This window comes from Flavobacterium rhamnosi (genome assembly GCF_048286515.1).
Lineage (GTDB): Bacteria > Bacteroidota > Bacteroidia > Flavobacteriales > Flavobacteriaceae > Flavobacterium.
This window is the reverse complement of record NZ_JBLVPS010000009.1, coordinates 1-115,343: the sequence shown is the minus strand read 5'-3', so window position 1 is coordinate 115,343 and position 115,343 is coordinate 1. Positions and strand designations below refer to the sequence as shown.

Genomic DNA, 115,343 nt, shown 5'->3' with positions numbered 1-115,343 from the left:
AACACTAAATTAGAGGAATCGTTGCCTATAGCAAATCATAAAATTGGTTTGAAAAAGATTGCTCAATTGCTGATGGACGAGACTGTTGGAGTTATTAAAAGTACCGATGAGATTGAAGCCGTCGGACATCGTGTAGTGCATGGTGGAAGTTCCTTTTCCAATACAGTAATCATTACCAGTGTCGTAAAAGAGAAAATTAGACAACTTTTTGATTTAGCACCTTTACATAATCCTGCTAATTTGGAAGGAATAAATGTTGCCGAAGAAATTTTCAATTTAGCAAAGCAAGTTGCTGTTTTTGATACGGCTTTTCATCAAACGATTCCTGTTGTGGCGCACAAGTATGCTTTGCCAAATTATCTTTTGACTGAAAATAAAATACGTGTATATGGTTTTCATGGAACGAGTCACAAATATGTTTCAGAAAAAGCGATCCACTATTTAAAACAGAATTCTAAAAATAAAGGTTCGAAAATCATTACGATACATTTAGGGAATGGCTGCAGTATGACCGCTGTAAAAGAGGGAAAAAGTATTGATCATACATTGGGTTTTGGTCCTATGAACGGCTTAATTATGGGGACCAGAAGCGGAGATGTGGATCAGTCAGTGATTTTTTATCTGGTTAATTCATTAGGTTATTCACTGGAGGCAGTAAATACAATGTTACAAAAGCAAAGCGGAATGCTGGGACTTACCGGCTATAGCGATTTGAGAGATATTGAGGCGAATGCTGAGAACGGAAATGTTGAATGTCAGTTGGCTTTGGATATGAATGCGTATCGAATAAAAAAATATATCGGCTCTTATACAGCAGTTTTAAATGGCTTAGATGCTATTGTTTTTACTGCAGGAATTGGAGAGAACTCATCGCATATCAGAAAATTGGTTTGTAGCGATATGGACTACTTCGGAATTGAATTGAATGAATCCAAAAATGAAATACGTTCGAAGGAAATACGAGAAATCAATACAACGGATTCGAAAACTAAAATATTGGTTATTCCGACCAATGAAGAATTTGAAATTGCAAATCAGGTATTTGAATTGCTTACAAATTAAAAATAGCCTTATTCTAAAAAGCTTCTCTGCAGAGAAGCTTTTTTTATGCTTTTTATTTAAGAAATCTGTTTATATTTGGAGATAAAACGCCACATTTTGAAAGCAAGAATTACATTAATAATCCTATTATATTTCATTTCATTCCAATTTTATTCTCAAGAGTTACTTCCTTTTGTCGAAAATTACAATAAATCAAATTATCAAGGCGATAACCAGATTTGGAGTGTAGCGCAAGGAAATGAGGGAGCCATGTATTTTGCCAATAATTATTATTTATTGCGTTATGATGGTGTAAAATGGGAGAAATACAGCTTGCCTAACAAAACCATTATTCGCTCTGTAATGGTTGACGGGGATAGAATATATACAGGTTCTTATAAAGAATTTGGCTATTGGTTCCGAAAAGAAGGAAAAATGCATTATGTTTCGATTTCTAAAAACAAGAAGGTTTTTGATGAAAATAATAATGAAGAAATCTGGAAAATATTTAAATTTAAAAATAAAGTTTGCTTCCAGTCTTTTAATGGAATTTTTCTGTTCGATGGAAAAGTAATTTCAGAAAAAAAATTCTCTTTTTTGGTTTCCTATTGCTTTGTGGTTGACAATCAATTATTGGTTGCTTCAGTTGAAAAAGGAGTCTACAAGATGACTGCGTCCGGTTTTGAAAAAATAGAAGGGTGGAACATCTTAGAGAATAACGTTATTCACGCTATTGAAAAATACCAAAATAAAACGTATATTTTTACTAAAAAAAATGGGGTTTATGTTGAGGAAGAGGGCATTCTTAGTGCTTGGAATAACCCGTTAAATGCCATTTTGAAAGTGGCGAATATCAATGTTGCCAAGTTTATTAAAAACAATAAATTAATCATAGGAACGGCAAACAAGGGTGTTTATATTTTTGATTTGCATTCCGGTTCCTATAAAAATATCAATCGAAACAACATATTGATGAACAACTCGATCTTGAGTATTGGCCAAGACAAAGAGAATGATCTATGGTTAGGTTTAGACAACGGAATTGCTCATATTGAAGTTAATTCTCCTATTTCTATTTTTTATGATAATTCCGGAATTTTAGGTTCAGTTTATTCCGTGGCGAGTACTCCAAAAGGCTATTTAATGGCTTCAAATCATGGCGTTTTTAAATATGAAAACAAGCAGCTTTCGTTAATTCCCAATACGCAGGGCCAAGCTTGGAATATCAGTAAAATAAATAACAAATACCTCATAGGTCACAACGAAGGGACTTTTATTTATGAGAACGGTTTGTTTTCTAAATTAAGCACTATAAATGGAGGTTGGAATTTGGTTAAAAGCAGTCTTAATAATTCGTATTTACAAGCTACATATAGTGGTGTAATAATTTATAATGATTCCAATGATTTGAATCAAAAGGTAATTATTAGAGGAGTGATGAAACCTATTAAATATGTGGCACAAAATAGAAAAAATGAAATATGGGCAGCTGATAATAACAGAGGATTATATCGAATACTGTATAACGATGCTTATATAACTACTACTGTTGAAAATGTTACCCAAAGCAGTAAAATCAGTAATGATTTTGGAGTGAAAATATTTGAGTTTAGAAATGAAATCCTTTTTTTAATTAATAATTCTTGGTACACCTATAATTCAATCACGAATCAATTGGAAGAAAATGAATTGTTTAATACTAACTTCAAAAATGTTGCTAACATTGTTTCTATTGACGAAAATCACTTTTTGATACTTCAAGAAGGACTATTGTATCATATTTATGCTACGGATAATAAATTTATTCGCAATGTCATTCAGGAGAAATATTATAAGGGAAAAATCATCAATGATAATTTAAAAGTATTCAAAAATAAGGACAATTATCTATTAAATCTGGATGATGGTTTTATTTCGTTGCAATTAAAGTACGCAAACAAGAAAAGATCGAATATAAGTATTGAAGCTTTTGTTAATGATAATTTGGTTAATAATAAATCAAAGATTGCATATGATTCGGAGCTTCGTGTCCAAGTAATATCAGGTGTTTTTGGAGCAGCAAGACCTAATTTATTTTATAAAATAAATGGATCCAAAGAGTTTATTCCTGTAAAGGAGGGTTTGATTGTTTTGAATAATTTGAATAGTGGTTCCAATACCATTACCATTTTTACTCATGATGGACTGAATTATGATACAATTTCCAACTTCCAATATATCGTGGCTAAACCATGGTATTTTTCTATTTGGATGATTTTAGTATATCTGATTGTAATTGGCGGCATATTATATCTGTATTACAAATGGAATAAAATGCGTTACGTTCAGAAACTGGAATTGCGTGATGAAGAATTAAAACATCAAAAGGAAATTCTGGAGATGGAATTAAAAGCGGAAAACGAACTGAATATCCAAGAGTATGAAAAACACATTCTGGAACTTGAATTGCAATCAAAATCATCTGAAGTTGCGGGTAAATCACTTTCAATTGCCAAACAAAGTGAAATGATAGAGAATATTCAAGGAATTTTAGATTCGGAAACGGATTTTAATAAACTAAAAAGTGAGATAAAAAAGGCAATTAAGATCAATGCTGTTAATAAACATGAATGGGAAACATTTGAATCAAATCTGAATCAAATCCATAATGAGTTTATTATTAACCTTTTTAAAAAATTCCCAAACCTTACTTCTAAAGATGTTAAGCTTTGCATTTACTTAAAAATGAATCTATCCTCCAAAGAAATTGCACCCATGATGAACATTTCTTTCAGAGGTGTTGAACTACATCGCTATAGATTAAGAAAGAAATTAAGCCTTACTCAGGAGGAAAATCTTTCTAAATTTTTGTTAACTATATAAAATAAGTTGTATTTTTAGAGATAATATATTATTTCATTCTTTTTTTAGCGAAATCGCAATACATCATTACTACATCATATGGATGTAGTACAACATATCTTTACCTTTATTAGCTCCTTTAAAATATAGATTTTTTATCGTTTTTCGATATTTTGATGTAGTCATGTAGTAACTCCGGTATGCTTACTATAACGTTGTAATTATCTAATTTGGCCCTACTAACTTTAACAAATTATTAATATATGAGAAATTTTATTTTTAGCTTTTTAGCACTCATTCTACTTCCAGCGTACATGTCTGGACAAGTAATTAAAGGAAAAGTATTGGATAAGGATGGACTTGGAATTCCAGGAGCAATGATAGTTGCGGCCGATTCTAAGACTTCAGCTGATACTGATTTTGACGGTAATTTTAATATCAAGGCCAAAGTAGGTGAGGTATTAAAAATTAATATGGTAGGTTTTGATGCTATGTCGGTGAATGCAACAGCTGGTGATATGAACATCACCTTAAAAGAGTCCAAAGACACCGAATTAAAAGAAGTGGTTGTTATTGGATACGGAACCCGAAAAAAGATTGATAATACTACTGCAATTACTTCGTTAAAAGCGGAAGAAATATCTAAAACTAAAGTTTTGAATGCTTCACAAGCAATACAAGGTAAAGCCGCAGGTGTTCAAGTAATTTCTTCAGACTTACCGGGAAGTACACCTTCTATAGTTATTAGAGGTTTAGGAACTGCATTAGGAGGAAGAACCCCTTTATTTATTGTTGATGGTATGCCTACCGAGAATATTAATAACATCAATACGAATGATATAACATCATATGAAATATTGAAAGATGCTTCTTCATTAGCCATCTATGGAACCAGAGCTGCAAACGGGGTAATAATAATTACTACCAAAAAAGGAAGAGGGGATAAGGTTTCTGTAGAATTTGAAAGCTTTGCAGGTTTTAGAGAGCCTCTGAAAAAAGTAAAAATGGCAGGAAGCAATAAATATGCTCATTATTCTAATTCAGCGCTGCAAACAACTACTTTTTCACAGGATCAGCCTATAAATACAGATTGGTTTGATGCGATTACCAGAACAGGATCGTATAATCAGAATAACGTGTCGGTTTCTGGGGGTACAGAAAATATAAAATATTTTTTCAGTTTGGGAAATTATCAAGAGAAGGCTATTCTTAATGGTTTAGATTATAATCGTACTACTTTTAGAAATAATAATGAGTACAAAATTTCTAAAAAATTGACTTTGAATCAAAACTTTAGTTTTGGTTCAGCAAATTCAACTCCAAAACCTTTGGGTACTTTTACAACTGCGTATAAGCAATCTCCAATCGTTCCGGTTCGTTTTCCAAATGGACAATATGGTGTCTCTTTTGTTGGGAACGATGGTTTTGCAGGAACAACAGGTTCTTCCTTTAATAACGTAGGTAATCCTGTAGCTCAATTGGACTTTTTTAATGAAAAACAAAAAAGCATAACATTGCAAGGCGGTTTGAAATTAGACTATGAAATTGTAAAATCATTAAAATTTACATCACAGTTTAATGGAGAATATTATACATGGAAAAACTACAGTTTCGAAGATACTAAAAACATCTGGCTAGCTGCTGATCCAAGTAGAAACGCATCACAATACAGCGCTACGGCTAATACCAATTTATTAACAAAAGGAAGAAATCAGTATTTCAACTGGAACTTATCTAATTATTTTACTTACAACAAAATTTTTGGAGAAATTCATGATATTGAAGTAACCGGAGGTATTGAAACTTCTGTTAAAGGTTTAAGAGAACAATTGACTGTTGCCAGAAAAAATGTGAATGCTAACGCTAATTATTGGTCTTTAAAAGATGTTGATTATGTGGGAACCGTAACTAGCTATAAGGATGAGATTTTTAATGAAAATAAATTGGCTTCTTATTTTGGTCGTTTCCAATATAAATTAATGGACAGATACTTATTTACAGGTACAATTAGACGTGACGGTTCATCAAATTTTGGTAAAGATTACCGTTGGGGAACTTTTCCTGCCTTTGGTTTAGGCTGGATCGTTACAAAAGAGGAGTTTCTGGCTAATTCAAAAGGAATCAATTTATTAAAATTAAGAGGAGGTTGGGGTAAATTAGGAAACCAAAATGTTCCTCTGAATAACCAAGCGTATTCTTCAGGACTTAGTAGTTATTTAGGAGGCTCTATATTAAATGAAGGTACTACTATTAATTCTCAAGTTGACCCGAGCTTGTCATGGGAAATTACGGAAGAAGCTTCTGCAGGTATAGATTTTGAATTGTTAGATAACAGATTAAAAGGATCATTTGATGTTTACGATAAAAAAACAACTAATGTTATTTTAAATACTAAACCATACACTACTTCTGGAATAAGCAACGCTTCCCCTGCACATGTTGGAGAAGTTTCAAATAAAGGATACGAAATTGCTTTACGTTGGGATGATAAAATAACTGACGATTTGAGCTACTGGATTGGAGGTAACTTTTCTAACAATACAAATGAACTTACCGGTTTGAAAAATGTTACACTATCTCCAATTTTTGGAGGAGGTTTAGGAAATGGACAATCGACAAAATTACTAGATAATAGTTCTGTAGGTCAGCCGTTGGGTAGTTTTTTTATGTATGAATATGCTGGTATAGACCCTGCAACTGGTAAAATGCTATATTTAGATGCTACAGGTGCAGCAGTAACGCAAGACGTTTTAGCAGAAGCAGATAAAAAATATGTAGGTTCTATTTTACCAAGTTCAACGTATGGTGTTACTTTAGGTGTGAACTATAAAAACTTTGATTTGTCAGTTGATGGATACGGAACTTCTGGAGCAAAAGTGTACAACGGTAAAAAAGCGCAACGTTTTACTGGGGAAAACATTGAAGAATCGCTAGCAACAAATTTCTGGACAGCAAACAATACAACTGCTACGAATCCTGCACCATTTAATTTAGTTCCTGTAGCTTCTACTTACTACCTAGAATCAGGGGATTTCTTTAGAATCAATAATATTACGCTAGGATATAAAATTCCACTAGAAGGAGATTTTTTGACTTCTTGTAGAATATATGTGAATGCAATAAATCCATTTATTACTCAAAAATTCTCAGGTTTTTCTCCTGAATTAAATGGTAATGGCGATCCTTACGGGACTCAGGGTATCGAGTTAGATGCTTACCCTACATTAAGATCGTTTGTTATTGGTGCTAATTTAAAATTTTAATATTATGAAAAAGATATATATATCAATGTTTGTGCTATCCGCATACTTTGTTTCAGGATGTTCAAGCGATTATTTAGATGTAGATCAAACCGAATCTATTTCTACGAAAGATATTGCATTGTTCAACAATGATGAAGGGGCAGCTACTTTTGTAACAGCAATCTATAGTAAATTTTTAGATTGGAATATGACTTCATTTTCTTGGATTGGATTGTCAAGTATTGCCTCTGATGATGCTGATAAAGGTTCCTCTCCAGGGGATACAGGGTCAGATAAAGATGTAATGGATGCATTGACTTATAATGCGTCAAGTCCATCAACTAGCGAGATATTTGCGGCTAATTATGAAGGAATCAACAGATGCAATCAAGCATTAAGTATCATCCCACAATTGGATCAGGCCAATGCTGCTTTAAGAGCTAGATTATTAGGCGAAGCTAAGTTTTTAAGAGCTTTCATGTATTTTACTTTGGTGAAAACCTATGGTGGTGTGCCAATTGTAGATCATTTACCAAATCCGTCTTCGGATGAAGACAGAATTATGCAATTAACACGCAAAACAAGTGCTGAAGTATATGCTTTAATTGAAAGTGATTTGAATGATGCTATTGCGGCACTGCCAAACAAATCAGAATATGCTGCTTCTGAAAAAGGAAGAGCTTCAAAAGGAGCTGCTTATGCACTATTGGCTAAAGTAAGTTTATACCAGGAGAATTGGCAGAAAGTAGTGGACAATTGTAATTTGATTACAGGGTATTCAATAGTTTCAAATTATGCTTCTATGTTTAGATTGGCTGGAGAAAATGATTCAGAATCTATTTTTGAAATTCAAGGAACAGGTTCAATTCCAGCAAAAGGTATTCAAGGATATTCAGCTACACAAGGTGCTCGTGGTGCAGGTGGATGGGGATGGGGTTTCAATACACCATCTCAAAGTTTGGTAAATGCTTATGAAGCAGGTGATGTAAGAAAAGATGCAACCATCATTTTTGCAGGAACCACTTTATACGACGGTAGAGTAGTACCAACAACTGTAGAAAATCCGAGATACAATTATAAAGCCTATTCTTCTTCCTTCACTGATGGCTGGGAAACAGATGTTAATATTAAATATATTAGATATGCTGAAGTAATTCTAATGAAAGCTGAAGCATTAAATGAATTAAATCAAACTTCGGATGCTATTCCTTTGTTAAACCAAATCAGGTCAAGAGCTGGATTAGGGAATACAACTGCTGTCTCTCAAGCAGCTGTTAGAACTGCAATCTGGAAAGAAAGAAGAGTTGAAATGGCATTTGAGCATGATAGATTCTTTGATTTAGTACGTACAGGTCAAGCCGCTGCAGCTTTTGCCATTGATGGAAAAACGTTTGTTACTGGTAAGCATGAGGTGTTTCCATTGCCACAATCATTCATTACACAAGCAAATGGATTGTCGACACAGAATCTTGGTTATTAATTTTTAAAAATAGTAAAAATGAAAAAAAATAAATATATTTTCTTATTTGCTTCTGTTCTGGCTTCTCAATTTTTTGTAAGCTGTAATGAGGATAGTATAGATAAAGTAAACAGTCCAATTCCTTATGAGTCAATTGGTGGTTATGAAAACTCGGATGATATAGCAGCTGCAAATTTAGTTTCTAAATTGAGTTTTGATGGGAATATTGCAGATTCAAAAAATGGAATAACTGGAGGAGTTGGAACAAATGTAACATACGGAACTGGAATCAAAGGAGAAGCTTATAAAGGTTCATCAAGTTCTTTTATTGCTTATAGTACAGTAGCTAGTTCTTTGGTAGATATAAAAAGCATTACAGTTTCTATGTGGATCAATACGAATCCACATACAGGAGGAGCGCAATCATTATTTATGTTACCAAAAACAACAGATTTTTGGGGAAATATTTTCTCAATGATTGAAGGAACAGGTCCAGCAACAACTATGTTAATGAAAAACCATCTTCAAAAAGATGTAATGCCTAGTATTGCCTGGTCAGGTCAGTTTATAGAACATAATGGAGCTAATGTTTTAACTAATATGTTTGGAACATGGAAACATCTTGTATGGACCTATAGTGGAGCTAGTTCTACTTACAGTATGTATATTGATGGACAAAAACTTGATTTGCCTGCTTCAATAGCAAAGCGATACGCAAGCGATCCCCTTGCTGGTGGAGTTGGTTATGGTGAACTTGCTAATTCAAATGTTTCAAAATTCATTATTGGTGGATTTCAACAACATTTAGGTGCGCCTTGGAATGCTCCAGAAGGTTGGATGTTGAACTATACAGGGTTAATGGATGAGTTTAGAATTTATAACGCTGCCCTTTCTGATAATGAAGTTGTTGCTTTATATAAATTAGAAAAAGATAACAGATAAAGGCCTATTGCACACCTAGTTTATATAAAACTAGGTGTGTATTTTTAGTTATTAATCCAATTTTTATTAAAATGAAAAGTAACCTATTCTTGTTGATTTTTTTGACTATTTTGAACTCTTGTTCTTCATCGTCCCCAGAAGGTAAGAGTGGAGGTACTCCATTACCAACAACTCCTACCACTCCAATTCCTGCTTTAACAGATACTGAAGCATTAGATCAAGTTCAAAAAGATGCTATCAAATATTTTTGGGATTATGCAGAAACCAATTCAAAATTAGCTCGTGAAAGATATCTAACTGATGATCCAAGTTTTGAAGCGAATATTATTACAACCGGAGGCTCTGGTTTTGGATTAATGTCAATTGTAGTTGGTGTAGAACGTGGATTTGTTAATAGAACTGAGGCTGTTTCACGGCTTACTACTGCTTTAACTTTTCTCGAAAATGCGGAACGTTTTCACGGTGCCTGGCCACATTGGATAAATGGGAATACAGGAAAAGTAATTCCATTTGGAACTAAAGATAATGGAGGTGATTTAGTGGAAACCTCTTTCTTATGTCAGGGTTTGTTAGCTGTTAGGGAATATTTCAAAAATGGAACTACAGCAGAACAAGCACTTGCAGCTAAAGCCGATAGTTTATGGAAAGGTGTAGAATGGGACTGGTACACCAAAGGCGAAAATGCTTTATACTGGCATTGGTCTCCTACTTACGGTTGGGAAATGAATTTTAAACTGGAAGGATACAACGAATGTTTAATTACTTATGTAATGGGAGCGGCTTCGCCTACACATCCTATTTCGGCCGCAGCATATCATCAAGCTTGGGCAAGAAACGGAGCAATTGTAAATGGTGGTTCTCAATACGGTATTCCAGTAGTATTGAATTATAATGGAGCTACAGGGAATGTTGGTCCTTTATTCTGGGCGCAATATTCATATTTAGGTTTAGATCCTACGACCTTGACAGATCAATATGCTGATTACTGGGCATTAACTCAAAATCATTCGAAAATCATTAATCTATATTGTGTTGCTAATCCAAAAAAATGGAACGGTTATTCTGAAAAATGTTGGGGACTTACGGCAAGTTATACCAGAAATGCAGATGGCACAACAGGATATACTGCTCATCAACCTTTGAATGATACAGGGGTAATTTCGCCCACGGCAGCTTTATCCTCTTTTCCCTTTACACCTGTTGAAAGTATGAAATTTCTACATTATCTATATGATGAGAAAAGAAGTTCCTTAGTTGGAATTGCAGGACCTTATGATGCTTTTTCTCCTCATTATAATTGGGTAACACCACGGTATTTAGCTATCGATCAAGGCACAATTGCACCAATGATCGAAAATTATCGTAGCGGCTTATTATGGAAATTATTTATGAATTCGCCAGAGGTAAAACAAGGTTTAGTAAAGCTTGGTTTTCATTCAGGAAAATATAATTTTTAGGGAATTATGAAGTATAAAATTATACTTATTGCCTTTTTAGTTACATGGAATTCCTTTTCGCAAGCGGATGTAAATGGAAAAATGAAAATCGAAATCGTGAAAAAACATGAAATGGGTTATGCATTACACATTCCCGCTAATACCAAAGAAAAAAAGCCATTGATTATTTTTCTTCATGGTTCGGGTGAAAAAGGAACCGATATCGAAAAAGTAAAAGTACACGGCCCTTTTAAATATCTAAAAAGCCACGAACTTGATGCTTATATTCTGGCTCCGCAATGTCCTGAAAATGAATATTGGGATGAAGAAGTGCTGTATCGTTTGATTTTAAAAATTAGAAAAGAAAATAATATTGATAGTACCAGAATTTACCTAACGGGTCTAAGTATGGGAGGTTGGGGCGCTTGGAATCTTGCATTCGCGCATCCTGAAATGGTTGCGGCAGTAGTTCCTATTGCGGGATTTGTTGATAGAGTTCCGATGATAGAAGACTGTAAAATCAAGAACATCCCAATTCGAATTTTTCATGGTTTGCTAGACGATGTGGTTAACGTAGATTATTCGATTGCTATTTATAAAAAATTGAAGACCTGTAATGCTAATGTTCAACTAACCATCTTTGATGATGCAGGTCACGATAGTTGGTCAAAAGTATATGACAACCAAGAAATTTATGATTGGATGTTTAAACAAATTAAAACAGATAAAAATGAAAATTAAACTAATTATAGTACTCCTATGCTTTTCACTTTTTGGATACAGCCAAAAAAAGGCTAAAAAGACGGCTAAAATTAAACCTAAAACCGAATTTGTAGCCGAACTAATGTCGAAAATGACATTGGAGGAGAAAATAGGTCAATTGAATTTACCGACCTCGGGAGATATAACAACTGGAGCTGCTAACAGCTCTAATGTGGCTAAAAATATTGAAGAAGGTAAAGTTGGTGGTTTATTTAATATAAAATCAGTTCAGAAAATTAAAGAAGTACAAAAAATTGCAGTGGAAAAAAGCCGCTTGAAAATTCCATTGCTTTTTGGGATGGATGTTATTCATGGATATGAGACTACATTTCCAATTCCTCTTGGATTATCTTGTACCTGGGATATGAAGCTGATAGAAAGAAGTGCACAAATTGCGGCTCAAGAAGCCAGTGCCGATGGTATTAACTGGACTTTTTCTCCAATGGTTGATATTTCTCGCGATCCACGCTGGGGCAGGGTTTCTGAAGGTTCGGGTGAGGATCCGTTTTTGGGAAGCCAAATTGCAAAAGCAATGGTTCAAGGCTATCAACAAGATGATTTGTCAAAAAATAATACCATCTTATCGTGTGTAAAACATTTTGCATTATATGGTGCACCGGAAGCAGGACGTGATTACAACACTGTTGATATGAGCAGAATAAAAATGTACAATGATTATTTTCCTCCGTACAAAGCGGCTGTTGATGCTGGGGTTGGTTCGGTTATGGCATCTTTCAATGAAATTGACGGAATTCCCGCAACTGGAAACAAATGGTTAATGACTGATGTATTGAGAAAGCAGTGGGGTTTTAAAGGTTTTGTTGTTACCGATTTTACAGGTATAAACGAAATGGTAGATCATGGAATGGGTGATTTGCAAACGGTATCTGCTTTGGCATTAAATGCCGGAATTGAAATGGATATGGTAGGAGAAGGATTTCTTACAACTTTAAAGAAATCTTTAGATGAAAATAAAGTAAGCATGGAACAAATTGATAATGCTGTTCGACTTATTTTGAATGCCAAATATGATTTAGGTTTATTTCAAGATCCATATAAGTATTGTGATGAGAAAAGGGCCAAAACGGAAATTTTCACCACGGCTCACAGAGGCGAGGCTAGAAAAATTGCTGCTCAATCTTTAGTTTTGCTTAAGAATCAAAACCAACTGCTTCCTTTGAAAAAATCAGGTACTGTTGCTTTAATTGGGCCTTTAGCGGATGCCAAAGAAAACATGGCGGGCACCTGGAGTGTGGCTTCGAATATGGAGAAATCTATTTCGCTGGTAGCGGGAATTAAAGAAGTAGTAGGGAATTCAACTAAAGTGCTTTACGCCAAAGGAAGCAATTTAGATTATGATGCAGCTTTCGAAGATAAAGCTACTATGTTTGGTAAAACCTTACACCGCGATAATAGAACCAAGGAAGAATTACTATCAGAAGCTTTGAAAATAGCCAGCCAATCGGATGTAATTATTGCCGCTCTTGGTGAATCGGCTGAAATGAGTGGAGAAAGCAGTAGCAGAACTAACTTAGAGATTCCACAGGCTCAAAAAGACTTGTTGAAGGAATTACTTAAAACAGGAAAACCAGTCGTGTTGGTTTTGTTTACAGGTCGTCCATTGGTTTTAGTTCAGGAAAATGAAAAAGTTCCGGCTATTCTAAATGCTTGGTTTGCAGGAAGTGAAGCAGGATATGCCATTGCTGATGTTTTGTTTGGAAATGAAAACCCTTCTGGAAAATTAACAGCAACTTTCCCTAGAAGTGTTGGGCAGGTGCCTATTTATTACAATCAAAAAAATACAGGAAGACCTCTTGCAAATAAAGAAGGAAAATTTGAAAAATTTAGATCAAATTATATAGACGAAAGAAATGAGCCTTTATTTCCTTTTGGTTTTGGTTTGAGTTACACCACTTTTGATTATTCGAACTTAAAAATTTCATCAGATAAAATGAATTTCAACGAAAAAGTAAGCGTTACCGTTGATGTTACAAATACAGGAAATTTTGATGGTAAAGAAGTAGTTCAATTATATATAAGAGATTTAGTAGGTTCCGTTACAAGACCTTTAAAAGAATTGAAAGGATTCCAAAAAATTGCTATTGCAAAAGGAGAAAAGAAAATAGTAACTTTTGAAATTTCCATAGAAGAATTGAAGTTTTATAATTCTGATTTACAATTTATTGCTGAGCCTGGTGCTTTTCAAATTTTTGTTGGCACAGATTCAAACACAGAGAAGAAAGTTAGTTTGGAGTTGATTAAATAAATTTGGTTTGTTTATTTAGTGATGACCCTTCGGTATTTATATCGAAGGGTTTTTTATTATAAAAGAAATGGAATCACTATGTATTTAGTCATTGTTGTCCGATAAAAAGGAAGCCAATTAAATGGCTTCTTTTGAAAAATCGTAATTTTAGTTTTGCAAATTTAAAATAACGATGAACAAAAACAGGTGTTTTCGACTAAATCTGTTTTCGGACAACTGATTTCTTTAATAGACGATTCGATGATTAAACAGACGGTTAAAAAGCATGATTCGGATAGATGTAAAAGATTTCAAATGTCAAGATCATTTGTTTAGGATGCTTTTTTGTGGTTTGATTAAGTGTTCTTTGCGAGAAGTAGCGGGCGAAATGCTTGGATTGTCTGGGAAAGAAGAAGCTTTAAGATTAAATCATTGTCCTAAAAATTAGCACAAATAGAAGGTGTGAAATTCTCAATTTTTAAAAGAAATCGTGAATTTTACACCTTCATTAATTTTGCTTTCCACTTCAATACGACCGCCTAAATTGGTAATATGATTATAAATTAAGTAAAGACCTATTCCATTACTGTCAATGTGATTGTGAAATTTTTGGTGCAATCCGAAAATTTTATCTTTAACTTTTTCCATGTCAAAACCAAGTCCATTATCAGAATAAATTAACTGACTTATTCCTTTAACTTTTTGAGAATATATAGAAACAGATGGTAAGGTGTCAGGTTTAGAATATTTAATAGAATTAGTTAATAAATTAAGAAATATACTTTTAAGATATTCTTTATTGAAATTTACGCTAGTAAGCTCAGAGAAATTAATAGCAACGTTGATTTTAGAGCTTTCTATTAAAGAATTTATAGAAAGCAGCACTTCGTTTAACGAATCATTTAAGCTTAATTCTTCAATTGGAGCATTTAACTCATCTTTTTGAATTAATTCATCTACAGCGTTTTTTAAAGTAAGCCCTAAGCTTTCTGTTGTTGATTTAAGTATAGCTATAAATTCAAGCGTTTCCGCATCATTGATTTTTGAAACATCAATTAAACTGAACACGGATAATAAATTATTCACGGGAGATTTTAAGTCATGTGAAGTAGTATAGGACAAATGCTTGAGGTCTTTATTAATTTTTGTTAAATTGGCAATAAGCAGGTTTCGTTCCTCTTCGATTTTTTTTTTATGCGTAATGTTTTTAGCAATTGCATAAACTAATTTTTCATTTTCCACTGGCATTGATGTCCAGGACAGCCATACAATTTTACCGCTTTTAGTTAAATACCGATTTTCGAAATTTAAAAGTGGCTTATTCTTGTATACTTGTTCTCTTGTTTCAATAGTAATTTTAACGTCAGGTGCGTAAACAAAGCTACTGATGGGCTTAGCATATAATTCCTCGTCTGAATAACCTAATAATTTTGAAACAGCAGGATTTATTCTCTTGAAGTAGCCATCAAATCCTGCAATACAAATAAAATCAGCTGAGATATTAAAAAAATTATCGAAATGATATATCCCATCTGAGTCAGGATTTCTTTTTTTTATAGTCATTGAGTTTAAAAGTTATTTGTTATCCAGATTTTAGACAAATACAAATTTTACGAGTGTTTTGATTATGCTATTCTGGAAGAATATAATAATTTCAAATTTAGCTAATAATTAGTATAATAAAAGCAATGGACTAATTAATTTGGAATTAAAGTAAGCGTATTTCATATGGTCAAACAAAAGGAGACTAACTTTAGACAGCCTCCTTCTATATTATTTGATCTCAAGGATAATACAGTTTTTATTAATTTTAAAATTGATTTATAGTTTTTCTTATAGCAACTAATTTTGTCATCAAACCTTCAAAATAGTCTAAATGTAACATGTTTGCCCCGTCACTTTTTGCATTAGCAGGATCAAAATGAGTTTCGATAAAGATTCCATCTACGCCCACTGCGATTCCGGCTTTGGCAATAGTTTCTATCATATCCGGTCTTCCACCAGTTACTCCAGCCGTTTGATTGGGTTGTTGTAGCGAATGTGTAACGTCAAGAACAGTAGTCGCATACTGTTGCATTGTAGGAATTCCTCTAAAATCTACAATCATGTCTTGGTAGCCAAACATCGTTCCGCGATCTGTAACCATAACGTTCTGATTATTGCAATCCAATACTTTTTGGACGGCATGCTTCATGCTTTCCGGACTCATGAATTGTCCTTTTTTTAAGTTTACGACTTTTCCAGTATTGGCAGCGGCCACAACTAAATCAGTTTGACGAACTAGAAAAGCGGGGATCTGAAGCACATCAACATATTGAGCAGCCATTTCGGCATCTTCATTGGTATGAATGTCAGTTACAGTGGGAACGCCAAAAGTCTCTGAAACTTTTCTAAGGATTTTCAATGCTTTTTCGTCTCCGATTCCTGAAAAACTGTCAATTCTAGAACGATTAGCTTTCTTAAAGGACCCTTTAAATACAAATGGAATTTCTAGATTGTCTGTGATTCCAACTAGTTTTTCGGCAATTCGCATGGCCATTTCTTCTCCTTCAATGGCACAAGGACCTGCAAGCAGAAAGAAGTTACCACTTTCAGTATGTTTGATTTGTGGAATATGTTGTATTTTCATAAATATGTTTTTTTTTGAAAGTGCAAAGGTAATTAGAAATTATGATTTAGTATTTTTTTGAAGCGATTTCGTGCTGTCTGTTGCAAATAAAAATTTACTGAGCTCCAATAAAAACAACATTTTTCAAAAGAGAAAAGAGGGCAGTCGGGTATTTATTTAATTCTTTTTTAAGGTAAGACCAACAGGTACCATTAAAATTCCTTTTTCGTAAATATTTAAATAGAGTTTTACTGTTTTTTTTTGACCTTCCCACTTTACCTCATATACATCTAGAAAACCTGCGCCCAAAGCGGTGTTTTTTGTTGGAAATGGACAGCAACTTTCTAATTTTGTATAGGTAATTTTTTCACCTTTAGGTCCGGCCAATGCATTTAAAAAGCGCTCCTGATTAATCGTCTCGTTTGTCGTATTTCTATAAAATATATTGATGGGATAATCTTGGTCGTACCCATATTTTTTGTCTTTACTGTATTCTGTGATTACAAAAGTATTTTGATCTGTAATTCTAAGATTAGGCGCATTGTTGTCTACATTTTTCAAAGTAGATTTGGTGCTTACACAAGAAGCAGTGACTATTAGTAAAGTAATAAAAAGAACTGTTTTTTTCATGATTTATGGTTTTTACTCCCTTGCAGCAAGCATTGTTTAGATTATAAAATTAATTTCGGGACATTATTTTCAACACTATTTTGTTGCAAACCCACTTTAAAAATACAAATATAATCAGAACTTTAAACGGTTTTGTTTCTTCGAACAACAATTGTGCCTTAATTGTACATTTTTTAAAAGATAGAATCCTTATTTTTACAAAAAAGAAATAGATTATGAATTTAATTTTTCAGACTTGGCCTTGGTATGTTTCCGGATTTTTGATAGGCATGATTATGCTTTGTTTAATCTATTTTGGAAAGACTTTTGGCATGTCTTCTAATTTGCGTTCATTGTGTTCTATGACCGGAATAGGGAGTAGAGTAGCTTTTTTTGATTTCGATTGGAAAGCACAACGTTGGAATTTATTGGTTGTAATAGGTGCAATGTTGGGTGGTTTTGTAGCTGTTCATTTCATGAGTGATGTTTCAAACGTTACTATTAATCCAAAAACCGTTGCACAGTTGGCGCAACTGGGCATTGACACTCCGAACGGAAAGCTAATGCCAGATACACTTTTCGGTACACAAATTTGGCAATCGCCCAAAAGTATTTTTATTCTGGTTATAGGAGGGATTCTAATAGGTTTTGGTTCACGCTATGCTGGTGGCTGTACTTCAGGACATGCTATTTCTGGCTTAAGTAATCTACAACTCCCATCGCTAAAAGCCGTTATCGGATTTTTTGTTGGAGGATTAATTATGGCTCATTTTTTATTACCGTTAATTTTTTAAGTTATGAATGTATTAAAATATTTAATCGTTGGATTTGTTTTCGGAATTGTACTAACTAAATCAGAAGCAGTTTCATGGTATCGTATTTATGAAATGTTTCAATTTCAGTCATTTCACATGTACGGAATTATTTCTGTTGCTATTTTGACAGGGGTTACTGGTATTCAAATTATTAAAAGAAATAAATTGAAGGATATAAAAGGACAACCAATAGAAATTCTCGATAAAGAAAAAGGTTCTGCTCGTTATTGGATTGGCGGATTATTTTTTGGATTAGGTTGGGCCCTTGTGGGTTCTTGCCCGGGCCCGATATTTATATTACTCGGCGCTGGTTTCTGGAGTGTGCTCTTGGTGCTTTTGGGGGCTTTGTTAGGTACCTTTATCTATGGGGTGGTAAAGGATAAATTACCTCATTAATTTCACCTTAATTAAGATTTTAAATAGCATTTCTAAGAAAGGGAAAGCTATTTTTTTCTGTTTAATTTCAAAATACCAACTACAATTAAGTATTGTGCGATTAGGTATGTTATCATAATAAGAAAGGAACTAAACATAATCGGTTCGTAAAATTTATTGAATGCCAGAATACTGTCTGATATTACGAAAATAAAAGCACCTGATACTATATAAGTCCCAGCAGGTTTACTCCATCTTAGATATCCTTTAAATGCAAATAAAAGCATTGTTGATAGTACTATAGCATATACTAAAACCGGAATTTTTAAATCGCCTAAAGTGGGTAATAATAGTAAAAACATAACTACTAAATAGACAATTATCGTCGTAATACCAGTCCAGAAGACGGCATTGTTTCTGGAAGAGTTTATTCTTAATTGTTTACTGAACAAAATTACATAAGTAATATGAGAAATCAGAAATGCTACCAGTCCAATAATAAAGTAGAGTTCTGCTTTATCAGCAAAAAGTAATACGACATCTCCCATCCAAGAAAAAGTCAAGGCTATTGAAAGAAATCTTTTTGATGGAAAATCTCCACAAAAATAAACCGCCAATATAAGAAAAGGAATCAAAAAGGGTTTTAAGAACCAGGCAATGTCTTCCTTTCCCAAAATAATTAATAAAAGATAAATGAAGCTAATTCCAATATAGGCTTTGAATGATAAGGTACTTTTCATGAATTATTTTTAGGTTTATGCTAACACCACTTTTTCCTTTTCAAAATTAACACTTACAAAATAGACTGTGGCTATTAAGGATAACGTAAGATATCCAATAATGATATAATTTGCATAAGGAAAAAGCTGATTCATTGAAAACCAGTCTCCAAAATAAGCTATTATGGCTATCCCGAAAGTAAATCGGAGGATTTCCCAAAAGATTGAAGTTTTACGGGCATCCATTAATTCGGTGTAGCTATAGACTGTTACAAAAATGAACGCTCCATATATAAATACATTGGGTAAACCTATTATAGCAATAGAATTATATAAGTAGCTGATAAGTAATAAGGTAACGACAGCCTGAGTAATCGACCAAATCATTAGTTTTTTCGAGTATTGAGTGCCGTATTTTTCAAATGCATAAACATCCTGTATCTTATGAACTGGATATTTTTCTTCAAAATTTTCCGGGCGCCAGCCTGTCGGTTTAAACCAAATGGCAATTTTATCTTTCCAATTTTCAGCGCGCCAGGCGTCTTTTATCATTAGCAAAAGATGTTGAAAATTGATACGAATGGGATTCCAAGTCTGTGCTGGCCTGGTGATTCCAAAAACTGCCGGAACAGTTTCTAACTCTTCTTGAAATGTTCCGAATAATTTATCCCAAATTATAAATATCTGGGAATGGTTTTTGTCCATGTATTCTGGATTGATTGCATGATGCACCCGATGATGAGATGGGGAGACAAGAATATTCTCCAGAAAGCCAATTTTTTTAATATGTCTGGTATGATACCAAAACTGAAGAAATAAATGAATAGGAAGTGTAATTGCGATCACTTTCGAGGGAACTCCTAAAAGAGCGGCAGGAATTAGTAAAAAAGTAAATAAATTGACAAAACTGGATATGGGTTGGCGCAATGCACAAGCTAAATTAAATTCTTCACTACTGTGATGAATAGCATGTTTGTTCCATAAAAAATTAATTTGATGCGAAAAGCGATGGCTCCAATAGCCATAAAAATCGATTGCTATGAAACCAATGATGTAGGCAAAGGTAGTAGGCTCTAAATGGAAAATTGCAATTTGTGAAGCAATCCATTCATAGGAAATAAGTGTAATGCTAAGTCCTAAAACATCCTTAACGGAGTTGACCATTCCTGAACTTATGCTTGAAATGGAATCCATATTAGGAGAAGTGTTTTCTCCTTTATAATGACCATATATTTTTTCTATTATAATTAATAGTAAAAAAATGGGCATTACAAAAACTAAAATTTTACCGTATTCTATCATAAAAGCCTAATGTATTGTTCAAATATATAATAAAAGTATATATTTTTTGAATTATTTGTAATAATTCTACACGAGGCTCTGAAATTTAAATACGGCTATATAATTTCAGCACTTAATCCAGCTTCCAATAACTGGGTACACTGAGCTTTTAGCTTGTCATAAGGACCTGTTTTTACAGTACATTTTCCGTTGTAATGTACAATCAACGAGCATTGTTCCGCTTGCTCAGGCGTGTGGTTACAAACACGTATTAAAGTTTCTATGACATGGTCAAAAGTATTAACATCGTCATTATAGACAACAATTTCGTTATCTATTGATACAATTTCTTTTACACTGACTCTCTCTCTTACTTTTTCTTTAGTACTCATTTTCTAGATTTTTTTGTACTTGTATTATAATAAAATAATATTATACTAATTTACGTATTTTAGAGAAACCCAATTATTTTTTTGGAACTTTTTAACATAAGTTAAACCTTTCTCAGTGCAAGAAGCATCAATAAAAGGGATGTCTTCTTCATAGAAACCGCTTAAAAGTAAGGTTCCTTTTGGATTTAAGCAATCTACATAACTTTGCATGTCGTTCAACAAAATATTTCTATTGATGTTAGCGATTATTAAATCATATCGTTTGTCTTTTAACAAAGCAGCATCACCTTCATAAACTGTAATATGTTCACAATTATTGCGTTCAGCATTTTCGATAGAATTCAAATAGCACCAATTATCAATATCAATTGCATCGATAGGTTGGGCACCTTTCATTTCAGCAAGAATTGCTAAAATTGCTGTTCCACAACCCATATCAAGTGTTTTTAATCCCATAACATCTATTTCTAATAAATGTTGAATCATCATATGTGTAGTCTCGTGATGACCTGTTCCAAAACTCATTTTTGGCTCAATTATAATATCAAATTCAGCATCCGTTTTTGGATGGAAAGGAGCTCGTACGTGGCAGTTGCCATCGACATCAATTGGTTCGAAATTCTTTTCCCATTCTTCATTCCAGTTCACTTGCTCTATTTCTTCGAAAGTGTAGTCAATTTTGAATTCTTCTGATTGTAAAATTTGAATATCATCAAGAATCATTTCATCCCATAAATCCTTTTGTACAAAGGCAGAAATACCCGTTTCGGTTTCTGTAAAACTTTCAAATGCTTTTTCTCCTAACTGGGCAATTAATATTTCTGAACCTAATTCTTTTGGTTCTATGGTAAAATGATATCCGATATAAATGTTTGACATGTTTAATTTTTTTTGCAAAGGTAGTATTATCTCTTTTTATTGAAGAATTAAAACAAAAAAAAGGCCTGATAAAAATATCAAACCTTCTTTCTAATTTAGGGTAGTAAAATTATATAGCATTCACAATGGCTACGAAATCATCTGCTTTTAACGCCGCTCCACCAATAAGACCTCCGTCCACATCTGGTTTAGAGAAAATTTCTTTTGCATTTTCTGGTTTTACACTTCCTCCGTAAAGAATTGAAACATCTTCAGCTATGTCACTTCCAAAAGCTTTACGTACTGTTTCTCTAATGAATTCATGCATTTCCTGTGCTTGTTCAGGAGAAGCTGTTTCTCCAGTTCCTATTGCCCAAACTGGCTCATATGCTAAAACAATATTTACCCAGTCCTTAGCTTCAATATGAAATAAACCATCACGCAATTGATTTTCAACAACATTGAAGTGATTTTTAGATTGACGGTCTTTTAGTTCTTCACCAAAACAGAAAATAACAGTCATGTCATGTTCCAAAGCAGTATCAACTTTACTCGCAATTAAAGCATCTGTTTCATTAAAAATCGCTCTACGCTCTGAATGCCCAAGAATTACAGTATTCACGCCAACACTTTTAAGCATATCAGCAGAAATTTCACCTGTAAAAGCCCCACTTTCTGCCTGATGTACATTTTGAGCCGCTACATCAATACTGGTAAATTCTAAATGATCAACAGCAGAAGCCAAGTTAACAAAAGTTGGAGCAACAATTACTTGTGCTTTAGTTTCAGTTGGTATTTTTGCTATTAATTCGTTTAATAAATCTTCAGTTTGTTCTGCGTTTTTATGCATTTTCCAGTTTCCTGCTACAATTTTCTTTCTCATTTTCTTGTTTTTATTTTAGTTAGATAGTTTGTTTAGAAGTTATATAGTGCTATTGTTTACTTTTTTTTAAAGTTTCATTTATGAGGTCAAAATCAGTTTCTATTGCACGATATAAAACAATTTTGCCAGTTTTGTCAATAATGATATACCTTGGAATCCAATCCAGGTCAATCGCTTTTGCAAAAACACCTTTCATCTGATCATTTGCCATAAAATGTTCGCCTTTGATTTTGTGTTTTTCAATACCAAGTTTCCATTTATCGGCTGTTTTGTCCATAGAAATGAATACATAAGCCACATCTGGATTATTCGCTTGTACTTCTTTGATTTTTGGCATTGCTTTTACACAATCGCCACACCAAGAGGCCCATACTTCTATCACTAACGTTTTTCCTTTGTGCTTTTTTAAAATATTCTTAAAAGCAATTTGGCTTCCATTGTCGGATAATAATGTTTCTGATAACGCTTCTTTTGAAAATTCCGTTTTTTGAGCATTGGTACAAGAAAAGGTAATGAAAGCAACGAATAAAGCGAATATTTTTTCCATCTTTTAAAATTTAGCAACAAAGTTAAACAAACAATTTGATTGGGGAATATAGATTAGAGAATTTTGAATTCTCAGCTATTATGTCACAAAAAATGTTTTTTTTGTAATGTTAAAAGTAGTGAAATCGTAATAGTTAAGTGTTAAATGGAATGTTTGTTTAATTAAATTGAAATTTGAGCTTTTAAAACAAACTGATTTATCACTTTATTAATCCTATTTCGCTAAAAATGCACTAGTAAATATAGTTGTCGGCAGTCTAAATCGAGAGGGAAAGGTCGTAAAATGTTCCTGCCTAAAATTTATAAAGGTTTAAAATTACATGTTTGTAACTTTAAACCTTTAGCTTCAACTTTTTTACAACTTCAAATCTGCAAGATCATTGTAATGGACTTTTTGTTTTATAGTTCCTTTTTCAAGAATCACAATACTTGGGTTGGCTCTTTCAATTGTTTTTAAAGTGATAGCATCACAAAAATAAAAATCGAATGTCATTCCGAATTGTTTTTTTGATTTCTCGATTTCTTTCGGTGAAGAAGCGGTCATGCCGATTACTTTATAGCCTTTTGCTTTAGCTTCAGTATTTAATTTTTCCGTTTTGGCTAAGCCACTTTGATCTGCATTCACCAAATCATAAGCTACAATCATAACCAATTTTGGTTCTTCCAACAACTCTTCTTTATAGTCGGACCCGTCTTTTTCCATAGTAAAATCGTGGATAGGAGGGATATAGCCTTCTGTAATTACTTTGTCTTTTCTATCTACAAAAATTGCTCCTTCTGGAAGAGCCATCAAGTCCTTCTCGGTAAATTCCTTATCGACACCATTTACTTTGTATATGAAAATCATTTCTACCACACTTTTTGGGGCATTATCAGGGATTCTCATTCCTTTTTGGATATTATTTCCAACCTTAAATGGTCTAAAATCGATTAAAGGTAAATGATTTAAGACCCAAATTCCCATAAACGAACACAAAATTACACTAGCATAAATAATTATGTTTTGAACACCATTGCTGAACAACGGTTGAACCAGCTTTCTGTTAAAAAACAATATTAGAATAAAGAATAACAAAACAATGTCTTTACTGAAAGACTGCCATGGTGTAAGTTTCAAAGCGTCTCCAAAGCAACCGCAATCTTTCACCACATTGTAATATGCAGAATAGAAGGTCAGGAAAGTAAATAATACAATCAAAACAAGTAAACTCCAAATCGTGAATTTTGGTTTGTAACCAATGAGTAACATAATGCCTAAAATCACTTCAAGAATGACTAAAAATAAAGCAATTCCTAATGCAAATGGAACTAAAAAAGGCATGTTGAAAACCGGCTCACTAAAATATTCCGCCAATTTGTATGAAAACCCAATTGGGTCATTCAGTTTGATTAATCCAGAAATGATAAAAAGTATCCCCACAAATATGCGAGAGAATTGAGTAATTATATTTTTCATATTTTTATTTTTCTTTTCCAAATCCCATTAAAATCAATGCAAAAACGGAATAATTAATGATATCCTGATAATTGGCGTCAATACCTTCAGAAACTAAAGTTTTTCCTTTATTATCTTCAATTTGTTTTACACGAAGCAGTTTTTGTAAAATTAAATCTGTTAAAGAGCTAACACGCATATCACGCCATGCTTCACCATAATCATGATTTTTGTCTTCCATTAACGCTTTGGTTACTGCAACTTTTGCATCGTATAATTCGGTTGCTTTTTCGACATCTAAATCAGGTTGATCTGCAACGCCTAATTCCAACTGAATTAAAGCCATTATAGAATAATTGATAATTCCGATGAATTCACCGGTTTCATCTTCATCAATTTTACGTACTTCGTTTTCTTGAAGACTTCTTATTCTTTGGGCTTTAATATAGATTTGGTCTGTCAATGAAGGCAATCTTAAAATGCGCCATGCGCATCCATAATCTTTCATTTTATTAGTAAAAAGCGATCGACAAATCGCAATCACAGTATCATATTCCTTTGAAGTATTCTTCATTATTGATGTATATTTGTCTAAAATTTCTTCAAAAATAGCATATTTTTTTTGAATGAAGATTGAACGATAAATAATGTTTAATGAAAAGTTTTAAACTGAAAATTGCAACTGAAAACTAAAAAAATAATGACTATTAACTGTAACGGGGTACTTATAGACTTATCAACTCCCAAAGTAATGGGGATTTTGAATGTAACACCAAACTCTTTTTTTGATGGCGGTAAGTATAAAAATGAAATAGAAATACTTTCTCAAGTTGGAAAAATGCTAAATGATGGCGCGACTTTCATTGATATAGGTGCGTATTCCAGTAAACCTAATGCCGAGTTTGTTTCTGAGCAGGAGGAAATTTCGAGAATTGTTCCAGTTGCTAATTTGATTCTAAAACATTTTCCGGAAACGATTATCTCAATTGACACTTTTAGAAGTGAAGTAGCGAAAGCGAGTATCGAAAACGGTGCAGCTATTATTAATGATATTGCAGCTGGAAATCTGGATGACAAAATGTTCGAAATTATTGCAAAATACAATGTCCCTTATGTCATGATGCACATGAGAGGCAATCCTCAAACGATGCAGAAGCTCACGAATTATGACGATATTGTAAAAGAAATGTTGTTCTATTTTTCGGAATTAATTGCCAAAGCAAGAAGTTTTGGAATTAATGACTTAATTATTGATCCAGGTTTTGGCTTTGCAAAAACAATGGAGCAAAATTATGAGGTTTTTCGAAAAATGGAATTATTTAAAATGCTTGAACTCCCTCTTCTTGTGGGGATTTCTAGAAAATCAATGATTTGTAAAGCATTGAATATTAAAACAGAACAGGCGTTAAACGGAACCACGGTTTTAAATACCCTGGCATTGACCAAAGGCGCAAAAATACTTCGTGTTCATGATGTAAAGGAAGCTATGGAATGCGTAGCATTATTTAATGAAATCAATCTATAAGCATGAAATATTTTAGTATGATTGCTCTTTTTATTTTTCTTTCCTGTAGTAATAAGGAGGATATATTATTGCCAAAAGGCAATACGACTATTGTAAAAGAGGTCGATGATCTTTCACCAGTTTATATTTTTTTTAGAGTAAATGGAAACGATACTTTGGCAGAAGTAAACAGGAAAAATAGTATTATTTCCACTAACTGGATTTTGAATATAGACAAACGTTTGCCTTTGCGAATCGCGATTCCTGAGATCATGAAACTGCAACATAAAAAGCGCGAAGAAAAAGCACATAAGAATGAAAAGGCTGAAAATTATTATTCGTATGCTGATACTGTTGGTAAAAACTTAGCCTTTATTGCTTTTACTAATGTCTTTTACAGCTTGGAAAAACCAAGATCAGGAAAAGTTGTGTTTTTTACCAAAAACAACGAAATTTTAGTAGATAATGTTAGGGTGAAAAAAGAACAGTTACAGACTTATTTCAATACTTTACCAATAGATACATTGAATAAGTTTGTTTTTTGTTTCGAAAAAGAAATGTCTTTTGGAACTTATATTCAAAATAAAATTTTGATAAATAGTATAAAATTTTCGAAACCAAAACCTGAATTAATAGTTTTTGATCAGGAGTTTGTTTACTAACAGGAAAATAATAGTATTTAGACCTTCAAAAAATAGTAAATAATCAAGTAGTTCGTGTTTTTATCGATTTTATTGTTTGAGATGTTATGTTTAAATACTAAAAGCTTTCCTTGTGAAAAGAAAGCCTTTAGTTTTATAAGATCTAAAATTGGGGTTTAATAGCCGCCTCCGCCGCCACCGCCGCCACCAGATCCTCCTGGATTTGTTGTAATAAGTTGGCCTCTAATTTCTCCACCTGGGAATGCTGTACTATGCAAGTTTACATAATAAAGATTGGCAAGAAGATCTGCTTGCTGAGATGCAGTTAAAGCAGGACTTGTATAGGTTATTGGAGAGGTTGAAGCAGTGAGAGGAAAGACAATTGGTCCGTCAACGGTTACAGCTCCTATATGAATATGTGCATCAGTGACTGTTAAGCCACTATATGTTACTGTTAAGGACATTACTTTTGTAGTTTTGTTATAGTAAAGCACCGCAGTTCCCGTTGCTGTTGAATTATTGGAAGGTACTTCCTTTGCACCGTTTAATGTAGCATTAAAAGTTACTATAAGTGGTGTTGGAGCAGGGTCATCATCATCGCATGAAACTAAACCTGACAAAATGATAAAAATAGCTAAAAAGCGAATAGAATATTTCATAATAAAATATTTAAAGGTTAAAAAATTGAAACAATACTATTAAAAAGTGATGTAATCTCGTAACGATTTTATATTTAATGAGATTTTTAGAAGGGCTTTAGTGAACTATAAAATTAAATTTTTAAAATCAAAAAATCTATAAATATAAGTTAAAAAATTGATTTTTAGTTATTTATATGTTGTTTGTGAGTTTAAGCTAGTGTTTTAAGATCCAGAGTTTAAGATAGAATGAAGTGTCTATGCATACTGTAGAAAACGAAGTGTAAAGCAGTTATTTTTAAACTTAACTTTATTGGTGATGATAGGGTTCATTTCTCAAAATTGTAAACCCACGATACAATTGTTCGATAAAAAATAACCGCACCATCTGGTGCGAAAAAGTCATTAGGGAAAGCGAGATTTTTCCCTGTGCTTTGACATAAACCGTTTCCGAAAAGCCATACGGGCCGCCAATTACGAAAACTAAAGTTTTAACACCTGAGTTCATTTTCTTTTGCAATTCGTTCGAAAAACCAACGCTGGAAAAATTTTTTCCATTTTCATCTAATAAAATAAGTTGATCTGTCGGCATTATTTTCGCTAAAATTAATTCGCCTTCTTTCTCTTTTTGCTGACTTTCAGATAAGTTTTTGACGTTCTTGATATCAGCAATTATGTCCAAATCGAACTTGATATAAAAAGACAGACGCTTGGTGTAATCGTCTATCAAAGATTGTAATGCTTTGTTATCAGTTTTCCCAATTGCAATAAGTTTGATGTTCATTTTATGAAATTTCAGAGGCGCAAATATAGAAAATTGATATCGTATTTGATTAACATTAAACAACCATAAGTAGTTCTTTTTGGCTAGGTTTTGTTTTTTTACAATTTAGATTCAGCATATTTTTTGAAGTTATTTAATATCAATTGCCAACCGGACTGTTGCATCTCGATTGGGTTTTCATTTTCAGCTTCAAAAACTTCAATAATTTTTGTCTTATTGCTATCATTGGAAAAGCAAATTTTTACTTTTCGTGTGTCATCAAGAGTATATTCAATAAGTTCGTTCTGTTTTATAGTGTCATATCGACCACTAAAATCAAAGCCCATACTGCCATCCTTCGCTTCCATTCTTGCAGCAAATTTACCTCCAATTGTTAAATCATTGTCAGCTCTGGTTGTGTGCCAGTCATCAGAGGCATTGTTCCATTTAACGATGTCGTCTGGGTTTGTCCACTTTTTCCAAACCGCATCAATTGGTGCATTGATAATAGTTTCAACTGTTATCAGTGATTTAATTTCATTATCCATAAACAATTTATTCTGCTTTTTCAACACAGTTAAACATCCATTGAATACCAAATTTATCGGTGCAACTTCCATAATAGGCTCCCCAAAACATTATCTGAAGTTCCATTGTTATTGTTCCTCCACTTGACAGTAAGTCAAATATTTTTTTTGTTTCGGCTCTCGTGTCCGGTTCCAGATTGATAAAAATATTGTTGCCAAAGTTAACTTTAAACCCCATTGATTCAGGAGCGTCAGTTCCCATTAAAAAATGTCCGCCGATGATTGGTAATTCAATATGCATGATTAGATTTTTATCGTTTTCATCAATTGGTGGCATTCCTTCTGCTGGTGGAATGTCACTGAACCGGGTTATTCCCCCTGCGCTAAATTCTCCTCCGAATACGGATTTATAAAAATTAAATGCATCCTCTGTATTGCGAGGAAAGTTAAGGTAGGTGCTTACTCGTGCCATTTTTATTTGTTTTTTAATTAAATAATTTTATTTGATTGCTCTTTTTATCAGGTGCACTAATTTTAACTTTGATAAGCTTTTTCTAACTTTTCAATATCAATTTTTACCATTTGCATTATTGCCTGCATTACCCTGTTTGATTTTTCAATATCGTTGCTTTGCATCATTTCAGCTAATACTACTGGGACAATTTGCCAAGAGAGACCAAACTTATCCTTTAACCATCCGCATTGTTGAATTTGCCCACCTTCAGAAAGTTTTTCCCAAAACGTATCGATTTCGGATTGGTTTTCGCAGTTTACAATGAATGAAATGGCTTCCGAAAAGGTAAATACGGGCCCACCATTCAAAGCCAAAAAATCTTCTCCGTTCAGTTGAAATGAAACTGTTAAAACCGTTCCTTCCGGCAAGGGTGCATTTTTACCGTAATGAGTTGTTTTTCCAATTTTGGAGTTTTTAAAAATAGAAGTATAGAAAGACACAGCTTCTTGCGCATTGTTATTAAACCATAAACAAGGAGTGATTTTTTGGGTAATTATTTTTTTATTTTCCATAAAAAAGCTTTTATATTTTGAACATAAAATTAGAAAGTAGGGGAAAATAGGATGATTACTTCGTTTGAACTGAAGTATTAATTTGGGAGTTAAAAGTACAAAATCGGGAAAGAAGTATCTGTGTAATTTCAGCAAAAATGTTTTGTTAATTAATTGTAAATCAGGTATGTTTTTGAGCTGCGCAATAGTTGTTTGTGGGAATGTTTGATAAGCTTTTTTATGTTTTTCAGGAAGGTGGCAGTAGTATTTGTCCGTCCGTGCAATGTTTATGATTTATTCATTTACTTCCTTAGGAAATCTGTCTGAAACTAAATTTAGCTGGATATTGTATTCCAAATAAGCTTTTAATCCTGCTAAAACTAATGCAAATCCTTCTGTTGAATCCCGTACTTGTGAGATAAGTTTTTCTGTTTCTCCCTGAAATCCACTATTAATAATACTTACAAAAGTTTCGGCTTCCCCTAAATATCTAAATGTCCATTCCACGGTAGAAACGTCATCATGGTTTCCCCATTCAATTGTAATTTTTTTATTCTGCTCTATTATTTTTGTCCTAACCGAAACAGAATGATTGTACATTTCCCAAGTCCATTCCGTTTGTTTTCCTTCTTCAAGTTTTCCGGAGCTCTTAGTAAACCAAAATTTTGTCGTAATTTCTGGGTTTATAAAGGCCTCAAAGACGCTTTCAATGGGGTTTCTAATTAGCATTTCAGCTTTTGCATAGTATTTTGTTTCTGTAGCCATAATTTTAATTTTCGCAAAAATTCGTGCCAGTTCTCGTATATAAAGATGCATTAGCGCAAATTTACGACTTAGGCAATGGAGCACCAACGGCAATATCACATCGGTGATTTGTTTGACCGTGTGGAGGGTTCATTCCTTCAGGAGTGGGTGTTGTTGCTGTTGGAGTAGAAGTGACCGCAGTGGGGACTCCTTGGTTTTGTTGCTGAATTACGGGTGTGTTTTTAGCTGTGGAGACCGGAGAATTTAAAGGGGCGCCAACAGGGATGTCGCAACGATGGCCGGGCTGACCGTGCACAGGATTCATTCCTTTAGCGATAGGGGCTGGTGTTGTCAAAGCCTTGTTCTGAGTAGCCGTAGTAGGGACTTGTTGTGCTTGAGAGGAAATTGCAGCTTCATTCCGCATCTGTTTTCCAACTTCAGTAAAAGGAACTACGTTTGTTGGCGTAGTGCTTTGTTGTGGTTCGAGTTCTTTTTTGCAAGAAGTCAATAACAGTGAGGATACAAAAAGTAAGCTTAAAAAAGATTTCATAAACAGTGTTTTTGTGGTTAATGAAATCAAATATAGGATTTTTAATAATACCGTACTAAATAAAAGTATTGATTTTTAGCGCTTTACTCTCTAAAAAGAGAGTAATGCAGCACTTTTTTCTGATGTACTTACTTAGTAAGCGATTTCTTGTTCTGACATTATCGAGAGTCTTGGGCTTACTATTAGAATATTGAATCACAATTTCTTTTTTTTTCTTCTTTGTAGTTCTTTATTAAAAATGGATTCATTTACTTGTTTTGTAAAGAACCGAGTGCACATATTTTCAAATCCACAAAATAAATATTACTTTAGCATTCCATAAATGTCCTATAAAAATGATTAGCGAAGCACAGTTCGAAAATGAATTAAATATTTTAATTGAAAACGCAATTAGAGAAGATGTTGGTCCGGGGGATTACAGTTCATTAGCATGTATTCCTGCAACAGCAACCGGAAAAGCGAAATTACTTGTAAAAGAGGATGGTATTGTTGCCGGTGTGGCTTTTGCCAAAATGGTTTTTCAGTATGTAGATCCAAATTTACAAATAGAAACTTTTATTCAGGACGGAACACCAGTAAGAAAAGGCGATATTATTTTTCATGTTTCCGGAAGTTCACAATCTATCTTGAAATCGGAACGGGTAGTTTTGAATTCGATGCAAAGAATGTCCGCAATCGCGACTAAAACGAAAGAATACGTTCGTCTTTTAGAAGGAACAAAAACTAAAATACTTGATACACGTAAAACGACACCTGGTTTCAGAGCTTGTGAGAAATGGGCAGTAAAAATTGGTGGAGGCGAAAATCATCGTTTTGCTTTGTATGACATGATTATGCTCAAGGACAATCACAATGATTTTGCAGGCGGAATTACCTTGGCAATCGCCAAAACCAAAGCGTACCTCAAGGAAAATAATCTGGATCTTAAAATCATTGTCGAAGCTAGAAATTTGGACGAAATCATAGAAATTTTGGAGAGTGAAGGTGTCTATAGAATTCTAATAGACAATTTCAATTATGAAGATACGCGTAAAGCGGTAGCTTTAATTGGTAGCAGATGCCAAACCGAATCTTCAGGAAATATCAACGAAAATACCATTCGTCTTTACGCTGAATGTGGTGTGAATTATATCTCTTCCGGGGCCTTAACGCATTCCGTTTATAACATGGATTTGAGCTTAAAAGCAATATGAGTAAGGAAATCGAAGAAAGAATAGAGAAAATCCCTCTGATACGGAATCTTGCCCGCGGATTGAAAACGATAAAACTCCCATGGTTACAGGGATTGTCGCTGTACGATTTGTTGGAGTTATACGGATTAGGAATTGTTGAAAGTGCTTTAACCTATCACGCGAGTGCGATTGCATTTAGCTTTTTCATGGCATTATTTCCATTTGCTCTGTTTATCTTAAATCTTATTCCTTACATTCCTATTGAAGGATTTCAGGATGATTTTCTTCAGTTTGTCAGGGAAGGCGTACCGCCAAACACCTATGACGCCATATATAAAATCATCAATGATATTCTCAATAATAGTGATTCCGGCTTATTGTCTTCAGGATTTATATTGTCTATTTTTCTTATGGCAAATGGATTAAATGGAATTTTAGGAGGCTTTGAATCCTCACGTCATGTACTGATCAAAAGAGGATTTATACACCAATACATAGTTGCTCTGGCTATGTCATTATTATTGTCAGTGTTATTAATCGTTACCGTGGCGATAATAGTTGTTTTTGAGGTATTTATTCAAAAAACGATATTGAGTGACCATGTTGAATTGATCGTTTTAGGGCGATATGCATTTGTGATTTTAATGATTTTAGTTACAACTTCTATACTCTTCAAATTTGGTACAAAACACGATAAAGACAGGGCCTTTATTTCTATAGGTTCTGTATTTACTACAATATTGGTGCTTTTAGATTCTTATATTTTTGGAATTTGGGTAATCCGATTCTCAAAATACAATGAATTATACGGCTCTATAGGAACCTTGTTAATTTTGATGTTTTACATTTGGATCAACTGTATGATATTACTGCTTGGTTTTGAACTGAATGCTTCAGTAAATAAGTTAAAAGCTAAAAAAGAAGCCTGATTTTTTACAGCTATTCCTGTTTTTAATAAGAAATGGAATTCACCGAACTCTTATGAAAATAAAAGTTTAGCGATGCGATTAGTAGGGATTTAGAATCCAAATACTACATTTTTGTAAATTTGAAATTGTTATTTTTCTACAACTACTAAAAAAGTGACGTATTGAATTGCTGTAATAGCTTATAAATTTGTAAATTTATACAAACAGTCTCCTGATGAATCCCATTTACATTGATCAAAAAGAAATCCTAAAACGATACAAATCCATCGATAAACATACCCATAAAGGTATTCAAGGGCACGCTTTAATTATTGGTGGTAGTTATGGAAAAATGGGAGCGGTCAGTTTGTCATCTAAGGCTTGCTTGAAAACTGGCTGCGGATTAGTCACTGTTTTTATACCTAAATGTGGTTACAATATTCTGCAAACCGCCATTCCGGAAGTCATGGTTCTTACCGACAACCAGGAGGAATTCATTTCCGATATCTCATTCGATATTAAGCCACAAGCCATCGGAGTTGGTCCCGGTTTAGGTCTGGAAACTCAAACACAAAAAGCCATTTATGAATTTCTAAGGAAGAATAAAATTCCTCTGGTAGTCGATGCCGATGCGCTGAATATTTTAGCCAAAAACAAGGAGTGGCTTCCTTTATTACGGCCCTTGACTATCATCACGCCACATCCTAAAGAACTCGAACGATTAATAGGAAAATGGAATTCCGAAGAGGAGAAAATCGTTAAAGCAATTGTATTTTCAAAACAATACCAACTTATTATAGTAATGAAAGGCGCACCTACACGAATAATTGATGGAGATACAATTTACGAAAACACAACAGGTAACGCCGCTTTGGCCACAGCCGGAAGTGGCGATGTTTTAACAGGAATGATTACCAGTTTGTTGGCGCAATCTTATGAGCCAATTGACGCAGCGCTCCTTAGTGTTTATCTTCACGGACTAACTGCTGATATTGCATTGCCGCAAACAGGTTACCAATCGTTTATTGCTTCTGATTGTATTGCAACTATCGGTTCAGCATTTTTGAGCTTAGAAAAATAAGGATTAGTCTTCTTTCAATTTCATCCCATTTGTTACTTCCATTCCGGTTTGCCATTTTCATGATGCAGTAATTTTATCTGATAGGCTCTATGTGAGTTTTGTTGAATAACAATAATCATTCTACTAAAAAGCCATTAAATTTATGCTACTTATTTGTAAGTTTGTACGTAAGCAAAATAGCTATATCCAATTGAATTATGGAAAACATACCCCATCTTAGAACCGTAAATGTTACGCGGTACATAACTCCATTGCGGGAAGGAGGTTCTTTACCTGCACTTGCTGAGGCTGATGATGATTTTAAATATGTCTTGAAATTCAAAGGTGCCGGACATGGTGTGAAGGCTTTAATCGCCGAATTAATTGGCGGAGAAATTGCCCGTGCTTTAAACTTAAAAATGCCGGAATTGGTTTTTGCAAATCTTGATGAAGCTTTTGGTCGCACAGAAGCCGATGAAGAGATTCAGGACCTTCTTCAAGGCAGTCAAGGGCTAAATTTGGCTTTGCATTACTTATCGGGGGCCATAAATTTTGATCCTGTTGTAACGTTGGTTGATCCAAAACTAGCTTCTCAGATTGTTTGGTTGGATGCTTTTATAACCAACGTGGACCGTACGTTTAGAAACACTAATATGTTAATTTGGCACAAAGAATTATGGTTGATAGATCATGGTGCAAGCCTTTATTTTCATCATTCTTGGACCAATTGGAAAGCGCATGCGCAAAGTCCTTTTACACTGATAAAAGACCATGTATTGTTGCCACAAGCTTCATTGCTGAAAGAAACCGATGTTATATTCAAAAAAATATTGACTGATGAAATCTTACAATCCATTGTTAGTCTTATTCCAGTAGAATGGCTGAAGTGGGAAGATACCGATGAAACACCTGAAGCGCTTCGAGAAGTTTATTTACAGTTTTTATCCATCCGCTTGAACCATTCCGAAATTTTTATAAATGAAGCCCAAAATGCAAGAGAAACACTTATATGAGTATGCCGTAATCCGGGTTGTGCCAAGGGTAGAACGCGAAGAATTCCTCAATGTGGGTATTGTTTTGTTTTGTAAAAAAGCAAAATTTATAAAAGTGTTCTGTTCAATGAACGAAGCCAAACTTCAACTATTTTCAGCCGATTTAGATTTGGAACAATTGCATTTAAATTTACAGGCATTCGAGAAAGTGGCACATGGCGAAAAATCGGGTGGACCAATAGCACAATTTGATATCCCATTACGTTTTCGTTGGCTGACTGCTATTCGAAGTTCTGCCATTCAAACCTCAAGACCACATCCGGGATTATGTGATGATTTGGAACAGACAGTGAAACGTTTGTTTGAAGAGCTGGTTTTATAATTAGTATTATTTACTATCTAAGCTGAAAGAGTTATTTTTAGTGTATAAAACGCTCCATTGTTGAATATGTGGAGCGTTTGGTTTTATATGGTTGTTTCATTAAAATATCTTTCCAACAGCATTTATAGGTGCGATTTTCAGTATCATTTGTAGTAGAAGAAAATTTCCCTTCCCGCCTTAATTATTTTCTGCTCCGGTAAGTTCTCTTGTAAATCATAAGTGTCTTTATCAGCTTTAAGGACTAAAATCCCTTAGAGGTACGCGAAAATGGATTGAAATTTATCAGTTTTTCAAACAATTTGATATTGAACGTCTAAATCTATTCAATCCTTTTTTCTAACACAAGAAATTCCAAAGACTGATTAGAAATTGGAATATGAATATCGTTTTCCGGGAAAGGTTCTCTTGCTCCGGTATCAAAATAACCGTTGCGTTTGTACCATGCAATCAATTCCTCCCGAACGGATATCACTGTCATTACAATTTTAGCCAATCCTAATACCGAAGCATGAATTTCAGCCTGTTGTAATAGTTGTTTTCCAACTCCACTATTTTGCAAATCAGGCGAAACCGTGAGCATTCCTAAATACAATTGGAATTCTTTTTCAATTAACAATACGCAACCGACAATGTCATTATTTACCGTAAATTTTAGAATGGTATTTTTTGGGTTTTTAATGATTTTAGTTAGTTCCTTTTCGGTGGTTCTAAGCCCTTCTAATAGGTTCGCTTCGGTGGTCCATCCTTTTTTAGAAGATTCACCGCGGTATGCTGAATTGATTAATTTATTTAATGCAGAAACATCTTCTGCTGTCGCTTTTAAAATCATGTTTACTATAATCTAGTATGAATTTGTCTTTTTCAAAGGTAGAAAAAAGGAAAATAAAATTGTATTTTATTGCTATTGAACCGAGAAAATATTGATATCCGAGGAGTTGGCTTGAATGTATCAGAATACTGAATGTATAGTTGATGCAATTCCAAGAATATAATTATACAAGTAAAATCAATAATTATGTAATACCTCTCCAAAGTAATACCCCTAATTTCGTATCCAACAATTTAAAGATATTAAAATGAAAAAGCGAAATGTATTACTCGTCTTAGTATTAAGCATCGGATTATTTACAACCTCTTGCAGTACTGATGATAATGAAGGTGAAACTCTAGCTCCTTTAGCAGGAAAATGGAATATTACCAAAGTAGGGACTACCGTTTCTGGACAGGAATATTTGATTGATCCACCACAAAATGAAAGTGGGTGCGATAAAGATTATCTGGACCTCAATCTTGATAATACGCTCACTGAAGGAGATTATGATTCAACAGTTAGTGCATGCGCGTTGGAAACTAACTCAGGGATTTATTCTAGATCCCATAATAATTTAACAACAGTAATTGGGGGTGTAACTACAACTAAAGATATTGTTAATCTTACGTTTACGGAGTTAAAGGTAAAAGATGCTAATGGAGGTATTATAGTGTATACTAGAAACTAATTTGTTTCTTAGCACTAAAAGCAGGAACCATTCGGTATGGAGTAAAAAACGGAAATAACTTTAAGAGTTGTTTCCGTTTTTTGATTGACGCCATAAGTGAGTATTAAGTGCGGCTGATGAAAAATCAAAATTTTTTTATTGGATTTGCGTTTTATGAGCACGATAGCTGTATTGAGTAATCTAAATAGTTTGCTTAGTCTTTGCAGTAAATTTATGGATTCATCACATATCTCAGGAGTGGACTTGAAGGATTTTAGAGCGCTTACTTAAGTCATTTATTCAATATCAATTTTATACTGTCTTTAAAGTTTATATTATCTTGTGCTACTATCAGATGAATAACTTGAAAATTAAAATAAAGCTAATGGCTTCTTTTTTTGTGTTATAACTGTGTAATAAATTGATAAAAAAAAACATGTATTGTATTGAAAATCAGTATGTTTTGTTGATTTTAGAAAATTTTTTGTATTATCTTTGAATAGAAAAATAAAAGGACAATTCAATAGATATAGTTATGAAAAATTTAAATATTATTTGGGTAATAGTGATGGCTTGTGTACTAAATGTAACGCTTGTTTCCGGACAGTCGACCTCTAAAAAGAATAAAATTATCGCTGACAGCCATGCGGCAAAGGCTGAGTTCATTAAAAGTGATGCTCTTATGAAAGGAATTTTTGACCAAGCTTATGGCTATGTCATTTTTCCTAATGTTGGCAAAGCGGGATTCGGCGTTGGAGGTGCAGCCGGTAACGGTGTTGTCTATGAACGCAACAAGAAAATAGGTATGGCAAAGTTGTCTCAGCTTAGTATAGGATTTCAGGCAGGTGGACAAGCGTATCGGGAGGTAATATTTTTTGAGTCAAAAAAGGAATTGGAACGGTTTAAAGAAAGCCGATTCGAGTTTTCCGCGCAAGCGTCAGCAGTAGCCGTAACAGAAGGTGCCTCAGCGAATGTAAAGTATACTGATGGTGTTATGGTGTTCACCATGCAAAAGGGAGGGCTCATGTATGAGGCATCCATTGGTGGACAGAAGTTTAAGTTTAATAGGTTGTAACCTCTATTTTCTGTTAGTAAAATTAGTGTGATCCAGATTGTAGGTTGTTGAAGATTTTAACTAAATCCCTTGTCGTTTGTGTGTGTTTCGTTCGACCAACTTAATTATTTTAGAAAACTAATTTTCATAAATAAAAACGACTGAAAGTTCATTTCCAGTCGTTTTGTATTTTAGTTTATAGTGTGCTATGCCAAAAATGATTTTAATTCGTCATAGCTTTTAATTTTTACGCTTACTTTTTCCTTGTTTAGCACACTTTCAATTTGTGTGGGAATAGGCAGTTTTACATTTAATGTTGGTTCTACGGTATCCAAAAATTTTATCGGATGGGCAGTTTCTAAGAAAATGCCAATCGCATCCGGGTGATTTAGTAATTCTTTCTTTAATCCTAAATACCCAACTGCACCGTGTGGTTCTGCAATGTAACGGTCGGAATTATAAATGGTTTTCATTGCTTCAACAGTTTCTGCATCTGTGAAAGTAAATGATGAGAAATCTTTTTTGAACTGCTCCAAATCATTTTGATACATTTCCTGAATACGGATAAAATTACTTGGGTTGCCCACATCCATCGCATTCGAAATCGTAGCTATCGAAGGTTTTGGATCGTAAATTCCATTTTCTAAAAATCTTGGTACGGTATCATTTACATTTGTAGAAGCTACAAAATGATTAATAGGCAATCCCATTTTTTTGGCAATGATACCCGCGCAAATATTTCCAAAGTTCCCGCTTGGGCAAGAAAACACCAATGGTTTGTTTTGCTTCTTTAATGCTTTATACGCAAAGAAGAAATAAAACATCTGTGGCAACCAACGTGCAATATTAATCGAATTCGCGGAAGTCAGATTTTTATGTTTCAAACTCTCATCCAAGAACGCTTTTTTGACCATATCCTGGCAATCGTCGAAAACACCATCTACTTCGAGTGCTTTAATATTTTGTCCTAAAGTAGTTAATTGTCTTTCCTGAATATCGCTTACTTTTCCCGATGGATACAAGATAATCACTTCAACGCCTTTTACACCAAGGAACCCACTCGCGACAGCACCACCGGTATCACCCGAAGTAGCGACAAGAACTGTGTTTTTACTGTCTTTATTATCTTTATTGAAATAACCCAGACAACGTGACATAAAACGAGCGCCTACATCCTTGAAAGCCATCGTTGGACCATGAAATAATTCCAGTGAATAAATACCTTTTTCTACTTCAACCACTGGAAAATCAAAGCACAATGTTTCAGCGATGATTTGCTTTAAAGTTGTTTCGGGGATTTCGTCACCTACAAATTGTTTGATGGCTTCAAAAGCAATTTCTTCATTGCTTAAATTTTCGATACTATCAAAAAAAGTTGGATCTAGTGGAGTAATCGTTTCAGGGAAATACAAGCCTTTATCTGCTGCTAATCCTTGTATTACGGCTTCTTGGAAAGAAACTTTTGGTGCGTTATGGTTTAAACTGTAATATTTCATTTTATACTAGTTACTTTGTGCGGTACACTTTAGGCAGTAAGCTATTTCCTAACGCCTAAAACGTACTGCTTATATAATTATTTTCATTCCCTGATCATTCACTTTTGAAACGTGAATTTCATATGGTAAATTCATTGCATCGTAGACAGCACTCATAGCTTTTGCGATTTTATCAGCAGTTTCCTTTCCTTTGCTTAAAGCAAAAATAGAAGGACCTGAGCCGGATATTCCGGAACCTAATGCTCCATTTTCTAAAGCAGTTTGCTTGATTAAATCAAATCCTGGAATTAGGACGCTTCTCAACGGTTCCACAATTTCATCATGTAAGGAACGACCAATCAAATCATAATCTTTGGTATACAATCCAGCAATTAATCCGCCAACATTTCCCCATTGCATAATGGCACTTTTCAAGGAAACGGTTTGCTTCAATACCGAACGAGCATCTGACGTTTTTAACTCAATTTGCGGATGTACAACAGTCGCATACAATTCTGAAGGACTTTCGATTTTTATGATATCCAAAGGATTGTAACTTCTAACCAAAGTAAATCCACCCAAAAGGGCAGGAGCTACGTTATCGGCATGCGCATTTCCACTTGCTAGTTTTTCTCCTTGCATCGCAAATTGAACCAACTCTTTTCTTGTAAATGGCTTTCCAAGTAACTCGTTGATTCCAAAAACGGCTCCAGCTGAACTTGCTGCGCTGCTTCCAATTCCGCTTCCCGCTTTGATGTGTTTATAAATTTCAATATCAAACCCAAACTCAGTTTCTACTGCTTCTAGCATTGCCAAAGCGGCAACACCAGCTACATTTTTTTCTGTTTCTAAAGGCAAGTCTGCACCAACTATTTTAGTAATGCGAACGCCTTTTATGTTTGATTTTCTAATAATCATTTCGTCACCCGCAGTTTCTAAACAAAGTCCAAGGACATCAAATCCGCAGGAAAGATTAGCTATTGTCGCGGGGCAAAATATTTTTATTTCATTCATTTTTTTTTAGTTTCAAAGGTTTAAAGATGCAAAGGGGCATAGGTTCAAAAGTTCAAAAGGTTATTTCTTAGCTTATTTGAACCTATAATTTTGTAACTTCTTTACACGTTTCCAATTCTAATTACATCCGCAAATATTCCTGAAGCCGTAACCGCAGCTCCTGCACCAGCTCCTTTTATTAATAAAGGCTGATCTACGTAGCGGTCCGTAAAGAACAATACGATATTGTCTTTTCCTTCTAAATTATAAAAAGGATGGTCTTTCGGAATAAATCGTAAGCCAACATTTGCTTTTCCATTTTCGAATTGAGCGACATATTTCAATCGTGAATCTTTGCTCAGCGCTTCTTTATAAATAGCTTCAAAATGAGCGGCATGTTCTGTTAACGATTCAAAAAAGGCTTCATTTGAAATGGTATCTAAACATTCAGCAGGCAAGAAAGATTCGTTGGCAATTTCATCAATTTCCATTTTATAACCGCTTTCTCGTATTAGAATAAGTATCTTCCTGGCAACGTCAATTCCGCTTAAATCAATCTTAGGATCAGGTTCTGTAAACCCTTGTACACCAGCTTCTTTAACGACATCATGAAAACTATGATTTTCATCAAAATTATTAAAGATAAAGTTTAAGCTTCCTGATAAAACAGCTTGGATCTTATTCACTTTATCACCTGAGGCAATTAAGTTTTTTACGGTATCGATAATTGGCAATCCAGCCCCAACATTGGTTTCAAACAAGAAAGGAGCGTTGAACTGTCTTGATAATTTTTTTAGTTTTTTATAATTGTCGTATTCAGATGCACAAGCAATTTTATTACAGGTTACTACGGCAACATTCTGTCTAAGATACTCTTCGTATGTTTTGGATACACTTTCATTTGCGGTAATGTCAACAAAAATACTGTTGCGCAAATTAAGTGCTTTTACATTTGCGATGAACTTTTCTTTGTCAGCAGGTTCCCCGGTTTCTAATGCGAATTGCCATTCTTTTAAAGAGATTCCATCCTCATCAAAATACATTTTTCGGGAATTGGACAAAGCAATTACTCTTAGGTTTATTTTCAGGTTGTCTTTTAAGAATTTCTTTTGTTGGTGAATTTGCTCAATGAATTTTTCACCTACATTTCCAACGCCCATTACAAATAGGTTTAATTGTTTGGTGTTTTCTTCAAAAAAGTTTTCATGTAAGGTATTCAATGCCTTCTTAACATCTCTTTCGTTAATAACTGCAGAGATATTTCTTTCGGAAGCACCTTGTGCAATCGCTCGAATGTTTACGTTGTTTTTTCCTAAAGTACTAAACATTCTTCCGCTTAAACCTTGATGGTTTTTCATATTTTCACCAACCAAAGCAATAATACAAAGGTTTTTTTCTACGATACATGGATCAATTTTGTTTTGCAAAATCTCTATTTCAAAAGCTTTGTTAATCGCATCCTCAGCCACATTGGCATCAGAATTTAAAATACCGATACAAATAGAGTGCTCCGATGACGCTTGAGTAATAAAAATTACGTTGATGTTTTCCTGCGATAATACTTCAAAAAGTCTTTTAGAAGAACCTGTAACACCAATCATTCCTGGTCCTTCAAGTGTGATTAAAGTAATATTATCAATGTGGCTAATTCCTTTTACAGGATTAGTATGAGGTGCTGCACTATTTGAAATATAAGTTCCTTCTGCTTGCGGTTCAAAAGTATTTTTGATATGAATTGGAATATTCTTTCTTAATACTGGCTGGATTGTTGGTGGATATAAAACTTTGGCGCCAAAATGGGACAACTCCATCGCTTCTTGGTAAGAAATAGTAGCAATAGGCTGTGCTTGTTTTACAATCTTTGGATTGGCAGTAAACATTCCATTTACGTCGGTCCAGATTTCCAAGTCAGATGCATTTATTGCACCTGCAATAATAGCAGCAGAGTAATCGGAACCACCGCGACCTAAAGTAGTGTTAATTCCTTCAAGTGATGCGGCAATAAAGCCAGGCATTATAACCACTTGATTTTCATTCGAAGCAAAATAGTCCGCAATTAATTGATTTGTAACTTCAAAATTTACTGTAGCTTTTCCGAAATGATTATCGGTTTTTATTAATTCGCGACTGTCTTTATAGCCACTATTATTTAGATTTTGTTTTAATGCTTCAGAGATGATGTAAGAAGATAGTAGTTCCCCAAAACTTAAAATAGTATCGGAAGTCCTTGTGGATAATTCGCCCAAAAGAAAACAACCGTCTAGTAACGTTTCAAGATGATTTATAATTCTTTTTATATGACTTAACAGGCTGCTTTGTTCACTTACAGGAATAAATTCTTTTAAGGCATCTAAATGTTTTTTCTCTATTTCGGCAAGAATATCTTTGAAGGTTTCGTCTCCAGCAGCCGCTTTTTGAGAAGCGAGTTGAAGCATATCAGTAACTTTACTAAAAGCAGAAACCACTACTACTAATTTTTCTTCTTTTGCTTTATTGATGACAATATCTAGAACCAGTTTTATATTTTGTGCATTGGCAACTGAAGTTCCGCCAAATTTTAATACTTTCATTGTATGTGTTTTATTTTAAAAATGCAATGTTTTTTATACATCCAAAATCTTTCTCCCTTCAGGAAAAAGTATAATAAATAGGATTATATGTAAAATGAATACCCCTAAGGGGTAGTTGTAGTTGTTGTAGCAGTAAATATAACAGAAATTGCAACCCAGCTTTGAGTTGTTATCGAAGATTGATATGTTGATCTGTTGTTTGTCATTTTGATTTCCCAAAAGTACAGTTTTTTATAAAATCCAGAACACTTAATTTGGTTTTTGCGAATATTTTAAAAATTCAATTGCATTTGGATGAAAAATAAGTATTTTTCAATAAATAGTCTTTTTGTTGGTATGATTCTTATAATTGTATGGGTTTTGCAAGGCTGTCGGATAGTTATTGTACACTTTTAATTATACTTAAATTCTAAATTCATTCGCCTTTGCCTATAATACAGCACGAATTTCTCTAATTTTATACCTATAAATTATTTTGCTATTGAAAATCTGACTGCCATTTAGTTTAAGAGTTTATAAGGAGCGCTGTTTATAGGAGCTATTTTGCATGAAATCTATTAATTGGATTTTTTTAGGTGTGAATTTTAAATTATTAATAAAAAATGTTGCTTTTTAATATTGATTTATTCAATTTTGGCACTTAAATACAAAGAGGATGGAAAACACACATTATATAAGCACTGAAGTACTTTCATTAGAAGTTTTAAACGAGATAATAGTGCAACAAAAAATAGTGGCATTATCGGATGAAGCAAAAATAAACATCCAGAAATGCAGGGATTATTTGGATAAAAAAATGGCTACGCATTCAGCGCCTATTTATGGAATCAATACGGGTTTTGGTTCGCTATGTAATGTGAAAATTTCGAATAAAAACTTATCAAAGCTTCAAGAAAATCTCGTGAAATCGCACTCCTGCGGTACAGGTGATGAAGTTCCAAATGAAGTTGTTAAATTGATGCTGCTGCTTAAAATTCAATCGTTGAGTTATGGTCATTCGGGAATTCAACTGCAGACAGTGGAGCGATTGATTGAATTTTATAACAATGATATATTGCCTGTAATTTATACTCAGGGTTCGCTTGGAGCTTCTGGTGATTTGGCGCCCCTGGCACATTTATCATTACCGTTATTGGGCGAAGGTGATGTTTATTTTGAAGGTAAAAAAGTGCATTCCAGTGCAGTTTTAAAGCATTTTAATTGGGAACCTATTATTTTGCAGTCCAAAGAAGGTCTGGCTTTATTAAACGGAACGCAATTTATGAGTGCCTATGGTGCGCATATTTTAATGAAAGCGAATAAGTTTTCTTATTTGGCTGATCTGATAGGAACGATTTCCCTTGAAGGATTTGATGGGAGAATTGAGCCTTTTAATGAGTTGATTCATTTTATTCGTCCTCACAAAGGCCAGATTATAACTGCGAATCGCATAAAAGGTTTTCTCGAAGGAAGCGAAATTATCGAACAAGAAAAAACGCATGTTCAAGATCCGTATTCTTTCAGATGTATGCCTCAAGTTCATGGAGCATCTAAAGATGCTTTTGACTACGTGAAAAAAGTATTCAAAACGGAAATCAATTCTGTGACCGATAATCCTAATATATTTATCGAGAGTGATCAAATCATTTCCGGAGGAAATTTTCATGGACAGCCGCTGGCTTTAGCGTTAGATTTTATGGCGATTGCTTTAGCGGAATTAGGAAGTATTTCGGAGCGCAGAACCTATCAATTGATTTCGGGATTACGAAATCTTCCCGCATTTTTAGTGGATAATCCGGGTTTGAATTCCGGTTTGATGATTCCACAATATACTGCTGCAAGTATTGCAAGCCAGAACAAGCAACTGGCAACACCTTCGAGTATTGATAGCATTGTGTCCAGCAATGGACAAGAGGATCATGTTAGTATGGGAGCAAACGGCGCCACAAAGGCGTTGCGTGTTATGGACAATCTGGAGCGAATTTTAGCGATAGAGCTGATGAATGCATCCCAAGCTATAGAATATAGAAGGCCACTACAATCAAGTGATTTTATTGAAATGTTTTTAAGTGCCTATCGTGAAGAAGTTTCTTTGGTAAAAGAAGACCGAATTTTACATTATGACATTGAAAAAACCGTTTCTTTTCTGAACAGTTTTCAGATTGAAGACGATTTGTTAACAATAGCTTAACATTACCTTAAAATAATGAACTAATTTTGCAGTTCTAAAATCTAATAAAATGTCAATAAATAGTATTTTCCAATTTTTAGTTCCAAAAGACAAAAAATTCTTTCCTCTTTTCGAAGAAGCATCCAGTAATTTAATTGAATTGGCCTCAAATCTGCACGAAGCGGTTAATCTTCCATTGAAAGAAAGAGAAGTTCTTTTTCAAAAAATTGATACTTTAGAACAAAAAGGAGAAGACATCACACGTCAGACTAATTTGGAATTAAGCAGAAACTTTATCACTCCTTTTGATAGAGAAGATATTCACTCCCTGATTACTTCAATTGATAATGTAGCAGATAATCTTCATGGGGCAGCCAGTAGAATGAGATTGTATCAAGTAGATAAGATTACAAAATCAATTAGAAAATTGACAGAAATAAATCTTGAAGCATGTCAAAATATTGATGTTGCAGTAAAAGAGCTGAAAAGTTTTAAAAAAATCAAGCATATAACAGATGCTTGTGCAAGAATTAGCAAGTTGGAAAATAAATCCGATACTGTTTATAATAAAGCGGTATTTGAAATATTTGAAAATGAAACCGACGCAAAAAACATTATTAAATATAAAGAAGTATTGTCAGTTTTAGAATCGGCAACTGATAAATGTAAGAGTGTTGCAAGTGTTTTAGAATCAATCGCTGTAAAACATTCTTAATTCATCAGTTTTATTCTGAAATACTATTTTATGGAATTCACTTTACTAATAATTATTATAGTTCTAGCTTTAATTTTTGACTATATCAACGGTTTTCATGATGCGGCAAATGCTATAGCTACCGTTGTTGCCACAAAAGTTCTGACTCCATTTCAAGCGGTACTTTGGGCTGCTTTTTTTAATTTTTTGGCCTATTGGGTTTTTGGTTTTGGAGTTGCTGATACAGTTGCTAAAACCGCGAATACAATGGACATCAATCTGGTAGTAATTCTCGCGGGTATAATCGCGGCTATATGTTGGAACTTGCTGACCTGGTGGCTTGGAATACCTTCGAGTTCTTCTCATACTTTAATAGGTGGATTTGCCGGAGCAGCAATTGCACATGCTGGTTTTGAAGTTGTATCGTGGTATAAGGAAGGGAAAGATGGAGGAATGCCTTCTGGAGTTTTAATAATTGTTGCTTTTATTATTTTGGCACCGTTACTAGGCGCTTTGATCTCTTATTTAATATCTATTTGGCTTTTAAGTTCTTCTAAAAAAAGTATTTACCCAAAATTATTTACCCTATCTCTTATAGCATTGACTATTTGGTTTGTGGAAAGCCAAATGCTGTATTATGATCAGATTGAAAAACCTCGTTTCGATTCTCCTTTTTGGAGTGTAGTGTTTGAGGCACATAACATTAAATGGTTTTTGGTAGCATTCATTGTTTTGTCTGTTAGTGTCTTTTGTTTGATTTTTAGTAGTTTAAATCTTAGTCAGGCTACTGAATGGTTGAAAAAGATGCAATTATTATCCTCCGCGGCCTTTAGTTTAGGACATGGTGGAAATGATTCCCAAAAAGTAATGGGTATTATTGCAGCAGCAGTTGCGGTTTATATTCATACGAGCGGAGTTTCGCAGGAAACTTTACCAAGCTGGTTAGACGTAGTACTTCCTAATGAAGAAGGAGCGTTTAAAATGCCGGCGTGGATTCCTTTAGCGTGTTATTCTGCGATTGCAGCGGGAACTTTAAGTGGCGGTTGGAAGATTGTGAAAACAATGGGTTCTAAAATTACTAAAGTAACTTCTTTTGAAGGTGTTGCTGCTGAAACGGCAGGAGCTTTAACCTTGTATTTTACAGAGCATTTAAAAATTCCGGTAAGTACAACACATACTATAACGGGTTCTATAATTGGAGTTGGTTTAACGAAGCGTGTTTCTGCAGTTCGTTGGGGTGTGACTGTAAGTTTAATTTGGGCATGGGTGCTAACGATTCCTATTTCAGCTATTTTAGCTGCATTGGTTTATTATTTCCTTAGTTTGTTTTTATAGTTCTAGGCTTTATAAAATTCATATAAAAAAACCATTCAATTTGAATGGTTTTATGCTTTTTAAGTTTAATTTTTTTTTAAAACAAAAGATCCTGAATTTCTTCCATTTTGTCAAATACACTCTTGGCAAAAGGGCATAAAGGCAAGATTTTAAGATTATTTTCCCTCGCGTATTGTACGGCTTCCAGCACCATTTTTTTGCCCACACTTAGTCCTGCAAAATCAGGATTCACTTCAGTATGATCGATGATAAATTTTTCAGTTCCAGCCCAAGTATAGGTCATTCTTCCAGCTTCAATTTCATTGTCATAAGCTCTAAAATAGCCTTTTTTAGTTTCGTTTATTTGTTCAATTATCATGATTTTTAATTTAATTCGGTTAAAATTTGGATAGGGTTAGTTAAAATTTGATGCATTGGGCATCTATCGGCAATGTTTAATAATCTTGCTTTTTGTGCGTTGTCTAAATTCCCAAATAATTGAATGTTGCGCATCATTTTTGATTTATTTTCAATTGCATCTTTTTCAAAAGTGACTTCCACTTTTATAGCTGTTAAATCCCATTCTTTCCGGCTGGCATACATGCGTAATGTAATGCACGTACAAGCTGCTAAGGAGGATGCTAAAAGTTCTTTTGGTGCAAAGCCTAAATCCTTTCCCCCGGCACTTTCTGGTTCATCTGAAATAATCATATTACTAGCCGATTTTATTTCTGTTTTATAAAGATCTTGGCCAATGTGCGCTGTTATTTTAATCATAATTGCTATTTTTTATTTTGCTCCGGAAGTGGAACATATTCACTTTCGCCCGGAACTTTATCAAAAGTTTGTGCCAACCATTTTTCTTTTGCTTTTTCAATCAATTCTTTAGTTGAAGCGACAAAATTCCAATAAATATATCTTTCTTCAGGAAAAGGTTCTCCTCCAAAAATATAAATTGTTGTATTTTCTGCCATATCAAAGGTGCAGAGTTTACTGTCTTTGGCAATCAAAATTTGTTTTGGTTCAAAAACGGCACCTTCACTTTCTATACTGCCTTCTAAAATATATAAAGCGCTTTCGCCAAATAAATGGTTACCAATAGTCACTGTTTGGCGAGTGGTGCTTTTTAATTCTAAAAGATAAAGCGGACTGTAAACCGGAACAGGTGATTTTTTGCCGAGTACTTCCCCTGCTATAAGTTTATAAGCAATATTGTCAGCTTTCCATTCTGGAATTTGATTTTCAGGTACATGAAAAAAAGAAGGTTCTATTTCCTCCAAATCCTTTGGCAAAGCCACCCAAATTTGTAGACCATGTAATATTTTATCGGATTTTCGCAAATATTCTGGTGTTCGCTCAGAATGGACAATGCCTTTTCCTGCGGTCATCCAATTGATTTGTCCGGGTTTGATTTCCATTTCAGTTCCCAAACTGTCTTTGTGCATAATGCTTCCTTCAAATAGGTAGGTCAAAGTCGTAAGTCCAATGTGGGGATGTGGTCCGACATCTAAATTTTCATATTCACTCATGCAGGTCGGCCCCATATGATCAATGAATGCAAATGGTCCAACCATTCTTTTTTCTCGAAACGGAAGCAATCGTCCAACCATAAAGTTACCAATGTTGCTCGGGCGTTCTTCAATTATCAGTTTAATATTTGACATGTTTGTGTATTTTAAAATATAAAAATAATAAAATTACTCTTCCAAATAACCAAATTTTCCCATATTCACATCATTGAATGCTTGCATGATTTCAGCTTGAGTGTTCATTACAAACGGGCCGTGCGCTGCGATAGGTTCATTGATGGGTTCGCCACTCAAAATTAAAACTATTGCATTTTCAGTTGCTTCAACGGTAAATTCTTCTCCCTCATTTGCAAACAATGCAAAATGGTCGGCAGGAACATTTTCTGTATTGTTAATTTTTACGTTTCCTTCAATTACCAATAATCCGGTGTTGAAATTCGCAGGAAAACGGAAGGTCGCTTTGGTTCCTTTATTCAACTTGGCATTTTGCAAATGGACAGGGGTGAACGTAGAAGCGGTACCTTTAATATTCTCGTACTGTCCTGCAATAACTTCAATCACACCGCCGTTTTCTGGGAGTTCAAATTTGTTAATGTGGTCGTTGGTAATTCCTTGATATTTTGGTGTTGACATTTTATCTTTTGCGGGAAGATTGACCCAAAGTTGCACCATTTGAAAATCACCACCCTTTTTGCTGAATTCTGCCTCGTGGTATTCTTTGTGTAGAATTCCGGAAGCAGCAGTCATCCATTGCACGTCACCCTCGCCAATGATACCAATATTTCCAGAACTGTCGTGATGGGCTACTTTTCCATGATAGGCAATTGTAACGGTTTCAAAACCCCGGTGAGGATGGACGCTTACACCTCTGGGTTGATCCGTAGGCGGGAAATAAAATTTAGAATTATAATCCATCATAATAAAAGGACTCATTCTCTTCATGTCTAAATTATGTCCGCTCGGGATAAAATTATGTACCCTAAATCCGTCACCAACCATGTGTGGTGGAGGTGGAGCCAATACTAATTCAATATTTTTTGTTTTCATGTTATACCTTATTTTGTTAGAGTACAAATTTACGATTGTATAAAATCGGAAACATTGATATAGAATAAGAAATGAATTTGCAATGAATTAATACGGTTTGAAATTTCTTTTAGCTAATTCTTTACGAACCCTGCTTAATGTTTCCGGTGTAATACCTAAATAGGAAGCAATCATCCATTGCGGAATACGCAAGGTAAGACTCGGATAAATGGTTATAAAATCCAAATAGCGTTGCTCTGCTGTTGCACCCAATAGGAGATTTACTCGTTTTTGAAGCTGGCGAATATGATTGTGCAAGGCAGTATTGTCCTGTTGTCGGAAAGTAATACTAATTTCAGCTGCGGCATCGATAAAATTCTTATCGATAAAAACAATTTCTGTTTCTTCAATGGCATCAATAAATAATTCAGAAGGCTCGTTGAAATAAGAACTGCTCCTATCCGAAATAATCCAATTTTCAGATGCAAATTGAATGATATGCTCCTTTCCAGTTTCGTCAATGGTATAGGAACGCAACAGTCCTTTGGATACAAAAAAAGAGTGATGACAAATGGCTCCCTGATGCAGTAGGATAGTGCCTTTTTCTACCTTCTTGGATTGCAATGTAGCGGTAATCGAAAGGAATTGTTCGTCCGTTAGATTGGTTTTGGATTGGAAGTAGGTTTTGAATGAATCAAGCATAATTTCGGGGGTCGGTAATACTTCTTTTTAGTGTCTTTATAACTCTCGTAAAAATTATTGTAAGAGCTAGTTTATTCCGCTCAAATTTTTATGGATACGTTTTCGTTTATAATGGGTTTGTTTTAGATTTTCATTACCTGATATAATGCTAATATTACCATCAATCTCAAGCATAGCTAATTTTACATCTTTAAAAAACTCGATTCCATGTTCCCGCATCGCTTCTTTTAACTCCTCTGAAGTGATGTTTAATTTGCTTAAAGACTTAAAATCCAAAGTACCGTTGTGAATCAGGATTTCTGGTTTTTCCTGCATAAAGTCACTAAATTTCGGATACTTAAACATTAATTTCTTTAAAATAAAATTGATGGTAAAAAGTATGGCAGCAGCAGCCAGACCTCCGTAAAGACTTGTATTTTGGCCGACCATTGCATTTTGAACGGAGTTACTTATCAATAATATTAATATTACATCAGCAGTATTGAGTTGTGATAATTCCTTTTTTCCAAAAAATCTCAAAGCAATAAGCATGAAAATATAAACTGCAGCACTACGAAAGATAATATCGAGATATGTGTTCATTATTTTTTGTTTGAAGTTTTACGTAAAGGGATAAATGACAGTTTTAATTGTCATTGGAATTCTATATTAAAAATCGGAGCTATTTTAACTTAAAATTTTTCTCAATAGCTTTTATCATTTCGCCTGCAATGTCTTTATTGGTAGCTCCTTCAATCCCTTCCAGCCCTGGTGATGAATTTACTTCTAATAACAATGGCCCTTTTGAGGAACGAATAATGTCAACACCAGCTACTTTTAAATCCATCGCTTTTGCAGCTTTTATCGCAATGCGTTTTTCTTCCGCTGTCACTTTTATTACTGAAGCAGTTCCTCCAAGATGGATATTGGCTCTAAATTCACCGGGCATTGCTTCCCGTTGAATAGCGGCAACTACTTTTCCGTCAATTACAAAACAACGAATGTCTTTTCCATTGGCTTCTTTAATGAATTCCTGAACTAATATATTGGCATTTAAACTTTTGAAAGCATTAATCACACTTTCTGCAGCTTTTTTGGTTTCCGCTAATACAACACCTTTTCCCTGTGTTCCTTCAAGTAATTTAACGATTAAAGGAGAACCTCCAACCATCTTTATCAAATCATCCGTATCTAAAGGAGAGTTGGCAAATCCTGTAGTGGGGATTTCTACTCCATGATTTAAAAGTAATTGTAAAGAATACAACTTATCACGTGATTGTGTAATCGCGTTTGAAGAATTTAAACAAAATACTTTTAATGCCTCGAACTGTCTCGTTAAAGCACAGCCATAAAAAGTTATGCTTGGTCGAATTCTTGGGATAATGGCATCAAATTGATTTAATATTTTTCCTCCACGGTAATGAATTTCCGGTGTTTTTGCATCCAGTTTCATATAACATTCTTTGATATTCAGAAAATGCATTTCATGACCGCGCATTTCACCTGCTTCCATGATACGTTTGTTACTGTATAGCTCCGGATTGCTGGCCAAAAGGCCAATACGCAAACCAGAACTTGCTTTTTCGGAATTTTTATATAGTTCTTTCAAGCTGTCTGAAGTAGGTTGTCCTAGAAGATATTTTTGTTCCGGGTCTACAAGAACCCTTCCGCTCATAGCCTCACGTCCTAAAAGCATTCTAAAACCCATGGAATCTCTATTAGTCAATGTCATTTCTATTGGCCAGATCGAATCACCAATTTTCAAGTTGGTTTGAATAACATAACGTTGCTCTCTAAAACCACTGGAGCTTTTTACAAAACGTTTATCAACTAATGGTGCTTCACAATGAATTACCGTTTTTAGATTATTTTGAATTGGGTTGATATCAAACTTTACCCAGTTTGCTTCATTCTTGATAAAAGGGGCAATGTTTATAGCGTGTAAAGCGGATGTTTTTGCTCCTGAATCAACACGTGCTTTAATAGTTGGAATTCCTAATTCAGGAAATGAACACCATTCTTCGCTACCCAGGATAACTTTGTTTTGAGACATAAAGTAATTTTATTTAACCTATTTTTTAAAAATCAAATGTAAATATTTGTTTTCAAAAAAAGTTAGATTTGTATAAAGAATAAACCCGTTATGTTATAAAAACGTAACGGGTTTGTTTCGTGTAATTCTATAAGAATTTAGGGATTAGTTGGCTCACCAGCTTTATGAACTTGTACGGTCAGTTCTTGGGCTCCGTCTTCAATATCCATGTAAATTTCATCTCCTGAAGCAATTTTTGAAGTGATAATTTCTTCGGCAAGTGCATCTTCAACATATTTCTGAATAGCTCTTTTTAAAGGTCTTGCGCCAAACTGTCTATCAAATCCTTTGTCGGCGATAAAAGCTTTTGCTTTATCAGAAAGGTTTAATTGGTAGCCCAATTCTGCAACACGAGCATATAATTTTTTCAATTCGATTTCAATAATCAAATCAATATCATGTTTCTCTAAAGCGTTGAAAACTATTACATCATCAATTCTATTAAGGAATTCCGGAGCGAAAGTTTTTTTCAATGCATTTTCAATGATGCTTTTCGAATTATCATCGGCCTGTGCTACTTTGGCAGCAGTTCCAAAGCCAACTCCCTGACCAAAATCTTTTAATTGTCTGGCTCCAACATTTGAAGTCATGATAATTATAGTGTTTTTGAAGTCAATTTTTCGGCCTAAACTATCTGTTAAATAACCATCATCAAGAACTTGCAACAGCATATTAAAAACATCAGGATGTGCTTTTTCTATCTCATCCAATAAGACAACACAATAGGGTTTTCTTCTTACTTTCTCTGTCAATTGTCCGCCTTCTTCATATCCGACATATCCCGGAGGTGCGCCAACTAAACGAGAGATTGCAAATTTTTCCATGTATTCACTCATGTCAATACGGATTAGTGCATCTTCTGAATCAAATAATTCCTTTGCAAGTACTTTTGCCAATTGCGTTTTACCAACACCGGTTTGTCCTAAGAAGATAAAGGAACCAATAGGTCGGTTCGGATCTTTTAATCCGGCACGATTTCTTTGGATAGAACGAGCAATTTTCATTACTGCTTCTTTTTGGCCAATTACCTTTCCTTCAATTAGTTCTGGAAGTTTAGCTAACTTGTTACTTTCAGTTTGGGCAATACGATTTACTGGAATTCCAGTCATCATTGAAACGACATCGGCAACATTGTCTTCGGTAACTTCAATTCGATTGTTTTTAGCATCTTCTTCCCATTGTTCCTGAGCAATTGCTAAGTCCTTTTCAATACGTTTTTCGTCGTCACGCAACTTTGCAGCCTCCTCGTATTTCTGTTTTTTGACAACCACATTTTTCAATTCTCGAACATCTTCTAATTGACGTTCTAAATCTAAAATCTGTTTTGGTACTTCAATATTGGTAATGTGTACTCTTGAACCTGCTTCATCCAGCGCATCAATAGCTTTGTCCGGCAAGAATCGTTCCGACATATATCTATCAGTTAGTTTTACACAAGCTTCAATTGCTTCTTGCGTATAAGTAACATTGTGGTGGTCTTCATATTTGTTTTTGATGTTGTTCAAAATTGTAATGGTTTCCACAACAGATGTTGGTTCCACTATTATTTTTTGAAAACGTCTTTCCAATGCACCATCTTTCTCAATATATTGACGGTATTCATCCAATGTGGTAGCGCCAATACATTGAATTTCACCTCGTGCCAATGCAGGTTTGAACATGTTGGATGCGTCTAATGAGCCTGTAGCCCCACCAGCTCCGACAATAGTATGAATTTCATCTATGAAAAGAATAATGTCGTCATTCTTTTCTAATTCGTTCATTACTGCTTTCATGCGCTCTTCAAACTGTCCACGGTATTTTGTCCCAGCGACAAGGCTCGCTAAATCTAGCGTAACAACGCGTTTGTTGAAAAGGATTCGAGATACTTTCTTTTGAATAATTCGCAAAGCTAATCCTTCAGCAATAGCTGATTTCCCTACTCCAGGTTCTCCTATAAGTAGTGGATTGTTCTTTTTGCGACGGCTCAAAATTTGAGAAACACGTTCGATTTCTTTTTCACGTCCTACAACAGGATCTAACTTTCCTTCTTCGGCCATTTCCGTTAAATCTCTACCAAAATTATCTAAAACAGGTGTTTTAGATTTTTTGTTTGATTTATTGGCAGGATTATTAAAAGCACCTTCTTTAAGACTGTCATCTTGTCCTGAATCGTCATTATATGATTCGCTTCTTGGCAAGTTTTCTAAAAATTCTTCTTCGCTTGGGGTCATATTTAAATATTGTTCTTTAGCTACGTCATAATCAATTTTAAGTTTATTCAATAGCTTGGTTGTTGGATCGTTTTCGTTTCTTAAAATACATAACAATAAATGCGCTGTACTAATTGACGAGCTATGAAATACCTTTGCTTCAAGAAAAGTGGTTTTCAACGCTCGTTCTGCCTGGCGTGTAAGGTGTAGATTTTTCTTTTCCACGTTAACTTCAACGCTTGGGCTTGCGGGGCTTAGGATTTCTACCTTTCTGCGTAAATGATCTAAATCGACCGATAGGTTGTTCAATATTTGTATTGCTTTTCCATTTCCGTCTCTTAATATACCTAGCATCAAGTGTTCAGTTCCTATGAAGTCATGACCCAGTCGCAAAGCTTCTTCTTTGCTATAGGTAATAACATCTTTTACTCTTGGTGAAAAATTATCATCCATAATATATATTTGATATCGTAAATTTAGTGAATTAGTAGTTGAAAAACAAAAATCGTTCCTTTAACAACTGCTGTCAGCTAATAGACAAAAAAAAACGGGAAATAGAGGTAAAAAGCCGTCAATTTTATTAACTAAAACCAAGGTAAAATTTGTTAATAAATCATCGAAATAAGTATGCTGAAATAGGCTAAAAAATTTCAAAAAGCTGTATATTGGCACGTTTTGAAACTAATATAATTTTTTAATATAACAACTTATGTCTGAAGGAGAAAAGTTAATTCCTATTAACATAGAAGATGAAATGAAATCAGCTTACATCGATTATTCGATGTCGGTAATTGTATCAAGAGCACTTCCAGATGTTAGAGATGGTTTGAAGCCAGTACATCGAAGAGTTCTTTACGGAATGTATGATTTAGGAGTTTTTTCAAATAAAGCCCATAAAAAATCCGCCAGAATTGTCGGAGAGGTATTAGGTAAGTACCACCCGCATGGTGATACATCAGTTTATGATGCGATGGTTCGTATGGCTCAAGAATGGAGTTTACGTTATTTATTAGTAGATGGTCAAGGTAACTTTGGTTCTGTGGATGGAGATAGTCCTGCTGCAATGCGTTATACTGAAGCCAGAATGCGTAAGATTTCGGAAGAAATAATGGCTGATATCGAAAAAGAAACAGTTGATTTTCAATTGAACTTTGACGACACTTTATATGAGCCTAAAGTAATGCCAACGCGTGTACCTACTTTATTAATTAATGGTGCTACAGGAATTGCTGTAGGTATGGCTACCAATATGCCACCTCACAATCTTACTGAAGTAATTAACGGAACATTAGCTTACATTGATAATAATGAGATTGAGATAGATGAATTAATGAACCATATTAAAGCGCCAGATTTTCCAACTGGAGGTATTATATATGGTTACGAAGGAGTTCGTGAAGCATTTAAAACGGGTAGAGGACGTATTGTAATGCGTGCCAAAGTCGGTTTTGAAGAAGTTGACGGAAGAGAGTGTATTATTGTGACTGAAATTCCTTATCAGGTCAACAAAGCAGATATGATTAAACGTACTGCTGATTTGGTTAATGATAAAAAAATAGAAGGTATTGCAAATATTCGTGATGAATCGGATCGGAATGGTATGCGTATCGTTTATATTTTAAAACGTGATGCAACTCCAAATGTAGTTTTAAACACGCTTTATAAGTATACACAGTTACAATCATCCTTTAGTGTCAATAATATTGCATTAGTGAAAGGACGTCCTCAAATGTTGAATCTGAAAGAAATGATTCACTATTTTGTAGAGCACCGTCACGACGTAGTAATTCGTAGAACGCAGTTTGATTTGCGTAAAGCGGAAGAAAGAGCACACATCTTAGAAGGATTAATTATTGCTTCGGATAATATTGATGAAGTAATTGCGTTAATTAAAGCTTCGAAAAACACAGAAGAGGCAAGAGGGAAATTAATTGAGAGATTCAAATTATCGGACATTCAGTCCAGAGCTATTGTAGAAATGCGTTTGCGTCAATTAACAGGTCTTGAGCAAGATAAGTTAAGAGCTGAGTATGACGAAATTATGAAGTTAATTGAGCATTTAAGAGCTTTATTGGCGGACGTAAATTTAAGAACTGCTTTGATAAAAGAAGAGCTGGAAGAAATTCGGGAGAAATATGGTGATGCGCGTCGTTCAATAATCGAATATTCAGGTGGCGACGTAAGTATTGAAGATTTAATTGCCGATGAAAATGTGGTAATTACGATTTCTCATGCAGGTTACATTAAACGTACTAATCTTACGGAATACAAAACTCAGAATAGAGGAGGAGTTGGACAGAAAAGTGCCGGAACAAGAGATCAAGATTTCTTAGAGCACATGTTTGTGGCAACGAATCACCAATACATGATGTTCTTTACCCAAAAAGGAAAATGTTTCTGGATGCGTGTTTATGAAATACCAGAAGGAAGTAAAACTGCTAAAGGAAGAGCAATTCAGAATTTAGTAAATATTGAAAGCGACGACAAAGTAAAAGCATTTATTTGTACCCAAGATTTAAAAGATCAGGAATACATTAAAAGTCATAATTTGATTATGGTGACTAAAAAAGGTCAGGTTAAGAAAACATCTCTGGAGAAATATTCTAAACCAAGGGTAAATGGTGTTGCGGCAATTACGATTAAGGAAGGCGACGAATTATTGGAAGCAAAATTAACTAATGGTGAAAGTCAAATTATTCTGGCTGTTAAATCAGGTAAATTAGTTCGTTTTGAAGAGACTAAAACACGTCCTATGGGAAGAACAGCATCTGGTGTTCGTGGAATTACGCTTAAAGATGATACCGACGAAGTTATTGGCATGGTTACTGTAAATGATATGAGCAGCGAAATATTAGTTGTTGCTGAAAACGGATACGGAAAACGTTCAAGCCTTGACGAATACAGAATTACAAACCGTGGTGGTAAAGGAGTTAAAACCTTAAATATTACGGAGAAAACAGGTAAGCTTATTTCAATAAATGCAGTTACAGATGCTGATGATTTAATGATTATTAACAAGTCCGGATTGACCATTAGAATGGCTGTTGAAGATTTGAGAGTTATGGGACGTGCTACACAAGGGGTGAAGTTAATCAACATCAAAGGGAATGATTCGATTGCAGCAGTTACAAAAGTTATGAAAGACGATGTAGCAGAAGTGATTGTTGATGAAGAAGGTAATATCATAGAAACGGAAACAATCGAAAGAGTTAAACCCGTTTTAGAAGTTCTTGAAGACGAAGGTGCTGATGACGACGATGATGATGATGAGGACGAAGAGGCTGAAGATGATGCTGAAGACGAAGATTCGGATGATGAAGCTTAAAATAAGGATATAAAAAGAATAATTATTAAACAAAAACAGGAATATTATGAAAAGTAAATATGTAATACTTGCATCAGCATTATTGATATCAGTAGCTACTTTTGCTCAAAAGGATCAAATTAAAGCCGCTGAGAAAGCCTTGAAAGGTGGTAATTCTCAAGAAGCAGTAACTATTTTGCAAGGAGCAGAATCTTTGATTACAAATGCTACAGATGCTGAAAAAGCGCAATTTTTCTTTGTAAAGGGAAATGCTTTATTAGATTTAGCCAATAAAAATGTTGAGACGAGTTCAAATCTTTCACTTGCTGCAAAAGCATACCAAGATTTAATTGCTGTTGAAAAAGTTAGTGGAAAAGTGAAATATTCTACGCAGGCTGCTACTTCAATTACAGAAATAAAATTTAAATTAATCAATAGTGCGATCGCAGATTCTAAAGAGGACAAGCATTTAGATAGTGCTAAAAAATTATACGATGCTTATTCGTTAGATAAAAGAGACACTATTAATTTGTATTATGCGGCATCCACTTACGTGAATGCTAAAGAATATGATACTGCACTTAAGCTGTATGATGAGTTGAAAAACTTAAATTATTCTGGAAAAGGAACTAGTTATTTTGCAGTGAATAAAATATCCGGTGAAGAAGATGTTTTTACAACAGCTCAAGAAAGAGATAAATTGGTGAAAATGGGAACTCATGAAAAACCAAGAACTGAGGCTATTCCTTCAAAAAGAGGAGAGATATATAAAAATATGGCGCTGATTTTAGTTCAGAATGGAAAAACTGAAGAGGCTAAAAAAGCTATTGCTGAGGCAAGAGTTGCAAATCCTGATGACAGTTCGTTGATTTTGACAGAAGCTAATCTGTATTTAGAGACTAAAGATTATGTTACCTATAAAAAATTAATTTCAGAAGTATTAGAAAAGAATCCTAATGATGCAGATTTAATTTTTAATTTAGGAGTGATCAGTACTACTGCTAATAACACTGTTGAAGCAGAGAAATATTATAAAAGAGCTATTGAAATCAAACCGGATTACGTAAATGCTTATCTTAATTTAGCGATTTTAAAGCTAGATGCTGATAAAAAGCTTTTTGAGGAAATGAATAAATTAGGAAACTCAGAAAAAGATAATAAGCGCTATTTAGTTCTTAAAAAACAAAGAGAAGCTGTGTTTTTAGATGCTTTACCTTATTTAGAAAAAGCTAGTGAGCTGGATCCATCGAATAATGAGGTCAAAGCAACTCTGTTGAATGTTTACGGTGCATTAGAAATGACTGAAAAGAAAAAAGCACTGAAAGCAAAAATGTAAATCTCATTTTAGAGGATTAAAAAAAACCTATCTCGAATATTTTCTTGATAGGTTTTTTTATATGATTTTTTTAATCACTCTAAGTTTGTGTGTGTGTTTGTTTGTTTCAGCATTATAAATTCCGAGATGATCTAATCTGTCAATTCGTACTTTTCCACTGGCGTGGATAATGTGGTTGTCTGCCATGATAATACCTACATGTATAATATTGCCTTCTTCGTTATCAAAAAAGGCCAAATCGCCAGGTTCACTTTCTTCTATAAAACTCAAAGGTTCTCCTTGTGTAGCTTGTTGCGATGCGTCGCGTAATAATTGATATCCGTTGAGTTTATAAACCATTTGTGTAAAACCTGAACAATCAATGCCAAAAGGTGTTTTTCCACCCCAAAGGTACGGAGCATTCAGGTACAGAAAAGAAGTGTTAATCAAGCCTTCTTTGGGTTTGATACCGCTAATTTTAGTTCCTTCAAATTCAAAATAGGATGTATTAATATCATTGTGATGTAGAAATGATAATGATGAACCTAATGGGATTGGTATTAGAAGATTATTTGATGCTGTAATGTATTCTATTAAATCAGCATTCAGAATTATTGAATCTTCTGATAATTGATTGAAACTGGATTCGGAAATTAATTGGTATTGCTTAGAATCTATCCAGCCTTCGTAATCATCGTATTGCATTTTGATTCGAGACCATTGTTTCAATTGTTCTAAAATTTCAAAATGTTCTCCAAATAAAACTTGAGAAACAATTTCGCTTCTGTCGCTGGGTTCAAAGCGAAGTGGGATTATGGCTAGATTACAAATTCCGAACATTCAGGTTAATTTACGAGTTAAGAAGTATGGGTTACAAAGTTTTGAACTTATAACCCATAACTATGTTTATTTAGGCTCTTTCGATAACAATTGCCGAAGCACCGCCACCGCCATTGCAAATTGCAGCAGCACCAATTTTACCGTTGTTTTGCTCTAAAACATTTAATAAGGTAACAATGATTCTTACTCCGGAGCATCCTAGGGGATGCCCTAAGGATACCGCACCACCATTTACATTGACTTTACTGTCATCTAATTCCAGAATTTTTGAATTAGCCAGACCTACCACTGCAAATGCTTCATTAAATTCGAAATAATCAACATCGCTAATTGCTATTCCGGCTTTTTTCAATGCTTTCGGAATTGCTTTTGATGGGGTTGTTGTGAACCATTTTGGTTCCTGAGCTGCATCAGCATACCCATTTATATATGCTAGAGGTTTTAGTCCTAGTGCTATTGCTTTTTCTTCACTCATTAATATTACAGCTGCAGCGCCATCATTTATTGTTGATGCATTGGCTGCCGTTACAGTTCCGTCTTTAGTGAAAACAGGGCTTAATGATGGTATTTTGTCTAACTTTACGTTTGTGAATTCTTCGTCTTTAGAAACTATGATTGGATCTCCTTTTCTTTGAGGAACGGCTACCGGAACTATTTCATTATCAAATTTTCCAGAATCCCAAGCTTTTGCACTACGCTCATACGATTGAATTGCGAAGTTATCTTGATCTTCACGGGTAAAGTTATATTCTGCGGCACATAAGTCAGCACACACTCCCATAGCGCTGTTATCATAAGCATCAGTTAGTCCGTCTTTCTGCATTCCGTCTATCATTGTTGCAGGACCAAATTTAGTTCCGTTTCTCAAATGCAAATAATGTGGAATTAAACTCATGTTCTCCATTCCGCCAGCGACTACAATTTCTGCATCGCCACATTGGATTGCCTGCGCACCCATCATAACAGCTTTCATTCCAGAAGCACAAACTTTATTTATTGTGGTGCAAGCAACGGTATTTGGTAAACCGGCAAATAGAGCCGCTTGACGGGCAGGAGCTTGTCCTACGCCAGCCTGAACTACGTTTCCCATAAATACTTCATCAACTAAACTTGGATCTAATTTTATTTTGTCCAATGCACCTTTTATAGCTACCGCACCTAATCTTGGAGCAGTAACTGTAGATAATCCCCCCATAAAACTTCCGATAGGTGTCCTAACGGCAGAAACGATAACAACTCTTTTGTTCATAACTTATAAAATGTTGGTTTATGAAGCAAATTTAATCTTTTTTGAACAATTTCAAATTTAGATTAGATCAATATCTTTTTTTAAATTTATTTTGATTCTATATGTTTGATTGTGAAGTGTTTTTGTAAAAATGATAAAAAAGTTTAAAAAAAAGACCTAAAATAGTTGTGAGAAGTCTAAAGATGTCTTAAATTTGCAACCGCAAAACAGGACACGTTTCTTTGAGCTTGGAGGGGTGCCAGAGTGGTAATGGAGCAGTTTGCTAAACTGTCATCGAGCAATCGGTGCCAGGGTTCGAGTCCCTGTCCCTCCGCTTAATTTTTTGCACTTCGGGGTGTAGCGTAGCTCGGTTATCGCGCCTGCTTTGGGAGCAGGAGGCCGCAGGTTCGAATCCTGCCACCCCGACTATATTTTTTAAATGAGCAATGGAGGCATAGCTCAGCTGGATAGAGCACCTGCCTTCTAAGCAGGCGGTCGAAGGTTCGAATCCTTCTGCCTTCACAAAACCGACAAAATATACTTTTATATATTTGTCGGTTTTTTTATTTTTAAAAGTTGATCTTTAGTTGTTTAATTTGTTTTTGTTTCATTATCGCATTTCTACAATTTTTTTAATCTTATTATTTTAAGTAAATGAATTCTTAGGTACTTATTTTATAAGATTATGTATATCAGTCAATTACAATTGTACTTTTTCGTTTTTATTACAATTGGTTCGACATGTCCTTTTATGATAGGTAATAGGATTCGAACCTTTTTTAAGTTGTTGATTTGTAGTGTTTTATTGTTATTTTATCCTCATTATTACTATAAAAAAATCAAATAAAGTTATATTTTTATAAAAAGAGTAGTTTCAAAAGCAATTCGGCATCTAAAATTCGAACCATTAAAAGGGTAGATGAAATTACACTTTAGATAAAAAGAATCTTCACTTTGCTCCGGAATTCAAATACATACAAAAAGTAGAACCAAATAGCTAACTTTACTATTGCAGCGGTAAAACCTAGCACCCCAATGGTGAATACTATCCCTGCCGGAATTCTGGTTGAAATGTATAAACCCCAACTATATTGAGTAGTCGGGGCTTTGAAGAACCAATTGGTGACCTTCCTAGAAGGATCCCGTATAGAATAATGTTAGTTCAAAAGTACATTTCCTGCTGCTTTTTTTCAAATTTTCACTTAAATTTTTTATCATGAAAAAGACAGAAAAAATGCAAGTCATTAATCTCCATGCAGCGGGGATTGATGTTGGCTCAAGAAGCCATTTTGTAGCAGTAGGACAGAATCCAGAAGATGTGCGAGAATTCGGGGTTTATTCAGCGAACCACGCTGAAATGATTTCATTTTTGAAATATAAAGGCATCACAACCATCGCTATGGAAAGTACTGGAAGTTATTGGCAGACACTGTTTTTTGAATTACAACGCTCTGGTTATGAAGTCATATTAGTTTCTGGATACCAGACTAAAAATGTACGAGCAAAAACTGATGTTAAAGATTGCCAATGGATACAAAAACTTCATTCATTAGGCCTGCTCAGAGGATGTTTTTTACCTTCTGAACAAACTGCCAGACTGCGGGTGCTGCATCGCCACCGGTCTTCAATCCAAGCAAATGCTGCAGCAATGATAAACAAAATGCAAAAATCACTTCGGCTGATGAATTTACAATTAGATGTTGTTTTAGGTGATATAGTCGGTAAAACTGGTACAGCTATAATAGAATCCATTCCGCAAGGAGAGCGCAATGGGCTGGTATTATCTCAATTAACCGATCCTCGGGTTAGAAAATCAAAGCAGGAAATAGCGGATGCTTTGCAAGGACAATGGAGCGACGAACTGCTTTATGAATTGGAAGACTGTTATGATATTTATAAAACCTTCCAACTAAAAATGCAAAAGTGCGATCAAAAGATTGAAGCCCTATTAAAATCGTTTCTACCCAATCCATACAATGACAAACAACAAATAGATCTTGCTAAAAAACAGCTCAAAGGAAGGAACCAACCAAAATTTGACCTTTCTTGGTTAAGTTACAATTACTATGGTGTTGATTTATTTGCTATTGAAGGAATCGGCACTAATACAATTATGACTTTGATTACTGAAATTGGACTAGATTTATCTAAATTTAAAACCGCCAAGCAATTTACATCCTATTTAAGGCTTGCCCCAAATAACCGTATAAGTGGAGGTAAAATAATAAGTAGCCGCACACCCAAAGGAGCCAACAAGTTTGCATTATCCTTAAGAAATGCTGCCAATTCAATCGACCGCATCAAAGTTGGAAATCTTACATCATTTTTCAAAAGGGTCGCTTATAAAAAAGGAAGAGCCGCAGCCATCACAGCAACAGCTAGAAAGCTCGCCGTTATCATCTGGAACATGGCCGTGAAAAAGCAAGCCTATCAGCCAATACAAAACGAGATTTACGAAGGGCTGGTTAAACAAAAACGCATAGCTGCCGTCAAACGAATGATGAAAAACTCAAACATTTCATTTGAAGAATTAGGTATAACTTAAAAACAACTGAATAGATGGTTTCTCTGAAGAATTAGGCAATGTATTATTGGGAAAATCAGTATATTATATAATTCCTTATAATAAGTTAGATAGAAGGGTGTCAAGTTTGCAGCGGAATTGTGGCGACCTTTGCACCAGAATATCCAAAATTAGTATTCGACTTATTTCTTCTAGGACAAAGTGCAATTCATAACTTTAGTAATCCTTTTTTCTAATACTTAGTAGAATCGTAATGAACGGAGGAAATATGATATCTAAATCAACAAGAGTTTTTAATGTATCTACCTTGATTTTAGATTCAATTGCACGTCAATAGTTTTTTTGGTTCGTTTGGTAAATGACTTTAAGATGAGGTTAAAATATCATTAAGAGTTGGTGTTGGGTATTGTTAATGGCGTTTTGGAAGATTAGTTTTGAGGATTATACCCCAAAAAACTAAAAAAAATGAACAAAACCTTTACCTTATTGCTGTTGCTAGGCTGCTTTATGTATAATGCTCAAGCTCAAGACAGAATTATATTCACCTACGATAATGCTGGCAATCAAATCCAAAGAAGTCTGTGTCTTAATTGCACGACTTCTAAAACAACTAGTGTTAAACCCAAAGAAATAGTAGCACTGAAAGAAGAAGATTTGCAAAAGTTCTTCCCTGAAGATGTTATATCCTATTACCCCAATCCCGTAAAGGAAGAATTGTATCTTAAATGGGAACTTATGGGGGATGATTTGGTTACTTCTATACAAGTATATGGCTTGAGTGGGCAATTGCTAAAATCATATTCTGGACTAGAGAAAAATAATACACAAAACATTCCTTTTCAAGGATACCCCTCTGGAGTTTATGCTGTTATATTATTTTATAAAAACGGCGAACAAAAAACGATTAAAATCATTAAAAAATAAGATATGAAGCATTTTTACTATAGTTTATTCTTGCTAGGATTCTCCTTTTTTGTTTCTGCACAAGATTTAGGAGGAACGCCAGTTGAAGGATTAATTCCAATTAAAAGAACAGATACCCCGGTACAAAAAACATCGAATACTACCAGCGATTTTAATGTAATGCCTGAGATGCAGTCTGCAGCTTCAACAATCCCCACAGGAACTTCTACCGAGGTTGGGACTACCGAAGGGCAATTGTCTGTTTAGCTTTCTGGAGCTGCTACTTACAACATCCCTATTATGGTTCCTCCAGGTATTAATGGAGTTACTCCTCAAATAAGCCTGGGCTATAATAGCCAAGGCGGTAACGGCATGGCGGGTTACGGATGGAATATCTCCGCAGTATCTGCTATTACGAGAATTCCTGCTACCAAGTTTCATGATGGCACTATAGATGGCGTAGATTTTAACAGTATGGATCGATTTGCTTTTGACGGACAGCGATTAATGGTTAAAAGCGGTACTGGCGGAATTTATGGGGCAAATGGGACTGTTTATGAAACGGAAGGTTTTTCCAACGTGAAAATTACGTCCTATGGTGTACACCCTAACGGGGCAGCTTATGGCCCTGCCTATTTTGTAGTTGAATATCCTGATGGATCAATGGCACAATATGGAAATAGTTATAATCAATATGGAAGCAGCTACGAATCACGATCATTAACTACATGGTCTATTACTTACTGGCAAAATCCCCAAGGAGTTAGAATAAGCTACTTATATATAATTACAAATAATACTCTGCGTTTAATTGAAATATCTTACGGAGGTCTTGGTGAACCCGGAGATGAAACATTAAATACCATTCAATTCAATTATAAAAGTAGGCAAAGGCCTGAACGGAACTATTTAGGTGGCCAAAGTATAATACTTGACAAAATTTTAAGTACTATTTGTGTAAAAGGTTTTGGAGCAACTTTAAGGAACTATTTTTTAGAACATGGTTTGACGTCATTAAGCTATGAACGCTTGACCAGTATTACCGAAAAAAACGGTGATAACTCAAAAACCTTCAACCCTACAGTTTTTAGTTATGAAGATACCGCTGAATCTATATCGTATGCAGATATTACTACAAGCTTAAGTGTTGGAAACATAAGTACATTAAATGCCGGTACTGTTTCCGGAGATTTTGACGGAGATGAAAAAATGGAATTTTTAATATATCCTACCACAGGAACCGAAAGTAAAGCAAAGTATTGGTTATTTTCGAATATTAGTTCTGGTAATTACACAAATATAGGCGTTGAACATGCAGTGGGAGCTTTTGAAACTATTTTTCCAACCTCTTGGTTGAGTTGGAACAACAAATTAATGCCCAAACAAGGATGGACTGTCGCTAAAAAAACAGATACCAATTATACCTTTACCGTTTATAGTGCCGGGACGGTTTCCCCTATTTATTATCAATATGAACGAGTGGTGAATTTTCCAATACAGCCATCTGGGAGTAGCTGTTACTCTAATAAAATTATTCCAAAAAAGATACTTTCAGGAGATTTTAATGGCGATGGACTTACTGATGTGATTTCTATTGATAATGCATGCAGCTCCAAAAAAGTTTATTTTGTCGATTTAAAAAGAGACAATACCCCTAATTTTTTAACGTATTCAGGTGAATTATTAGCTTATCTGTCTACAAGTGCAAAAGTTGAAGTCGCTGATGTAAATGGGGATGGAAAATCAGATTTTATGGTTTTCGAAAACGGAAAAGTAACCAGTTATACCCTGAATGATGCGAATCAATTGGTTTTATTATGGAATTATTCAGACACAAACATCTCAATAGATGCTACAAAAACGATTTTACTGGGAGATTATAGGGAAAACCGATTTTATTATTCCTAAAGCATATGGTTCAACGGAGTGGTACAAATACTCCTCCACAGGGATTAGTTTTTTAAAGGAGGTTCAAACGTATTCTGGGATTCCTTTTAACCAAAACACTACTTTAATTTCTTATAGTTATATGGCCTCTGATTATAATAAAGACGGAAAATCAGATATAATTCAAACATCAGGTATTAAAAACTCAACAAACGCAAATGGTCAAATACAAGTTGTTTGTTATTTTAATAGAAATGGGACCTTTTGGAGTGGTGATAGATCCGGGGCTTCTAGCGCATACAGTACAGACATTAATTTGTATCCACTTCCTGTTTACTTGCCTACAGGAAAAGGTATTCAAACCAAAGAAAAACCTTATAATCCTACTTTGGAAATAGCATTTTTGAGTAATAATAAAATTTTCTACTTTAATTCTAATAAGGACAGCCCCAAAGAACAATTATTAAGATCTGTTACCACTGGTAATGGTGTAACCGAATCGATTACTTACAAACCTTTGAATACAGATTATGACGAGAATTATAATACGATATATAATCATAGCGGCTATACCGAAAATTATCCACTAACCGATATTCAGTCAGCCTCAACGGTTCAGGTTGTAACTAAACTCGAAAAACAAAGTGCCACCGATTATAAAAAACAATTATTTTCTTATTATGGTGCAGTTTCTAACCTGGAAGGATTAGGTTATCTAGGGTTTAGAGCTACTATGCGTACGAATTGGCATGATGACAGCAGTCCGATCATATCAAGTATTGCTAAAAACGACATCAATTTAAGAGGAGCAAATATTGAAAATTATACGGTATTAGGATATGCTTCGCCTTCTTACACCCCAACTACTTTTATCACAAAATCTACACTTACGTATGAAAGCGAACTCTTAGCGAACAAAGTTTTCAAACTAAAAAACACCCTATCAGCACAATATAATGGTTTAGATAATACCAGTAGTGAAACCACCACAACCTATGACGCTTATAATAATCCAACCACTACCACCACTAATATAAAAGAAGGAGCGACAATTGTGCAAACTACTGTCGGCAATGTAGGATATGACAACCAACCGACAGGAGCAACCTATTATATTGGCAGGCTCACCAGCAAAACGCAAAGTGTGACAGCTTCAGGAGATACCATGACCAGCGAAGAGCTATATGCTTATACCAATCATCTGCTAACCCAAGTCAAGAAAAAGGGACACAATACGGATTATATTACTGAAGATAATTTGTATGATTCTTATGGAAATATTACAAAAAAAACAATATCGGCCACAGGATTAGCTCCTAGAGTAACTAATTACGAATACGATATTTCGGGACGATTCTTGACAAAAAGCATCGATATCGAGGGATTGGCGACAACATTTACTTATAATGATTATGTCGGATTTTTAAACTCCGAGACCAATCCGTATGGCTTGACGACCTCATATAGTTATGATAGTTGGTTCAAAAAAATAAAAACCACCGATTATCTAGGAAAAAACAATACCTATACTTATACACGAAGCGCAGAGAAAACTATTGTAGACACAACTGGCGATGATGGCAGCGGCAGTCAGGAAGTATTTGACGATTTAGGCAGAAAAATAACAGCGGCAGTCAAAGACATCAATGGAAATTTCTCCTCCGTTTCTTATTTATACGATATTTATGATAGGAATATAAAAGTAAGTGAACCGTATTCCGGTGGTAGTCCTTCGCAGTGGAACGAAACCCAATATGATGAATATGGAAGAGTGATTCAGAATATTGCTTTTACAGGTAAAACAACCAGCATCAGTTATTCGGGCTTGACTATTACCATAAATGACGGTACTAAAACCAAAACCTCTACCAAAAATGCGATAGGGAATGTGGTCAGTATGACCGATAGTCCCGGAGGAACAATTACTTATACTTATTTTGCCAATGGTAATCTCAAATCGTCAAATTATGATGGTGTGCCAACTACTATTGAACAAGATGGTTGGGGTAGAAAAACCAAATTAACAGATCCGTCTGCAGGGCAATATACTTATACTTATAATGATTTGGGTGAAGCTTTAACGGAAACTACGCCAAATGGTACTACAACTTATACCTTAAATGCTGAAGGGAAGCTAATCCAAAAAACAATTGCAGGAACTAATACCAATAGTACGACGACTTATGTTTATAATGGTACTACTAAATTATTAACCTCTAGTACTTTTGTGGATGCCCTAGAAAATAATGCGACCACAACCACAACCTATACTTATGACAGCAGTAAAAGACTGGCAAGTTCTGTTGAAACGACACCTTATGCCACATTTACCAAACAGTTCACTTATGATGCATTTGGTAGATTAAATAATGAAACTTCGATAGCCAGCGCGGCGGGAAAAACGAGTGCCAAAACGGTTCAACATACCTATAAAAACGGACATCCATGGCAAATAATAGACACTGCCAATTCTCAGGTATTGTGGCAAACCAATACGGTTAATGCCAGAGGACAACTTACGGGAGCAACGATGGCTAACGGTAATATTGGCGTTGCCAACACCTATGATTCTTACGGTTTCGTGACGCAAACCAAACAGGACAGATTGATTGTTTCACCGGCAAATATTTTAACTCTCAATACTGCATTTGATTCACAGAGAGGCAATTTGAGCAGTCGTACTAATAGTTTGTTTAATTGGAGTGAGAGTTTTACTTATGATACTTTAGACCGATTGACCAGTTATAAAAACACAGCAGGGATAACAGAAACACAAAGCTATGATGATAGAGGCAGGATAACACAAAACACGGTGGGAACTTATAATTATACCAATACAAGTAAAGCTTATCAAAATACATCGGTAACACTAACGCCCGACGCTTTAGCACATTATCAAGCTTATCAAACCCAAAACATAAGTTACAACACATTTAAAAGCCCCTACCAAATAGAAGAAGTAGGAAAAGATAAAATTAGTTTTACTTATAACGATGGTAATGACCGTAGTACCATGTTTTACGGTAGTCTGGATAATGACAAGCTGTTAAGGCCGTTACGCAAATACTATAGTGCCGATGGCAGTATGGAGATTAAACATAACATCCTGACAGGAACAACAGAGTTTGTAACCTACATAGGCGGCGGCTATACCGCACCTTTAGTTTTAAAAAGTGATGGTACAACCCAAAATTATTTATATTTACACCGCGATTATCAGGGCTCTATTATGGCAATTACCGATGCAAATGGCTCGGTACTCGAAAAACGCCTTTTCGATGCTTGGGGGAATGTTTTGGTACAAGACGGAGCGGGCAACGTATTAGCAGGATTGACAGTTCTTGACCGTGGGTACACGGGACATGAACACCTGCAAAGCGTAGGACTCATACATATGAACGGTCGTTTGTATGACCCTAAGTTACATCGTTTCCTGCAACCGGATAATTATGTGCAGGATCCAAGTAATACACAAAACTATAATAGGTATGGGTATGTGTTGAATAACCCTTTGAAGTATACCGATCCTAGTGGAGAAAAATTTACTTTTAGCGATTTATTAGGTTCAATAGCAATAGTTGGTGGAGCAATATTAAGTGCAGTTGGTTTACCTATAGTTGGTGTTCCTTTAATTGCAGCTGGAGTAGCTCATTTTGGTGCCGCTGCTGCAGAGTATTCTAAAACCGGCGATTGGACTTCCGCTTCAAATAATGCGGGATTTATTGTTAGTTATTCCCAAAAAACGGATTGGGGCTATGATAATAAAGATAAGAAAAATGGAGTTACACAAAGTGCGCCTGTTGTAGCGCCTAAAACGGTGGAGGGTGTAAAAAAAGATAAAGGAGAAGGTGGTTTTGGTAATATGGTAAGCAATACATATTCTAGGGATGACATTCATAATTTTTATGGGGAAAAAATTATGATAAATTCAGAACACGGTAGCAATAATTGGTCGTTTTTAGGTATCATGCATACTTCACAAGATTTTTATGATGGCTATAAAGCTAAAGGGCTTAATAGTTATGAGGGCTTGCTTTTAATGCACGAATATGGACATTATTTGCACGCACAATCTAGTCCATTAAATTTTTATAGTTATGGTATGTGGTCAAGTATGGCAACAGCAAGTTCCTCAACTGCTTCAAGCAATTGGACAGAGATTAAAGCAAACACTATGTCTTATTACTACTTCCATTATCCTTCTATTTTCAATCGTAACAAGGAGGATTACCCAATTGATACAAACTCCATTTCTAACGAATTAAAATATAAATTGTATCACCATCTAAAAATTTAAAACCATGTTAAATGCTAAAAAAATCCTTTTCCTTTTCTTTTTATTTAATTTTTATTCTTGTGATAAATTAGATACACGAAATTTACTTGTGAAAAACAATTCTAATAAAGTAATATACAGTATCTTATCTGAAAATGATAGTATGAATGACGCAGGTTTTTATTATGAATATCAAAACGATTTTGATGAAACTAAAAGAGGAGATTATGATGCTCCTTTTGTTTTTACAGAAATTAAAAAAGGGCAAATAATTGCAAATCACGATAGGCCAAGGTTTTGGGATAATTATTTTAATAGATTAGAAGATAAGAAAGCAAGATTATTCATTGTACAAAAAGATAGTGTAGATAAATATGGTTGGAAAGCAATATTTAGCAAAAATATTTACAATAAAAAGTATTACTTAACCCTCGAAAATTTGGATAAGATGAATTGGGAGATAGAGTATGAAGGAAAATAACATTCTATCCATGAGACTACACTGGACACGAGCATCTGCAAAGTGTAGGTCTCATACACATGAACGAGCGTTTGTATGACCGAAGTTACATCGATTCTTGCAACCGGATAATTATGTGCAAGACGCTAGTAATACCCAGAACTATAATCGCTATGGGTATGTGTTGAATAATCCTTTGAAGTATACCGACCCTAGTGGGGAACTTAAAATTAATTGGAATGACATAATTGCTGGAGTAGCTATAGTAGTAGGTGTTGTAATGGTAGTTGCTTCGGCAGGAACGCTTACGCCAGTATCAGCGGGATTAATTGGTGCTGGATTGGCTCATTTTGGTGCTACTTTTGCAGAATACTCCAGAACCGGAGATTGGAATGCTGCATCAAATAATGCTGGTATCTCATTTAGTGCAACTGTAAAGACAGATTTTGGTTATGGCAGTGATAATAAACCTAATGGTGTTACTCAAAGTGAGCCTGTTGTAACACCTAAGAGTGGTACTGATGGTGGAGGGAAAGGTAAAGGAGACGATTCGTTTCATCCAGGACAATTTTTGCCTAATTTCAAATCAGACATTGGATTTGATATATTAAAATTTAAAGGATTACATTATGGCGTACCTGAATTTGAAAGTAGTTTAATGGATGGTGCAGCATTTACACCAGGTCCTTTTGTGATATACCCAACAGGGCGTAGTAGTGATAAGTCGCTAAATACCCATGAAGGTGGCCATGTATTACAGTTTACTTTGATGGGAGCCTTTTATTATCCGTACATTGCTTTGCCGAGTATGTTACACGTAAATGACCCTGACACTGATAATCACTATCATGAAAAAACAGCAAACCAATTGTGGTATTGGTGGTCTGGGGAATCTTGCAAAAGCAATCCGCTTTATACTAGAAAAAAATTATGAAAAAGCTAATATTATTCTTCGTATTAATTTTATTTGGATGTCATTATCATACCGATAAATTAAAGGTTATAAATAATTCCATAAAAGATATCTATTACCGTCCAATGCTAAAAGACCCAAAAGACGGTGTGTATTATGGATTCGGTGGTGGAAATATAAAACCTGGCGAACAACACTCTCCAAAATTAATAGGTCAAATTTGGTATAAGATGAAACAAAAAGAGTCCGATAAGATTTTGTATGTTGTTTTTTTTGATAAAAAATATATGAAATATGTATTTGAAAATGAAGAAAAAATAGTCTATGATAAAAGATTTAAAGTTCAAAAATATTCACTTAAACAATTAGATAGTTTGGACTGGAAAATTACTTATGATGGGAACTAGCCAGTTTAAAAATAATTCATTAAAACTCTAAGCGTATGTTTAGAGTTTTTTTATAACTAATTTTTGGTAGTTTCTCACAGAACACAGATTAGACAGATTGTCACAGATTTTTTGATTACAACATGAAAAAGCCAACATGATTATGACAGTTCAGAACAGGACTTTTCCAATTAGAAAAGAACAAAATTAAATCTGTGTTAATTTGTTCGATCCGTGTTATCTGTGTTCTATTTTCAGATGTGTCCAGACGGTAGCAGTGATGGTTTTAGTAATTTTTAAAGTTGAAAAAATTAACTTTTGTGACCCTAATTATTCAAAGCAGTTAGCTAATAACTTCAAATCTTCCAGTAAAAGGTTCGAATTTTGTCCTGCAAGGTTCACAACAAAACCCACTGGATTCAGTGGGTTTTTTGCGTTTAATGCTTTTCGAATTTCTTATTTTCCTACATTTACAACAGGAAAACGCAACATTTTAAGACATTTTCACGAACAAATCACGAACATGAAAATAGAAAACCATATTTTTTACAAAAAAATACAATTTTTGAAGCTATTCAGAGTGTAATGTTCGAACCATCAAAAAAAACTCCACCAATAATTTTTAAATATTTTCATTCAATCTCAGATAAGTACTGTTTTTAATATTGGTATATGTAATGTGATTTAAATTACATTAATGAAATTTGTTCATTAATTTAAATTGAAAATAGATGGCCATTTAAGAATGGCACCTAAAATATTTTTTATTATATTTAGCACAGATAGCGGCTGTTTTTAGATTTAAAAATATTGGATTTTAACATGGCAGCCATTACAAATTGATTTTTTTACTACGAATAATTACTCCCAACGGGTTATATAAATAAAATGGAAATATTTGAATACATAAATATCAAAACCAAAATCAAAACGACATACTATGAAATTATAAAAAAGGCGTTTAAACAGGAGGTTTATAAAAAAGGGACTATTCTCTTGAAACCAGGCAATGCATCTCAGAAGTTGATTTTTGTAGAATCCGGTTTATTACGGATGTATTACCAATTGGACGCAAAAGTAATTACTTTTCTTTTTCTTGCAGAGAATGCTATGATGTTTCCTCTTGAAAGTGTTTTTTATAATAAGACTGATCCTTACGGGTGGGAAGTTGTTCAGGACTGTACTTTGAGCATTGCCCAATTTGCCGATATACAAATACTTATGGATACAATTCCTTTTTTTGAACGTTTCATTCTGTATGAATCTTTCAATGTACATAAACAATTGTCGGATAAGCTATACGGCATTCAAATGCTTACTGCTGAAGAACGATATAAAAAACTACTCGAAACACACCCAACTATCCTTCAAAATGCTCCGTTGGGGCACATAGCCTCCTATCTTGGTATTTCGCAACAACACTTAAGTGTTATTCGTGCTAAAAAAAATTAAAGCGTTGTACTTTTTTAAGAATTCTTAAAAAAAGTCTGATTATTATCTACCAACTTTGCATTTACAAAATTTGTTTATCCATCTTCAAAAATGGGGAGCAAATTATAACGCCAATTATTCCATTACCAGCCCTGATTTTTATATATAAGCTTTGGTAATAATTACAAACATTATGCGAAGCATTTTTTTTAATTTAAATAGAAAAACATTATGGAATCCATCTTAATATACTTTATCACCGGCATTTTTGGTTTGGCAATTTTGGGTAAACTAACAGGTAAAACCACAGCTACTTTTGACAAAGCAGGGTACAACCATTATTTTATGTATTGTCTAGCTTTGGGAGAATTAATGCTGACAATCGGTTTATTTACAGAATATGTATTGTATTCAATTATTGGCCTACTGGTCATTATGCTTGGAGCAATTTTTACATTGTTCCGACAAAAAGCAAAGCAACAGCAATACATTTTATCAATTGTAGCCATCAGTTTATTATTAACATTATATTGTTTGCAATATTCATAGATGGCAAATATGGAAATTCTTGAACCTTAGTTCAAGCTTCTAAGAAAAAAGGAGTAAAAACAGGTGGAAATTCTGCAGTTTATTTTTATGACCCAACTATAATATGGTTGAGTTTTGTGGTACAATGGATACTATATAAAGAAAGAAGAAATATTAAATAGTATGAATCAGTTATCAACTTTAAATGAAATAAAAAAATATGAAGAATTAGGTATGATCTCATTGCCTCCCAATACATATGAGGCATTGCTAATTTCTGCAAAAAAAAACAGCGATAGTACCGCGCTTTATTTTTTTTTAGACGGATCGTCTTATCAAAATGCAGTCACTTTCTCTTATTTAGAACTTTTGAGAAAGGTCAATGCGTGTGCCAATATGATGTATCATCTTGGATTGGATAACGAGGAAGGCGTTTCGGTGTTATTGCCTAACTGCCCCGCCTATGTGCTAACTTTGTTTGGCACTCAGGCTCTTGGCATAATAAATCCAATCAATCCAATGCTCGAATTGAGTCATTTGGCGGATATTATCAATGCTGCTGAAAGCAAAATCATTGTTACACTTACCTCTACCTCAACCATGCCTTATCTGGAAAAAGTGAAAGCTTTGGTTAAATTGACTCCCTCAGTAAAGTATGTTTTGACTGTTGATTTGGGTTATTATTTGGGAGAAAAAACTTCTGCTGAAATTGAGGTAATTAATGGTGTACATTTTCTGGATTTTCATCACCATTTAGATCAGCATAATACTGAATCTCTCGATTTTGAATGTACTAAAAACCACGATTCAATAGCTTCTTATTTCCATACAGGTGGTACAACGGGCAGTCCTAAATTGGCGCAACATTCACATCTGAACGAAATGGTGAATGCTTTTATGGTACACGAGTGCCTCCAAAACCAAAATCTCAAAACTTTTCTTTGCGGTTTACCTTGGTTTCATGTTAATGGTGTGGTTGTTACAGGCTTGGTTCCACTATTAAATGGCCATACGTTGCTTTTAGCAACACCCATTGGGTATAGAAATACAGGACTAATGGAAAATTTTTGGAAAATTGTGGCACATTACAAGGTTTCTTTTTTTAGTGCTGTTCCTACTATCCTAAGTAAACTTCTTAACGTTCCGATTGGTGATGCAGACATTTCTTCTTTGGAAAGTCTTCTTTGTGGTGCAGCGCCACTTTCAGATAAACTTTTTACTGATTTTCAAAAAGGCACAGGCCTGCAGATCATCGAAGGATATGGCCTTACGGAGGGAACTTGTGTGAACACCATTAATCCATTAAAAGGTAATAAAAAAATTGGTTCAGTAGGTTTGCCTATACCATTTCACCAAATGAAAGCAGTAATAATCGATGATAATGGAAATTATTTAAGAGATACTGACACCAACGAGCAAGGCATTTTGGTGGCTTACGGACTTAATGTGATTACGGGCTATAAAAGTGATATCCACAATAAAAATGCTTTTGTAGAAATTGCCGACAAAAAATGGTACAATACCGGCGATTTGGGGAGGCAGGATGCAGATGGCTATTTTTATATCTTAGGGAGAAAGAAAGAACTAATCATAAGAGGCGGACATAATATTGATCCTAAACTGATAGAAGAGCCTTTGAGCAAACACACTTCCGTTGCGGCCGTAGCAGCAGTAGCACGCCCAGACGCATATGCAGGTGAATTGCCGGTTGCTTATATCGAACTAAAACCAAATACTTCAGCAACAGTAGAGGAGCTCATGCTATTTGCGGAAACTCACATTCTTGAAAAGGCAGGTGTGCCCAAAAAAATGTATATCATTCCACAAATGCCCCTTACAGCTGTAGGCAAAATATACAAACCCGAACTCGAGAATTGTCAAATAAAAGAAGTTTTTGAAATAGCCTTATCACAAATTTCTGGTATTGATGGCTTTGATATAAGTTTTGATATGAGCAACGGCAGAATGGTCGAGATTTTTGTAAGATGCAGTGATGATGTAGATTGTCATAATTTAATTAAGATAAAACTGGGATACTATTCAGTAAAATATTTAATAATCAAAAGTTATGACTAAAATAAGTTTATCACAATAAACAGGTGGGTTTAAGATATATTGCAATAGAGTAAATAGAAAGGTTATTTATATTCAATATAACTATTCAGATCAAATAGAAACTAATTATTTTAAGCCTTAAAAAATTATGACACAATAGAGTTACTTCAATAAAATCTAAAATTCCCTAGCTGTAAATCCCGAATACTCGGGATTTTTACTTTAATTATTAACAGAATTATGAATGAAAAAAAATGAATAAATTAAATATTGACATTGTCAAAAAATCGCCTAAAATTTATTAATTTAACATATGTAATTATATGCTTATGTCAAAGAAAAAAATAGTCGAAAGTATATTAAAGTATGAGGCAATTGTAAATGATGGTATTTTAGAAAAAAAATCGGTTACTGATGGTTTTTCAATAACCCTTAATCTTCTTATGGTTGACTATGAAGCATTCAAAAATTATTTCAGATCAGATTATTTTCATCTAATTTTTATTGAATCAGGCGAAGCAACTATTAATATCAACCTAACAGACTATCACGTTAAAAAAAATGATTTTCTTCTTTCCTCTCCGTTCGACATTAAAAGATTAATCAAATTTAAAGACTGCAAAATATCTACAATTCTCTTTACTGGTGATTTTTTAGAAAAAACGGACCTTTTAAAAAGTACAAACGATGTACTTACTTATTTTACTTCAAAGTATTCTCCAAAATGGTCGTTAAATCAAAATGATTCTGCTATTGTCAAAAAAAATATGAAGGAACTTGATGAGAAGCAGGGAAATATTCTGCCACACCCTTATGGAAAAGAATTATTATACTTAGCATTTACTTCTTTTTTATATGAAATCGCTGCATTAGCTCAAAAATATGCACAATCAATCAACAAAAACATATCAAGAAAAGAAAATCTGGTTATTAATTTTACAGCTTTAATAGTAGCTCATTTTAAAAAGGAGAGAAGTTTACAATTTTATGCCTCCGAACTCAATATCACTGCCAAATACCTGACCGAGACTATCAAAGAGATTACGGGTAAAACAGCGGGTGAAATTGTTGAAAGTTTTGTTATTCAAGAAGCCAAAATGCTACTCAATAATCCTGAATTAAGTATTGCTGAAATTGCAGAAGAACTTAATTTTAGTGACCAATCATTTTTTGGAAAATTCTTCAAACGGTGCACTGGATTTTCCCCAAAGAGTTATAGGCTTCTTTAGTACAGTCATAGATCTCTTCTAATCAAACCTTCTGAAAGTACTTTCAGAAGGTTTTTTATTTTCTTTTCCAATACTTTTTATTGCCAACTTAAACATTAACAGACATAAAATCCTTCGGTTTTTATCTTTTCTGGTTATAAAAACAAAAACTATCATTTAAAAACGAATAATAGACCAAACTTGCCGATTAGACAACCTTTCTACAGCCTAATCACCACAATATCTTTGCCCTGTAAATAAAATATAACTCATTAAAAAAAATTAAATCACATAATCATGAAAGCAAAAACAAATTATTTTTCAACCCTAATGGCATTATCATTATTGACTGTAAGCTGTAATAATAAAAAAGAGGAAGAAGAAAAACCACAAGCTTTAAAAGTCAATGTTCAAAAAATTCAAAAAGTGGATAGAGTTCAGGAATTAAATTATTCAGCAACAATTGAAGCCGACAATACAGCACAAGTAAGTTTTGCTGTTCCTGGAACAGTATATTACGTAGCCGTTAATGAAGGGCAAACGGTTCATAATGGCCAATTGTTAGCAAGTATCGACGCAACAACATATAGTAATGCCTTGCAGATTGCAAATTTAAGTTATGAGCAATCCCTAGATACATACAACAGGCTTAATGAATTATATGTTAAGGGAAGTTTACCTGAAAAAGATTATATAGACATCCAAACCAAACTGGCGCAATCGGCAGCTAATAAAAGAATTAGCGCCAAACAGATTACCGATACTCGTTTGTACGCTCCAATGACTGGAATAATTACACATAGATTGATTGAAAAAGGTAGTACCGCTGCACCTGGAATTCCTGCATTTAGCATTATCAAAACAGATAGGGTATATGCTAAAATAACAGTTCCCGAAAGTGAAGTTGGAATTTTACAACAGGGGATGGTAGCCAATGTATTCATTCCTACTTTGAATGATTCCATAAAAGGCAAGATATCTATAATTAATCCACAAGCGGATGATAAGTCAAAAACTTTTACAATTAAAATTAAAATTAATAACGGTAGTCAAAAACTACTGCCTGGTATGTTGGCTTATGTAAAAGTTAATCCAATGAAAACAGAAAAAGTAATCGTTATTCCTGCAACTGCTGTTGTTAGAGACGCTGATGATTTAACCTATGTTTATGTGGCAAATAATGATAAAACTGTTGTTCGTAAACGTATTACTGTCGGCAGCATTACCGGAATGCAGGAAATCATTATCAAAGAAGGATTAAACGAAGGTGATAATATAGTTACTGCCGGGCAGTCAAGACTTAAAGACGGAGCATTAGTAACATTCTAAAAAATAATACTCAGAATTCAAAAATCTTAACAATAGTAATATGGAAAAGAAAAAAATGCATTTTATTGAGGCTGCAATGAAAAATAAGCAGGTGACTATTGTCCTTGTGACACTGTTAGTCTTATTTGGCATCTACTCATTGCGAAATATGCCAAGATCTGAAGATCCGAAAATAGATAAGCCAACAGCAATGATCTATGCTTTTTATCCCGGAGCTGACGAAGTACAGACAGAAAAACAACTGACTAATAAATTAGAACAATATCTTTTTTCGTTCGAAGAAGTTGATAAGCATAAAACAAAATCACAAACCAAAGACGGACAAGTATTTGTAACTGTAGAGTTGTTTACAAAAGTAAAAGACAGAAAAAAATTCTGGTCTACACTTCAGCACGGAATAAATTCTGTCCTTAAGCAAAATCTTCCTTCCGGAGTAGTTGGTCCTTACGTGAACAGTAATTTTGGTGATGTAACTGCGCAGATTATCACACTTTCCTCTAAAACAAGAAACTACAGGGATCTTGACAAATATCTGGATAAAGTTGAAGATGGGATTAAAACCATACCGGAAGTTTCCAAAATAAATAGAGCCGGAGGACAGCGTGAACAAATTTATGTAACGATTAGTGATCAAAAAGCACAACAATACGGTTTTGACATTACAACAGTGGTACAAATATTGAAAAGCCAAAACGTTACGGGTTATTCTGGCGAAATGACCATTACCAATAATACCATTCCGGTTTTTACAGATAATCAATATAAATCTGTAGATGAAATCGCTAATCAAACAATCTATACTACTCCTGATGGTACTACAGTTCATTTGAAAGATGTTGCGGATATAGAGCGCCGCTATGAGGAGGAATCTTCTTTTATCAAAATAGGTAATGATAAGGCAATGCTTGTCTCTATTGAAATGCAACCAGGGAACAATATTGTTGCATTTGGTGAAAAGATAAATGAGAAACTGGAAAAATTGCAAAAAAACTTTCCAGATGATATTAAAATCAATACTGTTTTCAGTCAGCCGGAAGTTGTAGAGCATAGTATAAGTCATTTCATGATGGAATTTGGACTGGCCATCTTATCTGTAATTGTTGTAGTAATGCTGTTACTGCCTTTCAGAATGGCTGCTGTTTCATCATTAGCCGCTCCGATTTCTGTAATGATAACATTTGGAGTAATGAATATGATTGGAATTGAATTGCATCAAGTATCATTGGCAGCACTTATCATCGTATTGGGTATGCTTGTGGACGATGCGGTAGTTGTGGTTGATAATTACATCGAAAAATTAGATGAAGGTATTACCCCATGGCAAGCCGCCTGGAAATCTGCCGAACAATTATCATTATCAATTTTCACAGCCACTTTGGCCATCATATTTGCATTTTTACCATTAGCCATTTTTATGGATGGTACTCCTGGAGATTTTATGGCATCATTACCAGTAACCATTGCAGTGGCACTTACAGCCTCTTTATTGGTAGCATTGTTTCTTACACCATACATGTGTTTTGTGTTTATCAAAAAAGGATTGCACCAGCACAAGCCAGACGGTGCACCACAGAAAAAGTCGCTCCTGGATAAATTGCAGGACGTATTTGATAAAGCGGTAACCTATTGTTTTAATAGGCCAAAATTAACTTTAGTCGGTGCTGTATTGGCTGTATTGCTAGCTGGTTTTGTAGCTACACAGGTGGACCAAGAGTTTTTCCCTATAAGTGAGCGTAACCAGTTTAATATAGAGGTTTGGATGCCAAATGGAACAGCGTTAAATGAAACTGAAAAAACGGTAAACGAGGTTGAAAAAATATTGAAAAAAGACAAACGTATCGTTAGTACTGCAAGTTTTATTGGAACTAGCTCTCCTCGTTTTCAAACTAGTTATGCCCCGGAAATACCTCGTAAAAATTTTGCACAAATCTTTATCACGACAACCAGTAACGAGGCTACGGATGAAATTATTAAAGAAAACCTGCCCAAATTTAATGGTTTTGTTAAAGATGGCTACATAAGATTTAAACAACTTAGTTTACAGGAAGGCTCTCCAATTGCAATTCGTGTTATCGGGGAAGACATGAACGATCAAAAACGTATTGGAGAGCAGATTAAAACTATTTTAGAAAAAGCGGAAGGTACTAACTGGGTTCGAAGCGATTATGAAGATGATTATGTTGGTATAAGTCTTAAAATTAATGAAGAAGCTGCTGCACGATTAGGTGTGTCAAATGAAGTGATTACACAAACATTAGGTGCCGGACTTAAAGGATATGCTGTTTCACAAGTTTGGGAAGGAGACAAACCGGTAGATATTTTTGTACGCCTTGACGCAAACAGACGTAAGGATTTCAGCAATCTTGAAAATTTGCACATCAACACCTCTTTTGGAAGCATGGTTTCGCTAAAAGAAGTGGCAAGTATTGAACCAACATGGCATACTGGTGTTATTGCACGAAGAAATGGTTTAAGAACACTTACCATAAATTCAGAAGCCCAATTGGGTGTAAAAGCAGCTACTATACTAAAGAATATAGAACCCGAAATTAAAAAACTAAAATTACCAGAAGGAATAACAATACAGTATGGAGGAGATGCTGAATCAACAGAAGAGAACATGCCGGGTATGTTAACCGCATTAGCTGTAAGTATTTTATTGATATTCATAACGCTGTTATTTCAATTCCAGGTACTAAATAAAGCTCTGATTGTTCTATCAACATTTTTATTAAGTCTTTTAGGAGCATTCCTAGGATTGTATATCACGGGAAATCCAATGGGTATGACCGCTTTTATGGGAATCATCAGTTTGATTGGGATAGTGGTTAGAAATGGAATTATACTAGTCGATTTTACAGATGAGCTGATTAAAGACCATGGTTATTCTATTAAAGATGCCGCACTTGCCGCAACAAAACGAAGAATGCGTCCCATCTTCCTCACATCATCTGCTGGTGCCGTAGGAGTAGTGCCTATGATTATTTCAAAATCACCGCTTTGGGCACCTTTGGGAAGTGTACTCGCCTTTGGACTTATTGTATCTATGGTTTTAACGCTGTTTGTTATCCCTGTGATGTATTACAAATTTGTAAAACCCGCAACAGAAACAGAACATGAAAATGAAAGTGAAGAGAATAAGCATTAATTAAAATAAAAATAAAAATGAAACATAAACTTTTTTTAAAAGGAACAATGATTATTTCAATGCTAGTATTCAGTATAGCAGGTTCTGCTCAGTCAAAAGAGCTGTCGCTAGAAGAATGTCGTAAAATGGCATTGGAAAATAATAAAAGAATAATAAGTGCTCAATTTCAAGTTGACGCTGCTAAAGCTAATTATGAAGTATCGAAAACGAACGCTTTGCCATCAATTGATGCGTCTGTCATGGGAGTACATTTAGGGAAACCATATGATCAGTCACCATTATTCCCACAAGAATTTGCTAATGCAAGTATAGACGTAAAACAGGCTATATATGCCGGAGGTAAAATCAAATTTAGCAAAGAAGCGAGTTCTAAAACAGTTGAAATTTACCAAAGTCAAAAAGCATTGACACAAACAGAAGTGATATTAGCCGTAGAAAGTGGTTACTGGAGAATAGTTCAGGCAAAGGAAAAAGTAACTCTTGCAGAAAAATACAAAGAAATGCTTAAAAGCCTAAGGCAAGATTTAAAAAACGCCGTGGATGCAGGACTCACATACAAAAATGATTTGTTAAGGTCCGAAGTAAATCTTAATCAAGCCGAACTAAATTTCATAAAAGCGAATGATGCTTTAGTAATAGCAAAACTTAATTTTTCTCAGATTATAGGGCAACACAGAGATACTAATTTTGCTGTTACTGATGAAATAAAGGGTGATTTCACACCAGTTTTAGAAATGCCTCTTGAAAATGTTGCAGATAAAAGACGCGAAATTGATATGCTCAAGAAAGCGATTGAAGTAGAGAAAATTAAAACTAAAATTATCAAAGCAGAGGTCAAACCTCAAATAGGATTATCGTTAAGTGGATTTAGTTCTTATGGCAAAAATATTAATTTTTCGAATGGTAATAATGATCTAACGTCATACTACAGTGCAGTTTCCATTAGCATGCCTGTATTTGATTGGGGAAAGAACAAAAAGAAAGTCAAAGAACAAAACTTTAAAATTCAATCAAAACAAGCGGAGTTAGAAGAACAAAAAGAATTTATAGATATCGAAGTTCAGAATGCTTATTTACAACTTAATCAATCTGTAAAAAAAATCAACTTATCAACCAACTCATTGAAACAGGCTGACGAAAATTTACGTCTTGCAAACGATCGATATAAGGTAGGAACAATAATAGGTAAAGATGTCTTAGAAGCTCAAGTAATTTGGCAAGAAGCTTATTCAAATACAATAGATGCAAAGGTTGATTATAAAGTGAACGTAGCCAATTATAAAAAAGCAATTGGTGAATTAAAATAAATAGAATGCATACTAAGAGAAAAAATATACTAGAAAGCGCCGCAATGCTATTTTTACAAAAGGGCATTAGAGCAACGACTGTTGATGAGATAGCCAAACATTGCCACATATCAAAAAAAACATTTTATTATTTTTTTGTTGATAAGGAAGTCATTATAACAGAAATCGTTCAAAATTTAATCAATAAAACAGATCAACAATTGAGGATGTTACCGGACATTTCTCCAAATGCATCTTCTGAACTTATTAGCTTTTTTCAATACCTGCAAGCTAATATTTTTGTATTCAACGCATTGTTTATGAGTGATCTGAAGAAATATTATCAGAATATCCACAACCTGTTTCTTCAAGAGAGACGAAATAAACTTGTGCCATTTTTTATTAGAAATATTGAACGCGGTGTTTCAGAAAATATGTATCGAAAACATTTAGATAGTAAGTTGACTGCTGAATTGTATTTTTTGCAACTAGACAATGCAATTGATAATATAGAAGTTTCTGATGATGAAAGATATGCGATTATTTACTATATCAATAGTTTCTTTCTTCACGGTATTATGAACAAAAGTGGATTAAAATTAGCAATTACTCATTTTAATTAAAAAAATATTCATGGCTATGAAAGCTAAAAAAATTGTTATTGTTGGGGGTGGTTTTGCAGGAGTAAATTTTGCAAAACAACTCTCTAATGATCCTGATTTCCAAATTATTATGGTTGATAAAAATAATTATCATTTTTTTTCTCCACTACTTTATCAAGTAGCCACAGCATTTATAGAGACTACCAATATTACTTATCCGTTTAGAAAGATGTTTCAGAATAAAAAAAACATCCGATTTCACTATGGAACGTTTTTAAAAGTGAACTCTTCGGAAAACACAATTGATACGGATACTGGTATTTTAGGGTATGATTACCTTGTTCTGGCCATGGGGACGGAAACCAATTATTTTGGCATAGAAAACGTAAAAGCAAATGCATTACCCATGAAAACAATTGATGATGCACTCCATTTAAGAAATATGATACTGCTTAATATGGAAAAAGCGGCACAAACTGAGAACGAAGCTGAGCGGTTAAAATTTACCAATATAGTGATAGCTGGTGGTGGTCCCACCGGTGTTGAGTTAGCCGGAATGATTGCAGAGATGGGGACTAAAATTGTAAATAAAGATTATCCGGAGATGCAGCAATCAAAAGGGAAAATTTACCTTGTAAACTCACCAGCAAACGTTTTAAATGTTATGAGTGTTTCGTCACAGCTAGATGCTAAAAAGACATTAGAAAAGCTAGGAGTAATTTTAAAACTTAGCACCTCCGTTAAAGACTATAAAAATCAACAAGTGCAATTGTCAAATGGAGAAGTTATCGATACACCTTTGTTAATTTGGACTTCAGGAGTTATCGCGCGTGAAGTTAAAGGGTTGTCAGAAAACAGTATTGGTAAAGGAAGAAGAATTTTGGTCAACAGCTATAATCTTGTTAATGACACGAACAATATATTTGCGATAGGTGATATGTGTTTACAATTTGAAGACAAAAAATATCCTCAAGGGCATCCGCAATTAGCTCAAGTAGCGATTCAACAAGGGAAACTATTAGCTAAAAATCTAAAAAATATGTTAGCTTCAAAACCAATGCAAAGGTTCGAATATAATGATAAAGGTGGCATGGCAATCATATCAAAATACAATGCTGTAGTAGATTTTCGAAAATTCTTTTTTAGTGGTTTTTTTGCTTGGATAATCTGGTTGTTTATTCATCTTATCCCGATTGCAGGATTCAGAAATAAAGTTAAGATTTTTTATAATTGGTTAACAGCTATGATAAACAATGATCCTTCATTAAGAGTAATAATTAGACCTCAAATTGAACAGAAATAAAACTTTTAAAAATGAAAGAGAATCGAAAAGAAAAAAGAAATTCGAGTAAGATGAAGCAAGTCATGGTTATTCATTCCGATGACAAAAATTGGAGTGTAAGCGACTTTTATCCAATGCAAAGCTGGTCGCTTGAAGACCGGCAATTATGGGAAAAAATTATATTCGAGAAGAAAAAAAAAGATTCGAATTAGACCCCTTGATGTTAAAATATTAATCTATAATACATTCGAGGATTCAGATAAGACAACAAAAAAATATAAAAGAAAGTTTCATTTTTGAGGTTAGTTGGGTGATTTGCCGGTTATTAATTAATCGGCATTTCTTTTTTCCATTTATAAATCATATTAAGCTCGGACGTCACTACTTCTCCCTCCACAGCCAAATTTACCATGGAATTATAGTTTTTCTCTAATTGAATACTTCAATTTAATTAAGAACTAATGTTTCAAATATTACTTTTTAAATTCCTTTTACATTAATCCTTCGCAAAAAAACGACAATAAGACCAAACATGGCGAAAAGTCGACCTTTTTAGAGCATAACCAGCTTTATATCTTTGCCTTATAATATTTAATTTAAACTTATAATGAAACATTCGTTTTTAATGACTGTGCTATTTCTTTGTGTTTTTTCTCAACACAGTAAGGCTCAGGAAGCTAATATAACACCAGAAAAATACACAGCCCATAATAAAGGGAAGTTCTTTATTCTCTGGGGAGGAAACCGAGAAAAATATTCAAAATCTGACATTACATTTAAAGGAGCTGATTATAATTTTACACTCCAAAATGTAGAGGCTCACGATAAACCCAAAGGCTGGCACCTAGATTATCTCAATCTATCCAAAATGACAATTCCACAAACCAATTTCAAATTAGGGTATTACTTAACGGATCATTATAATATTTCTATTGGTGTAGACCACATGAAATATGTAATGGATCAGGATAAAGCTGTTGATTATACAGGCTATTATTCAAATACTGGTTCCTACGGAGAAACACTACCAGGTGATCAGGTTCTGCTTACCGAGGATTTCCTCACATTTGAACATACGGACGGTTTGAATTACATACATTCCGAATTCTCCCGTGTGGATGACATTTCAAAGATTTTTAGGATAGGAAATACCGATAAGTTCCAAATAAATGTAACCGAAGGTATTGGAGGTGGATTCTTATATCCAAAAACCAATGCTAAAGTTCTGGGGAAAGAACGTCATGATGATTTGCATATTTCCGGGTATGGAATGTCGGCAAAAGTCGGTTTAAACTTTACTTTCTTCAAATACTTCTTTCTTCAAACAGAATTAAAAGGCGGCTATATTAACATGTATGACATCAGAACATCTCACAACAGTTCTGACAGAGCTTCTCAAGAATTTTTCTTTGTCCAGAGTATAATTGCTTTTGGAGGAATTTTCAGAATCTGATTTTAGTTCCTAGACACTAAAATTCTCATAGTGTTGGTAGTCATAATTTTGAGATATAAAATCCTCAGATAATTACACAATTTAAATAATATATACACTTATATAAACTTTCATATTTGTTTTAGTTAGTTGCTGATTTGCCGATTACTCGTTAATCGGCATTTCTTTTTCTCTAGAGTCTTGTGTCCATACATTTTAGATCTATTTGGCATAAAACCGACAATAAGACCAAACTTACCGAATAGCCAACCTTTTTAAAGGATAACTCGCTATATATCTTTGCTTTATAATATTTAAGTTCTTTTAAAAACAAAAAAACTTAAAACTAAATTGAAAGGCAATGGATATATTAAAAAAAGTGAATTTCGTAAGACGAAAAATAACCAAACGGTTAACTAAAAATATTGGAAGAAATACAACCAACATTACTTTTAACCACTATAATACTCGCAATGTAAAAAGAGTTTTAATTATTAGACCAAACCACACATTAGGTAATCTAATTTTATTGACACCATTACTAACTGAAGTTTCAGAAATTTTTCCAAACTGTAAGATTGACCTATTCGTGAAAGGCAATTTAGCCCCGCTACTTTTTAAAAATTATTCAAACATTGATAGAATAATTCAATTACCAAGGAAACCGTTTAGAAATATTCTTCAATATTTAAAAGTTTGGTCATCAATTGATGAAAGAACATACGATGTCGTAATTAATGTTGATAGTGACTCTTCATCAGGTAGGATTGCTACCAAAATAGCAGTTGCAGATTATAAATTTTATGGAGAAGCTGACAAAATGCAGTTTAACGAGTCACCACACTATGCTAAACAACCAGTTTATGGGTTGCGAAACTATTTATCGCAATCAGAAAAACTCAATCTAACTAAATCAATGCATGATTTAGATTTAAAACTACACCCAACTGAAATCAAAGAAGGTAAAGCAATACTGGATAAACTGGTAAAATCTAAAAATACAAAGACAATATGCTTATTCACATCCGCAACCGGTGATAAGTGCTTTCCGGAGAGTTGGTGGATGGAATTATATAAAAGATTAAAGAGAGAGTTTGCAGACATGAATATTATTGAAGTTTTACCGATAGATAATATTTCAAAGATTTCATTTAATGAACCAACATTTTACAGCAACAATATTCGGGAAATTGGAGCATTAATTAGAAACACTTCTCTTTTTATAGGAGCCGACAGCGGCATCATGCACTTAGCCAGCTCGGTTAAAGTTCCATCTATTGGTCTTTTTTCAGTGACAGACAGATACAAATACGAACCCTATAATGAGGGTAGTTTGGCAGTAAATACAAATTATTGTAGTACCAATGAGATTATTAAAATTATTACGCAGAGAATAGACTGTAAATCGTAAATAATACTATTATGAAAAAGCATATAACAATACTTACTGTATTATTTCTAACCTCCTTCAATTTGTTTAGTCAAAAAATTTCACAAGACTCGATAAGTGATATAATAAATAATGCGCCTTCATTTACAATCTTTCAGGATAACTATTTCATGACTGGTCCTACATTAGATGGCCCGGTAAGTCGCAATACATCAGACGCAAAGTTTCAAATTAGTTTCAAACAGCGTTTAACAAAATCCACCCTGCCATTCAATACCTATCTTTTCCTCGCTTATACACAAAAATCGTTTTGGAAGATTTATAAAGATTCGAGTCCTTTTTCCGAAACTAATTACAATCCGGCTTTGGGAATTGGGAAATTTTTCGTCAATAAAAATAGTTTGCTTAGAATAGTAGCGATTGCTTATGAACACGAATCTAATGGCAAGGATAGTATATATTCAAGATCCTGGAATAGAATAAGTTTTCAATACATGCAAGAATTATCCAAAACTTCATCGATAACATTAAAGGGATGGATTCCAATGTCCTATAAACACGACAACCCAGATTTAATAAAATACGTTGGCTACGGCGAAATTAGCTATTCGCAAAAAATATGCAATGGACGATTTATTTTTGATATAACATCAAGAAAAGCAATGTCCTGGGACGACATAGGCTCTATTTCTACACAAGTTTCTTATCGTATTAGTAAGAATAACAATCAATATTTATCAGTTCAGTACTATACGGGTTATGCAGAAAGTCTGGTAGATTATACTCAAAAAACCAATATGATACGATTTGGGTTTGTAATAAAGCCATCAAAATCAGTTTTTTATTAATGTTTTAGATGTGATTTAGTAAGATTGATTCCCATTTTCGAGTAAAAGAAAGTTGTGATAATAATACATTTTTGTATGAACTACTATTAAATAAAAACAAATATGATTAAGAATTATAAATATTTAAGCCCTTTCAGGATTTTAATTTCTTTCCACAAATTAGTTGAAGGATTGGAACAAATTGCTGTATCTGATATTGAATATAAATCAAATTATGCCAATAGTTTATTAAATCAAATCAAAGGTATACCTGAAATTATTAATGGTATTGATAATCTAGAAATATTTAAAAACAATCAAAAGTTAATCCAGAATATACTCGCCGATTTGTTTCCCTCAGCCTTAACATTCAATGAAATAAAAGCAGTGACAATACCTTTCTACGATATTACATTTAATTATTCGGAACGATTTAAAAAAATTTTAGATGATGCCGGAATGTCTTTTGATATTAGTATTAGGGACATGGATGAACATCAGTTTTATATTATGAACTGTACGTTTATACTAAATGCCTATTATAAACAAAAGATTAATTTCGAAAAACCATTATTCTATGACATTCCGGACAAAAATGGAATTGTTAAACATTATAAAATAGTTTATAATACTGACTTTCTGGAAATATATCCAGCAAAAAAAACTAGGTTTTTAACTCAAGAAGAAATTGAAGAATTAATCGATAATTATCACAATATAGAATTATGGAAGAAAGCGTTTCCTTATAATAGTTGGTTCTTAAAGGGATTTGCAATAATAACATTAGTGGATGTAACGTTGGAAAATGCTGTTTCAAATCTGAAATCAAACCTATTAAAAACAAACATAGAAAAAGTTGAACTTAATGATAGTTTTGAATCCATTTTTAGATCGGTTTTTAAGATACCTGATTTAAAAGTAGGGTTTACTCTTTATGATGATGAAGAAGGAATATTCATAAAACCTCCATTTAATGAAGGTAATTTTGAAAGTTTTATACTGTTAGACACAAAAAAAGCAGATTGCAAAAATGTTCTTTGTGGATGCTCCTTTGAAAGTTTGGTTGAAAATAATAAGCCCTTCATAATCCCAAATGTTTTTGATTTTTCTATGAGCAATAATCCATTTGGAACACATTTACTGAGTAAGGATATTCAAAGTTTTTTGTTGGCACCTGTCATTAAAGACAAAAATTTATTAGGGCTACTACAACTCGCATCATCAACTATTAGAGCTTTAAATTCTGTTAACGCTAATAAATTGGAGCTGTTATTACCATATATATCAGATACTATTGAAAAAAGTAATGATGACATGGTAAATCATTTAGAGGCAATTATTCAAAAAGAATATACTTTAATTCATCCAAGTGTCTATTGGAAATTCAAAAAAGAAGTTCGAAACTATTTTCACTCAAATATCTCAATCAAAGATTATACTTTCAAAGAGATTGTATTTAAAGAGGTCTATCCATTATATGGACAAATAGATATTAAGGACTCTTCTGAAAATAGGAATAAAGCAATTGTAAATGATTTGAAAGATCAAATCAATCAAATCATTACTATAATTGAAGTCTTAAATTTCGATAAAAAAGTTGGAGTCATTGAACAAAAAAAATATGAATTACAAAACTTTTTATTAGAATTAGACCAACCATTAAAGAATAATTCAGAACAAATAATTCACCATTACATAGAAACAGAAATCCATTCCTTTTTAAAAAATTTTGAAATTAATCAACAAACTGAAAGTCAAATAAAGGACTATTTCAATAAGCTAGACCCAAAAACAGGAATGTTTTATCAAACACGCAAAGATTTTGATGATACAATAATGAGCATCAATAAAAAACTTTCTAACATTTTGGAAAGTAAACAACAACAAGCCCAGGAAATTTTTCCTCACTACTATGAAAGTTTTAAAACTGATGGTGTGGAGCACAATTTGTATATCGGGGCATCCATTGAACCTAACAAAGTCTTTAATACAATTTATTTGCAAAACTTACGACTATGGCAATTGGAAACACTTTGCGAAATGGAATTAGAACACCATAAACTTAAAACAACTTTGCCCTATACGCTTGATGTAACTTCACTCATACTTGCAACCAACACTCCTATTTCTATTCGTTTTAGAATGGATGAAAAACGGTTTGATGTTGATGGCTCGTATAATGCACGTTACGAAGTGGTAAAAAAAAGAATTGACAAAGCATTTGTAAAAAATTCTGAAGAACGTATTACTCAAAAAGAAAAAATAACGATTGTGTATTCCAATTCAACTCAAGAAAAAGAATACATCAAATACATCAAATACCTCCAGCACAAAAATGTATTAGAAACCGAAATAGAAAAATTAGAGGTTGAAGATTTACAAGCTGTTTCTGGTTTAAAAGCACTTAGGGTAAAAGTAAAGCATAATGACAATAGTTTGTTAATTGAAGCAAAGGAATTCATCACAAAACTTTTTAAAGAAAGATTAGATTCAAAATATTCATATCACAATTTAGAACACACAAAAAGTGTTGTGATGGGTATTGAAACCATTTGCAGTGCCGAAAAAATAGACCTGGAAAAAACAAAAGTACTACTTTTAGCTGCCTGGTTTCATGATGCAGGTTATATTGAAGGAGTTGATAATCACGAAAAAAAGAGTGTTGAAATTGCTTTAGGTTTTCTACAGGATAAAAACATTTCAGAGAACATTCAGCAAAAAGTATGTGATTTAATCTTGGCTACTACATTTAATTATAATCCAAAAAACATATTAGAAAAAATAATTAAAGATGCAGACAATGCCCATTTGGCGCATGAAAACTATACGGATTTATTAGAACTACTAAGAGAAGAATGGGAGAACTCAATTAATAAAAAATATTGCGATGACGATTGGTACGCTATCAATATCGAATTCCTTAAAAAGCATCAATATTTTACAAAATTTGCGCAAAAAGAATGGCAGAATTCAAAAGATAAAAACCTGAAATTAATTAAAAAAAACTTTTAATACAATAATCTTATGGAACCTAACGTACCTCAAAACGATATATTAGAAAAATCACTTCTGCTAGAAAACGATAAAAAGAGAAAGAAGAAAAACTATAAATCAGAAAAACCGGAGAGAGGTATCGATACAATGTTTAGGACTACTCTCAATAATCACAACAATTTAAGCCGCTTTGTTGATAATAAGGCTAACATTTTACTATCTGTGAATGCTATAATCATTTCGGTTTCGCTTTCAACAATTATTCCAAAATTGGACAATCCCGCAAATGCACATTTAATAATACCAACATTAGTTTTGATTGTGTCCAGCGTAACTTCTATAACAATTGCTATCCTGGCTACTAGGCCCAGCGTTACAAAAGGCAGCTTTACAAGAAATGAAGTAGAGGAAAAAAAGGTAAATCTATTGTTTTTTGGAAATTTTTACAAAATGCCTTACCAGGATTATAATTGGGCAATGAATGAATTAATGAAAGATAGGGATTACATCTATAACTCGATGATCAAGGACTTGTATCATCTGGGCATTGTTTTAGAAAAAAAATACAGATTATTAAGAACCACTTACAACATTTTTATGTGGGGAATTATTATTTCTGTCATGGCATTTTTAATTGCTTTTAAATTCAGATAACCGAATAATTATGAAATCGCCGGGGACAACAAGTTTGTTGTAAACAATTGAAAATCATCGAACATGTATGAAAATAAAAAATTGTGAGATAAGCAACCATGAAGATAGCGATTCCATATGGCCTATAAAAACAAATAATATTCTAATATGAAAAATATAAAACTATATCTGTTACCATTCTTGATTATCGTACAATCATGTGCTACTTTTAAGCCACAATTTAGTCCAGATAAAAAACCAGAAAGCTATCCAAACGATAAAAAAGTTGTACATACTTTCTTTCTGATTGGCGATGCTGGTGACGGATTTAAAGACACCATAAAAAGCTCCGAGCCATCATTATCAGATCAGATAAATAGTGCCGCTGAAAAAAGCACCTTACTATTTTTAGGAGATAATATCTATCCCGCTAGAATGCACGAAAAAAACAGTTTGAAACGCCATGAGGCCGAAAAAGTACTTCAAAACCAAATTGATCTTGTAAACTCCTTTAAAGGAAAAACTATTTTTATTCCAGGCAATCACGACTGGTATAGTAACGGCCCTGAGGGTTTAAAAAGAGAACAGGAATTTGTTGAAAAACAATTAGGGAAAAAATCCTTTTTACCAAAAAATGGTTGTGCAATTGAAACTGTCAATATTGGAAATGACATAGTGCTCATTATCGTCGATTCACAATGGTACATTACCGATTGGGACAACCACCCTACAATAAATGAAGATTGTACCATAAAAACAAAAAATCAGTTTTTAGACGAATTTAGAAGTGAGATAAAGAAAGCTAGAGGTAAAACAACACTTGTGGCAATCCACCACCCAATGTACAGCAATGGTCCACATGGCGGAGAGTATTCTTTTAAAAGCCACTTAATTCCTTTGCCTGTTTTAGGAAGCTTAAAAAACTTAATCCGAAAAACCAGTGGCATTTCTAATGCCGATATGCAAAATAAAAATTATAACGAATTAAAAAAGAACCTGGTTGTCGCAGCACAACAAAATGACAAAGTAATTTTTGTTTCAGGACACGAACACAACTTGCAATACATTGTTGAAGACAACTTGCATCAAATCATCAGCGGATCTGCTTCAAAAAAATCTGAAACACGAAACAAAAAAGGAGGTAAATTTTCGTACGGAGTTAATGGATATGCCATATTGGATGTTTTTGATGACGGCTCCTCCTTTGTGCGTTTTATAAATAGTGGTGACAAAAAAATAGTGTGCCAATCACAAATTTTGCCTGCTGATACGAAAAAGCAAAATTTAAATTTTGAAAGTAATTTTCCAACCGAAATTAAAAGTGTCATTTACGATAAAAAGGCTACAAGCAAATCTATGGGCTATGATTTTTTATGGGGAAAAAGATATAGAGATAGTTACAGTACTTCGGTAACAGCAAAAACCGTAGATCTCGATACGTTATTTGGTGGATTAACTCCCGTTAGAAAAGGAGGCGGAAGTCAATCGAAAGCCCTGCGATTGAAAACCAAATCCGGAAAACAATACGTGATGAGGGCCATGAAGAAAAATGGCAGCCAATTCATCCAATCGGCATTTTTAGAAGATCAGTATGTTGAAGAAAAGTTTCAAAATACTTCTGCCGAAGCTTTGGTTATGGATGTTTTTACAGGTTCCTATCCTTACGCTCCATTTACAATTGCAACTCTTTCTGATGCTATTGGCGTTTATCATTTAAATCCAAAACTGTATTACATTCCAAAGCAAAAAGCGTTGGGCGATTTTAATTCTGAGTTCGGAGACGAACTATACCTTCTGGAAGAGCAAGCTTCTGGTGGCAATATTGAACTTACAAATCCATATTTTACAGGTAATGTAATTAGTACCGCTGATTTGGTAGAAGAACTTCATTCAGACGAAAACAAAACAGTAGATGAAGCGGCTTATATTAAAGCGCGATTGTTTGACATGCTCATCAATGATTGGGACAGGCATCAGGACCAATGGAGGTGGCTTGAATTTAAAGAAAACGGGAAAACAATTTTCCGGCCATTGCCAAGAGACAGAGACCAGGCGTTCTCTAAAATGTCAGACGGATTTATTTTAGGCGCGGCAGTAAAACTAATACCGCCCGCAAGATTGTTAAGAAAGTATAGTGATGATATAAAAGACGTCAAAGGCTTCAACATAGAACCTTATCCTCTTGATATTGCCTTTATCAGAACTACAGATAAAGAAGTATGGGATGCACAAGCAAGTCAAATACAAAATAATCTGACTGATGAAGTAATAGAAAGGGCGTTTCAAAATGTTCCGAAAGAGCTAAGGGATGAAACCATGCTATCCATTAAGCAAACACTCAAAGCAAGAAAAAATAATTTACAAAAAATCGCGGACAGGTATTTTGCATTAGTCAATAAGTACGCCGTGATAACCGGAACTAACAAGGACGATTTTATAAAAATTGAATGTAAGGAAAATGGCGATGTGGTATTAGCAATATTCCGCAAAAAGCGCGACAATACCAATGAACTGTTTATTCAAAAATCATACAATCCGAAAGTGACAAAAGAACTTTGGGTATATGGACTTGATGACAAAGATAATTTTGAAGTGACCGGTACAAGCAAAAAAATAAAAATTCGGTTGATAGGCGGGCAAAATAATGACGAATACCATGTACAAAATGGTAAAAATATATACATCTACGATTATAAAACTAAAAAGAATATTATTGATCATACTGCTAATGCAAATTTAAAACTAACAGATGATTATAATATAAATACATATGACTATAAAAAATTGCAAGCAAGTACAAATCAAATTATTCCTATTCTCGGAGCAAATCCCGATGATGGTTTTAAAATTGGTATAAACGATACGTATACGTTATATGGTTTTGAGAGAAATCCTTTTTCAGAAAGACATCAATTCAAAGCAGCATATTATTTTACAACAAATGGTTATGAACTAAATTACAAAGGGGAATTTGCCAACGTATTTGGTAAACTTAATCTGGTAGTGCAATCCAATTTTCAAAGTGCCAACTTTAGTCAAAATTTTTTTGGATATGGAAATGAAACTGAAAATGATGATGGTATTTACGGATTAGACTACAACCGTGTGAAAGTACAAGAATTCGGCTTTGCACCATCTCTTGTTTGGAAAGGAAAAGGTGGCAGTAACCTATCATTTGGGCTATCCTATAAAGCAATAGAAGTTGAAGATACAAAAGGTAGATTTGTTGAAAACAATAATGAATTGCCTGAAACAATTTTAGAAAGCAATCGATTTATAGGAGTAAATTCAAAATACCAATTCGAGAACTATGACAATAAGATCTATCCAACTATCGGAATGAAAACGTCGCTAGAAGTAGGATTTACATCAAATATAGAAGATAATAAAAGAAATTTCGTTTATATAATTCCGGAAGTTAGTTTTAATCACAAATTAGTCCCCTCGGGAAAATTAGTATTAGCAACCCAAATTAAGAGCCATATTATTTTCAATAGCAACTACGAATTTTATCAGGCAGCTTCTATTGGTGGAAATGATGGTTTAAGGGGATTTAGAAACCAACGATTTACAGGGCAGCAATCGTTATTTCAAAATACCGATATTAGGTATACATTCAAAAGTATGAAAACAAACATTATTCCTATAAGGATGGGCATGTATGGCGGTTTTGATTATGGCCGGATTTGGATTAAGGATGATAATTCAAACAAATGGAATAATTCTTATGGCGGTGGTTTTTTCATTAATGGAGCCGAATTACTAACAGCAAATCTTAGCTTATTCAATTCCATTGATGGATTAAGACTGGCTTTTTCACTAGGATTTCAATTTTAATAATAATATATGGATAAGATAATAGGATTAACATTTCCCATTTCTATTTTTGTTCAAACCCTAATACAAAAATATCGTGCAACATAGTAGTATTCCTTCCGAAATTTCTTGGCTTTCCTTCAACAGTTGCGTTTTAGATGAAGCCAATGATAGTAGCAACTCACTGTATGAGCGTATTAAGTTTTTAGCAATTCATTCTTCTAATTTAGATGAGTTTTTTAGAGTGAAAATCAATAAATTACTAAAAGGGAGTTCAGAGAAAGATAGCGCTTTATTTGACCAGATTTTATCGGAAGTAAACCTTCAACAAAATAAATTCGGGGTGATTTGGAAAGATACAATTGTACCTGAATTAGCAGATAATAAAATTATTTTCTATGAAAATCAAGAAATTATACAGCAACACTTAGACGAAATTGAGTATTATTTTAAAAGCATTATTCTTTCCTATATTCAGGTTGTTTACATTACTGAAAACACCCCAAAATCATATTTTTTAAATAATCGGGGATTATATTTACTGGTAAAATTAAAAGATGCTACTGGAATTTTCAACTATGCTTACTTAAATATTCCTTCAGACAAACTGGATCGTTACAAACAATTGCAAAGTATAAAAGATACAAACTATATTATTTCTATTGACACCATAATCAGGAAATGTTTATCCTTTATATTTCCTCTGGAACAAATTATTTCCTGCAATGCTATAAAATTAAATAGAGATGAAAATTATGAAATTCCTGATGAAACTTCTGGAGATTTAATAGCAAAAATTGAAGCAAAAATTGAAGAACGGAAATCGGGTTCATCAACACGGTTTTTGTATGATTTTAATATGGAACCTGAAACTGTTTTAGTTTGCAAAAAATCATTCCGTTTGCAGGAGAATGAAATGATTAAAGGCGGAAGTCATCATAATCTTTTTGATTTATTCAAATTTCCAAATCCAATAAAACCGAAACTTCAAGGTCAAAACTATCCTGCACTAAAACATTTACCTTTTGAAAATAACACCTCTATTTTTGAAATTATTGATAAACAAAGTCAATTGATTCATTTTCCATACCAATCCTATCATTATGTATTACAGTTTTTCAATCAAGCTGCAATTCATAAAAATGTCACTAGAATAAAGATTACTTTATACCGTATTTCATCACAATCGCTGATTGCAAATGCCTTGATAAGTGCTGCGAAAAATGGTAAAAAAGTAACCGTTTTTGTCGAAGTCAAAGCCAGATTTGATGAAAATAACAATTTGTTTTGGTCGAAAGAAATGGAAAAGGCAGGCATCAAAATTATATATAGCATGCCTAATTTAAAAGTACATGCCAAAGTTGCGCTTGTTACCATGAAAAGTGAAGATGGTAAAAATAAATTTTACAGCTATTTATCTACAGGTAATTTTAACGAAACTACTGCCAGTATTTATTCTGATTTTGGTTTTTTCACTTCAGAAGAAAAATACACAACCGATTTGAAAAAAGTATTTACATTTTTAAAAACTAAAGAAAAAGCAGTAGCAATAAAAAATCTTTTGGTTGCAGGTTTTAATATGAAAGACAAACTAATCGGATTGATAGACAATGAAATAACAAACAAGAAAGCAGGAAGAGAGGCGGCAATTTTATTAAAAGTAAATGGAATTGATGAAAAAGAGGTTATTTGCAAGCTTATCGAGGCAAGTCAGGCAGGTGTTGAAGTAATTCTTTTGGTAAGAGGAATTTGTACTGTATTGCCGGGAATTAAAAATATTACCGCGAATATAAAAATCTATCGAATTGTAGATATGTTTTTAGAGCACGGAAGAATATACAGATTTGCTAATGGTGGAAAAGAAAAAATCTACCTGTCATCTGCCGATATGTTGAGTAGAAACTTAAACAGAAGAATTGAAGTTGCTTTCCCAATACATGATGGACTTCATAAAGCAGAAATAAATACAATAATTCAATTACAATTAGAAGATAACACAAAAAAAAGAACTATTAATGCTAAAGGATTGAATGACCCAATTAGTATCAATCTCAACAATCCTAGACGCTCTCAAACAGAAATTTACAATTGGATTGCGAAAAAAAATAATGTATGACTAAAACTTTAATAGAGATGAAATGTTTCAAAAAAATCACACCGGTGGGTTTGATTGTTTTTATGATGAGGTGTTTACTTTCTAGGCTAATCTATTGAAGCTTATCAATAGATCTTTTAAATCAAAAAAAAATATAAAGAATAAAATATTGATTGCCTTTTTACTTTACCCGATTTCACTAATTCCATTAAGGATCTTATATCTCATTTCAGATTTTTTTATTTTTTTACTGTATTATATTTTTAAGTACCGCCGTAAGGTAGTTGCTGAAAATATCAACAAATCATTTCGTAATCTAACGGATATTGAAAGAATTAGTATTGAAAAAAAATTCTACAGGGATTTTTGCGACAATTTTATCGAAACTATAAAACTACTTTCCATTTCCGAGAAAAAGTTACAGGCACACATTACGGCAGACTATTCTCAATTGGAGAAGATACTTGCCGAAGATCAAAATTGCCATATCTATTTAGGACATCAATTCAATTGGGAATGGGCAAATGCGCACATAGCGTCAATGCTAAAAAAAAACAAATGTTGTTGTGGTTTATAAACCTTTGAGTAGTCGTTCAGCAAATGATTTAATGCTAAAGATAAGAAGTCGTTTTGGCTCAAAAATGGTAGCTTCAAAAAATATGAAAAAAGAAATGGTGAAGTTTTCAGACAAACAGCACGTTCTGGTTTTAGTTGCAGATCAAAACCCAAAAATTCCACAAAAAAGTTTTTGGACCCAGTTTCTTTCACAAAGAACAGCGTTTTTGAGCGGCACCGAATTAAATACGGCGCATTACAAAACACCAAGCCTTTTTGCAAATATTATTCGCGAAAAAAGAGGGCATTATAAATTTATTTTAGAACCAATTTTTGATTTTTCTGGACCTTATAAAATAGGAATTATAACTAGTATTTTTACAGAAAAACTGGAAAAGGCAGTTATGTCAAATCCGGAGAATTACTTATGGAGTCATAAGCGTTGGAAACATATATACAAAAACGAATACCAAAAAAGATGGATTAAAAAATCAATTGAAGTTTAGCAAGAGTAAATTTGGTTTTCTAAAGTCATACACTCAAAAAGGAAAACTATATTCTACTAGTGTTATTGACGAAGGTGGATTTGTAAAAACTACCACTTCTAAAAAGTATTGAAATGTCAGTTAAAGATGAGTATACCAGAATAGTAATAGCAGGTTTTTTACAGGTCTTTAAGTTGTTTTTCTTCCAAAAAAGAATCAATTAAATCCAAAAATGCAGGGATAAAATTTACTTTAGAAAGCAGAATTTTTTAGAACCTTTACATTTCAAAACAATCGGCTAAGAGTTTCAAATCTTCTAATAAAAGGTTCGAATTTTGTACCATTAGGCACTTTAGAGGATGATCATTTATGATTGTCCTCTTTTTTGTTTGATTTAATTTGCTGATTTGTAATTGGTTATGGAGAGGTTTTTAAGATTTTTACTGGTTCGATAATTTTGATTCGTAAAGATGATTTTAAAGAAAATAAGAAAATAGATAATAAAAACAATGATTAGAGGTTCGATATCCCCTTAGGGGATGCTATCAACTCTGATATATTTGAGCATCTCGATTCGAATATGCTTTAGTAAATATATACAGGAAATTAAGTATCTCTTTTATCTGTGCTACGCTTGTATCGATACCATTCTTTTCAATATTTTCATTGTCTGATTGACAGAGACTCTTCTTTCTGAGAAAACTCTGGGGTTACTATGTGAAATTTGGTCAATGATTCCGATGTTTAGAAAATTATTGTTGGTAATATATTGATCACTATAAGTACTTATAAATATTAGATTCGAGAAGTAGTTGACTTAATCAAATACTTTCAAAAAGAAACCACTTCATTTGAAGTGGCTTTTTGTAATTTAATTGTCAATTTATAAACCAATAAAATTTGAAGCATTAAGTTATATTAAAAGTTTACTGATTTTTGAATCATATACTTTCTATTAAAATTGGATAGGAATTTAAAAGGGGATTCTAGTAGAACTAATTGCGAGATTAGAACTTGCTTTAGCAACAAGTTTGCTATTATTTTGATTTATGACTACTGCATTGAAATGAATGATCATTTTTCCTAACTTGATTAATTCTGTTTTAACCAAAACGGTGTCATTTTCAAAAGCAGGATTAAAAAAATCGATATTTAAATTAATAGTAGGATAGAAGTTTTCTAAGCCAAGTATCATAAAATTAACACCAATGCAGTGATCAACCATACTTGAAGTAACACCTCCATGAAGTATCCCAACAGGGTTGGTCATTTCTTTTCTAACTATAAATTGAAATTCCACTGCTTTATCATTTACGGAGACTACTGTTCCATTTAACCATTGAGCAAAAGGAGACGGACTCCCTGTAAATGGTTTGCCAATGAAACTTTGTAGTAATTGAAGTCTTTTGTTTTCCATCTTATGCTGCTTTATTAACTCCTTTTAAAATGATACTTTCAAAGGTATTGTATAAAAATTGTTGTAGGGTAAGGATCATTGGTGTACTTTTTCCAACTGGATAACTAAATTTTGGATTTTTAAAATTAATGATTTTAATTATAGTATCAGCAACAGCGTTTGGTCCTGGTGCCTTTTTGAGTTCATTATTATAGTAGGAGTGGATTTTTTGCCTGAACATATCATAATCCTCAATATTGCCATAAGTTGCAACAGCGTTATCAAAAAAATTAGTTTTATGAACCATAGGCTCAACCATACTAATTCTTATATTAAATTGATTCACTTCAAATCTTAATGATTTAAAATATCCTTCTAAAGCGTGTTTAGAAGCTGAATAGTAACTAAAGTTGGGATGCCCAATTAACCCTAAAAATGAACCTACAGTAATAATTTTGCCGTGTTTTAGATTTCTCATATTTGGGAGTAGTGCGTTAGTTAGCTTAACTGTACCCCAGAAATTAGTTTCAAATTGTTGTAATCCAATTTTTGTTGGTGTTTCTTCAGCAAGACCTGTAACAGCATAGCCAGCATTATTTATTAAAACATCCAGCTTTTCTATTTGAGTAAAAAGTTCTTTAGTAAAATAGTTAATCGAATCATCATCTGAAATATCCAGACGCAATAGTTTGAAAGGAACCTTATTCTTGTATTTTTCAGGTTCACGACTAGTGCCAATTACATTAAACCCATTCTCAAAAAGTTTAGTGGCAAGCATGAGTCCAAAACCGGTTGATGCTCCTGTTATTAAGATCGTTTGTTTCATCTTGAATTTTATTAAATGTTTATATTTTATTATCATTTTCGATACTTGGAGGCATTAGTTTATACATCACAGGTGTTACAATTCTTGAAAGAATGGTAGAGCTTATAAGTCCGCCAATTAATACAATTGCCAATGGCGCGATCAAAGGATTTGAGTTCAGTGCGAGAGGAATAAGTCCACAGATTGCCGTGATAGAAGTTAATACCACTGGTAAAAAACGGGTTTCTCCGGCAATAGCAATGGCTTCATCAATTGAATGTCCTTCTTGTCGCAATTGATTGGTAAAATCTACCAAAAGGAGTGAATTTTTTACCTGAATTCCGGAAAGACCGATGAAACCAATAATAGCGACCAATGACATAGGGCTTCCGGTAATAAGCAGTAATACAACGCCTCCTAAAACTCCTAATGGGATGATAGAAAGCACGATTATAATTCCTTTGAATGTTTTAAACTGCAATAGCAATACTCCAATGAAAAGGAATGTACTTAAAATAATTACCGCAAGGAAATTACCTCCCAATGCTTCACCTTCAGATTCTTTTTCTCCTGATAATTTATAATAATATCCCTTTGGCATTTTTAGTTTATCCAATTTAGGTATAATATGTGTCAGCAGATCATTAGCGTAATAGCCCTTTCCTGATAATGCAGTAACTTTTGAAAAACGCGATTTATTGAAATGATTAATTGCTGTTGGTGAAGTTTCAAAAGATATTGTCGCAATCTGATTAAGCGCTACAGGTGTTCCCTGAATATTATTTACATATAAATTTTTAAGTGCATCGAGATTAGAAAATTTATTTCTTGGCAGGGTAAGTGTAACATTTCTTGCATTGCCACGGTCATCTATGTAATCTCCCACGGTTAATCCTGCCACTGCAAGACGAATTACCTTATCAACTTCGCTTGTTAAAACACCAAGTGTTCTTGCTTTTTCTTTATTGATTTTTACCTTGACATCAGTTTTATACGTATTCAATTCGTTATTTATGTAGACAGTACCTTCCTGATTTCGTAAAATATTCTCTACCTGAGACGAAAGCTGACGCAAAACCTTTTGGTCTTCGCCAAATAAACGAACCACGATATTTGCTTCAAGAGGCGTTCCCTGCTCAAAGTCTTTTACCTCTACTTTAGCATAGGGCATCGTTTTAAATTTATCTCTCAATTTTTCAATTAAAGCTGTTTTTTCAGTAGGTTTCGCTTCATCTTCCAATTGAACAAAAATCTGTGCAAAATCGGGCTTTCTGTCTTGTGGATGCACATTGTAATAAATTTGTGGGTTCCCTTTACCGACATTGGCCGTATAAAACGCAATTTCTTTATGGTTTTTTAACTCTGCTTCCACAATTTTTGTCACCCTGTCACTCTCTGATATATTTGCCTGCAGCGGCAGTTTTATATTAATTAAAAACATTGGCTTTTCAGAAGTTGGGAATAATTTAAATCCGGTTGCCTTAAACAATCCAAAAGCGGTAACGCTTAAAAATATTGATATAGCAATAGTTGTTCTTGGAAATTTTAACGCTTTAGGCATTATGTCCCTGTAACTTCTGGTAAGGAATTTTTGCAGATACTGAAGAAAAATATTTCCTTCGCCGTGCTCGTGTGTTTTTAGAAATCTACTTCCCAAAAATGGAACTAATGTCAAGGCTACAATCATAGAAGCCAATACACTTGTAATAACCGCCATTGGAAGACTTCTGATAAATTCACCGGAAACATCAGGAAGAAAAACCAACGGTAAAAAAGCAATGACAAGTGTTGCCGTACATCCCACAACAGCAATTCCTATTTGTTTTGTGCCTTTTAAAACTGCATCCATTTTAGAATGTCCTTCTCTAAGCCAACGCTCGATGTTTTCTACTACCACAATACTATCGTCGACCAATAATCCTAAAGCTACCACTAATCCAACAATACTTAACTGGTTTAAGGAATACCCTAAAGCATTCATTGCGATCAGTCCCAAAGCCAATGATAAGGGTATCGAGATCATAACTATTAGAGATGCTCTTGACCCTAACGGCAACAATGTGATAATAACCAAAATGATCGCAAGTGCAAAATCAAAGCCCAAATGCCCTAAACGCTGTGATACCATATTGGCCTGATCAAAGCTTTTAATCAGTTTGATGTTTTGTGGTAAGTCTTTCGAAAATTCTTCTACGATTGGTGAAAATTCTTTCTGAACATCGGTAATATTTACATTGTCCTTCATTCCGGCAGTAACCAAAACGCATCGGTGTCCATTAATACGGGTAATATGATCTACTGTTTGAGATTTGTAGCCCACTTCGGCAACATCTTTCATATAGATTATTTTTCCGTTTGCATTGTAAATGACTGTATTGGCAACATCTTCTGCGTTCTTAAATTTACCACTTGTTTTAACATTAAATACTTTGCTGTCAAGATCGATGCTTCCTCCCGGAATATCGGCAGCCTCGCTTTGTAAACTTCCCATCACGAGATTTAAAGGGATTTTTAAATGTGCCAATTTATCCAATTGCAAATCAATACGAATTTCCTGTTCAGGAATTCCAAAGTATTTGACATCCTTAAGATTGGTGATTTTTTCTAATTTTGTTTTTAGCTTATCAGCCTCGTCACGCAATTTTTTGTCGGAAGCATTTTCTGAAACTAATGCTACCTGAAGAATTTTCACATCTGATGATGCAATTTTCTCCGTTTTGATCTGATAAATATCTTTTGGGAGTTCACTGCTTTTCAGCGCATTCATTTCAGTAGAGATCTCCTGATATTTATTATCAACGTCTACGCCATATTTAAATTTTACCTGAAAAGCGGCTACACCATCTTCTACTGTAGTTAATATTTTATCAATGTTTTCAAGTCCGTAAATTTTATTTTCGATAGGTTTTACAACTTGTTCCTCCATATCTTTCGGGCTGGTTCCCGGATAAATTACTGTGATAAGATATTGGGGCGGGTGAGTGGAAGGGTCTTCTGATCTCGGCATCGAAAATAGGGTAAGATAACCCACAACGGCCACCAGAAGAAATATGATCAGCGTAAACTGATAATTTTTAACGGCAAAGTTTGTAATCTTCATAATGCTAATTATTTAATGATCTTGATTGTTGATTGTTCGTTTAGATAAGCACTGTTAGATATCACTATCTGATCTGTTTTCTGAAGACCATCTTTTATGAATACCTTGTTATTTTCAAACTTATTTATCGTAACTGGCTGACGTTTTACTTTGTTATTTTCTACTATAAATACAAAGGCTTTGTTACCATCGGCTTCAATAAGCGAATTATATGGGATGATGATAAAATTTTCTGCATTCTCTGCTTTAATTTCTGCTTTCCCAAACATACCAACTGCCGGTTTACTGTTTTTCATATTCAGTTTCAATTCTACCTGAAAAGAACCTAGTGCAACATCTGCAGATTGTGACTTTCGAAAAACAAAAGCATCAAAGTGCTCTTCGGGATAACCATCAAGAGTAACAACTGCTTTCTGACCAATTTTTGTTGATGCCCATTCTTTATCTGTTAAACCGATTTTTAATAAATAGTTGTTATTTTGGTTTGTTTCATTTATTGCCAAAATTGGAGATCCGGGATCTACTACTTCTCCTTCGTTGGCTATCTTACTGGCTACAAAACCATCGGCAGCAGCATATATTTTAGCATAGCGCGCATTAAAAGCAACGGCATCTTTCTGCTTTTTAGCAATGTCCAGACCTGTTTTTGTATTTTGAAGCTGTTCTAAGGTGTACACACTGTCTTTGTATAAATTATTGGCACGGTTGTAATCACGTTCGTATTTTTTTACATTCAGATCCGTTTGATTTAAACCGGCATTAATTTCGGTTGCATCTAATGCTGCCAAAAGTTGGCCTTTTTTGAAAAACTGACCTTCCGCTACATAAATCCGACTCACTACACCGCCTATTTTAAAACCATAATTGGCTTGGTTTTCTGTTGTTACCAATCCTGATGCACTTATATTATTTGTGAGTGCCAAAGATTGAACTGTTGCTGTTTTAATTGGAATAATATCAGCAGTTTCGAATGGTGTATGTTCTTTTTTTTCTTCTTTACATGCATAAAAAAGAGGCAAGGCAAGAAGACATAGTACTATTGATTTTTTCATAATTATTGTTTTTGGATTATTTAAAAGTAAAAGTTGCATTGGCTCTTTCTAATTCTGCAAAAGTGATCCAGGAATTATAAAGGGCTATATTGGTATTGAGCTGAGCGTTTACCCATTGATTTTGTGCATCCAGAAGTTCAATATAGATCGCTTGACCTTCTTTGTATAATTTGGTTATATCCTCATTATATTTTTTGGAGGATTCTTTTTGATTTTTATCAGCGTAGAATTGTTCCAAAGCTGATTTCAAATTATTCTGGGAAACCTGAAACTGAAGCAGTAACTGCTGTTTTACATTATCAATCTGCGAACTGATTTTTTTACTGTTCTCTTCTGTTTGTTTAAGTTTGAATTTATTTTTGTTGCCTGAAAAAATATTCCATTCTAAACCTACTCCTGCAAAATAGTAACGTGACTGTTTGTTTACTTCAAAATCAAAATCCTGAATTCCAAAATCAGCAAAACCGTTTACCTTTGGAAACCAATACGCCTGCGTAAGTTTGCTTACTTTATCGTTTATTTCTTTTGCCTGGGTAAGTTTTTGTAATTCTTCCCTGTTTTGAGTATTCTCTGAAACAGCGTCAATTGGTGGAGCTTCATTTTCATCGACTTCAATTGCGGCATCCAGCTTTTCATTAAGCAAAAAGTTAAAATAATATTGGGCATTATTACTGTTCTGGTTTGCCGTTTCCAGGTTTGCCTGTATACGTATTACCTCATTATCACTTCGTAAGACAGCCGTACGGTTTATCTTTTCATTTTTAAATAAAGATTTGTTTACTCTTTGATTTTCCTTAACTAATGCTAAAGCATCCTGATAAATTTTAATTCCTTCAACCGATTGGAGGTATTTATAGTAGGCTATTTTTATTTCCTTGACTAATTCCCTTTGATATATTTCCAGCTCAATTTTTTGTAATGAAGTCTGCTGGTTTTTAATTCTCTTGTTATAAATAATTTCAAAATTCAGTAAAGGCATTGTGGTATGAATTTTAGCATCATAGAAATTATCCGGATTAATTAGAAGAGACTGATTCTCCAGAGTCGGAAAAGCATTCGAATTTGTAATTTGATTCAAAGTGTTGTATACCGGATTCAGCATATCACCTATAGGAATATCAATTGTTCTTCCCCCTTCGGCCTTGGTATAACTTCCATTTAAGGAAACGGTAGGGTAGAACAAGGAGCGCGCTTCTTTTAAAGCATACATACTTTTGTTAATATCAAAATTGTGTTGCTTTATTACTTCGTTATTTTTTAGCCCGACTTCAATATAGTTGTCAAGCTTACTCTGTGAATATCCCAGATATCCAAATAAAATTAGTGTCAGAGTCAGTGTTTTTCTTATCATAATATACGTTGTTTTTTAATTGAACGTTGTTCAATTTTTAAGTCAAAAAATTTTTAGAGTTTTCTTATTATTTTTAAATATTCGTTGTACCCATCAAACAGGATTGTATCGGGATTAGAAAATTTCACTCCTTTTGTTCTCTGGCGTATTTCAAGACAGCACATTCCGTGTACCAAACTCCAAATCATAAATGAAAGCGGTTCTGATAAATGTCCTTCAAAATGACCTTTGCTCATACAATCTTCCACCGTAGTTTTTAAAGCTCCAAAGGTTTCAGCGCCTTCATTCCATCCTTCTTTTTCAGAGTTTTCAATAAATTCCATTGGTGCTTTGACATTGAACATCAAATCATACATTTCAGAATTTTCCATGGCAAACTTTATATAGGTAAGTCCCATTTTTTTTAAGCGTTCCATTGGATCTTCAATCGCGAATAATTCTTTAAAATACCCGCCTAGTTCCTGAAAACCAATAGAGTGCAAATCATGTAAAATAGCATTTTTATCTTTAAAATAGACATATACAGTTCCCACGCTATAGTCTATTTCATCAGCAATATTTCTAATTGTAGTTTGCTCAATCCCTCTTTCCAAAAAGAGTTTTTTGGCTCCTTTTAAAATGAGTGATTTTAAGGCTTCTTTTTCACGTGCTTTTCTTTCTGCTGTACTCATAAAAATAATATTCTTTTGCAAATGTATGTATATTTTTTGAACAATGTTCATTTTTTTTGAAAAAATAATCTAAATTTTGTTTTTGACTTACTTTCATAGAGAATTTAATGTTGTCTTATTAAAAAAATCAGAAGAATAATTTGAAATAAGAGAGGCGAACATTTTATTTGTTCGCCTCTTGTGTTTATTAATTAAAATTAGTTTTAATAAGTTATTCTTTGATTCTTTGGCGTTGTTGATATATGTTTCATCGTACCCGCTCTATACTCTCTGTAAAGTAGCTGTATTTCATCAGAAGTGTCAGCGATAAATGGACCATGCGAAACAATCTCCTCACCGAGAGGCATGGCGGAATACATAACCAGACGAACACTTTCATCTCCAGCTTTAAATACCAACTCGCTTTTGGCTTCATCTTTAAAATAAGCAAGCCATCCAACTTGGTCTCTTTCTAGTATTTTTTCATTTTCTCCTACTTTTACTGAACCTCCAATTACAACCAAAAAAGTGTTGAAGTTAGCAGGGATTTTTGGTGAATATGACGGAATTGAAGTGTATCAAAAACGACCCTTATTTACAGCATTTGGTGCAGCAGTAATAAAAAGTTATATTAACCCTTTCAGTATAGCCACACTTTTTTCTAAATCATGCAGAGAAGAAGAAGCAAAACCTAAACGAACTCCATTGGTTTTGTAGTTCGGATATTGATGTGCTTTGCCATTAGAGATAAACAGCCCCTTTTGGTAGGCATTTTGCGCTAATTTTTCAAGATTGATGGATTTATCAAATTCAGTCCAGACCGTCATACCGCCTTCAGGAATGGTGAAATTTACTGCACCTCTTAATTCACTACTTAACAAGTCACAAAAAAAATCACGTCTTTATTCATATACAGTTAAGGTTTTTCTAAAGAAACGTTGTATAGTACCATCGTTTAGTAAACAAGCCATTGCATCATCAATAACCTGATCACCTTGCCTGTCTATAAGAATGCGGACATTGCCGAGATGTTCAATGACATTTTCGGCAGCTGCCATATAGCCCATCCGAAATGCGGGAGAGAAACTTTTGCTGAATGAGCCACTATAAATAACCATTCCTTTTTCGTCTGCACTGGCAAGTGGCAATAACGGGCGTAGCTTATAGTGAAAATCAAAATCGTAATCATCTTCAAAAATGATAAAACCATATTTATTGGCAAGCCGTAGTAGTTCCAGTCTTCGATCAATCCGCAACGATACCGTTGTGGGATAATGATGATGAGGTGTTACATAAACCATCCGCACCTTTTTTTTTCTCTTTTTTAATTCATCTACAAGGAGACCGTTTTCGTCCACAGGTATGGTTACATGTTCCGCTTTGGCATGTATAAAATTTCGTTCTGCTCTGTTCCAGCCCGGCACACCTGAAACGATAACATCCCCAGCATTAATCAATCCACTGCAGACAAGGTTTATTCCCATTATCGTACCTTTTACGGAAATAATATTTTTTGAGGTCGTCTTTAACCCTCTTGTTTTATTCAGATAGTCAGACATTGCTTCCCTGTACAAGCAACCATCGCTATGGAAAGTACTGGAAGTTATTGGCAGACACTGTTTTTTGAATTACAACGCTCTGGTTATGAAGTCATATTAGTTTCTGGATACCAGACTAAAAATGTACGAGCAAAAACTGATGTTAAAGATTGCCAATGGATACAAAAACTTCATTCATTAGGCCTGCTCAGAGGATGTTTTTTACCTTCTGAACAAACTGCCAGACTGCGGGTGCTGCATCGCCACCGGTCTTCAATCCAAGCAAATGCTGCAGCAATGATAAACAAAATGCAAAAATCACTTCGGCTGATGAATTTACGATTAGATGTTGTTTTAGGTGATATAGTCGGTAAAACTGGTACAGCTATAATAGAATCCATTCTGCAAGGAGAGCGCAATGGGCTGGTATTATCTCAATTAACCGATCCTCGGGTTAGAAAATCAAAGCAGGAAATAGCGGATGCTTTGCAAGGACAGTGGAGCGACGAACTGCTTTATGAATTGGAAGACTGTTATGATATTTATAAAACCTTCCAACTAAAAATGCAAAAGTGCGATCAAAAGATTGAAGCCCTATTAAAATCGTTTCTACCCAATCCATACAATGACAAACAACAAATAGATCTTGCTAAAAAACAGCTCAAAGGAAGGAACCAACCAAAATTTGACCTTTCTTGGTTAAGTTACAATTACTATGGTGTTGATTTATTTGCTATTGAAGGAATCGGCACTAATACAATTATGACTTTGATTACTGAAATTGGACTAGATTTATCTAAATTTAAAACCGCCAAGCAATTTACATCCTATTTAAGGCTTGCCCCAAATAACCGTATAAGTGGAGGAAAAATAATAAGTAGCCGCACACCCAAAGGAGCCAACAAGTTTGCATTATCCTTAAGAAATGCTGCCAATTCAATCGACCGCATCAAAGTTGGAAATCTTACATCATTTTTCAAAAGGGTCGCTTATAAAAAAGGAAGAGCCGCAGCCATCACAGCAACAGCTAGAAAGCTCGCCGTTATCATCTGGAACATGGCCGTGAAAAAGCAAGCCTATCAGCCAATACAAAACGAGATTTACGAAGGGCTGGTTAAACAAAAACGCATAGCTGCCGTCAAACGAATGATGAAAAACTCAAACATTTCATTTGAAGAATTAGGTATAACTTAAAAACAACTGAATAGATGGTTTCTCTGAAGAATTAGGCAATGTATTATTGGGAAAATCAGTATATTATATAATTCCTTATAATAAGTTAGATAGAATTGGGTGTCCAGTTTGCCCCGGAATACCCAATCTGTATCTGTAAATTATTCATTTTTTGTATCTGTAGCTTGTATTAACCATGCTTTAATTTTGTTATGTCAATATATTTAAAATTAACGAATATATATATATAATCAAAATTATAGTACACATTATTGGTTATGCAGCATTGTTACTAAATACGTTATCAATGACAATGAAGAATCTACTTTACTTAAGGATACTTTCTTTAGTAGCAAACCTAATTTATATCTTTTATGGTATTTTACTAGGTGTGCCGCCTATGATAATAGGCTGTGCACTCACGATAATAATACATTCTTATTAGGATATATAAACTTCAAAAAGAAAAAACAGAGAATCCTAATTGATCGATTCTGTATCTGTATCCTAAAATAATTAGTTTTCTGCATCTGTATCTTTTTTTATTTGATTGTTAATTTTGTATTCAAGAAAAGAGTTATGAGTAAGCAAGTAGGGAATAATGAAGAAATAGAATATGATGATGTGTGTCTGTCCGAATTAAGGGCAGTCGTGGACATCTACAAGAAAGCAAAGACAAAAATTTCTTATGAAGAGAATTTATTTCAAAATAATACAATTCACTTGACAGAAAATTTTGGGCTACCTTTAGTTTTTGGAAGATTTGATAAGAAAGTGATTGGTTCCGCTTCTGTAACTCTTAGTCCGAACAACCAAGTGGAAATTAATTGTTATTTTAGAGAAGGATTTGAAAAACAGGAAGTAAAGCAAATTTTATCAGGGAAGGCTAAAAAAATATTAGACAGAACTTTCAATAATGACAAAGACAATTTTAAAGTTAAAGAGTCCATTAAAAGATGGATTGACTGGATAAATAAATGCAATTAATTTTCAGTAAACACGTTATAAAACAACGTTGTGATTAAGCATAAAATATTTTAAAATGGAAAAAAAAAATAAATACCATTTAGCGGAAAATGAACAAAATTTTGATAACTGCAAGGATATTATAGTTGAATATTTGAATACATTTGGCGTTGATCTTACTTCTATGAATTTACCAGAGGAATTTGGAAAAATGAAACAAATGTATGGGGCAAATGAAGGTGCGCTTTTTCTCACATTAGATAATAACGAAATTATTGGTTGCGTGGGAGTGCGAAGAATTGAAAAAGAAATTGCGGAACTTAAAAGGCTTTATGTTAAAGATTCTTGTATTAAATCAGGATGAAACACTAAAGCATGTCCTTTTGGTTGAAATACTTTACCATCCTTTTCTACTTCCATTACTTGTCCTGGAGCAACAAAAATCAATGGGCCTTCTTGTTAGTCATAGTAATTACAACCATAACGCAAATCACCACATTTTATATCTTTCAAAAAGAGGCAATAAAAGCCATAATAAATTCTAACTGTCTTCTCTCCATCCCAAGATCTTTGGTCGGCTTTTGAAAAATCAATAACATTTATTAATGGATGTAAAGTTTCGTTATTGTTGAATACATTATATTCAGTAATGGTATTAAACTTGACTACTTTGTTCATGATAATTTTCATTTTATAATACAAATTTAGGTATTTAGAGATAGCAATTACCATATAGCAAGTCCAATAAGTAATATTGGTAGAACAATCAGTAATCTATATACCAACAACCTCATTTTCAGGTCGGAAATTTGCAAAGTACTATAAGTTATCCTAATTGCCTGGAAAATTTATAGTAACTTTAAAATTAAAAAATCATGCAAAATATAAAATTAAATAACGGAATAGAAATGCCAATTTTAGGATTCGGTGTTTTCCAAATTCCGGATGCTACTGAATGTGAAAAAGCAGTATTAGAAGCGATCGATTGTGGTTATCGTTTAATCGATACAGCAGTTTCGTATAGGAATGAAGCTGCCGTAGGTAATGCAATTAAGAAAAGTGGTGTCCTTAGAGAAGAATTGTTTATAACAACAAAAGTATGGATTCAAGATGTTGGTTATGAAAAAACAAAAGCAGCTTTTCAAAAATCATTAGACCTGTTACAACTAGACTATCTGGATTTATATCTGATTCATCAACCCTATGGAGATATTTTTGGATCTTGGAGAGCTATGCAAGAATTATATGCTGAAGGTAAGATCAGAGCAATTGGTGTTGCGAATTTTCATCCGGACAGAGTGATGGATTTGATTGTTAATAGTGGTTTTACACCTGCTGTTAACCAAATTGAAACGCATCCATTTCAGCAACAAATTAGTACCCAAGAATTCCTTCAGAATAACAACGTACAAATTCAATCATGGGGACCTTTTGCAGAAGGAAAAAATAACATTTTCCATAATGACTTGTTGATTTCAATTGGTAATAAACATGATAAAAGCGTCGCACAAATTATTCTTCGTTGGTTAATTCAAAGAGGCGTCGTCGCTATTCCGAAATCAATACGAAAAGAAAGAATGTTGGAAAATTTCACCATTTTCGATTTTGAATTATCCGCAGATGATATGCAAATGATTCAGACTCTGGATACAAATGAAAGTTTGTTTTTTGACCACAGAAACCCTAATATGGTAAAATGGTTAAGCGAGTATAAAATAGAGTTCTAAAAAACAGTAGTTCTAAAAAATATAATTATGAATCGTAGAAATCTTTTAAAAACCGCAGGATTAGCATTAGCTGGAAGCGCTATACTCCCTTTTGATTCATTAGCTCAAACTATAAAATCAGAAGATAATCATTTAAAAAATGACAATCTTCAACCCTTGACTAACAAGCGTAAACTTGGAGCTTCACTTGAAGTTTCTAGCATCGGTCTTGGGGTTCAGAATATGAGCAGAACGTATCAAACTACAATTCCCTCTCGTCCAGAAATGTTCAATATCATTCGAACAGCCTTTGATAAAGGAGTTACCCTTTTCGATGCTGCGGAGGCTTACGGGCCTTTTTGAAGTGGAACGAATTCTTGGAGAAGGTATTGCAGCTTTCCGTGATAAAATAGTTATAGAAACGAAGTTTGGCTGGAATATAGACCAGGAAACAGGCAAGCGATTACCGGGATTAAACAGTCGTCCTGAACACATCAAAATAGTTGTTGAAGGAATGCTTAAACGTCTTCGCACCGATCGTATAGATTTATTATATCAACACCGAGTAGATCCGCAAGTTCCCATTGAAGATGTAGTTGGAGCTATCAAGGATTTGATAAAAGAAGGTAAAATATTGCATTACGGATTATCCGAGCCTGGATCCCAAACCGTAAGGCGTGCACACAAAATTAATCCCATTGCGGCCATTCAAAATGAATATTCTTTATTATGGCGTGGACCTGAAAAAGAAATTATTCCACTTTGTGAAGAACTCGGCATTGGTTTCGTTCCTTGGAGTCCGCTTGGCGTGGGATTTCTAACAGGAGCGATTGATGCGGATACACGCTTCGCTCAAGGTGATATCCGTGGAAATGAGTCTCGTTTTTCGACAGAGAATCTGCCCCACAACTTGACACTCGTAGATTTATTAAAAAACTGGAGCGCACAAAAACAGGCTACTCCGGCCCAAATTTCGCTGGCTTGGCTACTGGCACAAAAGCCTTGGATTGTTCCCATACCAGGCACGACACAGATGGCCCATATGCTGGAAAATATTGGAGCATCAGATGTACAATTTACTGCAGCTGAAGTAAAGGAATTCAATAAACAATTGGATGCTATTCAAATTTTGGGGGAACGACTACCTGCCTTTGTTCAAGCTTTTTCTGATGTGGAAGCACCATTAAAGAAAAAATAGTAAAATAGAAAATCATAATTACAATTTAACTTTTAAATTAGGTCATATGAAAAAATTAATTATGGGACTGTTTGTAATAGCAAGTTTACAATACTCCTTTGCTCAAAATAAAACCAATACTGTTGTTACGAATTACACAGACGCTGAACAAGAAATTATTCAACTCTCTAAAGATAAATGGCAGTGGATGGCTGATAAAAATGTAGACAAACTTGAATCACTCTTTGACAACAAATCCAAATTTGTCCATATGAGTGGCACTTGGAAAAAGGACGAAGAACTAGACATTATTAAAACGGGTTTATAAGAATACTAAGGTTCATGATGTAGCAGTAGAAATTTTCAAAAAAACGGCAATCGTTTGGAACCGAATTACGCTTGAAGCTATTGTCAGAGGAAATGTAGCCGTGACTGAATTTACTGTAACAGAAATCTATCAAAAAAAAGGTAAAGATTGGAAACTTTTAGCCTTAACATTCAGCAGTGTGCGAGACACACACCAGATTCAGAAATAAAAAAAGATAAAAAAACATACTAATGCGAATCAAGGGTTGAAAAGTAACAGGAAATATACACAAATAATAAGAAATATCTTTCAATTTATTTGTTTTAAAGTCTGAAAATCAGTACATTTAAGGTGTGTCCTAAGCACTT

Annotated in this window: 100 protein-coding genes, 3 tRNA genes and 3 pseudogenes (1 of these 106 running past the window's edge); 63 read left to right on the top strand and 43 right to left on the bottom strand. The window is 33.9% G+C overall.

Annotated features, from left to right (window positions below):
- The 8 genes from ACNQGN_RS09495 to bglX all read left to right on the top strand — a co-directional run.
- Positions 1-1,062, top strand: the 3' portion of a protein-coding gene (locus ACNQGN_RS09495) for an acetate/propionate family kinase (protein WP_417987585.1). 138 nt of this gene lie to the left of the window's left edge; only the last 1,062 of its 1,200 coding nucleotides appear in the window; its start codon lies beyond the left edge, outside the window; its stop codon occupies positions 1,060-1,062.
- Between the two features lie 96 nt (positions 1,063-1,158).
- Positions 1,159-3,903, top strand: coding sequence for a helix-turn-helix and ligand-binding sensor domain-containing protein (locus ACNQGN_RS09490; RefSeq protein WP_417987584.1), 2,745 nt, complete (start codon positions 1,159-1,161; stop codon positions 3,901-3,903).
- A gap of 242 nt (positions 3,904-4,145) precedes the next feature.
- Positions 4,146-7,145, top strand: coding sequence for a SusC/RagA family TonB-linked outer membrane protein (locus ACNQGN_RS09485; protein WP_417987583.1), 3,000 nt, complete (start codon positions 4,146-4,148; stop codon positions 7,143-7,145).
- A gap of 4 nt (positions 7,146-7,149) precedes the next feature.
- The gene (locus ACNQGN_RS09480; protein ID WP_417987582.1) at positions 7,150-8,604 is read left to right on the top strand and encodes a RagB/SusD family nutrient uptake outer membrane protein; all 1,455 of its coding nucleotides are present in this window, start codon (positions 7,150-7,152) and stop codon (positions 8,602-8,604) included.
- Between the two features lie 18 nt (positions 8,605-8,622).
- Positions 8,623-9,525 (top strand): LamG-like jellyroll fold domain-containing protein, encoded by a 903-nt coding sequence (locus ACNQGN_RS09475; RefSeq protein ID WP_417987581.1) that lies wholly within the window; start codon positions 8,623-8,625, stop codon positions 9,523-9,525.
- A gap of 71 nt (positions 9,526-9,596) precedes the next feature.
- A complete protein-coding gene (locus tag ACNQGN_RS09470; RefSeq protein WP_417987580.1) occupies positions 9,597-10,982 on the top strand; it encodes a glucoamylase family protein in 1,386 nt (461 codons plus the stop codon).
- 6 nt (positions 10,983-10,988) lie between these two features.
- Positions 10,989-11,702 (top strand): carboxylesterase family protein, encoded by a 714-nt coding sequence (locus ACNQGN_RS09465; protein WP_417987579.1) that lies wholly within the window; start codon positions 10,989-10,991, stop codon positions 11,700-11,702.
- Positions 11,692-13,989, top strand: coding sequence for a beta-glucosidase BglX (bglX, locus tag ACNQGN_RS09460; protein WP_417987578.1), 2,298 nt, complete (start codon positions 11,692-11,694; stop codon positions 13,987-13,989). Before ACNQGN_RS09465 ends, bglX begins: the two co-directional genes overlap by 11 nt.
- 450 nt (positions 13,990-14,439) lie before the next feature.
- Here bglX and ACNQGN_RS09450 read toward each other — a convergent pair whose 3' ends face one another.
- The 3 genes from ACNQGN_RS09450 to ACNQGN_RS09440 form a co-directional block, all read right to left on the bottom strand.
- Positions 14,440-15,531 carry a PAS domain-containing sensor histidine kinase gene (locus ACNQGN_RS09450; RefSeq protein ID WP_417987577.1) on the bottom strand — a complete coding sequence of 364 codons (1,092 nt, stop codon included), beginning with the start codon at positions 15,529-15,531 and terminating at the stop codon, positions 14,440-14,442.
- 247 nt (positions 15,532-15,778) lie between these two features.
- Positions 15,779-16,597 (bottom strand): 3-deoxy-8-phosphooctulonate synthase, encoded by an 819-nt coding sequence (kdsA, locus tag ACNQGN_RS09445; protein ID WP_417987576.1) that lies wholly within the window; start codon positions 16,595-16,597, stop codon positions 15,779-15,781.
- 156 nt (positions 16,598-16,753) lie between these two features.
- Positions 16,754-17,206, bottom strand: a complete 453-nt coding sequence (locus ACNQGN_RS09440) for a 2-dehydro-3-deoxyphosphooctonate aldolase (RefSeq protein WP_417987575.1) — start codon at positions 17,204-17,206, stop codon at positions 16,754-16,756.
- 215 nt (positions 17,207-17,421) lie between these two features.
- On the opposite strand from ACNQGN_RS09440, the gene ACNQGN_RS09435 reads away from it, so the two are divergent.
- Both ACNQGN_RS09435 and ACNQGN_RS09430 read left to right on the top strand, forming a co-directional pair.
- Positions 17,422-17,979 carry a YeeE/YedE family protein gene (locus ACNQGN_RS09435; RefSeq protein ID WP_417987574.1) on the top strand — a complete coding sequence of 186 codons (558 nt, stop codon included), beginning with the start codon at positions 17,422-17,424 and terminating at the stop codon, positions 17,977-17,979.
- A 3-nt stretch (positions 17,980-17,982) separates the two neighbouring features.
- The gene (locus ACNQGN_RS09430; protein WP_417987573.1) at positions 17,983-18,396 is read left to right on the top strand and encodes a DUF6691 family protein; all 414 of its coding nucleotides are present in this window, start codon (positions 17,983-17,985) and stop codon (positions 18,394-18,396) included.
- Positions 18,397-18,443: 47 nt separating this feature from the next.
- On the opposite strand, the gene ACNQGN_RS09425 is transcribed toward ACNQGN_RS09430, so the two are convergent.
- The 8 genes from ACNQGN_RS09425 to ACNQGN_RS09390 form a co-directional block, all read right to left on the bottom strand.
- Positions 18,444-19,115, bottom strand: coding sequence for a lysoplasmalogenase (locus ACNQGN_RS09425; RefSeq protein WP_417987572.1), 672 nt, complete (start codon positions 19,113-19,115; stop codon positions 18,444-18,446).
- Between the two features lie 15 nt (positions 19,116-19,130).
- Entirely contained in the window at positions 19,131-20,396 is a 1,266-nt protein-coding gene (locus ACNQGN_RS09420; protein ID WP_417987571.1) for a sterol desaturase family protein, read from the bottom strand.
- Positions 20,397-20,491: 95 nt separating this feature from the next.
- The gene (locus ACNQGN_RS09415; protein ID WP_417987570.1) at positions 20,492-20,767 is read right to left on the bottom strand and encodes an ATP-dependent Clp protease adaptor ClpS; all 276 of its coding nucleotides are present in this window, start codon (positions 20,765-20,767) and stop codon (positions 20,492-20,494) included.
- 45 nt (positions 20,768-20,812) lie between these two features.
- On the bottom strand, positions 20,813-21,646 hold the full coding sequence (gene prmA / locus ACNQGN_RS09410; protein ID WP_417987569.1) for a 50S ribosomal protein L11 methyltransferase: 834 nt from the start codon (positions 21,644-21,646) through the stop codon (positions 20,813-20,815).
- Between the two features lie 109 nt (positions 21,647-21,755).
- Positions 21,756-22,508 carry a triose-phosphate isomerase gene (gene tpiA, locus ACNQGN_RS09405; RefSeq protein WP_417987568.1) on the bottom strand — a complete coding sequence of 251 codons (753 nt, stop codon included), beginning with the start codon at positions 22,506-22,508 and terminating at the stop codon, positions 21,756-21,758.
- A 49-nt stretch (positions 22,509-22,557) separates the two neighbouring features.
- Entirely contained in the window at positions 22,558-23,055 is a 498-nt protein-coding gene (locus ACNQGN_RS09400; protein ID WP_417987567.1) for a TlpA family protein disulfide reductase, read from the bottom strand.
- A gap of 354 nt (positions 23,056-23,409) precedes the next feature.
- On the bottom strand, positions 23,410-24,510 hold the full coding sequence (locus ACNQGN_RS09395) for a BT_3928 family protein (protein ID WP_417987566.1): 1,101 nt from the start codon (positions 24,508-24,510) through the stop codon (positions 23,410-23,412).
- A 4-nt stretch (positions 24,511-24,514) separates the two neighbouring features.
- Positions 24,515-25,063, bottom strand: a complete 549-nt coding sequence (locus tag ACNQGN_RS09390) for a DUF1599 domain-containing protein (protein WP_417987565.1) — start codon at positions 25,061-25,063, stop codon at positions 24,515-24,517.
- Positions 25,064-25,189: 126 nt separating this feature from the next.
- Between ACNQGN_RS09390 and folP the strand changes: the two genes are divergently transcribed.
- Both folP and ACNQGN_RS09380 read left to right on the top strand, forming a co-directional pair.
- On the top strand, positions 25,190-26,014 hold the full coding sequence (gene folP / locus ACNQGN_RS09385) for a dihydropteroate synthase (RefSeq protein ID WP_417987564.1): 825 nt from the start codon (positions 25,190-25,192) through the stop codon (positions 26,012-26,014).
- 2 nt (positions 26,015-26,016) lie between these two features.
- Positions 26,017-26,655, top strand: coding sequence for a hypothetical protein (locus tag ACNQGN_RS09380; RefSeq protein WP_417987563.1), 639 nt, complete (start codon positions 26,017-26,019; stop codon positions 26,653-26,655).
- 155 nt (positions 26,656-26,810) lie between these two features.
- Here ACNQGN_RS09380 and ACNQGN_RS09375 read toward each other — a convergent pair whose 3' ends face one another.
- The 7 genes from ACNQGN_RS09375 to ACNQGN_RS09345 all read right to left on the bottom strand — a co-directional run bounded on the left by ACNQGN_RS09375 (position 26,811) and on the right by ACNQGN_RS09345 (position 30,861).
- Positions 26,811-27,293, bottom strand: a complete 483-nt coding sequence (locus ACNQGN_RS09375; protein ID WP_417987562.1) for a CHRD domain-containing protein — start codon at positions 27,291-27,293, stop codon at positions 26,811-26,813.
- A gap of 289 nt (positions 27,294-27,582) precedes the next feature.
- Positions 27,583-28,056, bottom strand: a complete 474-nt coding sequence (gene rlmH, locus ACNQGN_RS09370; protein WP_417987561.1) for a 23S rRNA (pseudouridine(1915)-N(3))-methyltransferase RlmH — start codon at positions 28,054-28,056, stop codon at positions 27,583-27,585.
- A 98-nt stretch (positions 28,057-28,154) separates the two neighbouring features.
- Positions 28,155-28,583, bottom strand: a complete 429-nt coding sequence (locus tag ACNQGN_RS09365; protein WP_417987560.1) for an SRPBCC family protein — start codon at positions 28,581-28,583, stop codon at positions 28,155-28,157.
- A gap of 7 nt (positions 28,584-28,590) precedes the next feature.
- Positions 28,591-29,034, bottom strand: coding sequence for a VOC family protein (locus tag ACNQGN_RS09360; RefSeq protein WP_417987559.1), 444 nt, complete (start codon positions 29,032-29,034; stop codon positions 28,591-28,593).
- A gap of 62 nt (positions 29,035-29,096) precedes the next feature.
- Entirely contained in the window at positions 29,097-29,588 is a 492-nt protein-coding gene (locus tag ACNQGN_RS09355; protein WP_417987558.1) for a VOC family protein, read from the bottom strand.
- 273 nt (positions 29,589-29,861) lie between these two features.
- The gene (locus tag ACNQGN_RS09350) at positions 29,862-30,332 is read right to left on the bottom strand and encodes an SRPBCC family protein (RefSeq protein ID WP_417987557.1); all 471 of its coding nucleotides are present in this window, start codon (positions 30,330-30,332) and stop codon (positions 29,862-29,864) included.
- Between the two features lie 61 nt (positions 30,333-30,393).
- On the bottom strand, positions 30,394-30,861 hold the full coding sequence (locus tag ACNQGN_RS09345; protein WP_417987556.1) for a hypothetical protein: 468 nt from the start codon (positions 30,859-30,861) through the stop codon (positions 30,394-30,396).
- Between the two features lie 335 nt (positions 30,862-31,196).
- On the opposite strand from ACNQGN_RS09345, the gene nadC reads away from it, so the two are divergent.
- The 5 genes from nadC to ACNQGN_RS09320 all read left to right on the top strand — a co-directional run bounded on the left by nadC (position 31,197) and on the right by ACNQGN_RS09320 (position 35,375).
- Entirely contained in the window at positions 31,197-32,054 is an 858-nt protein-coding gene (nadC, locus tag ACNQGN_RS09340; RefSeq protein ID WP_417987555.1) for a carboxylating nicotinate-nucleotide diphosphorylase, read from the top strand.
- Positions 32,051-32,962, top strand: coding sequence for a YihY/virulence factor BrkB family protein (locus ACNQGN_RS09335; protein WP_417987554.1), 912 nt, complete (start codon positions 32,051-32,053; stop codon positions 32,960-32,962). The genes nadC and ACNQGN_RS09335 overlap by 4 nt, the downstream gene beginning before the upstream one ends.
- Before the next feature lie 214 nt (positions 32,963-33,176).
- The gene (locus tag ACNQGN_RS09330; RefSeq protein WP_417987553.1) at positions 33,177-34,022 is read left to right on the top strand and encodes an NAD(P)H-hydrate dehydratase; all 846 of its coding nucleotides are present in this window, start codon (positions 33,177-33,179) and stop codon (positions 34,020-34,022) included.
- A gap of 197 nt (positions 34,023-34,219) precedes the next feature.
- The gene (locus tag ACNQGN_RS09325) at positions 34,220-35,014 is read left to right on the top strand and encodes a HipA family kinase (RefSeq protein ID WP_417987552.1); all 795 of its coding nucleotides are present in this window, start codon (positions 34,220-34,222) and stop codon (positions 35,012-35,014) included.
- Positions 34,992-35,375, top strand: a complete 384-nt coding sequence (locus ACNQGN_RS09320) for a DUF3037 domain-containing protein (protein WP_417987551.1) — start codon at positions 34,992-34,994, stop codon at positions 35,373-35,375. The genes ACNQGN_RS09325 and ACNQGN_RS09320 overlap by 23 nt, the downstream gene beginning before the upstream one ends.
- Positions 35,376-35,694: 319 nt before the next feature.
- Here the strand turns inward: ACNQGN_RS09320 and ACNQGN_RS09315 are convergent, their stop codons facing one another.
- Positions 35,695-36,204: a GNAT family N-acetyltransferase gene (locus ACNQGN_RS09315; RefSeq protein WP_417987550.1), complete on the bottom strand. Its 510-nt coding sequence runs from the start codon at positions 36,202-36,204 to the stop codon at positions 35,695-35,697.
- 247 nt (positions 36,205-36,451) lie between these two features.
- Here ACNQGN_RS09315 and ACNQGN_RS09310 point away from each other — a divergent pair, with 247 nt between their 5' ends.
- A complete protein-coding gene (locus tag ACNQGN_RS09310) occupies positions 36,452-36,874 on the top strand; it encodes a lipocalin family protein (RefSeq protein ID WP_417987549.1) in 423 nt (140 codons plus the stop codon).
- Between the two features lie 514 nt (positions 36,875-37,388).
- The gene (locus ACNQGN_RS09305; protein WP_417987548.1) at positions 37,389-37,928 is read left to right on the top strand and encodes a lipid-binding SYLF domain-containing protein; all 540 of its coding nucleotides are present in this window, start codon (positions 37,389-37,391) and stop codon (positions 37,926-37,928) included.
- Between the two features lie 185 nt (positions 37,929-38,113).
- On the opposite strand, the gene thrC is transcribed toward ACNQGN_RS09305, so the two are convergent.
- The 3 genes from thrC to thrA form a co-directional block, all read right to left on the bottom strand.
- Positions 38,114-39,403, bottom strand: a complete 1,290-nt coding sequence (thrC, locus tag ACNQGN_RS09300) for a threonine synthase (RefSeq protein WP_417987547.1) — start codon at positions 39,401-39,403, stop codon at positions 38,114-38,116.
- A 69-nt stretch (positions 39,404-39,472) separates the two neighbouring features.
- Positions 39,473-40,396, bottom strand: coding sequence for a homoserine kinase (locus tag ACNQGN_RS09295; protein ID WP_417987546.1), 924 nt, complete (start codon positions 40,394-40,396; stop codon positions 39,473-39,475).
- 101 nt (positions 40,397-40,497) lie between these two features.
- Positions 40,498-42,945: a bifunctional aspartate kinase/homoserine dehydrogenase I gene (thrA, locus tag ACNQGN_RS09290; RefSeq protein ID WP_417987545.1), complete on the bottom strand. Its 2,448-nt coding sequence runs from the start codon at positions 42,943-42,945 to the stop codon at positions 40,498-40,500.
- Positions 42,946-43,600: 655 nt separating this feature from the next.
- Here thrA and hutH point away from each other — a divergent pair.
- The 3 genes from hutH to ACNQGN_RS09275 are packed head-to-tail and all read left to right on the top strand — an operon-like array spanning position 43,601 to position 47,123.
- Positions 43,601-45,115, top strand: coding sequence for a histidine ammonia-lyase (hutH, locus tag ACNQGN_RS09285; protein WP_417987544.1), 1,515 nt, complete (start codon positions 43,601-43,603; stop codon positions 45,113-45,115).
- Positions 45,116-45,164: 49 nt separating this feature from the next.
- Positions 45,165-45,809, top strand: a complete 645-nt coding sequence (locus ACNQGN_RS09280) for a DUF47 domain-containing protein (protein WP_417987543.1) — start codon at positions 45,165-45,167, stop codon at positions 45,807-45,809.
- A 30-nt stretch (positions 45,810-45,839) separates the two neighbouring features.
- Positions 45,840-47,123: an inorganic phosphate transporter gene (locus ACNQGN_RS09275; protein WP_417987542.1), complete on the top strand. Its 1,284-nt coding sequence runs from the start codon at positions 45,840-45,842 to the stop codon at positions 47,121-47,123.
- 76 nt (positions 47,124-47,199) lie between these two features.
- Here ACNQGN_RS09275 and ACNQGN_RS09270 read toward each other — a convergent pair whose 3' ends face one another.
- From ACNQGN_RS09270 to ACNQGN_RS09235, 8 genes are all read right to left on the bottom strand, one after another.
- Entirely contained in the window at positions 47,200-47,481 is a 282-nt protein-coding gene (locus ACNQGN_RS09270) for a GNAT family N-acetyltransferase (protein ID WP_417987541.1), read from the bottom strand.
- 5 nt (positions 47,482-47,486) lie between these two features.
- The gene (locus ACNQGN_RS09265) at positions 47,487-47,879 is read right to left on the bottom strand and encodes an OsmC family protein (protein ID WP_417987540.1); all 393 of its coding nucleotides are present in this window, start codon (positions 47,877-47,879) and stop codon (positions 47,487-47,489) included.
- A gap of 5 nt (positions 47,880-47,884) precedes the next feature.
- The gene (locus ACNQGN_RS09260; protein WP_417987539.1) at positions 47,885-48,766 is read right to left on the bottom strand and encodes a pirin family protein; all 882 of its coding nucleotides are present in this window, start codon (positions 48,764-48,766) and stop codon (positions 47,885-47,887) included.
- A 33-nt stretch (positions 48,767-48,799) separates the two neighbouring features.
- Complete coding sequence (locus tag ACNQGN_RS09255) at positions 48,800-49,678, bottom strand: pirin family protein (protein ID WP_417987538.1); 879 nt, start codon at positions 49,676-49,678, stop codon at positions 48,800-48,802.
- A gap of 87 nt (positions 49,679-49,765) precedes the next feature.
- The gene (locus ACNQGN_RS09250; protein ID WP_417987537.1) at positions 49,766-50,359 is read right to left on the bottom strand and encodes a Crp/Fnr family transcriptional regulator; all 594 of its coding nucleotides are present in this window, start codon (positions 50,357-50,359) and stop codon (positions 49,766-49,768) included.
- Positions 50,360-50,425: 66 nt separating this feature from the next.
- A complete protein-coding gene (locus ACNQGN_RS09245) occupies positions 50,426-50,941 on the bottom strand; it encodes a DUF421 domain-containing protein (protein ID WP_417987536.1) in 516 nt (171 codons plus the stop codon).
- A gap of 79 nt (positions 50,942-51,020) precedes the next feature.
- Positions 51,021-52,391, bottom strand: coding sequence for a 30S ribosomal protein S6--L-glutamate ligase (gene rimK, locus ACNQGN_RS09240; RefSeq protein WP_417987535.1), 1,371 nt, complete (start codon positions 52,389-52,391; stop codon positions 51,021-51,023).
- 137 nt (positions 52,392-52,528) lie between these two features.
- Complete coding sequence (locus ACNQGN_RS09235; RefSeq protein WP_417987534.1) at positions 52,529-55,075, bottom strand: ATP-dependent Clp protease ATP-binding subunit; 2,547 nt, start codon at positions 55,073-55,075, stop codon at positions 52,529-52,531.
- Between the two features lie 256 nt (positions 55,076-55,331).
- On the opposite strand from ACNQGN_RS09235, the gene gyrA reads away from it, so the two are divergent.
- A complete protein-coding gene (gene gyrA, locus ACNQGN_RS09230) occupies positions 55,332-57,947 on the top strand; it encodes a DNA gyrase subunit A (RefSeq protein ID WP_417987533.1) in 2,616 nt (871 codons plus the stop codon).
- Here the strand turns inward: gyrA and ACNQGN_RS09225 are convergent.
- Positions 57,944-57,988 (bottom strand): annotated as a pseudogene (locus ACNQGN_RS09225) (hypothetical protein); the annotation flags it as partial. The gene gyrA and the pseudogene ACNQGN_RS09225 sit on opposite strands and share 4 nt — an antisense overlap.
- Positions 57,989-57,993: 5 nt before the next feature.
- Between ACNQGN_RS09225 and ACNQGN_RS09220 the strand changes: the two are divergent.
- Complete coding sequence (locus tag ACNQGN_RS09220; protein ID WP_417987532.1) at positions 57,994-59,262, top strand: tetratricopeptide repeat protein; 1,269 nt, start codon at positions 57,994-57,996, stop codon at positions 59,260-59,262.
- Positions 59,263-59,319: 57 nt separating this feature from the next.
- Here the strand turns inward: ACNQGN_RS09220 and ACNQGN_RS09215 are convergent, their stop codons facing one another.
- Together ACNQGN_RS09215 and ACNQGN_RS09210 are read right to left on the bottom strand one after the other, a co-directional pair.
- On the bottom strand, positions 59,320-60,081 hold the full coding sequence (locus tag ACNQGN_RS09215) for a C40 family peptidase (RefSeq protein WP_417987531.1): 762 nt from the start codon (positions 60,079-60,081) through the stop codon (positions 59,320-59,322).
- A 70-nt stretch (positions 60,082-60,151) separates the two neighbouring features.
- The gene (locus tag ACNQGN_RS09210; RefSeq protein ID WP_417987530.1) at positions 60,152-61,330 is read right to left on the bottom strand and encodes an acetyl-CoA C-acyltransferase; all 1,179 of its coding nucleotides are present in this window, start codon (positions 61,328-61,330) and stop codon (positions 60,152-60,154) included.
- Positions 61,331-61,559: 229 nt separating this feature from the next.
- On the opposite strand from ACNQGN_RS09210, the gene ACNQGN_RS09205 reads away from it, so the two are divergent.
- The 31 genes and pseudogenes from ACNQGN_RS09205 to ACNQGN_RS09055 all read left to right on the top strand — a co-directional run bounded on the left by ACNQGN_RS09205 (position 61,560) and on the right by ACNQGN_RS09055 (position 99,775).
- Positions 61,560-61,643: transfer RNA gene (locus tag ACNQGN_RS09205), tRNA-Ser, on the top strand.
- 17 nt (positions 61,644-61,660) lie between these two features.
- Positions 61,661-61,735, top strand: a tRNA-Pro gene (locus ACNQGN_RS09200).
- 22 nt (positions 61,736-61,757) lie between these two features.
- A tRNA-Arg gene (locus tag ACNQGN_RS09195) sits at positions 61,758-61,831 on the top strand.
- A gap of 694 nt (positions 61,832-62,525) precedes the next feature.
- Entirely contained in the window at positions 62,526-63,854 is a 1,329-nt protein-coding gene (locus ACNQGN_RS09190) for an IS110 family RNA-guided transposase (RefSeq protein ID WP_417987529.1), read from the top strand.
- 444 nt (positions 63,855-64,298) lie between these two features.
- Entirely contained in the window at positions 64,299-64,757 is a 459-nt protein-coding gene (locus tag ACNQGN_RS09185; protein ID WP_417987528.1) for a T9SS type A sorting domain-containing protein, read from the top strand.
- A 3-nt stretch (positions 64,758-64,760) separates the two neighbouring features.
- The gene (locus ACNQGN_RS09180) at positions 64,761-65,003 is read left to right on the top strand and encodes a hypothetical protein (RefSeq protein ID WP_417987527.1); all 243 of its coding nucleotides are present in this window, start codon (positions 64,761-64,763) and stop codon (positions 65,001-65,003) included.
- A gap of 15 nt (positions 65,004-65,018) precedes the next feature.
- A pseudogene (locus ACNQGN_RS09175) lies at positions 65,019-65,144 on the top strand (SpvB/TcaC N-terminal domain-containing protein); the annotation flags it as partial.
- A 66-nt stretch (positions 65,145-65,210) separates the two neighbouring features.
- Complete coding sequence (locus ACNQGN_RS09170; protein ID WP_417987624.1) at positions 65,211-66,644, top strand: FG-GAP repeat domain-containing protein; 1,434 nt, start codon at positions 65,211-65,213, stop codon at positions 66,642-66,644.
- Complete coding sequence (locus ACNQGN_RS09165) at positions 66,586-70,920, top strand: RHS repeat domain-containing protein (protein WP_417987526.1); 4,335 nt, start codon at positions 66,586-66,588, stop codon at positions 70,918-70,920. Before ACNQGN_RS09170 ends, ACNQGN_RS09165 begins: the two co-directional genes overlap by 59 nt.
- A 4-nt stretch (positions 70,921-70,924) precedes the next feature.
- Entirely contained in the window at positions 70,925-71,380 is a 456-nt protein-coding gene (locus tag ACNQGN_RS09160; RefSeq protein WP_417987525.1) for a hypothetical protein, read from the top strand.
- 17 nt (positions 71,381-71,397) lie between these two features.
- Positions 71,398-71,582 (top strand): annotated as a pseudogene (locus tag ACNQGN_RS09155) (RHS repeat-associated core domain-containing protein); the annotation flags it as partial.
- A gap of 707 nt (positions 71,583-72,289) precedes the next feature.
- Positions 72,290-72,679, top strand: a complete 390-nt coding sequence (locus tag ACNQGN_RS09150) for a hypothetical protein (protein WP_417987524.1) — start codon at positions 72,290-72,292, stop codon at positions 72,677-72,679.
- 867 nt (positions 72,680-73,546) lie between these two features.
- Positions 73,547-74,110 carry a Crp/Fnr family transcriptional regulator gene (locus ACNQGN_RS09145; RefSeq protein ID WP_417987523.1) on the top strand — a complete coding sequence of 188 codons (564 nt, stop codon included), beginning with the start codon at positions 73,547-73,549 and terminating at the stop codon, positions 74,108-74,110.
- Positions 74,111-74,320: 210 nt separating this feature from the next.
- Positions 74,321-74,638 carry a hypothetical protein gene (locus ACNQGN_RS09140; protein WP_417987522.1) on the top strand — a complete coding sequence of 106 codons (318 nt, stop codon included), beginning with the start codon at positions 74,321-74,323 and terminating at the stop codon, positions 74,636-74,638.
- A 162-nt stretch (positions 74,639-74,800) separates the two neighbouring features.
- The gene (locus tag ACNQGN_RS09135) at positions 74,801-76,693 is read left to right on the top strand and encodes an acyl-CoA synthetase (RefSeq protein WP_417987521.1); all 1,893 of its coding nucleotides are present in this window, start codon (positions 74,801-74,803) and stop codon (positions 76,691-76,693) included.
- A gap of 308 nt (positions 76,694-77,001) precedes the next feature.
- The gene (locus ACNQGN_RS09130) at positions 77,002-77,901 is read left to right on the top strand and encodes an AraC family transcriptional regulator (protein WP_417987520.1); all 900 of its coding nucleotides are present in this window, start codon (positions 77,002-77,004) and stop codon (positions 77,899-77,901) included.
- A gap of 276 nt (positions 77,902-78,177) precedes the next feature.
- The gene (locus ACNQGN_RS09125) at positions 78,178-79,209 is read left to right on the top strand and encodes an efflux RND transporter periplasmic adaptor subunit (protein WP_417987519.1); all 1,032 of its coding nucleotides are present in this window, start codon (positions 78,178-78,180) and stop codon (positions 79,207-79,209) included.
- Between the two features lie 40 nt (positions 79,210-79,249).
- The gene (locus ACNQGN_RS09120) at positions 79,250-82,357 is read left to right on the top strand and encodes an efflux RND transporter permease subunit (protein WP_417987518.1); all 3,108 of its coding nucleotides are present in this window, start codon (positions 79,250-79,252) and stop codon (positions 82,355-82,357) included.
- 17 nt (positions 82,358-82,374) lie between these two features.
- The gene (locus ACNQGN_RS09115; protein ID WP_417987517.1) at positions 82,375-83,664 is read left to right on the top strand and encodes a TolC family protein; all 1,290 of its coding nucleotides are present in this window, start codon (positions 82,375-82,377) and stop codon (positions 83,662-83,664) included.
- A 5-nt stretch (positions 83,665-83,669) separates the two neighbouring features.
- Positions 83,670-84,266, top strand: a complete 597-nt coding sequence (locus ACNQGN_RS09110) for a TetR/AcrR family transcriptional regulator (protein ID WP_417987516.1) — start codon at positions 83,670-83,672, stop codon at positions 84,264-84,266.
- Between the two features lie 16 nt (positions 84,267-84,282).
- Entirely contained in the window at positions 84,283-85,548 is a 1,266-nt protein-coding gene (locus ACNQGN_RS09105) for an NAD(P)/FAD-dependent oxidoreductase (RefSeq protein WP_417987515.1), read from the top strand.
- 11 nt (positions 85,549-85,559) lie between these two features.
- Entirely contained in the window at positions 85,560-85,739 is a 180-nt protein-coding gene (locus tag ACNQGN_RS09100) for a hypothetical protein (protein ID WP_417987514.1), read from the top strand.
- A 395-nt stretch (positions 85,740-86,134) separates the two neighbouring features.
- Positions 86,135-86,980, top strand: coding sequence for a hypothetical protein (locus ACNQGN_RS09095; protein ID WP_417987513.1), 846 nt, complete (start codon positions 86,135-86,137; stop codon positions 86,978-86,980).
- 340 nt (positions 86,981-87,320) lie between these two features.
- Positions 87,321-88,370, top strand: a complete 1,050-nt coding sequence (locus tag ACNQGN_RS09090; RefSeq protein WP_417987512.1) for a glycosyltransferase family 9 protein — start codon at positions 87,321-87,323, stop codon at positions 88,368-88,370.
- An 11-nt stretch (positions 88,371-88,381) separates the two neighbouring features.
- Positions 88,382-89,197 carry a phospholipase A gene (locus ACNQGN_RS09085; RefSeq protein ID WP_417987511.1) on the top strand — a complete coding sequence of 272 codons (816 nt, stop codon included), beginning with the start codon at positions 88,382-88,384 and terminating at the stop codon, positions 89,195-89,197.
- Positions 89,198-89,299: 102 nt separating this feature from the next.
- Complete coding sequence (locus ACNQGN_RS09080; protein ID WP_417987510.1) at positions 89,300-92,188, top strand: HD domain-containing protein; 2,889 nt, start codon at positions 89,300-89,302, stop codon at positions 92,186-92,188.
- Between the two features lie 12 nt (positions 92,189-92,200).
- Complete coding sequence (locus ACNQGN_RS09075) at positions 92,201-92,824, top strand: Pycsar system effector family protein (RefSeq protein WP_417987509.1); 624 nt, start codon at positions 92,201-92,203, stop codon at positions 92,822-92,824.
- 147 nt (positions 92,825-92,971) lie between these two features.
- On the top strand, positions 92,972-96,640 hold the full coding sequence (locus ACNQGN_RS09070; RefSeq protein ID WP_417987508.1) for a metallophosphoesterase: 3,669 nt from the start codon (positions 92,972-92,974) through the stop codon (positions 96,638-96,640).
- Positions 96,641-96,716: 76 nt separating this feature from the next.
- Positions 96,717-98,735 carry a polyphosphate kinase 1 gene (gene ppk1, locus ACNQGN_RS09065; protein WP_417987507.1) on the top strand — a complete coding sequence of 673 codons (2,019 nt, stop codon included), beginning with the start codon at positions 96,717-96,719 and terminating at the stop codon, positions 98,733-98,735.
- Positions 98,736-98,883: 148 nt separating this feature from the next.
- Positions 98,884-99,291, top strand: coding sequence for a lysophospholipid acyltransferase family protein (locus ACNQGN_RS09060; RefSeq protein ID WP_417987506.1), 408 nt, complete (start codon positions 98,884-98,886; stop codon positions 99,289-99,291).
- A 31-nt stretch (positions 99,292-99,322) separates the two neighbouring features.
- On the top strand, positions 99,323-99,775 hold the full coding sequence (locus tag ACNQGN_RS09055) for a lysophospholipid acyltransferase family protein (protein ID WP_417987505.1): 453 nt from the start codon (positions 99,323-99,325) through the stop codon (positions 99,773-99,775).
- A 952-nt stretch (positions 99,776-100,727) separates the two neighbouring features.
- Here the strand turns inward: ACNQGN_RS09055 and ACNQGN_RS09050 are convergent.
- The 9 genes from ACNQGN_RS09050 to ACNQGN_RS09010 form a co-directional block, all read right to left on the bottom strand.
- Positions 100,728-101,171 (bottom strand): PaaI family thioesterase, encoded by a 444-nt coding sequence (locus ACNQGN_RS09050; RefSeq protein WP_417987504.1) that lies wholly within the window; start codon positions 101,169-101,171, stop codon positions 100,728-100,730.
- Between the two features lies 1 nt (position 101,172).
- Positions 101,173-102,012 carry an SDR family NAD(P)-dependent oxidoreductase gene (locus tag ACNQGN_RS09045; RefSeq protein ID WP_417987503.1) on the bottom strand — a complete coding sequence of 280 codons (840 nt, stop codon included), beginning with the start codon at positions 102,010-102,012 and terminating at the stop codon, positions 101,173-101,175.
- Positions 101,996-105,055 carry an efflux RND transporter permease subunit gene (locus tag ACNQGN_RS09040; protein ID WP_417987502.1) on the bottom strand — a complete coding sequence of 1,020 codons (3,060 nt, stop codon included), beginning with the start codon at positions 105,053-105,055 and terminating at the stop codon, positions 101,996-101,998. Before ACNQGN_RS09040 ends, ACNQGN_RS09045 begins: the two co-directional genes overlap by 17 nt.
- A gap of 8 nt (positions 105,056-105,063) precedes the next feature.
- Positions 105,064-106,107, bottom strand: coding sequence for an efflux RND transporter periplasmic adaptor subunit (locus ACNQGN_RS09035; RefSeq protein WP_417987501.1), 1,044 nt, complete (start codon positions 106,105-106,107; stop codon positions 105,064-105,066).
- Positions 106,108-106,123: 16 nt separating this feature from the next.
- Positions 106,124-107,458, bottom strand: a complete 1,335-nt coding sequence (locus tag ACNQGN_RS09030; protein WP_417987500.1) for a TolC family protein — start codon at positions 107,456-107,458, stop codon at positions 106,124-106,126.
- Positions 107,459-107,511: 53 nt separating this feature from the next.
- Entirely contained in the window at positions 107,512-108,129 is a 618-nt protein-coding gene (locus ACNQGN_RS09025) for a TetR/AcrR family transcriptional regulator (protein WP_417987499.1), read from the bottom strand.
- Positions 108,130-108,332: 203 nt separating this feature from the next.
- The gene (locus ACNQGN_RS09020) at positions 108,333-108,656 is read right to left on the bottom strand and encodes a pirin-like C-terminal cupin domain-containing protein (RefSeq protein ID WP_417987623.1); all 324 of its coding nucleotides are present in this window, start codon (positions 108,654-108,656) and stop codon (positions 108,333-108,335) included.
- A gap of 78 nt (positions 108,657-108,734) precedes the next feature.
- Positions 108,735-108,989 (bottom strand): hypothetical protein, encoded by a 255-nt coding sequence (locus ACNQGN_RS09015; RefSeq protein ID WP_417987498.1) that lies wholly within the window; start codon positions 108,987-108,989, stop codon positions 108,735-108,737.
- A gap of 21 nt (positions 108,990-109,010) precedes the next feature.
- Positions 109,011-109,667: an aminotransferase-like domain-containing protein gene (locus ACNQGN_RS09010; RefSeq protein ID WP_417987497.1), complete on the bottom strand. Its 657-nt coding sequence runs from the start codon at positions 109,665-109,667 to the stop codon at positions 109,011-109,013.
- Between ACNQGN_RS09010 and ACNQGN_RS09005 the strand changes: the two genes are divergently transcribed.
- The 3 genes from ACNQGN_RS09005 (at position 109,650) to ACNQGN_RS08995 (ending at position 112,149) form a co-directional block, all read left to right on the top strand.
- Positions 109,650-110,840 (top strand): IS110 family RNA-guided transposase, encoded by a 1,191-nt coding sequence (locus ACNQGN_RS09005; RefSeq protein WP_417987622.1) that lies wholly within the window; start codon positions 109,650-109,652, stop codon positions 110,838-110,840. The genes ACNQGN_RS09010 and ACNQGN_RS09005 overlap by 18 nt on opposite strands.
- 558 nt (positions 110,841-111,398) lie before the next feature.
- Positions 111,399-111,806, top strand: coding sequence for a hypothetical protein (locus tag ACNQGN_RS09000; protein WP_417987496.1), 408 nt, complete (start codon positions 111,399-111,401; stop codon positions 111,804-111,806).
- A 55-nt stretch (positions 111,807-111,861) separates the two neighbouring features.
- Entirely contained in the window at positions 111,862-112,149 is a 288-nt protein-coding gene (locus ACNQGN_RS08995) for a hypothetical protein (RefSeq protein ID WP_417987495.1), read from the top strand.
- Positions 112,150-112,244: 95 nt separating this feature from the next.
- Here the strand turns inward: ACNQGN_RS08995 and ACNQGN_RS08990 are convergent, their stop codons facing one another.
- Positions 112,245-112,463, bottom strand: coding sequence for a hypothetical protein (locus ACNQGN_RS08990; protein ID WP_417987494.1), 219 nt, complete (start codon positions 112,461-112,463; stop codon positions 112,245-112,247).
- A gap of 197 nt (positions 112,464-112,660) precedes the next feature.
- Here ACNQGN_RS08990 and ACNQGN_RS08985 point away from each other — a divergent pair, with 197 nt between their 5' ends.
- Genes ACNQGN_RS08985 through ACNQGN_RS08965 form a run of 5 tightly spaced genes read left to right on the top strand, consistent with a single transcriptional unit; the run spans position 112,661 to position 115,204 of the window.
- Positions 112,661-113,512, top strand: coding sequence for an aldo/keto reductase (locus ACNQGN_RS08985; RefSeq protein WP_417987493.1), 852 nt, complete (start codon positions 112,661-112,663; stop codon positions 113,510-113,512).
- 27 nt (positions 113,513-113,539) lie between these two features.
- Positions 113,540-113,854 carry a hypothetical protein gene (locus ACNQGN_RS08980; protein WP_417987492.1) on the top strand — a complete coding sequence of 105 codons (315 nt, stop codon included), beginning with the start codon at positions 113,540-113,542 and terminating at the stop codon, positions 113,852-113,854.
- Positions 113,802-114,689 (top strand): aldo/keto reductase, encoded by an 888-nt coding sequence (locus ACNQGN_RS08975; RefSeq protein WP_417987491.1) that lies wholly within the window; start codon positions 113,802-113,804, stop codon positions 114,687-114,689. Before ACNQGN_RS08980 ends, ACNQGN_RS08975 begins: the two co-directional genes overlap by 53 nt.
- Before the next feature lie 46 nt (positions 114,690-114,735).
- On the top strand, positions 114,736-114,996 hold the full coding sequence (locus tag ACNQGN_RS08970) for a nuclear transport factor 2 family protein (RefSeq protein WP_417987490.1): 261 nt from the start codon (positions 114,736-114,738) through the stop codon (positions 114,994-114,996).
- 31 nt (positions 114,997-115,027) lie between these two features.
- A complete protein-coding gene (locus ACNQGN_RS08965; protein WP_417987621.1) occupies positions 115,028-115,204 on the top strand; it encodes a hypothetical protein in 177 nt (58 codons plus the stop codon).
- The last annotated feature ends 139 nt before the right edge of the window (positions 115,205-115,343 follow it).

Coding starts and splice junctions, on each gene's coding strand:
- folP (WP_417987564.1), top strand. CDS start 25,190: ATGACTATTAACTGTAACGGGGTACTTATAGACTTATCAACTCCCAAA.
- hutH (WP_417987544.1), top strand. CDS start 43,601: ATGGAAAACACACATTATATAAGCACTGAAGTACTTTCATTAGAAGTT.
- ACNQGN_RS09310 (WP_417987549.1), top strand. CDS start 36,452: ATGAAAAAGCGAAATGTATTACTCGTCTTAGTATTAAGCATCGGATTA.
- ACNQGN_RS09000 (WP_417987496.1), top strand. CDS start 111,399: ATGAGTAAGCAAGTAGGGAATAATGAAGAAATAGAATATGATGATGTG.
- ACNQGN_RS09115 (WP_417987517.1), top strand. CDS start 82,375: ATGAAACATAAACTTTTTTTAAAAGGAACAATGATTATTTCAATGCTA.
- ACNQGN_RS09395 (WP_417987566.1), bottom strand. CDS start 24,510: ATGAAAAATATAATTACTCAATTCTCTCGCATATTTGTGGGGATACTT.
- ACNQGN_RS09080 (WP_417987510.1), top strand. CDS start 89,300: ATGATTAAGAATTATAAATATTTAAGCCCTTTCAGGATTTTAATTTCT.
- ACNQGN_RS09180 (WP_417987527.1), top strand. CDS start 64,761: ATGAAGCATTTTTACTATAGTTTATTCTTGCTAGGATTCTCCTTTTTT.
- ACNQGN_RS09450 (WP_417987577.1), bottom strand. CDS start 15,531: ATGACTATAAAAAAAAGAAATCCTGACTCAGATGGGATATATCATTTC.
- ACNQGN_RS09270 (WP_417987541.1), bottom strand. CDS start 47,481: ATGATAATTGAACAAATAAACGAAACTAAAAAAGGCTATTTTAGAGCT.
- ACNQGN_RS09265 (WP_417987540.1), bottom strand. CDS start 47,879: ATGATTAAAATAACAGCGCACATTGGCCAAGATCTTTATAAAACAGAA.
- ACNQGN_RS09125 (WP_417987519.1), top strand. CDS start 78,178: ATGAAAGCAAAAACAAATTATTTTTCAACCCTAATGGCATTATCATTA.
- ACNQGN_RS09075 (WP_417987509.1), top strand. CDS start 92,201: ATGGAACCTAACGTACCTCAAAACGATATATTAGAAAAATCACTTCTG.
- ACNQGN_RS09400 (WP_417987567.1), bottom strand. CDS start 23,055: ATGGAAAAAATATTCGCTTTATTCGTTGCTTTCATTACCTTTTCTTGT.
- ACNQGN_RS09415 (WP_417987570.1), bottom strand. CDS start 20,767: ATGAGTACTAAAGAAAAAGTAAGAGAGAGAGTCAGTGTAAAAGAAATT.
- ACNQGN_RS09430 (WP_417987573.1), top strand. CDS start 17,983: ATGAATGTATTAAAATATTTAATCGTTGGATTTGTTTTCGGAATTGTA.
- ACNQGN_RS09480 (WP_417987582.1), top strand. CDS start 7,150: ATGAAAAAGATATATATATCAATGTTTGTGCTATCCGCATACTTTGTT.
- ACNQGN_RS09235 (WP_417987534.1), bottom strand. CDS start 55,075: ATGGATGATAATTTTTCACCAAGAGTAAAAGATGTTATTACCTATAGC.
- ACNQGN_RS09465 (WP_417987579.1), top strand. CDS start 10,989: ATGAAGTATAAAATTATACTTATTGCCTTTTTAGTTACATGGAATTCC.
- ACNQGN_RS08995 (WP_417987495.1), top strand. CDS start 111,862: ATGGAAAAAAAAAATAAATACCATTTAGCGGAAAATGAACAAAATTTT.
- ACNQGN_RS09295 (WP_417987546.1), bottom strand. CDS start 40,396: ATGAATGAAATAAAAATATTTTGCCCCGCGACAATAGCTAATCTTTCC.
- bglX (WP_417987578.1), top strand. CDS start 11,692: ATGAAAATTAAACTAATTATAGTACTCCTATGCTTTTCACTTTTTGGA.
- ACNQGN_RS09030 (WP_417987500.1), bottom strand. CDS start 107,458: ATGATAAGAAAAACACTGACTCTGACACTAATTTTATTTGGATATCTG.
- kdsA (WP_417987576.1), bottom strand. CDS start 16,597: ATGAAAATACAACATATTCCACAAATCAAACATACTGAAAGTGGTAAC.
- ACNQGN_RS09390 (WP_417987565.1), bottom strand. CDS start 25,063: ATGAAGAATACTTCAAAGGAATATGATACTGTGATTGCGATTTGTCGA.
- ACNQGN_RS09170 (WP_417987624.1), top strand. CDS start 65,211: ATGGATCGATTTGCTTTTGACGGACAGCGATTAATGGTTAAAAGCGGT.
- ACNQGN_RS09250 (WP_417987537.1), bottom strand. CDS start 50,359: ATGCTTGATTCATTCAAAACCTACTTCCAATCCAAAACCAATCTAACG.
- ACNQGN_RS09100 (WP_417987514.1), top strand. CDS start 85,560: ATGAAAGAGAATCGAAAAGAAAAAAGAAATTCGAGTAAGATGAAGCAA.
- ACNQGN_RS09375 (WP_417987562.1), bottom strand. CDS start 27,293: ATGAAATATTCTATTCGCTTTTTAGCTATTTTTATCATTTTGTCAGGT.
- ACNQGN_RS09280 (WP_417987543.1), top strand. CDS start 45,165: ATGTCAATAAATAGTATTTTCCAATTTTTAGTTCCAAAAGACAAAAAA.
- ACNQGN_RS09485 (WP_417987583.1), top strand. CDS start 4,146: ATGAGAAATTTTATTTTTAGCTTTTTAGCACTCATTCTACTTCCAGCG.
- ACNQGN_RS09380 (WP_417987563.1), top strand. CDS start 26,017: ATGAAATATTTTAGTATGATTGCTCTTTTTATTTTTCTTTCCTGTAGT.
- ACNQGN_RS09210 (WP_417987530.1), bottom strand. CDS start 61,330: ATGAACAAAAGAGTTGTTATCGTTTCTGCCGTTAGGACACCTATCGGA.
- ACNQGN_RS09130 (WP_417987520.1), top strand. CDS start 77,002: ATGTCAAAGAAAAAAATAGTCGAAAGTATATTAAAGTATGAGGCAATT.
- prmA (WP_417987569.1), bottom strand. CDS start 21,646: ATGTCAAACATTTATATCGGATATCATTTTACCATAGAACCAAAAGAA.
- rlmH (WP_417987561.1), bottom strand. CDS start 28,056: ATGAACATCAAACTTATTGCAATTGGGAAAACTGATAACAAAGCATTA.
- ACNQGN_RS09355 (WP_417987558.1), bottom strand. CDS start 29,588: ATGGAAAATAAAAAAATAATTACCCAAAAAATCACTCCTTGTTTATGG.
- ACNQGN_RS09435 (WP_417987574.1), top strand. CDS start 17,422: ATGAATTTAATTTTTCAGACTTGGCCTTGGTATGTTTCCGGATTTTTG.
- ACNQGN_RS09305 (WP_417987548.1), top strand. CDS start 37,389: ATGAAAAATTTAAATATTATTTGGGTAATAGTGATGGCTTGTGTACTA.
- ACNQGN_RS09360 (WP_417987559.1), bottom strand. CDS start 29,034: ATGGCACGAGTAAGCACCTACCTTAACTTTCCTCGCAATACAGAGGAT.
- ACNQGN_RS09320 (WP_417987551.1), top strand. CDS start 34,992: ATGCAAGAGAAACACTTATATGAGTATGCCGTAATCCGGGTTGTGCCA.
- ACNQGN_RS09110 (WP_417987516.1), top strand. CDS start 83,670: ATGCATACTAAGAGAAAAAATATACTAGAAAGCGCCGCAATGCTATTT.
- ACNQGN_RS08970 (WP_417987490.1), top strand. CDS start 114,736: ATGAAAAAATTAATTATGGGACTGTTTGTAATAGCAAGTTTACAATAC.
- ACNQGN_RS09325 (WP_417987552.1), top strand. CDS start 34,220: ATGGAAAACATACCCCATCTTAGAACCGTAAATGTTACGCGGTACATA.
- thrA (WP_417987545.1), bottom strand. CDS start 42,945: ATGAAAGTATTAAAATTTGGCGGAACTTCAGTTGCCAATGCACAAAAT.
- ACNQGN_RS09260 (WP_417987539.1), bottom strand. CDS start 48,766: ATGTCAAATATTAAACTGATAATTGAAGAACGCCCGAGCAACATTGGT.
- ACNQGN_RS09135 (WP_417987521.1), top strand. CDS start 74,801: ATGAATCAGTTATCAACTTTAAATGAAATAAAAAAATATGAAGAATTA.
- thrC (WP_417987547.1), bottom strand. CDS start 39,403: ATGAAATATTACAGTTTAAACCATAACGCACCAAAAGTTTCTTTCCAA.
- ACNQGN_RS09440 (WP_417987575.1), bottom strand. CDS start 17,206: ATGAAAAAAACAGTTCTTTTTATTACTTTACTAATAGTCACTGCTTCT.
- ACNQGN_RS09025 (WP_417987499.1), bottom strand. CDS start 108,129: ATGAGTACAGCAGAAAGAAAAGCACGTGAAAAAGAAGCCTTAAAATCA.
- ACNQGN_RS09035 (WP_417987501.1), bottom strand. CDS start 106,107: ATGAAAAAATCAATAGTACTATGTCTTCTTGCCTTGCCTCTTTTTTAT.
- ACNQGN_RS09220 (WP_417987532.1), top strand. CDS start 57,994: ATGAAAAGTAAATATGTAATACTTGCATCAGCATTATTGATATCAGTA.
- rimK (WP_417987535.1), bottom strand. CDS start 52,391: ATGTCTCAAAACAAAGTTATCCTGGGTAGCGAAGAATGGTGTTCATTT.
- ACNQGN_RS09140 (WP_417987522.1), top strand. CDS start 74,321: ATGGAATCCATCTTAATATACTTTATCACCGGCATTTTTGGTTTGGCA.
- nadC (WP_417987555.1), top strand. CDS start 31,197: ATGATTAGCGAAGCACAGTTCGAAAATGAATTAAATATTTTAATTGAA.
- ACNQGN_RS09085 (WP_417987511.1), top strand. CDS start 88,382: ATGAAAAAGCATATAACAATACTTACTGTATTATTTCTAACCTCCTTC.
- ACNQGN_RS09470 (WP_417987580.1), top strand. CDS start 9,597: ATGAAAAGTAACCTATTCTTGTTGATTTTTTTGACTATTTTGAACTCT.
- ACNQGN_RS08980 (WP_417987492.1), top strand. CDS start 113,540: ATGAATCGTAGAAATCTTTTAAAAACCGCAGGATTAGCATTAGCTGGA.
- ACNQGN_RS09335 (WP_417987554.1), top strand. CDS start 32,051: ATGAGTAAGGAAATCGAAGAAAGAATAGAGAAAATCCCTCTGATACGG.
- ACNQGN_RS09475 (WP_417987581.1), top strand. CDS start 8,623: ATGAAAAAAAATAAATATATTTTCTTATTTGCTTCTGTTCTGGCTTCT.
- ACNQGN_RS09070 (WP_417987508.1), top strand. CDS start 92,972: ATGAAAAATATAAAACTATATCTGTTACCATTCTTGATTATCGTACAA.
- ACNQGN_RS09045 (WP_417987503.1), bottom strand. CDS start 102,012: ATGATAATAAAATATAAACATTTAATAAAATTCAAGATGAAACAAACG.
- ACNQGN_RS09165 (WP_417987526.1), top strand. CDS start 66,586: ATGCTACAAAAACGATTTTACTGGGAGATTATAGGGAAAACCGATTTT.
- ACNQGN_RS09120 (WP_417987518.1), top strand. CDS start 79,250: ATGGAAAAGAAAAAAATGCATTTTATTGAGGCTGCAATGAAAAATAAG.
- ACNQGN_RS09185 (WP_417987528.1), top strand. CDS start 64,299: ATGAACAAAACCTTTACCTTATTGCTGTTGCTAGGCTGCTTTATGTAT.
- ACNQGN_RS09425 (WP_417987572.1), bottom strand. CDS start 19,115: ATGAAAAGTACCTTATCATTCAAAGCCTATATTGGAATTAGCTTCATT.
- ACNQGN_RS09275 (WP_417987542.1), top strand. CDS start 45,840: ATGGAATTCACTTTACTAATAATTATTATAGTTCTAGCTTTAATTTTT.
- ACNQGN_RS09150 (WP_417987524.1), top strand. CDS start 72,290: ATGAAAAAGCTAATATTATTCTTCGTATTAATTTTATTTGGATGTCAT.
- ACNQGN_RS09160 (WP_417987525.1), top strand. CDS start 70,925: ATGTTAAATGCTAAAAAAATCCTTTTCCTTTTCTTTTTATTTAATTTT.
- ACNQGN_RS09190 (WP_417987529.1), top strand. CDS start 62,526: ATGAAAAAGACAGAAAAAATGCAAGTCATTAATCTCCATGCAGCGGGG.
- ACNQGN_RS09365 (WP_417987560.1), bottom strand. CDS start 28,583: ATGGATAATGAAATTAAATCACTGATAACAGTTGAAACTATTATCAAT.
- ACNQGN_RS09420 (WP_417987571.1), bottom strand. CDS start 20,396: ATGATAGAATACGGTAAAATTTTAGTTTTTGTAATGCCCATTTTTTTA.
- ACNQGN_RS09055 (WP_417987505.1), top strand. CDS start 99,323: ATGCTAAAGATAAGAAGTCGTTTTGGCTCAAAAATGGTAGCTTCAAAA.
- ACNQGN_RS09255 (WP_417987538.1), bottom strand. CDS start 49,678: ATGAAAACAAAAAATATTGAATTAGTATTGGCTCCACCTCCACCACAC.
- ACNQGN_RS09090 (WP_417987512.1), top strand. CDS start 87,321: ATGGATATATTAAAAAAAGTGAATTTCGTAAGACGAAAAATAACCAAA.
- ACNQGN_RS08985 (WP_417987493.1), top strand. CDS start 112,661: ATGCAAAATATAAAATTAAATAACGGAATAGAAATGCCAATTTTAGGA.
- ACNQGN_RS09315 (WP_417987550.1), bottom strand. CDS start 36,204: ATGATTTTAAAAGCGACAGCAGAAGATGTTTCTGCATTAAATAAATTA.
- ACNQGN_RS09105 (WP_417987515.1), top strand. CDS start 84,283: ATGAAAGCTAAAAAAATTGTTATTGTTGGGGGTGGTTTTGCAGGAGTA.
- ACNQGN_RS09215 (WP_417987531.1), bottom strand. CDS start 60,081: ATGTTCGGAATTTGTAATCTAGCCATAATCCCACTTCGCTTTGAACCC.
- ACNQGN_RS09095 (WP_417987513.1), top strand. CDS start 86,135: ATGAAACATTCGTTTTTAATGACTGTGCTATTTCTTTGTGTTTTTTCT.
- ACNQGN_RS09350 (WP_417987557.1), bottom strand. CDS start 30,332: ATGGCTACAGAAACAAAATACTATGCAAAAGCTGAAATGCTAATTAGA.
- ACNQGN_RS09145 (WP_417987523.1), top strand. CDS start 73,547: ATGGAAATATTTGAATACATAAATATCAAAACCAAAATCAAAACGACA.
- ACNQGN_RS09040 (WP_417987502.1), bottom strand. CDS start 105,055: ATGAAGATTACAAACTTTGCCGTTAAAAATTATCAGTTTACGCTGATC.
- ACNQGN_RS08990 (WP_417987494.1), bottom strand. CDS start 112,463: ATGAACAAAGTAGTCAAGTTTAATACCATTACTGAATATAATGTATTC.
- ACNQGN_RS09010 (WP_417987497.1), bottom strand. CDS start 109,667: ATGTCTGACTATCTGAATAAAACAAGAGGGTTAAAGACGACCTCAAAA.
- tpiA (WP_417987568.1), bottom strand. CDS start 22,508: ATGAGAAAGAAAATTGTAGCAGGAAACTGGAAAATGCATAAAAACGCA.
- ACNQGN_RS09050 (WP_417987504.1), bottom strand. CDS start 101,171: ATGGAAAACAAAAGACTTCAATTACTACAAAGTTTCATTGGCAAACCA.
- ACNQGN_RS09330 (WP_417987553.1), top strand. CDS start 33,177: ATGAATCCCATTTACATTGATCAAAAAGAAATCCTAAAACGATACAAA.
- gyrA (WP_417987533.1), top strand. CDS start 55,332: ATGTCTGAAGGAGAAAAGTTAATTCCTATTAACATAGAAGATGAAATG.
- ACNQGN_RS09245 (WP_417987536.1), bottom strand. CDS start 50,941: ATGAACACATATCTCGATATTATCTTTCGTAGTGCTGCAGTTTATATT.
- ACNQGN_RS09345 (WP_417987556.1), bottom strand. CDS start 30,861: ATGAAATCTTTTTTAAGCTTACTTTTTGTATCCTCACTGTTATTGACT.